The organism is Bradyrhizobium sp. dw_411, from assembly GCF_018449695.1.
Lineage (GTDB): Bacteria > Pseudomonadota > Alphaproteobacteria > Rhizobiales > Xanthobacteraceae > Bradyrhizobium.
The window spans coordinates 227,975-335,659 of sequence record NZ_JAAVUY010000009.1 but is presented as its reverse complement, the minus strand read 5'-3'; the positions used below and the strand labels follow the sequence as shown (position 1 = coordinate 335,659).

Sequence of the window (107,685 nt, the reverse complement as noted above, 5' to 3'; positions counted from 1 at the left end):
CAGGAGCGGCGTCTTCGCCGCGTCTCGAAGGATGGAGCCAGTGAGAAGCGCCCTAAGCGAGGGCCGCGTCGGTCAGCGGCGACAGTGCCGTGGTGCTTGCGACCGTGCGCACGATCATCGGTACGGTGCGGCCGCGGATTTCGACTTCCTGCTGCGGCAGGTCTTCGGCCGAAACGCCGGCCGTCTTGTACACTTCTTCCGACACCACGGCTTCACAGCCGAGCGCCTTGGTCATGTCTTGCAGCCGTGCGGCGACATTGACGGCGTCGCCGAGGGCGGTGAACACCATGTGATCGCGGTAGCCGATGTCGCCGACGATCACTTCGCCGCCGTGAATGCCGACGCCGAAGCGGATCGGCTCGCGCAAATCATGTTTGAGAAACCGATTGAGCTCCGCGACATTGGCGCCGATCATGGCGGCGGCCTTGATGGCCTGGCGGCAGGCGGTTTGCTTTGACGTCCGAAGCCCGAACAGGGCCAATTGCCCGTCGCCGAGAAACTGATTGGGCTGGCCGCCGCATTCGATCACGGCCTGCGATACCGCGCCGAGGAAGCGGTTGACGATGAAGACGGTATCGAACGGCAGGCGGTTTTCCGCGAGCTTGGTGGAACTGCGCATGTCGACGAACATGCTGACGAGATAACGCTCCTCGCCGATCCGCGAGGGCGATGAATGGCTGCCGTCCGCGGCGGTATGCGGCAGGAAGATCTGGAAGAACGATAGATCGTTCTCCGGCCGCAACTGGCAGGCGAGGCGGATCGCCGGATCGGCGTTGCTGCCGACGCGGTCGAGGATGAAGGCCTCCCGCTGCGACGGCTCCGGCAGCGCGGTGCAGTCTCCGATCACGCGAATGCGGCAGGTCGAGCAGCGGGCGCGCCCGCCGCAGACGCTGGCATGCGGAACTCTGTGCCGCAGGCTCGCCTCCAGGATGCTGAGCCCCTTAGGCACCCGAATTGTCCGGCCGTTACCATAGGACAGTGTGATGGTGCCGCCGCGTCGCTCGTGCAGCGCGCGCACCCCTCTGGCTGCCAGGGCCAATCCGATCAGGCCGAAATAGCCGGCCAGGAAACGTGCCATGATGCTGTCGAGGGTGTTCGCTTCAACTGGGGTAGGGACGTTGCGCTGCGAAAGATTTTGCGCCCGCCAGTCGGCGCTGGCGCTGTCCCGGATCACGGTCCGGCCGCCCTGATAGAGACCGAGCATCGCCAGCGTCGGCAACAACACCGCCGCGGCCAGTAAAAATGGTGCAGTGCGTTGGAAGAACGCTTTCATCCGCAGCCAGAAATAAAGCCCGATGCAGCCGTGAATCCAGGCCACGACAAAGAGCGCCAACAGCAGCCACATTTTGGGCTGCGCGACCACCCAGTCCGCGTAAAACACCTGCGGATACAGCCTCTCCGTCCCGAACAGCATATGGGCCAGCCGAACCCCGACCACATGGGCAGCCGCCAGTACCGGGATGCTCAATCCGAGCAGCAGCTGCAGCGGCTCCATGGCCTTCCAGCTGAATTGCCGGCGCTGGTAGAGCGCCCAGATCCCCAGACCGCCGTGAACCAGTATGGCGCCGTAAAATACGATCGCGACCGGCGGAAACTGCCAGAACAGGATGTGGTAATGAACACCAACGGCAAGCGCATCCAGCGAAACATTGCCGAGCGCATGGTTGAGGAAATGACTGATCAGATAGGCAAACAACACCAGCCCGCATACCAGGCGAATCTGCCGGGCGCTGACGCCGCGCAAGAACTTTTCTAATTGGGCCCAGGTTAACGTCATGCCGGTTCGGTGATGCGATTCCATCGGATAATACAATAGACCACGAGTGTAGGGTTTAATTCCGTGAACGACCACCTTTCCTCGCCAGATCTTTCTTCGTCGTGTATTTCCTCGCTCTATCCGGGGCGATTGAATTTTGCCTCAAGTTGACACCACCGGACGAGTCGAGGACAAAGCCGCGTGACGATTGCTTCGCCCGATTGCAGCCTCCCCAAGCCGGATCGTTCTGAGCCGGACAGTTCGGCGCTTCGGCCATTGCTTGCCGTGGCCGCGCTGATCGTGGCGCTGACGGCGCTGCGGCTGACCTATGCCAGCCTGATCGATCTGCGCACCGACGAGGCCTATTACTGGACCTGGTCGAAGGAGAATGTGCTCTCCTTCCTCGATCACCCGCCGATGATCGCCTGGTTCATCCGGTTCGGCACCGCGATCTTCGGCGATACCAATCTCGGGGTCCGCTTTGCCGGCATCCTGGCGATGCTGGTCATGCAATTGCTGCTCGCCGACATCGTGCGCCGCGTCACGCATGATTGGCGCGCGGTGATCGTCGTCGTGCTGTTGCCGGAAGCCGCACTCTATTACGGCCTGCTGATGGCCAAGGTGTCGCCCGACGTCGCGATGATCCCGTTCGCCACCGCGATGGTGTGGGCCCTGATCCGGCTTTGGGAAAGCCAGGATGCACGCTGGTGGCTGGCCGCGGGCGCATTCGGTGGGCTGGCGCTGTTGTCGAAATTCACCGCCGTGATGTTGATCCCGGCCGTACTGGCATTTGCGCTGGTGCCGGACTGGCGGGAGCGCTGGCTGCGCAGCCCCTATCCCTGGGCAGCGGCGCTGATCGCGGCCGCGCTGTTCTCGCCGGTGCTGATCTGGAATGCCGGGCACGATTGGGCGTCGTTCCGATTCCAGTTCGTGCGCGCGACCGCGACCCATGGATGGTCGCTGCGCACCGTCGGCGATTTCATCGGCTTGCAATTTGGGCTGGTCGGATTCATCTCGTTTCCGGTGGTGCTGTCGGCGCTCGTCATCACCGCATCGCGGGGCTATCGTCGGCGCGATGCGGTGGCCATTCTGTTGTCGACCTGCGTGCTCTTGCCGTTTTGCTATTTCTTCTGGCGATCGCTGACGCTGCGGGTCGGCGATACCTGGCCGATGTTCATGTGGCCGATCGGATTTGCCGCAGCCGCGATCAACATCGTCATGCTGCGGCGCGAGGGCCGGACGGGCATGGTCAAATCGGCGGTGTGGTGGTCGGCCGCGGCGATCGTGACCGGCATCGCTTTCGTCGTCGGGGTCTTTGTTTATTATGTCGCGACCCCCTTCAATTTCATCGGCAAGAACGATCCGATCGGCGGCGAAGCGGGTTTCGAGCAGGTCGTGAGCCGGGCCGAGGCCGAACTGCAAAAGACCGGCGCGACCTGGATCGCGACCACGGACTACCGGACCTACGCGATGCTGCGGTGGTTTTTCGCAGGCCGTGTGCCGGTGATCCAGATCAACGAGCGCGGACGTTATATCGGGTTTCATGATCCCGGCATGAATCTGATCAAAGGTCATCCCGGGCTTTATGTCGGCCGCGAGCCCGATAATTTCAGCACCAATCCACTCTGGGCTTTCACCACGGCGACCCGGGAGCCGCTCGAACGGGTCGAGCGCAGTTGGCGCGGGATCGTCGCCGATACCTACGCGTTGGAAAAACTGACCGGCTGGACGCCTGAATTGTCACCGCCGCCGGATTCGCCGCTGTATGGCTGGCGCATGCTGGCGGGGGATGTGCAAATGCCGCAGTACGTAGCGGCGTTGTCGTTGCATTGTATATTCGATCTATCCCCGACAACGGTGTGCCCCCTCTCCCCTTGTGGGAGAGGGTTGGGGTGAGGGGTTACGGTCTATCGATAGAGCGTAACCCCTCACCCGAAATTCCCGCTGCGCGCGAATTTCGACCTCTCCCACAAGGGGAGAGGTGAAGAAATTACGCCTGATCCACATCGCGCTTCGTCAACAGATCCTTGGCGAGATCGCCCAGCGCCGGCCGCGGCAGCGCCGTAAAGGGCAGCGGTCGGGTGACGTCGACCGCGGCGAGGCCGAGCCGCGCGGTAAGAAGCCCGTTGAGCACGCCTTCACCGAGCCGCTGCGACAGTTTCGCAGCCAGACCATGGCCGAGCACCTGCTGGATCAGGCTGTCGCTCGCCGCCATGCCGCCGGTGATCGCGACATGCGCGATGACGTGGCGCATCAGCCTGATCATGCCGAGCGCGCCCGGCCGTCCGCCATAGAGCCGCGCCAGTTGCCGGATCAGTCGCAACGACGCCGCGAACACGAACAGCACGTCGATCGCCGCGCGCGGACTGACTGCGGTCACGATCGAGACCCGCTGCGCCGCCGAGGAGATCAGCCGCCGCGCTTCCTGATCGAGCGGCGTCATTAGTTCGCGCTCCGACAGTTTTATCAAATCGGCGCCGTCGATGATGTCGTCGGCGTGACCGAGCAGCGTGGCGCGGGCGCGCGCCAGTTGCGGGTTCTGGTGCGCGATCTTCAGCAGATCTTGCATGATCGCGCGGCTTTCGGGGCGATCATCGCTCAACAGAACCGCTGCGGCGCGCTGATGCAGCTTCTCGATCGCCGCCAGCCGCATCAGTCCGAGCGTTTCGCGCGCAATCACGACAAGCAGCGCCAGCGCGGCGATAAAGGCAAAGCCCAGTCCGAGAATGCCAAGGCTTTCGCTGCGCGCGAACAGATCCTCGATCAGATGCGTGACGCTCAATCCGGTCCCGAGCAGCACGAGACCGGCAGTCGCGCTCCAGAACAGCGTGCCCCAGCGGAATCCCCGCCGCGCCGGCAATAGCGGCGCCTCGATCGGGACCGGCAATAGCGCGGGATCGGCTTCCGGTGTGACGTGAATTGTGCCGCGCGACGGGCGGCTAGTGTCGTCGGGATCCATCACGACCACCCCGGGATCGTCGAGCTTGAAGGTCGCCGGCCGCCGGTGTTGGGGGCGCTCGCTCATTGCAGTTTGTCTCCGATCAGAAATTGGAGGGCGCGGTCAAGGCGGATGTGAGGCAGCGCGGGGCTGTCCGGTCCCTCATGCTCAAGTAGCGGCGGCCGAAACCGCAGGAAGCGAAAATCAGCCTTTTCGGCGCTGGCGCTGGTGAGGCCGCGGAACGCAGCTTCGCTGTTGAATAACAACTCGGGATCGGCAGGGAGATCGCCCGGAAAGGTCGCGACTTCGGTGTTGCCGTCAAAGGTCTCGCCATTGGCCGTTTCACCGGCGGCCGGCGTGCCGAGGATCGACGGCAGTTTGTCGCGTCCGCGCGCGACCATCGCTTCGCGGGTGGCGCGGATCGCGGCCAGCGCGACGACGTCGATCTCGGCGCCGCCGTCCTCGGCGCGCGCGACGGCCTTGGCGACCGCGCGGCGTAATATCGCCTCGAGCCGATCATGGCTCTGGTGATGCAGATGGTCGGCCTTGGTCGCGGCAAACAAGATGCGGTCGATCTTTGGCCGGAACAGCGCGCTGAGCAGCGTGCCGCGGCCGATCCGGAAGCAATCCAGAATCCCCGCCAGCGCCGCTTCGAGATCGGCCAGCGCTTCCGGCCCGGCATTGAACGCCGAGAGCGCATCGACCAGCACGATCTGGCGATCGAGCCGCGCGAAATGGTCCCGGAAAAAGGGTCGCACCACGACATCCTTGTAGGCCTCGTAACGCCGGACCATCATCGCCCACAGCGACCCCTCCGGTGCCTCGCGCTGATCGGGCAGATCGAGCGGCGCAAAGGTCAGCGCGGGTGAGCCTGCGAGATTGCCCGGCATCAGGAAACGGCCCGGCGGCAACAGGCTCATCGCAAAACGCTCATCGCGGCAGGCGCGCAAATAATCCGTGAACAGCCGCGCCGATGAGAGTGCGGCCTGTTCGTCAGCGGATCCTTCGGCATTAAGCGTCGCCAGATACGCGTGCCACGGGGCCGCGAGCCGGTCGCGTGGCACTTCGCGCGACAATGCCAAAGCTTCCTTGGACCATTGCTCGTAGGTCTTGTTGAGCAGCGGCAGATCGAGCAGCCATTCGCCGGGATAGTCGACGATGTCGAGCGTCAATGTGCGGTCTGCGCCGTTGTGGCGCTGATAGTCGATCACCAGCCGCAATTCGCTGATATCGACCGTCGAGTTTGGCCAGCGGCGCTCGTCGATCAAGGTGCGGACATGGCTCTCATAATTGAAGCGTGGCACGGCATCATCGGGCTGCGGCGCAAGCCGGGCGCGGGCGATTCGCCCCGAAGCGAAGGCTTCGAACACCGGAAAGCGGCCGCCGCGGGTGAGGCCATGAATGAGGGCCGTGATGAAGACGGTCTTGCCGGCGCGTGACAATCCGGTGACGCCAAGCCGCACCGTCGGATTGAAAAGACTGTCGCCATAATCCCGCAACGCCTGCGCCGACAGGCGCGCTTCCTCGACAATATCGGAAAAACTAAAGGCCATGCGGCGTGAAAAGCCCGGGTTGCGGAGGCAATCGGCGAAAGAACAGCTTGAAAATGGCTATTTCCTAAGCAAAATCAAGTTTCACACTTAGGACGCTATTGAGGTTTTATGGTTCATTGACGCTCTGGCGTTACGCTTTCCGCCGTTTTAATGCTTATTCGAGCCGCCATGACCGTCTTCCGATTGAAACAACTTGCCTCGACATCGGCCCACGCGGCGGCTGGCGCGATCCGCTGGAATTACGACCGCGCTGAGTTGATCGCCGATGGCATCGTGCACGGGATCGGCGTGCTGAGCGGCCTGATCGCCGCGACCGTGCTGATCGTGCTGGCGGCCGTGTTCGCCTCCACCTATGAAGTGGTCTCGGTGTCGGTCTATGCATTTGGCCTGCTGGCGATGCTCGGATTTTCAGCGGCCTATAATCTGTGGCCGGTGTCGCGCCGCAAATGGCTGCTGCGGCGTTTCGATCATTCCGCGATCTACATCCTGATCGCCGCGACCTATACGCCGGTGTTCGCCCAGTTGCAGGACCGCGTGTTCGCGATGTCGCTGCTGGCCGGAGTCTGGAGCGTGGCCGCGGTCGGGATCGTGCTGAAGCTGTTTTTCCCCGGCCGCTTCGACCGGATTTCCGTCGGGCTTTATCTCGCGATGGGCTGGAGCGGATTGATCGCCTATGATGCGGGCCTGTCGTCGCTGCCGCAGCTCGCGATCTGGTTCATCGTTGCAGGCGGCCTGTTCTATAGTTTCGGCGTTTTCTTCCATGCCTGGCAGCGGCTTCGGTTTCAGAACGTGATCTGGCACAGCTTTGTGCTGCTCGGCGCCGCCTGTCATTATACCGCGGTGCTGGACCTGATTCTGGTCTGAGATTGATTTCTTAAAAACGGGTTTGCGATGCAGGTCAGTGACAAAATCGTGGTTGTCACCGGCGGCGCCAACGGCATCGGCCGCGCGCTGTGCGAGGCCTTTCACCGTGCCGGCGCTGCCAAGGTCGTGGTCGCCGATCTCGATCTCGCCGGCGCGCAAGCGGTCGCTGCTTCGGTCGATGGCGCCGCCTTCAGATGCGATGTCGGGCGTGAAGAAGACATCCGCCATGTCATCGAGCAAACCGAAGCGCAATTCGGTCCCATCGCGTTGTTTTGCTCCAATGCCGGGATCGGCGGTGGGTTCGATCCGATGTCGGTGAATGCCGGCGGCGTCAACGACGAGCCCTGGGCGAAGAGCTGGGCGATCCACGTCATGGCGCATGTCTACGCCGCGCGGCATCTGATCCCGCGCATGAAGGCGCGCGGCGGCGGCTATTTTCTCAATACGATTTCGGCAGCGGGATTGCTGTCGCAGGTCGGAAGCCCGGCCTATTCGACCACCAAACATGCAGCGGTTGGATTTGCCGAGAGTCTGGCGATCTCGCACAAGGCTGACGGCATCAAGGTGTCGATCCTGTGTCCGCAGGGCGTCGACACCGACATGCTGCGGTCGATTCCCAAGGGTCCGCAATCCGGCGACGGCGACCTTTCGCCCGAACAAGTCGCACAGGATGCGCTGGCCGGACTGGAACAGGAAACGTTTGTGATTTTGCCGCATCCCCAGGTCGCGGGTTACATGCGCAAGAAAACCGAGAATTACGACCGCTGGATCGCAGGCATGGCGAAGATCCAGGCGAAGATGCGCGAAGGGTATGGGAAGTAGTCTTTCGTCATTCCGGGGCGTGTCGAAGACACGAACCCGGAATCTCGAGATTCTATGATGTGCAATTGCACATCATAGTTCGATGCTTCGCATCGCCCCGGAATGACGGTGTAAATCGGAAAGCGTAGCCCGGATGAGCGCAGCGACATCCGGGAAAAAACGCGATCAAGCCCCGGATGTCGCTTCGCTCATCCGGGCTACATATGCCTACTTCTTCTGCGCATAAAGCAGCGGCACCGACGAGTCCACGATCACCTCGATCAAACTCACGCCGTCATGCGCCAGCCCGCGCTTCAGCGTATCCGCCAGCTCCGACGCCTTGGTGACGCGCACCGCGTCGCAGCCGAGGCCTTTCGCGATCTGCACGAAATCGATACCGGGCAGTTCGAGGCCGGGGACATTGCGCACCTGCATCACCTGGCTGAACGAGCGCATCGCGCCGTAGCCGGCGTTGTTGATCACCACGATGGTCAGCGGCAGCTTGCGTTGCGCGGCGGTCCATAGCGCCTGGATCGAATACATCGCAGAGCCGTCGCCGATCAGGCAGACGGTGCGCACGCCGGGGCGTCCCAGCGCGATGCCGACAGCGGCCGGCAGGCTGAAACCGAGGCCGCCGCTCGCCATGGTGTAAAAACTGTCCTGCCCGCGCATCGGCATGAATTTCTGCATCGCGGGACGATGCGAGGGCGCTTCCTCTACCACCACGGCGCCGTCAGGCATCGCGGCTGCGAGCGTGTGCAACAGAAACTCAACCGGGATCGGATCGCCCGCGACCGGCGCGGGCGGCAGGATGCGGGCTTTGGGCGGCGTGCGTTTTGTCTGTGGCAACAAATCCAGCAACATCGTCAGCGCCGGCTTCATGGTCGCGATGATACTGGCGCCGACGGGCGTCGCCGCGGCCGCGGTCGGGTCATCAGTGATCTGGAAGATCGTGGTTGAGCCATCGAAGATCGAGGCGTGGCCCTCGACGTGGAAGGTAAACACCGGCGCGCCGATCACGACGACCAGATCGTAGTCGCGCAGCGCATCTGAAAGCTGCGCTGGTGAAGCGTGCAGGAACCCTGAGAATTGCGGATGCCGTTCGGGAAAACTGCAGCGTGACGAAAACGGACTGACCCACACCGCAGCCTTGGTCTTTTCGGCGACGCGCGCCATCAACTCGACCGCGCCGGCGCGATCGACGCCGGGGCCGATCACAAGGGCCGGGCGCTCGCTTGTTGCGAGCGCCGCGGCCAGCGCCTTCATCGCATCGGGATCGGGACTGGTTTCCCGGCTGACGTGCCGTGCTTCGAGTGGCTGGGTCTGATGTGTCCAGTCGTCGATCGGCACCGACACGAAGGTCGGCCCGCACGGGGGCTGCATTGCGACGTAATAAGCCCGCGCGATCGCGGCCGGAACATCTTCGGCGCGCGCCGGCTCGACCGAGAATTTGACGTAAGGCCGCGGAAATTCGGAAGCGCGCTCGGCATAGAGAAACGCCTGCAACGGCAGGATGCTGCGCGCCTGCTGGCCCGCCGTGATCACCAGCGGGGTCTGGTTGCGGTGCGCGGTGTAGACATTACCCAGCGCGTTGCCGACGCCGGCGGCGGAATGCAAATTGACGAAGCCGGCATTGCGGGTGGCCTGGGCATAGCCATCGGCCATTCCGATCACGGAGGCTTCCTGCAGGCCCAGTACGTAATCGATATCGTCGGGCCAGTCGCTCAGGAACGGCAATTCGGTCGAGCCTGGATTGCCGAATACTTTCTTGATGCCGAACGCGCGGAGCAGATTGAGCGTGGCGTCTTTGACGGTGATGGGAGTGGTGGGTTTGCGGGACAATGCCGTGACCTCAAATGGTTCCCGTCGTTGCGAGCCAACGGGTCGCGCGAATGCGCGCCCGATGATAAACTCCACGAAGCAATCCATACTTCCTGCGCGGATAGGTGGATTGCTTCGTCGCTACGCTCCTCGCAATGACGCCAAATAACTCGTAATAACGTCAGATAAAGCTCACCAAACGGCGTTGGCCTTCATCGTCGGCTGCCCCGCCGAATTCGCTGTCCATAGATCCATGCCGGCATCGGTCTTGTTGGCGTTGATGCTGAACTCGCTACCTTCGAACAACGGCTGCACGCCGCGATAGCCGAATTTCTTCGGCGGTTTTCCGCCGTTCAGCTTGGCGCCGAATTCCACCATGAAGGCGGCCTGCATCGGGCCGTGGAAGATCAGGCCGGGATAGCCTTCGACCTTGGTGACGTATTCGCGGTCGTAATGGATGCGATGGCCGTTAAACGTGAGCGCCGAATAGCGAAACAGCAAAACAGAGTCGGCCATGTGGGTTTCGCGATGCTGCGCGACCGGCGGCGGCGCAGGTGCTTTGGCGGGTGCCGCAGGCGCGGGCGATACGTCGCGATAGACGATGTCCTGCCGCTCGCGGATCGCAATGCCGCGCGGGGTCGTGATGGTGTGATCGACCGAGACAAAACATAACACGCCGGTGCTGCCGGTCTTCATCGTGACGTCCGAAATGCGCGAGACGCGTGTCACCTCGTCGCCGACGCGCAGGGCTTCCAGGATTTCCAGCTCGCCGCCGGCCCACATCCGGCGCGGCAGCGGCACCGGCGGCAGGAAACCGCCGCGCGCGGGATGGCCGTCGGGGCCGAGCTCCGCCATCGGAAACACCGGCTGTCCGAGGCACCAATGCGTCGTGAATGGCGAGGCGTCGCCCGCTTTGGGATCGCCGATGTCCATGAACAAAGTCGCACGCAAGCCGCGCACCAATTGCGCGGTGACGACGTCAGAGGCTTCGCTGGTGCGGCCGATCCATTGGCGCAGATGGTCGAGATCGGGTTTGTCGATCATGAGGATTTCGCCTTCGCAGAGGAAGCTTTGGCAGGAGCTTTGGCAATGCTCGGCTGCTCGCCGATTTTAGGCACGGCGCCGTAATGACGCGGCTGGTCGAAGACAATGGCGGCGGGCGCGGGATAGCTCACCGGACCGTTCGGCGTATGCACCTCGATTCGGCGCAGATGTGGATGGACGGCGAGATCGGCCATGCTGTTGACCTCGGCGAACGCAATGTCGGCCTCCGCCAGTCGCTTCAGCAGGTCGACGCGCATCATCGATGCAAAGCTTTTGCCGACCGTGCTGTCGGTCAGCTCGCGGTTACGGACGCGCTCGACCATGTTGGCAAACCTGGGATCGTTCGGCAGATCGGGTTGGCCCAGCACGTCGGCGCATAATTTCTTCCATTCGCGTTCGCTCTGGATCGAAATCAGGATGTCCTTGCCGTCCTTCGATCGAAACACGCCATACGGCGCGATCGAGGGATGGGCGAGGCCCATCCGCTTCGGCGGGTTGCCGGCTTCGGCATTGAGCAGCGGCACGGTGAGCCAATCTGCCATCACGTCGAACATCGAAATCCGGATATCCGCGCCCTTGCCGTTGCGCGAACGCGCTATCAACGCCTCGAGGATGGCGGCGTGTGCAGTGGCGCCGGTGGCGACATCGACGATCGACACGCCGACGCGCGAGGGACCTTCCGGGCCGCCGGTGATCGAGGCGAGGCCGCTTTCGGCCTGGATCAGGAGATCATAGGCCTTGCGGTCGGCGTAGGGGCCGTCATCGCCATAGCCCGAAATGGTGCAGGTGATCAGCGCCGGATAATCCTGTTTCAGGCGCTCCAGCGGAAAGCCCAATTTGTCCATCGAGCCGGGCTTGAGATTCTGCAGCAGCACGTCGGCGCCGGCGATCAGCTTCTCAAGACCGGCGCGGCCTTCTTTGGTGGCGAGGTCGATCACCACGGAATCCTTGCCGCGGTTGAGCCAGACGAAATAGCTGCTCTGGCCCTTGGCGGCAGCGTCATAGCCGCGCGCGAAATCGCCCTCGGGTCGCTCCACCTTGATGACATGGGCGCCGGCATCGGCCAGCCGCGAGCTGCAGAAGGGTGCGGCGACCGCCTGTTCGACGGCTATGACGGTCAGTCCCTCAAGTGGCAGCATGTTCGATTCTCAGTAGGAGCGGGGCATGCCCAGCACATGCTCGGCGAGATATGACAGGATGAGATTGGTCGAGATCGGCGCGACCTGATAGAGCCGGGTTTCGCGGAACTTGCGCTCGACATCATATTCTTCCGCAAAACCAAATCCGCCATGGGTCTGCACGCAGGCATTGGCGGCTTCCCAAGAGGCATCGGCGGCCAGCATCTTGGCCATGTTGGCCTCTGCGCCGCAATCGATTCCAGCCTCATATTTGCGGGTGGCTTCCTTCACCATCAATTCGGCAGCGCGCATCGACGCATAGGCCTTGGCGATCGGAAACTGGATGCCTTGGTTCTGGCCGATCGGCCGGCCGAACACTGAGCGTTCCTTGGCGTAGTTCGAAGCCTTGGCGATGAACCATTTGGCATCGCCGACGCATTCCGCCGCGATCAAAATCCGCTCGGCATTCATGCCGGAGAGGATGTAGCGGAAGCCCTTGCCTTCCTCGCCGATCAGGTTTTCGGCGGGCACCCGCAGATCCGTGAAGAACACTTCTGTGGTGGCGTGGTTCATCATGGTGCGGATCGGGCTGATCGACAGGCCCTTGCCCTTCGCTTCTTTCATGTCGACGATGAACACCGATAGGCCCTCGGTGCGCTTCTTGATCTGCTCCTTCGGCGTGGTGCGCGCCAAGAGGATCATCAGGTCGGAATGTTCGGCGCGGCTGGTCCAGATTTTCTGGCCGTTGACGATATAGCTGTCATTGCCTTCGCGCTTGGCAAAGGTCTTCAGCGACGTCGTATCGGTGCCGCTGGTCGGCTCGGTGACGCCAAAGGCCTGCAGCCGCAATTCGCCGCTGGCGACTTTCGGCAGCCATTGCGCTTTTTGCGCCTCGCTGCCGTGCCGCAGCAGCGTGCCCATGGTGTACATCTGGGCGTGGCAGCCGCCGCCATTGCAGCCGGCGCGCTGGATCTCTTCGAGGATCGCGGCCGCGGCCGACAGTTTCAGCCCTGCGCCGCCATATTCCTCGGGGATCAGAACCGAGAGGTAACCGGCTTCCGTCAGCGCATCGACAAAGGCCTTGGGGTAGGCCATCTCGCGATCGAGTTTGCGCCAGTATTCACCGGGAAACTGCGCGCAGAGCTTGGCCACCGCGTCGCGGATCTCGGCATGTTCGTCTTGTTGGTCTTGAACTGTTTCGGTCATCGGTACTCGGCTGGCAGATCGAGGGCGCGCATGGTGGCGCTACAGAAGGCGCAGGCACGGCCCAAAAAGCGGCCTTGCCCGCCCGCGATATCTGCACGGCGGGCAGGCAAAGCGCAAGCGCGCGTGGCGTCACGCTGGAATGCGAACCGGCAGGGACTCGATGCCCCGTACGAAGCTGGAATAGACCCGCTTCGGCTCGCCCACCACCTCGATCCGGTCAAAGCGCTTGAGCATCTCCTGCCAGACGATCTTGAGCTGCAATTCGGCGAGCCGCATGCCGACGCAGCGGTGGATGCCGAAGCCGAACGACAGATGGATGCGGGGCCGGGCGCGATCGATGATGAACTCATCGGGATTCTCGATCACCTCGTCGTCGCGGTTGCCCGAGACGTACCACATCACGACGCGGTCGCCCTTCCTGATCTGCTTGCCGCCCAATTCAGTATCGACCAGCGCGGTGCGCCGCATGTGCGCCAGCGGCGTCTGCCAGCGGATGACTTCCGGCACCATGGTGTCGATCAGATCAGGATTGTCGCGCAGCTTCTGGTACTGGTCGGGGTTCTCGTTCAACGCCAGTACCGAACCGCTCATGGTGTTGCGGGTGGTGTCATTGCCGCCGACAATCAACAGGATGATGTTGCCCATCAGATTATCCGGGTCCATGTGCCTTGTGGCGTCGTTGTGCGCCATCATCGAAATCAGGTCGTTGCGCGGCTCGGCATTGACGCGTTCGTTCCAGAGTTTGGAAAAATAAGCTGCGCATTCGTCCATTTCGGCACGGCGCTGCTCTTCGGATTCGACGATCATGCTTTTCGGCAGCGCGGTCGATACATCGGACCAGCGCGTCAGCTTGCGGCGCTCTTCCCAGGGGAAGTCAAACAGCGTCGCCAGCATCTGCGTGGTGAGCTCGATCGATACCCGGTCGACGAAATCGAAGGTCTCGTTGCGCGGCAGCGTGTCGAGCACCTTGCCGGCGCGCTCGCGGATCAGGACGGCCAACTCATCGAGATGCGCCGGCGTGAACATCGGCGAGACGGTCTTGCGCTGCGAAGAATGCCGCGGCTGATCCATCGCGATGAAGCTCGGCCAGTCGTAACCCGGCGGCACGTCACGGATCGAGATGCCGCCGAGGCTGACGTCGGAGGAGAAGATGCCGTGATTGGTGTCGACATGCATGATATCGTTGTATTTGGTCACAGACCAATAGGGTTCGATCGGCGCGCTGGTGCAGTAATGCACCGGTTCTTCCTTGCGCAGCCGCTCGAAATACGGCCACAGCGTATCGCTGCGAAACAGTTGCGGCGCGCCGGGATGGAAATCCTTCAGCGGCATTGCATAGGCCGCTTCACGCGCGGCGCGTTGCAGTTCGCGCTTGTCCGATAGAACCGATGCCTGAATGTTCATGATGGACCAATCCCGTCTCAGCCGGCGATGCGAACCGGCAGCGTCTCATAGCCTTTGACGAAACTCGAATATACCCGCCGGGGTTCACCGACCACTTCAATATTGTCGAAACGTTTTAAGATTTCTTCCCAGATGATCTTCAATTGCAGTTCCGCCAGCCGGATGCCGACACAGCGGTGAATGCCGAAGCCGAACGACAAATGCGTGCGAGGCCGCGCCCGGTCGATGATGAATTCATAGGGGCGATCGATGATTTCCTCGTCGCGGTTGCCCGAAACGTACCACATCACGATCTTGTCGCCCTTCTTGAATTCCTTGCCGCGGAATTTGATGTCTTCAAGCGCGGTGCGTCTCATATGCGCCAGCGGCGTCTGCCAGCGAATCACTTCGGGCACGAAGCTGTCAATCAGAGCGGGATTATCGCGCAGCCTTTGGTACTGGCCGGGATTTTTGCTGAGCGCATAGAGACTGCCCGACAGGGTATTGCGCGTGGTGTCGTTGCCGCCGACGATCAACAGAACAAGATTGCCGAGGAAATTTCTCGGGTCCATATCGCGCGTGGCGTCGCTGTGCGCCATCATCGACAGCAGATCGCTCTTCGGCGGCTGCTTGATGCGCTCGTTCCAGAGCCGGGTGAAATAGATCGCGCATTCCATCAACTCGGCCTGCCGCGCTTCTTCGGTCGGGACCAGGCCGTCGGGGCCGGGAAGCGTGGTGGCGATGTCGGACCAGCGCGTCAGCTTGCGGCGGTCTTCCCAGGGAAAATCGAACAGCACCGCGAGCATCTGCGTGGTCAGTTCGATCGAGACCTGATCGACCCAGTCGAATATTTCGTTCTTGGGCAGATTGTCGAGGCATTCGGCCGAGCGCTGGCGGATATTGATTGCGAGCTGATCCAGATGCGTCGGCGTGAACATCGGCGCCACGGTCTTGCGCTGCGCGCTGTGGCGCGGCTGATCCATCGCAATGAAACTTTCGCGGCGCAGATCGGAGGGGATATCGCGGATCGTGATGCCGCCGAGCGTCGCGGCCGACGAGAACACCGCGTGATTGGTCTCGATCTCCATGATGTCGTTGTATTTGGTAACAGACCAATACGGCCCGAACATGCTGTCCCTGCAGTAATGCACCGGATCTTCGCGGCGCAGCCGGTCGAAATACGGCCAGAACGTATCGGAACGAAACAGCTCGGGATTGCCGGGATCGAATTGATCGAGCGGAAGCGCATACGCGCGCTCGCGCGCATCCTGTTGCTCTCGATCTCCGGCGTGATCGACAGTCCCGTGCATCGGCGGCCTCCCTGGTGGCGCTGTCCACGGTTGGTTCCGCAGGTCGTATTGTCTTAATTACATCCCGTTGCGTGCGTCGGGGCAAGGGAGAGTTTTCCCATAGGCTGGCATGCCAGACCCGGCTACAGCCACCCGGCGGATGGCCCTTCTCAGCCGTTCCGGCCCGTGACAAGCTTGGTTTCAACGAATAAGCCTATAAGCGCGACGAGCGCGCACTATTACGGAGGCCGCCAGACCATGATTCCCAACGCGCATCGGATGTTCAATTTCGATCTCGGCGAGACCGCGGATGCGATCCGCGAGACCGTGCATGATTTCTCGAGCCACGAGATCGCGCCGCGCGCCGCAGAAATCGACAAGAGCAACCAGTTTCCGCGCGATCTGTGGCCGAAAATCGGCGCGCTTGGTCTCCATGGGATTACGGTCGAGGAAGAATATGGCGGCTCGGGGCTCGGCTATCTCGAGCATTGCATCGCGATGGAGGAAATCTCGCGTGCGTCGGCCGCGGTCGGTCTGTCCTACGGCGCGCACTCGAATCTTTGCATCAATCAGCTCCGACGTAACGGCAACGATGCACAGAAGCGCAAATACCTGCCCAAGCTGATTTCCGGCGAGCATGTCGGCGCGCTGGCGATGTCCGAGCCCGGCTCCGGTTCCGACGTGGTGTCGATGTCGACCCGCGCCGAGAAAAAGGGCGATCGTTACATCCTTAACGGCAACAAGATGTGGATCACCAATGGTCCGATCGCGGAAACATTGGTTGTCTATGCCAAGACCGATCCCGCCGCGGGGCCGCGCGGCATCACGGCCTTCATCATCGAAAAGGGCATGAAGGGATTTTCCACCGCGCAGAAGCTCGACAAGATGGGCATGCGCGGCTCCGACACGGCCGAACTGGTGTTCGAGGATTGCGAAGTGCCGGCGGAAAACGTGCTCGGCGAAGTTGGCCGCGGCGTCAACGTGCTGATGTCCGGTCTCGACTATGAGCGTTCGGTGCTCGCCGCAGGCCCGCTCGGGATCATGCAGGCCTGTCTCGATGTGGTGCTGCCCTATGTGCATGAGCGCAAGCAGTTCGGCCAGCCGATCGGGACTTTCCAACTGGTGCAGGGCAAGATCGCCGACATGTACACCACGATGAACGCGTCACGGGCCTATGTGTATGCGGTGGCGAAAGCCTGCGACCGCGGCGAGACCACGCGCGAGGATGCGGCCGGTGCCATTTTGTACGCGTCCGAAAAAGCGACCCAATGCGCGCTGGATGCAATCCAGTTGCTCGGCGGCAACGGCTACATCAACGACTATCCGACCGCGCGCCTGTTGCGCGACGCCAAGCTCTACGAGATCGGCGCCGGCACTAGCGAAATCCGCCGCATGCTGATCGGGCGCGAGCTGTTCGAGAAGTCGGCGTAGGAGCGGGCTCCTTGGTCGTCATGGCCGGGACAAGCCCGGCCATGACGATTTGAGCTAATGTAGCCCGGATGAGCGAAGCGATATCCGGGGCCGGCGTTGAAATCTGTTCCCGGATGTCGCTTCGCTCATCCGGGCTACGAAATCACTCCGCCAATCCATTCACCTTGCGCACAAACGCGCGGACATCGGGGAGCACTTCGGGCAATACTGCCTTTACTTCCTCGACATTCATGCCGGCTTTGACACGCGGGTCGTAGAGGATGTTGAGCAGATACTGATCGTAGATATCGAAAAATCCCATCGAGACCTGGTCGTTGAACATGGTCCAGGGCACCGAATTGGTATCGTTGATCGGCCCCAGCGACTGCAGCAGTTCCTCATAGGTGCAGTCGAGGAACGTAAAGTCACCCTTGTCGACAGTGAGGATCACGTCGGAGTGCTCGATCTCGGAGCGCTCGTTCTTGCGGAATCCAGAGAGGCATTGCGGGTCGAGTGAGTTTTTGATCTCGCGGGCGCGCGCTTCGCCGTAGAAGCGCCGGACGGTCGGAATGAGATCGCGGTCGCGCACCAGCGTGACGACGATGCTGGCGTCGTCGATGGTCGGGGCCATCGCGATGTCGAGATGCTGGATTCGCCGGCCGATATCGGCAACGACTTTTGCCAGTTGCGCCTTGCGATCCGGACGGTTGGCGCCGGCTGCGAACACCCGCACCGGCCCATCATATCTCCGGATGCGGTCGACCCGGCCTGCGAGATGGAATTCCGCGCCGAACGCGGTCTTGAAAAATCCGTCGATGATTTCGCTGTCGGTGAAGGTTTTTTGCTCTGCGCGCTGGCGGGCGGCGATGGCGGGGTTTTCGGCGGAGAATGCTGGTGGACCTGCGCTGGCGAAGATGATCACGGCGAGGGCGAGAGTCATTATGCGCAAATGTAACAACATCGTCGTCCCTGCGCACGCAGGGACCCATACGCCGCGGCGGTTGTTTTGAAGGACGCTGTTTGACGGCTTTCGCGCGATAACTAAAGCCTGTGGTTATGGGTCCCTGCGTTCGCAGGGACGACGGCCGTGTGTTGTTGGCTCTGCCGGGTCACAATTCCCGAAACCGCGCGCCTAATTCTTCACAATCACCGTCGTGCCGACCGAGACGCGGTTATAGAGATCCTGCACGTCTTCATTGGTCATGCGGAAGCAGCCCGAGGATACCGCCTGGCCGATCGTCTCCGGCTCGTTGGAGCCGTGGATACGATAGAGCGTCGAGCCCAGATACATCGCGCGGGCGCCGAGCGGGTTGTTGATGCCGCCTTCCATGTAGCGCGGCAGATCGGGCCGCCGCGCCCGCATCTGCGAGGGCGGGGTCCAGCTCGGCCATTCTCTTTTGGCGGTGATGCGATGGACGCCGGACCAGCGGAAGCCGTCGCGGCCGACGCCGATGCCATAGCGCAGCGCCGCGCCATTGCCCTGCACCAGATAAAGCCGCCGCTCGGCGGTGTTGATCACGATGGTGCCGGGGGCGTAGCGGCCGTCGAAACTGACCATGGTGCGCTGGATCGGCCCCGAGCCGCTATAGCCGAAATTGGAACCGCCGCCGAAGAAGAAGTCGTTGTTCTGGGCGCTGGAGGGGCCAATACCGGCCAGCCATGTCGCCGCTACCAGGAGGAAAGCCAAAATCCGGATCATTTTCGCGCCCCGCAAAAAATTGTCGCGCCTAAAAGGGCCATAACCGGCCCGGTTTCGCAAGCAACGAGCGTGTGAATGGTTATTTTTGGATGCGGCGGTTGGCGAAGTTATATTGTCATCAAAAATTGAAATTCGTCATTCCGGGGCGATGCGGAGCATCGAGCCCGGAATCTCGAGATTCCCCGGTGTGCAATTGCACACCTGAGGTCTGGTCCTTCGGACCATCCCGGAATGACGGTACAGGTTGCATCGCCCCGGAATGACGGAGCCTTAGCCCACACCGCCAATTAAGCCAAATACCAGCAATGCCGGCGCGCCCTTTGACGAAATGCGCTAGGAATGATTGATCTGCGCGGAGTTCTGTTAAAACGCGCGAACGGGAGTGGAATAATGAACGGTGCGGAAAGTCTGGTGCGGACCCTGGTTGCGGGCGGGGTTGACGTCTGCTTCGCCAATCCCGGCACTTCCGAGATGCATTTCGTCGCCGCGCTGGACCGGGTCGAGGGTATGCGCTGCGTGCTCGGCCTGTTCGAGGGCGTGGTGACGGGGGCGGCGGACGGCTATTTCCGCATGAAGGGAACCCCGGCCTCGACGCTGCTGCATCTGGGGCCCGGTCTTGCCAATGGCCTTGCCAATCTGCACAACGCCAAGAAGGCCAATTCCGGCATCGTCAACATCGTCGGCCAGCATGCCGTCTACCACATCGGATTCAATGCGCCGCTGACCTCCGACATCGAAGGCCTGGCGCGGCCGATGTCGGCCTGGGTGCGGACCTCGCCGGATTCCAAATCCGTCGCCAGGGACGGCGCCGCCGCGATCGCCGCGGCCAAAAGCGCCCCGCCGCAGATCGCGACCTTGATCCTGCCGGCCGATACCGCCTGGAACGAGGCCGACGGCATCGCCCAGGTCCCGGTGGAGCAGCAGCGTGCGAGCTATTCGTCGCAGGCCGTCGATAACGCGGCCAAGGTGCTCAAGGGCGGCGCGCAGACATTATTGCTGATGACCGGTAACGCGCTGACCGAGCAGGGGCTGGCGCTGGCCGCGCAAATCGCGGGCAAGACCGGCTGCAAGGTGATGGGCCAGACCTATAATCCGAAGATGGCGCGTGGGCGCGGGCGGTTTTCGATCGACCGGATTCCCTATGTGATCGAACTGGCGCTGCCGATCCTGAAGGATTTCAAGCATATCGTTCTGGTCGAGGCCAACGATCCCGTGGCGTTCTTTGCCTATCCGAACAAGCCGAGCATGCTCAAGCCTGAAGGCTGCGAAGTGCATCGCATGACCGCCGGCGGCGAGAACTCGGTCGCGGCGCTGGAAGCATTGGCTTCCGCACTCGGCGCCAAGCCTTCGGATGCGAAGCCGCAGGCGTTGGTCGAACTGGCAAAACCGACCGGCGCCCTGACCCACGCCTCGATCGCGCAGGCGATCGCGATGGCGATCCCGGAAAACGCCATCATGGTCGATGAATCCATCACGACAGGGCGCGGCTTCTTTCCGCCGACCGCCGCCGCCAATCCGCATGACTGGCTGCAGAACATGGGCGGCTCGATCGGCTTTTCGCCGCCGGTTTCGACCGGCGCCGCGGTGGCCTGTCCCGATCGTAAAGTGATCTGCATGGTCGGCGACGGCAGCGCGATGTACACGCTGCAATCGCTGTGGACCCAGGCCCGCGAAGGCCTCAACGTGCTGACCATCGTGTTCGCCAACCGGATCTATCAGATCCTGCGCGGCGAATTCGACGGCGTCGGCGCCGGCGAACCGGGCCAGCGCGCGATGGACATGCTCAAGATCGACAACCCGACGCTCGACTGGGTCGCGCTCGCCAAGGGCATGGGCGTTTCCGGCCGCTCGGTCACGTCAGCCGACGAATTCAACACGGCGCTGGCCGAAGCGGTGGCGGAGCAGGGGCCGAGGTTGATTGAAGTGCGGATGTGAGGATGGGCGGCGAGTAGGCGTGTAATGTGAGCCGTCATTCCGGGGCGATGCGAAGCATCGAACCCGGAATCTCGAGATTCCGGGTTCATCGCTGCGCGATGCCCCGGAATGACAGAGGAGACAGCATGCAAATCGAGATGCAGGCCGAACTGGACAGACTCGTCAGCGCGTTGCGGGAGTTCTACGCACATGAATCCTTTTTGTTCGAGAAGGATCTCGGCGAGCGCGCGCTGACGCACCGGCTGGCGGTGTATGTCGAGCGGCATTTCCCGGGCTGGGAGGTCGATTGCGATTACGACCGCCTCGGCGAACGCACGCTGCGGATGCCGAAAGCCTCGATCGTCTCGACCGACGATCATCTCGGTAAGTCGATCTACCCTGATATCGTCGTGCATCGCCGCGCGGTTCCCGACAATCTGCTCGCGGTCGAAGTACGCAAGGCCAGCAATCATCAGCCGCCCGAGCACGACCAGCACAAGTTGTGCGCATTGACGGATCCATATCTTTGGTTTGCCTACCGGATCGGGGTCGGTCTGACGCTCGCGAAAAACACTGTCACATCGGACGTGTATGTAGGCGGCATGCGCGACGACACGCTGTCCGGCTGGTTGTTCCAGCGGCTCAAGGATGCCGATTTGGACGGGGTAAGAAGCGCGTAGGCGGTACTGGATTAAAGTTAGCTTAATTGTCGTGACGTAAGTGTGAGCCCACACCTGCGGCAATACTGGAATCAGAACGATGTCCGGCGATCTCTTCGGCGACATGGATGTGGAGTATGCAACGTCCATTGCCGACAGGGCGATCCGGTCGATGTCGCAGCAATTCGTGCCGGTCACGCCGGGGAATTTCTCGGTCTGGTTCGACTATGCGATGGGCACCTCGCCGGCGCTGCGCAAGACCATCGATATCCTGATCGGCAACAAGCGCACCTTCGATGCCTCGGTCAATCGCGAACTCTATGCGACCTTTGTCAAACCGCATGCCGGCTCGGACACGACGGGTGATTTTCCGGACCAACTGCAAGGCGTGATCTCCAGCGCGAAAGAATTTCTGGCGACCGCGATCTCCGATAATCGCACCCAGATCGAGGCGCTCGACGCGGTCACGTCGCAGGTTCACGCCAACGACGATCCGCGCCCGATTATCGAGCGATTGGTGGCGGAACTCGCGCGCGTCAATGAGCGGGCCACGGCGCTGGAGACCAATTTTATCGAGACCACCCAGGAACTCGACAGGATTCGCGACTCGCTGAGAGCCGCCGAAGAACGCTCGAACACCGATGCGCTGACAGGGCTCGCCAACCGGCGTTCGATGGACGAGTTCTTCCGTTCGGCCCAGATTGCCGCGATGGAAAAGGACGCGTCGCTCAGTATTTTGATGATCGATATCGATCACTTCAAGAAATTCAACGACACCTGGGGTCATCAGGTCGGCGACCAGGTGCTCCGGCTGGTCGCAAAAGTGTTGCAGGATATCGTCGGCGAAGTCGGGCTTGCGGCGCGCTATGGCGGCGAAGAACTGATCGGTGTGCTCCCGGGTTTCGATCTCGCGGCCTGCACCGAACTTGCCGAACACATTCGCCTGCGCATTTCCGAAGCGCGCCTGACGAGGCGCACCACCGGGCAGGCGATCTCCAGCGTCACGGTTTCCATCGGCGTCGCGCAATTCCGGCTCGCCGAATCCGCCGAGGCGATGATCGAGCGCTGCGACCGCGGCCTCTATGAAGCCAAGCGCCTCGGGCGCAACCGCACCATCACGGAAGCCGACATCGAAGGCGAGACCGTAAAGAACGATACCGCCGCCGCGTGATCCGCAAATCCGTAAGGTGGGTTAGGCGAAGCCGTAACCCACCGCGACGCGTCGTCGCTGAGGCAGATGGTGGGCACGCTGACGCTTTGCCCACCCTACGCTGGTGAACCCTGCGCCTGCTATTTGGGCACCGTGAATTGTCGTCGCTGCAATCGTTTGTCGCAAACGTCCGACGTGCGCCATCGCACGCACACATCGCCGAAAAACCCGTTAACAACATTCACGCCGGCTTCAATTGAACGTGTACTGAGCGTTATAACCAATGACATTCAATTCAACTGAATGAATTTCAATTTAATGGCTTTGCTGCGTTGCGAAGTCTATTTCAATGCTCAAGAACAGCGGCTGAAAACGCCGACACGAGCCCCCCGAGCTGAACAAAACATGCGGACATATCCAAAAGATATGCCCGTGTGCTCAGCGAGGACGATCCCGGGACATTGCCAGATGTCCCGGGATCATTTCGTTTTAGAACGGTTCTTTTTAGAGCGGCTCTTCTTGGAACGGTTCTCTGCTCGATGGCGAAAGACGCCGTCAGGTGCTCGTGCGATTTCCACACAACGACTGCATCATCGAGTGAGTGGCTATCGCGCGGAGCTCAGCTTGAGCAATGCGTGTCGCACGAGATCGAGGACTTCGCCGTAGTCGCGGGCTTCGGTCTGCCGAAACAGGCGGGTTGTCGGATACCAGGGGGAATCCTCGCGATCGAGCAGCCAGCGCCAATCCGGCACATAGGGCAGCAGAATCCAGGTCGGACAGCCCATCGCGCCGGCAAGATGGGCGACGCTGGTGTCGACCGTGATGACGAGATCGAGGCAAGCGACCAACGCCGCGGTCTCCACGAAATCGGTGAGATGAGCCGTCAGGTCGATGATGTCAGTGCGTTGAAGCACGGCCCTGTCGTCGGGCCTCGGGTCTTTTTGCAGGCTCACAAAGGTCGCATCGATGTCGAGAAGGCACGACAACATTTGCAGCGGCAGCGACCGGTTTTGATCGTCTGCGTGCTTGGGGTTGCCGGACCAGACGAAGCCGACGCGCAATTTGTCGTGGGGACCAAGGCGTTCCTGCCAGATTTGGACGCGCTTGTCGTCTGGCAGCGGCAGGTAGCGCGCGGCGGATGGAATCGTATCGAGCTGCGTTTCGAACGCGGCCGGCAGACTGCAGATCGGGCAATACATGTCGAATGCCGGCAGTTGGCTTGCCGATTTCGGAAGGCATTCCGAAACGCCTGAAAGCCCGGACAGCAGAGGATGCAGCGCGTCCTGAACCACAAGAATGACGCGCGCGCCACGTTCTGCGAGCAACGGAACGTAGCGCACGAATTGAATTGTATCGCCCAACCCTTCGTCCGCATAGATCAGGACGGTTTTCCCCTCGACGGCTTGTTTGCCGAGCCAGATCGGCTTCGAGAATTTCAGGTAGGCGATCGGAAGGCCGGGAACATTCCAGCGCGCCTCACGCCCGATCCAGCCGTCCTGAAAATTGCCGATCATCAACTGGAGCTGGGCAATAAAATAGGGCGTCAGTGCATCATCCGGCTTGATCTCACATAGGCGCCGGTTGACCGCTATGGCTTCTTCGAAACGGTGCAGTTGAATAAGCAACGCAGCCTTGCTTTGCAGGACAGGAACAGAGTCCGGCCGGATTTCGAGCGCCCGGTCGTACCATTGCAGGGCTTCTTCCTGCCGGTTGGGCAACCCCCGCAAGATCTCGCCCATATTGCCGCGCGTCTCGGCATTATCAGGATCGAGCGCGTGCGCTCGCCGGTTGATCACCAGCGCTTCCTCCAGCCGCTTCAGACCGAGCAGCGATAATGCACGCATCTGCAGCGTCAGCGCGTGGTCGGGCTGCAATTCGTCGCACAGGTCGAAGTACTTCAACGCCTCCTCGAACCGTTTCCGGTTGTAGAGAAGATGCCCGATTTTGAAGGCTGCACCGCGGTGCTGCGGATTGAGCTTGATGACATGCTCGAACGTCAGCAGCGCGTCATCCGGGCGATCTAGCCTCAGCAGCGTACTGCCGAGATTGCTCCACAACTCGGCATCGTCTGGCTTGAGCTGTATGGCTTTGTCGAAGGCCTTGAGGGCCTCTTCGTGGCGCTCCTGGCGCAGCAGCATGGTCCCCAAATTGCCGAGATATTGCGGTTTGGGATCGCTCCTGATAGCGCGGGTCATCCATTCCACGGCCAGATCATGTTGCCCGGCCCGATGGGAAAGAAGCCCCATCAAACCCAGGGTATCCGCATGTGAACTGTTGATGGCGAGGACCCGTTCGCAGCAGATCTGCGCGTCGAGATACCGTCCCGCCTGCATGTGGCCAAGGGCTGTCTCATAGAACCCGAAAAGCGCGTCGGGGTTTTCGGCGCCCATGTCGACGGGGCTTGTCGTTGGCTTTCCGGGGGCTGCCCGATGGTCGTGGGGGGTCATCGGTGCTTTCAACGCTCGAAGCTGTCGTCAACCTATAGGCGATTCTCCAGGGAAAAAGGAACCGGGGCGTTGCCGGCGCTGTCAGCCGTGCCGGTCATGCCAGAGGTGAGCGACCGGCCGGAAACAAAAATCCCGGCTCAGTCCTGCCGGGGACTGAACAGGGATTTCAGTTGCAGCTTACTCAGGGTGAGGCACTGCACGGTTTGAGTTAACTCGCCACTGCGGCGCGGCAAAGCCCATATGCCAAGCATTGTGCGCTTCGGGGTGAGGCATTTGCCGAATGAACATGCAACCGCAATCCGGATATGCGGGGTAGCGGCAAAACCAAGAGCGTGGCGGCAATACGGCCGCGTCGGATGCGATCACGGCCAGGACACGGCCAGCACACGGCCGATTGAATTTTCTGAACCGCAATTTAGTGGTGATGGCGGCTCGCCATCCGTACTTCAGGCATTGGGAAACGTCGAAGCGTGGGTTTCACCAAACGGAGAAAACCCAAATGACCACAGCCACAATCAAGACTCGCACAATCAGCGCACTCGGTGTCGCGCTGCTGCTTTCCACCGCCATCGCCGCGCCGGTGTTCGCGGAAAGCGCAACCGTACGGCCGCATCATGCCCGAACCTATGATCAAGCGAACTTTGGCGGTGCGTATAATCAGCAGCTTAACGGCGATTACGCTCCGCGAACGCCGGAAGAGATGAGAAACCTCGAGAACTTCGGCTTCAGCGGACGGGATCCGTCCAGAGTCGGGGGCGAAAACCCGAACCTCAACCCGGCGAGCTAAGACTTCCGCAGACCGCGGACAACGGGCCGGACAGGCGCTGCAAACAGCTGTCCGGTCCGTTCAGCGATGAAGTTGTTCAGCGCTGACAAGCGACGCATGAGGCGAACGGGATTCTTAACGACTTCCATCGCATGGTGCGCCGCATGGACGATTCAGTTTCAATCCACTGCAAGCGCTGCCGCGGTAGTTTCCGCGACAGGGCGCGGCGCGTTCAACCCGGCTACTCCCGGCAATGTCCGAGCTGCGAAGTCGTCATCTTCTTTGAAGATCACGTCAACGATCCGAACGTCCGGTCAGCCTTGCGGACCGCGCGGAATCTGCGCCGCAAGTTGAAAGAGGACGAAGGCGTGAAGCCCGCCGCGAGGTCTCGCCGGACGTATGACCGGACTTCGATGTGAGTTGTGCTGCAGAGCGCAACCGATACGCCGGTCACGGACGTCGTGTTGTGGTATCGTCCTCAGACGCCAACCGAGACTTGAGCATGGCTGAAGATAAGTGAAGCCAGAACAGCCCAAAGCGGCGCGCGGTTATTTTGGTAGTTTCTGCGCGCGTCAAATGGCCCGCCGTGAGTGGGCGGGTTGAGGTGGAACATAAGAGCCGGTTCAGCTATTTTCTGGCGGGGCCTGCTTACGAGGAAATGACCATGAAACTCAGAACGATTGCGCTGGCTACAGCGTTTGCCCTGACAGGCTCGCTCGCATTCGCGCAGCCGGCCCCGATTGGCAGCGACGCGACTTTTGGAAACCGTGGAATGATCAATCGCGGACCGGTCAGAACGACCGGTGAAGATATGGATTTTCAAACCCACCGATCATGGGCTCCGCGACATCATCACTACACGAAGCATCGGCGCCCCCGGCATTACTGAATACCGTCAGGGTGCACCCCGGGCGAGGCGAACAGGCCGCCAACCGGGGCGGCATCGCCGTTGCTCCGTGCTGTTTCGTTTGGGCTTTCCGAAACTTCCTGCGGAAATATTCGGTCGCTACCGCGTTTTTAGCGACCGGGGGCCTGCAGCTTTGCGGGGAATTGGACGGGGACGTGGGGCGACTTGCTTACGACCCTTGGGGCGCCGTCAATATAGGTTTCGCCCGGTTCGGGCAGATGTTTTCGGAGTGTTTCCAATAGCAAAATAAACTTTTCGGCGAGCATTGGCGTATCCTCGCAGTCATCGCTTCTCCTGGATACGTCGATGACCGCAGTCGCCAATTCAATCACATTACCGAGAGCCCGGTGCGACGAAGCCGGCCGGAAACAATCCGGGCGCACGGTCGCCACACTGGTCAACACAACGGAGTGTGGTCATGTGGGCAATCATCAGTTCGATTTACCGGGCATATTGCAGGGCGCGGCTGCTTGAGATGCGGAAATACCATCGTGTAAGCCATGCCTGAGATCAGGCGCCTGTTGCCACCAAAACGCTGGAGCGATCATCCCAGCGCCCGCTGCAGCGCCACGAGAGAGACGAAGACAATCGCGACAACCCCGATGAAGGCAATGGCAACGTAAGCGTGGCGCATGGCGTCCTGTCTCTCGATATGTCCTGTCTCTCGATCACAGTGCCGGCCCAGACTTGCCGCGCATCACAAACGCGGGGGCATCGCAAACCTATCATAAATAAACAGGGCTTTGGGACTGCGGGTCTCGCCTGGGCATGAGTGAAGGTCAGCAATTTGGCGTGGATATGGCTACGAATTTTGTACTGATGACGATGGTTTCGGGCCGACAAACCGTTCGTCCAAAGCGGCTGCCGGTCATCAGGCCTCGTCCTTCATTTTGTTAACGGTCAGGCGAGTGCCGAGGTTGGTTAGGTTGCGCCATCTTTCGGCAGCAGGATGTTCAGCATTGTGCAGAACGCCTTTGCCCTTTCCTCCGGAAGAGATTGAAGATGCCTCGTTCCAACTTCTGCGAAATATTGCTCTTGATGATCCCAAACCACCCAGTTGTTCATCGGGTCAAGAAAAGCTTCAAACCGCAGAGGTGAGGGCACTTGTCGTTACTTCTTGTCGTTAACGTTGGGGGCAACGTAGCGTTCAAGAAGGCGATATTTTGACGGGCTGCTTCTGGCTCGCTATCGATCCCGCTTCAGCTTCCGCCTGCCCCGGATGCGTCTCTTTGCGATCGAAGTCGAACTTACATCGATTGGCGCGTTTTCTGCCACGAAGTTCACATAGATTCGATTCGGCCGTGCCGAAAGCATGCAGCTTGCGGTTTGGTTGGGGAGCCCGGCGTGTGTCGTCCGGCAGTCGTCGCGCGTCGGGCCGCTTCCATCGCACACTTCGTCGCATGGACGATTCAGTCATAATCCGCTGCAGGCGATGCAGGGGTAATTTCCGGGACCGGGCAAGGCGTGTGTAGGCCGGTTACTCCCGGCAATGCTGCGAGGAATTTGCGTCGCACGTTGAAAAAGGCCGGGGGCGTGAGGCCGGCCACGCGGTTCCGTCAGAGGTATCACCGGACGTCGACGTGAGTCGGTACCGCTAAAGATCCGGTCCGATCATTTTCGCGATTTCCGCCATCCGATGGGATGCCCTATCGCCTGGCCGTAATGAACTGACTTACGACCGGCCCGAGTCATGCCAGCGGATCAGACACTTCGTGACGTGCCGATCGCAAGACGACATGCATTTGCTGTTATTCGTCCCGGAACCGGGGTTCGCGCATCTGCCTATGCAGTTCGCGGCCCTGTCCTCACAACGCGCTCCGTCCGTCACCGCTTTTGCCGGTGAGTTGGAGAGCGCTCCGATTGCTATGAGCGTGATCGCGAAGAAAAGGTGCCGTGCCATGTCGAACCTCCTGAAAAAGGTGAACGGGCCACGCTGCATCCTAGCCGCTCGGCGAGGCTAAACCTAGTTGTTTCCGATTGATGGGAGACCCAAACCTTGCCCAATCCGTGCCGCTCACGCAAAGTATTTGGCGCCGGGGTCTTCAGGCACTCTTCAGCGGGTGCCGCAACGTTCGAAGTTGGCGTTGCACCCATGTAGTCCAGGCACTGCCACAACAGCTTCACCTTGCGTACGTCTAACTCGTCGCCGGAAACGGCACGCTTCCAAAGGACCGTATCTGATTTCCCAGTTCTGCATGCACTCTGTCAATTACGATTGAGTAGTCACGGGTTTCATCCTGCCTGAAGAGACGCACCGTCGGATACCAAGGACTATCGTTTCGATCGAGCAGCCATCTGTAGTCCGGCGTGTACGGCAAGAGCACCCACGTTGGCCGACCAAAGGCCGCAGCCAGGTGAGCTACACTGGTATCAACGGTGATGACTAAATCCAGGCAGGATACCAACGCGGCGGTAGCGCTGAAATCTGTCATGTGACTGGTGTAATCTGCGATGTCCGGCCTCTTTCCAAGGACAGCCATGTCGCCTGGCCTCGGATCCTTCTGAAGGCTTACGAATTGGGCGCCGCCAGTGACCAGTCGAGCCATCACGTCCAGCGGAATTGAACGGTTGTGATCATTCACGTGGCGTGGATTGCCGGACCAGACCAGTCCGATTCTCATCCCCTTGCGTTCGCCAATCCCCTCGCGCGCGCCAAGTCGAGCCTCCCAGGATCGCAGCTCTTCTGCAGGGACGGGAGGGAAATAAGCTGTTGCCGATGGGATAGAATCGAGACGGGTGCCGAATGCCAGAGGCAGGCTCGATATGCCGCAATGAAGATCGAAACGCGGGACGGTAGTTCCCTCGGACTTTGGCACGCAAAGAGCAACGCCAGGCACGCGGGACACGAGAGAGTGGAGCTCCTCATTAGCGGCGAGAACAACGCGTGCTCCGAGCGCTGCAAGCAACGGTAGATATCTGACGAACTGGATTGTGTCCCCCAATCCCTCCTCGGCGTAGACCAGGATCGTCTTGCCCGCCACCGATCCCTGACCCAGCCACATCGGGGTTGGGAATTTTGGATAGCGAACGCGATCTGTTTTTTTGGTCCAGCGACTTTCGCGCCCGGCCCAGCCCGCGGCGAAATCACCCGTCAGCATCTGGAGATTGGCTATGTTCCAGTCGATCGTGGTGTCGTCCGGCTGCAAGGACTTCGCCGCGGCATAGCATGAAAGAGCTTCGGTAAATCTTCGCAACTGGACGAGCGAATTCGCCTTGTTGACAATCCCGTCAACAAAATCTGGCTTCAGGCGTATTGCCCGATCGAACCGGTCTACGGCGTCTGCGTCGCGGCAGAGGCCATGGAGGATGATTCCGGAATTATTGAACACGTCCGGGTCATCTGGCGCGAGCACTTCAGCTTGCTCGCTCAGCTCGATCGCCTCTTCGAATCTGCGCAGGAATCGCAAGGTTCGGGCGCGCCAGTAGATTGTCATGGCGTGACCCGGCTGCAGTTTTTGGCAACGATCAAGGAACGACAGCGCTTCTTCATGGCGCGCAAGCTCGAACAGAAGTAAACCGCACCTGAACGCGACGTCCCACGAATTTGGGGTGATCTTCGCAAGCTCGAGATAACACCTGAGAGCTTCAAGGTGCTGCCCGGCGTCGAGGTGAGCTTGCCCCCGTCTGTGGAGATCGGTCGACTTTGAAACCGGGCCGCTCGCGTTCCGGAGAACTTTATCGTTCATTGCGAAGCAGTTCCTCGAAAGATTGATTTCTCGGTTTACAGCAAAGATCATCGTCGGGTTAAAGTTTACGCACGTAAAAGTTGGCGAATGCAAACCGTCGCCGGGCCCGTCAAAGCGCCCAGCCTCGCCCACACAATAAAGCGCAACAGGTAGCCGTTAATCCAACAAGTCCAGCCGTGGCTACCAAACCCACACCACATCTGCTCATGGGTGTACGGCGAGGCAAAGAATCAGGGTTTGGATGGTGGGCGCACAAGGGATCGAACCTTGGACCTCTCCCGTGTGAAGGGAACGCTCTCCCGCTGAGCTATGCGCCCGGGATCTGGTGCGCGATCGGAAGCCGGAAAACAGGCGTCGGATCGGGCCATGGACAAGTACCAGAGGGCGCGATTTACGAAGTGCGGGCCATCGGTGTCAAGCTGTCAGGGCGCGAAAACAGGCGCAGATGGCGCTCTCAGACCGTTAATTCGTCAGGATTCGCGATTTTCGCCAAAAACTAATTTGTCGAGGCGGCTCAACGTGATTTGGGGTGTCCAGATAGACGCGCGAAAATATTTCCTTTCGGGCTCACCCCAAATCAAAGCGATAATCGCGCCGTCCCGCCTCATAGAGGGGCGTTTCGCGATCGTCACGGACGTGAGGCGGGATGCGGTGGACGCGGATGGCGCTCCTGACGAGGGCGCCGGATCGCGGACGGCGAAGTCGTGTGGTCCTGACGCCTCGACGCTGGCGTCAAGTTGGTGGCGAAGACGCCACTGATGACGGTGGCAAAAGAGCCCGATCACCGGGGAGAGCGCGAAGTAAGCTGTAAACCATTGCGCGGGGAATGCCGGGTGTTTCCGGTGTGACCTGACTAACGCGTGTGCTTTCTGCCCTCTACCCTCGCACATGCGGCGGTGGGCGCACCAGGCGCCCGGCATTCCCTGCGCCCTCTGATCTCAGAGGCAAAGGATGCAAGCAAAACTCGGGCGCTTTGCGTCGCGATCGCTCACTCGTCATGCCCGGACTTGATCCGGGCATCCATCCATCTTCGCAAAGAAGATGGATCACCGGGTCAAGCCCGGTGATGACGACCTAAAAACGTTTCATCTGCATCGTCGTCCCGGCGAACGCCGGGACCCATAACCACGGGACTTTGTGTTGAGCGAAAGTCTTTCAACAGCGGCCTTCAACGATGGGCCGCGGCGTATAGGTCCCGGCGTTCGCCAGGACGACGCCGAGAGAGATCACGCGCCTTGCTGCCTCGCGCGCGAGGCGTGGGACTGCAGCGCGCGGATGCGTTCGGCGAGCGTGCCGCCGCCTTCGGGCATACCGCCATTCGCCACGCCATTGGCGGCGCGCGCGGTTTTGGCCGGGATCATCGGTTCGGCCGCCAGCATCGCCTCGATCGGCGAATTCGGGCCTTCGAGCTGCATCGCCAGCTTGGCGACTTCGGCGGCGATGTCGTTGATGCGTTCGCGCAGCAGCGCGTTTTCCATGCGCTCGGTGGCCCAGGAGCTTTCGGCCTGCTGCTGGATCGCATTGAGGTCGCGTTGCGCCTTGCTGCGTTCGTCGCGCGCGATACGAAGCTGTTCTTCCATCGCGGCCTTTTCGGTGCGCAGCTTTTCCAGCGCCGGCGATTTGCCGCCGTTCATCGCCGCGATCTCGTCGCGCAATTCCCGGGCGGCGCGCTCGGCGGTTTCGTTGGACTGGCGCAGTTGATTGTTTTCATAGTCGCGCTCGGCGAGCAGCTTGCCCTGCGTCGCAAGCCGCGATTCCAGATCGTTGACGCGGTTGCCGAGCATCTCGGCTTCCTTGACCTGGATGATCAGTTGGCGATCGAGATCCGTGACGCGCTGGCTCAGATTCTCGACCTGGCTGCGTGCCTCGGCCAGATTGCGTGTCGCGATATCGGATTCGCTACGCTGCGCTTCAAGCCGCGCCTGCGTTGCGGTGTATTCCTTTTCCGCATCGTCGACACGGCCCTTCAGCGCATCGATCTGGGCATGCACCGCGACCAGCTCGACCTGTCGGGTGTCCGCGATCATCGAACGGTTGGACAGTTCGGCGTTGATTTTCGCAAGTTCACTTCGCTTGTCGGTCAGCGCCTGCTCGGCCAGGCGCAGTCCTTCGGTCTTGGCGGAAAATTCCTCTTCGGTGGCGCGGAGCTGTTCCTTGACCGCCTTCTCACGCGCTTCCAGCGAAAAGATCGTCGCGTTCTTTTCGCCGAGCTCGAGTTTCATGCGATTGATCGCGTCGGATTTCTTGCCGAGTTCAGCGAGCTGGCTGGTGGTCTTGTTCTTGAGCTGGTCGACGCTCATCTCAAGCCGCCGCGCCGACATCGCGAATTCCGCGCGCAACTGGTCTTTATCGGCCTGGATTTCGGCCATCGACAGCGGGGTCGCGGCTTCGAGGCGCCGGGTGGTCAGCCGCACCGCGCGGTTATGCACCAGCGGCACGATCATCAGCCCGAACAACATCGAGACCAGAAAACCGATCGCCAGATACATGATCGGCTCAACCATGAAACGCTACTCCCCACCGGAAAAACTCTTAATTACAATGCCATGGGGATAGGGTAAACGCCAGCTTAATGCCGCGTTAACGTGAATCCGTAACCACGCGTACTCCCAGTTGGGAAGTTCCAACGGGACAGCGTCAGAACGGGTTCCAGGTCGCGCGCGGGGTATATTTGAGATAGCCGATATTGGCGCCGAGGCGCAGGCCCAAACCGGATCGGATCGGCACCAGCACGATGTTGTTGGCGGTTAGCGCCGTCATCCCGAAGCCGCCGATGATATAGGCCGAGCCATCGATGCCGCCGAAGCGCTGGTAGATCGCGCCGGTCGCCGGCAGGTTGTAGACCAGCGTCATGGTGCGGGCGCCGTCGCCGCCCCAGTCGAAGCCGACCGAGGGTCCCTGCCAGTAGACCCTGAGGTCGCCGGCATTCTTGGTGTAGAGCGTGCCTTCGCCGTAGCGAAGCCCCGCGACGAAGGCGCCGGAGCCTTCCTCGCCGAGGATGTAACCGTTCGGCAGGCCCCATTGGCTGACCGCGCGCTCGATGACAGAGGCGAGGCCGCGCGAGACGTTGCCGAAAAACCGGTGCCCGGCATTGGTCAGTTCGTCCGGCCCGTAGGTATTGGGGTTGGGCTGGCGCACCGGCGGCGGCAATTGCTGCTGTTGCTCCGGCGGCAGTTGCTGCATCGGTTGTTGCTGCATCGGCGGCTGCTGCATCGGTTGCTGCGGCGGCGGTAGCTGCTGCACCGGCTGCTGCGCGAAAGCGGGCACGGCCAAGCACATCATCGCGGCGAGCGTTACCGCTGCAAGGCGAGAGGCGAAAATCATGAAAAAACCCCTGGGTATTGAAATCCCGGCCGCGGCCTTAACCTGACGCTGAGAAGCATCGATTTAGGCTGCGACCAAGTGTCCCCCGACTCGAATGTTATCGGCACCAACTATGACGGCACAACGGCAGGAAAGAAACGGCAGTCGGCTCGAAATTCGCTTTCGCCCCGGAATAGCCTTGATCATCCCGCTGGCGGCGGTGCTCTGGATCGGGCTTGGCCTTGGTGTGCCGGGCGGCAGTCCGCAGTTTGCGGCGCAGGCCGCGACCACCGAGCGCGTCGTGGTCAACCGTTTTAGCGGCGTGGCCATCGAGGGCTATGACCCCGTCGCCTATTTCGTCGATGGGCGTCCCATGATGGGCCTGCCGGATTTCGAGGCGACCCAGGCCGGGGCGGTCTGGCGCTTCCGCAACGAGGGCAACCGCGCGTCGTTTGTCGCCCATCCCGATATCTACGGCCCCCAATATGGCGGCTATGACCCGGTCGATCTGGCGCGCGGCGTCACCTATGCGGGCAATCCCCGATTCTGGCTGGTCTCGGGCGAGCGGCTTTATCTGTTCGGGCGCGAGCAGAACCGCGATGCGTTCGCGGCCGATCCCGCGCGCGTATTGCGGGAGGCCAATACGCGCTGGCCGAAGCTGGAGCAGGATCTGGCTCAGTAGGGCAGGCAATAGGGCACGTGACCGTCAGCGCGCGGCGGAGGGATCGCCCCAGGCGATGAACTCCGGCACGATGAAGTCCGGCCGGCCCTGGCCGAATTGCAAATCGGCGCCGTGCGCATCCGTGACCCGGCCGCCGGCCGCCGTGACAATGGCGTGGCCCGCCGCGATATCCCATTCGCAGGTCGGCGCGAAGCGCGGATAGATGTCGGCAGTGCCTTCCGCGATCCGGCCGAACTTGACCGCCGATCCCAGCTTCTGCCTGACCGCGCCGGGTCTGGCGTCGATAAAGGCTTCGGTCCTGGCATCGCCATGCGAGCGGCTGACCGCGACCAGCCAGGGCGCGCCGGGTGGAGGGATCGGGCGGGTGCGGATCGGCTCGGCTCTCATGGAGGCGCCATCGCCAACTGCCAGCCGTTCCGCGCCGTAGCCGACCAGGCCTCGCCATACCAATCCCAGCGCGGGGGCGCCGATGATGCCCAACAGGGGGGTGCCGTTGCTCACCAGAGCGATGTTGACCGTGAACTCGCTGCGGCCGGCGACGAACTCCTTGGTGCCGTCGAGCGGGTCGATCAGAAAGAAACTGCCGTCGTATGGCGGCTTCGCCAGATCGACGCGTTCCTCGGAAATGGCCGGAATCTGCGGAACAAGTGCCGCGAGACCCTCGCCGATGATGCGGTCGGCGGCGAGATCGGCTTCCGTCACCGGCGATCCGTCGGCCTTGCCGTCGACCTGCATGGCGCCGCGATTGATGGCCAGAATGGCCGCGCCGGCCCGGACCGCGAGTTCGGTCAGGGGCTCGATGAGGGCGGCGGCGGCATCGAGGCTGATCGATTGAGCTGGTGAACGTGCCTCATTCATTGGCGAATCTCATCTGCGACCTGTCCATGCCTCTATGTTGTGCGTGCGGGCCGGAAACCCGGCCACGCGGCCTTGTGTTGGCAGCACGCGCGTCCGCAGTGTATCAAGCCTCTCAAGCATGCGTGATTCGCCTCGTCCGCGCTTCGGCGGAATTCCAGGAACACCTTATGTCTGGCACTTCGTCTCCCGATTCCGTCCCAGCGTCTCCCGCGCCCGCCCCCGATGCCCTCGAATTGGCGGCGCTGCTGTGTTCGCGGGTTTGCCACGATCTCATCAGTCCGGTGGGCGCGATCGTCAATGGGCTTGAGGTCCTCGACGACAATCCCAAGCCGGAGGATCGCGAATTTGCCCTCGATCTGATCCGCAAGAGTGCCAAGACCGCCTCGGCCCGGCTGCAGTTTTGTCGGTTGGCATTCGGCGCGGCCGGCTCCGCCGGTGCGCAAATCGATCTCGGCGATGCGCAGGCCATGGCGCGGGGTCATCTTGAGGACGCCAAGACCACGATCGCCTGGAACCTGCCGCGCGTGCTGATGCCGAAGAACCGGGTCAAGCTGCTCTTGAACATGATGGTGATCGCGCAGCAGACGATTCCGCGCGGCGGCGTGCTCACGGTCGATGCGGTCGGCGAAGGCGAGGGCGCCGGTTTTCGCGTCGCCGCCAGCGGACTGAACGCACGCATGCCGCAGAACATCGCCGATCTCCTGAGCTCGGGCCATGTCTCCGTCGATGCGCATGCGGTGCAGCCTTATTATACGCGGCTCCTGGCGCAGTCCTGCGGACTGAACGTGGTGCTGGCACCCGAAGGCGATGCGATCGTGGTGACCGCTTCCTGAGTTGAGCCTTCGTGGCCGGAAAACCCGTCGCCGCGCAACACATGGTTAACCAAAGGTTTATCGGACGCTGCCGTCTGCGCGGCGTCATCTTATCTTTTTGATAAGCTCGTTCTTTTCCAACTGCTCAACCAATATTAAACGCTTTGCATAGAAACTGGCCAAACTCCGAATGGCGTGTCGATACCGCGCGCCCATGGGTTGAAGGCCTTTTTCATGGATGACCTGTTACGCGAGTTTTTGACTGAGACCAGCGAAAGCCTGGATACCGTAGACAATCAATTGGTGCGGTTTGAACAGGATCCGAACAACGCCAAGATTCTAGATAACATTTTCCGCCTGGTTCACACCATCAAGGGCACCTGCGGCTTCCTGGGTTTGCCGCGGCTTGAAGCGCTCGCCCATGCCGGCGAGACCCTGATGGGCAAATTCCGCGACGGCATGCCGGTGACCGCCGAAGCGGTGACGCTGATTCTGGGCAGCATCGACCGCATCAAGGAAATTCTCGGCGGGCTTGAGGCCACCGAGGCCGAGCCGCAGGGCAACGATCAGGACCTGATCGTGCAACTTCATCAAATGGTCGAGCGCGGCACGGCGGCGATGGCTGCGCCGGTTGCGTCCGCGTCAGTTATGCCGGCTGCGCCGGTTGTGGAAGCGCCCGTCGTATCGGCGCCTCCCGTTCAACCCGCGAGTGTGGAGGGTACGTTGACGGTTCAAGTGTTGGAGCGTGAGTTGCGTCCTGGCGAAGTGTCACTGGATGAGTTGGAGCGTGCCTTCCGCGAGACCGAGGCGGAGGTTGTGACCCCGCCACCCGTCGCCAAGGTCGCCGCGGCGCCGGCGCCAGAGCCGGAGCCCGAACCGCGTGTCGTCGCGGCACCCAAGGGACCCAAGGCCGTGGCGAAGAAAACAGTTGTCGAAGTCGAAGCCACCACCGACGCCGATCGCGTCGCCAACCAGTCGATCCGCGTCAATGTGGATACGCTGGAACACCTGATGACGATGGTGTCGGAACTGGTTCTGACCCGCAACCAGTTGCTGGAAATCTCCCGTCGCAACGAGGATACTGAATTCAAGGTGCCGCTGCAGCGGCTGTCCAACGTTACGGCCGAACTGCAGGAAGGCGTCATGAAGACGCGGATGCAGCCGATCGGCAATGCCTGGCAGAAGCTGCCGCGAATCGTGCGCGATCTCTCCAGCGAACTGCACAAGCAGATCGAACTGGAAATGCACGGCGCCGACACCGAACTCGATCGGCAGGTGCTCGACCTGATCAAGGATCCGCTGACCCACATGGTGCGCAACTCGGCCGACCACGGGCTGGAGACGCCGGCCGAGCGGGCCGCCGCGGGCAAGCCCGAGCAGGGCACCATTCGTCTGTCCGCCTATCATGAAGGCGGCCACATCATCATCTGCATCGCCGACAACGGCCGCGGCCTCAACACCGAGCGGATCAAGGCCAAGGCAGTCTCCAACGGTCTCGTCAGCGAGGCCGAACTGGAGAAGATGACCGAAGCGCAGATCCACAAATTCATCTTCGCGCCGGGCTTCTCGACCGCCGCCGCCGTGACCAGCGTCTCCGGCCGTGGTGTCGGCATGGACGTGGTGCGCACCAACATCGACCAGATCGGCGGCACCATCGACATCAAGTCGGTCGCCGGCGAAGGCTCCAGCGTCACCATCAAGATCCCGCTGACTTTGGCGATCGTCTCCGCCCTGATCGTCGAAGCCGGTGGCGACCGGTTTGCGATCCCGCAATTGTCGGTGGTCGAACTGGTGCGCGCGCGCGCCAATTCCGAACATCGTATCGAGCGGATCAAGGACACCGCGGTATTGCGTCTGCGCAACAAGCTGTTGCCGCTGATGCATCTGAAGAAGCTGCTCAAGATCGACGACGGTTCTTCTTCCGATCCGGAAAACGGCTTCATCGTCGTGACGCAGGTCGGCAGCCAGACCTTCGGCATCGTGGTCGACGGCGTGTTCCACACCGAGGAAATCGTGGTCAAGCCGATGTCGACCAAGTTGCGTCACATCGACATGTTCTCCGGCAACACCATCCTGGGTGACGGCGCGGTGATCATGATCATCGATCCCAACGGCATTGCCAAGGCGCTCGGCGCCGCCGGCGGAGCCTCTCACGAGATTGCCGACGAGAACGCAGCGTCGCGCGCCAGCGCGGCCGAACAAATGACGTCGCTATTGGTGTTCCGTGCCGGCTCGACCCAGCCGAAGGCGGTGCCGCTCGGCCTCGTGACCCGGCTGGAAGAACTCCCTGTCGACAAGATCGAACTCTCCAACGGCCGCTACATGGTGCAATACCGCGATCAACTGATGCCGCTGGTGCAGATGAAAGACGTCAACGTCCAGACCTCGGGCTCGCAGCCGATCCTGGTGTTCGCCGACGACGGCCGCTCGATGGGTCTGGTGGTCGACGAGATCATCGACATCGTGGAGGAACGACTCCACATCGAAGTGGCCGGTCAGGTCGACGGCATTCTCGGCTCCGCGGTGATCAAGGGACAGGCCACCGAAGTGATCGACGTCGGTCACTTCCTCCCGATGGCGTTCGCCGACTGGTTCAGCCGCAAGGAAATGCGACCCTCGATCTCGGCGCAATCGGTGCTGTTGGTCGACGACAGCGCATTCTTCCGCAACATGCTGGCGCCGGTGCTCAAGGCGGCGGGATATCGGGTGCGTGTTGCGCCCAACGCGCAGGAAGGTCTTGTCGCGCTGCGTTCGGGTCAGGCGTTCGATGTGGTGCTGACCGATATCGAAATGCCCGACATGAACGGCTACGAATTTGCCGAGACGATCCGGGCCGACGCGCATCTGAACGCGATGCCGATCATCGCTCTGTCCTCGCTGACATCGCCGGCGGCGATCGAGCGCGGGCGGCAGGCCGGCTTCTACGACTACGTCGCCAAATTCGATCGCCCCGGCCTGATCGCCGCGCTCAAGGAGCAGACCGCCGAACTCAACCGGGCGGCATGAGGAAGCCAACATGACCACCAAAACTGAAACCATCGAAGGCGCCGTTGCCGAATATGTCACCGCCCTGATCGGCGGCCAATTGTTCGGTCTGCCGATCTCACGCGTGCAGGACGTGTTCATGCCTGAGCGGCTGACCCGGGTGCCGCTGTCATCGGCCGAGATCGCGGGCGTGCTCAATCTGCGCGGCCGCATTGTCACGGTCGTCGACATGCGAGCGCGTCTTGGCCTGCCGAAGAACGACGACGGCAAGCCGCCGATGGCGGTGGGTGTCGACCTGCGCGGTGAATCCTATGGCCTCCTGATCGATCAGATAGGCGAAGTGCTCAAGCTTCCCGACGAGGGCCGTGAGGAAAATCCCGTCAACCTCGATCCGCGCATGGCCAAGCTGGCCGGCGGCGTGCATCGCCTCGACGGTCAGTTGATGGTCGTCCTCGACGTCGATCGCGTTCTCGAAATCGTGCCGGACATGCTGGCGGCATAAGACCGGCAGTCGACATGCGTAAGCAAGTGCACTGGAAACGTCCCTTCGGGATGAGAAGCAGAGGCTGAAATGAAAACATGTCTGGTCGTTGATGACTCAAGCGTCATTCGCAAGGTCGCAAGGCGTATTCTGGAAGGGCTGGATTTCCAGATCGTGGAAGCCGAAGACGGTGAGAAAGCGCTGGAAGTCTGCAAGCGCGGATTGCCCGAGGCTATCCTGCTCGATTGGAACATGCCGGTCATGGACGGCTACGAATTCCTCGGCAATCTCCGCCGCATGCCCGGCGGCGACCAGCCCAAGGTGGTGTTCTGCACCACTGAAAACGACGTCGCGCACATCGCCCGCGCGCTGCATGCCGGCGCCAACGAATACATCATGAAGCCGTTCGACAAGGATATTGTTACCGCAAAATTCCAGGAAGTCGGTCTTATCTGATTTAATTATTTGATCCGACGGCGGGCGGGCCTTCGGCGTTATCGTTTTTAGTATCGCTTGAGCCGTTGGTGAGTAATGAGTGTTGCGTTGACCAGTTCCACGATTCCGAATGCAACGCAGCAGGAACTGCGGGTGATGGTGGTCGACGATTCCGTCGTCATCAGGGGGATGATCTCCCGCTGGGTCGCGTCCGAACCCGATATGGTTGTCGCGGCATCGCTGCGTACCGGTCTTGATGCCGTCAACCAGATCGAGCGCATCGATCCCGATGTTGCCGTGCTCGATATCGAAATGCCGGAGCTTGACGGCATTTCCGCGCTGCCGTTGCTTCTCGCCAAGAAGCGTAACCTCATCATCATCATGGCGTCGACGCTGACCCGCCGCAATGCGGAGATCAGCTTCAAGGCGCTCTCGCTTGGCGCTTCGGACTATATCCCGAAGCCGGAAAGCACCCGCGAACCCGCGGCCGCCGAAACATTCCGGCACGATCTGATTCAGAAAATCCGTCATCTCGGCGCCAAGGTGCGCCGTGCGGCACCGGCTGTATCGGCCCCGTCGCTAGCGCCGGCGCTCGATCGTGCCCGCGAACCATTGTCCCGGGCGGCAACGGCGGCGGTTGCCAGTCCGCAACTGCTGCGCCGCGCGTTCAGCACGCAGGCGCCGCGCGCGCTTCTTGTCGGCTCATCGACCGGCGGCCCGCAGGCGCTGATGTCGCTGGTCGCCGAGATCGGTGCCGTGATCGACCGCTTTCCGGTGCTGATCACCCAGCACATGCCGCCTACCTTCACGACGATTCTGGCCGAGCATCTGGCGCGCTCCAGCCATCGGCCGGCGCGCGAAGCCGTCGACGGCGAGATCGTCAAAGCCGGAAATATCTATCTCGCGCCGGGCGGCCGCCATATGCGCGTGGTGCGCCATGGCGTGGATGCCGTCATCGCGCTCGACGACGGGCCGCCGGTGAATTTCTGCAAGCCGGCTGTCGATCCCTTGTTCTCTTCGGCGGTCGATGTCTGGCAGGGCGCCATTCTTGCCGTCGTGCTGACGGGCATGGGTTCGGACGGCATGCGCGGCGGCAAGGATATCGTTGCGGCCGGCGGCAGCGTGATCGCCCAGGACGAAGCTACGAGCGTGGTTTGGGGAATGCCGGGCGCGGCTGCGAATGCCGGTATTTGCGCGGCCGTTCTGCCGCTTAACCAGATTGCCCCAAAGTTGGTTCGATTGTTTTCAGGAGATCGCTCGTGACACCGGTTGATTATGAATTCCTGCGCAAACTCCTGAAAGAGCGCTCTGGTCTCGATCTGTCGCCCGACAAGCAATATCTGGTCGAGAGCCGATTGATTCCCCTGGCCCGCAAGATCGGCCTGCCCGGAATTACCGAACTGGTCCAGAAAATGAAATCCGGGGCCGATGCGCTGACCGCGGAAGTGGTCGAGGCGATGACCACCAATGAAACCTTTTTCTTCCGCGACAAAGTCCCGTTCGATCATCTGCGCGACACCATGCTGCCAGCGCTGCTGCAGGCGCGTGCGAGTCGCCGTGCGCTGCGCGTCTGGTGCGCAGCGTCATCGACCGGGCAGGAGCCCTATTCGATTGCGATGTGCCTGAAGGAACTTGGTTCGGCGCTGGCCGGGTGGCGGGTTGAAATCATCGGTACCGATTTGTCGCAAGCGGTGCTGGAAAAATCCAGGGCAGGCATCTTCAGCCAGTTCGAAGTGCAGCGCGGCCTTCCCATTCAAATGCTCGTCAAGCATTTCACCCAGATCGGCGAGTTGTGGCAGCTCAATCCCGATGTCCGTTCCATGGTGCAGTATCGCCAGCTGAACCTGCTGCACGACTTCTCGCAGCTTGGGAAGTTCGACGTGATCTTCTGCCGTAACGTCCTGATCTATTTCGATCAGGAAACCAAGACCCGCATCTTCGAACGTCTTTCCAGGGTGATCGAACCCGACGGCTTCATGGTGCTGGGTGCGGCCGAATCCGTGGTCGGGATTTCCGACGCGTTCAAACCGTATCCGGATCGGCGCGGGCTATACAGCCCGAATGCCAACCGGGCCGGTGCCGCGACGCCACTGCCCTTGAGAGCGGTTGCAGCTCCGCGCTGAACGCGCACGCCACCGAAAGCTCTTGGCCGGTCGGCATGATCGCATGCGGCAGGAATCGCGACGTATTTCCGGTGATCGGATTCTCGCTGCCGAGCACCGGGTATTGACCGGAAAATTTCGGCAGCAGCGCCAGTTGCGATGCCGTGCTGGCCGCTAAGCAGGCGTTCTTCGCCCATCAATAACCCCGCCGAACTGCCTCCTTCCCCGCTGTCTGCCATCGCAGGTAAAGCGGTTCTGCTGCGTGTCGCAGCCGGCTTTTGGGCGCGATGACGAAACATTGTGCTTGCAAGATTATTAAGAATTAATAATCTGCGGATGACAGAGCATATTCCCAGCGAAAAAGGGCCATGCCGAATTCCGCCGCCGCGACCGAAACCATCGAACCGAGGCTTTTCTCGCGGCCGGACTGGCTTGCGAACGTGCTGCGAGAACGCATCCTGAAGGGCATCTACAAGCCAGGCGACCGCCTGCGCGAAGTCGAGTTGCAGCGGGAGTTCAAGCTGTCGAACGGGCCCGTGCGGGAAGCCCTCCAGAAACTTGTCGCGGACGGCATATTGACCCGTTGGCCCGGTCGCGGCGTGAGCGTCGTCGAACTGGGTATGAAGGAGATCGTGGATCTCTTTCAACTCCGGCTGGCGATCCTGGAGCTCGCGGCTGAACTTGCGGCTAAACGCGCGGATCCCGCGGTCCTCGTGGAGGCGGCGCTCGTGCGCAAGAACCTCCGCGCGGCGTTGTCAAAAGTGAAATCGGGGGACCTGGCGCTGATAAGCGCGGAGCTCATCGACTGGATATTGCGCGGCGCCGGCAACAACCAGATGACGCAGATATGGGAGAAGACGCTGCTTCAAACGCGCATCTATGCCTACGAGTCGATGCGGCGCACAGCGGCGCGCACAGAACCAATCCAGTACCGGATCATAGACGCGATTGTCGAAGGCGACGTCGTGGCGGCACGCGCTGCTGTCCGGGATCTGACCAGGCAGACGCTCAGGGATTTGAATATCGAAGCCGACATCTAGCCGCCGGCAACGGGCGGCAAACAGCAGGAGTGCAAGCTATGGAAAAGATAATCATACAGCCCAAGGGAATGGCAGAAGCGGTCGGTCCCTTCTCCCGCGCCGTCCTCATCGGAGACTATCTTCACATCGCCGGGACCACCGCGCTCAGCCATGTCTCGGGCGACTACTATGATCGCAAGGTCCCGGACACGATCGAGGAGCAGACGCGCCTGACGCTCGACAACATCCGCAAGTGCGTGGAGGCGGCCGGCGGAACGATGGACGACATCTTCAAGGTCGTGATCATGCTCAAGGAACCCAGCGAATATAAGCGCATGAACGCGACGCGCGCGGAGTACTTCCGGAAGGATCCGCCGATCAGCACCTGCTTCCGTGCCGAGCTGATGCGCAGCGACATCCTCGTGGAGATCGAGGCGGTAGCGTTCATTCCGAATGCCTCGCCAGCAGTTCGGTCATGAACTCCTACCAGGCCGGTCGCGCGCTGAAGGTCGTAGCGTCGTTGCTGGTGATTGCGTTGATCTGGGAAATGTCGTGCCGGTTTTTCAGCATTCCCGCATATCTGATCCCCGCGCCAAGCTCGATTGTCGCCAAGCTGATCGAGAAACGTGATCTCTATGTCTATCATGGCTGGATCACATTGTACGAGACCTTCGCGGGCTTTGCGGTGGCCGTGATCTTCGGTATTGCCGCGGCCATGCTGATCGTGCTGGTTCCCTCGATCCGCGACGTGCTGATGCCGCTTCTTTTGATCGCGCAACTCGTGCCGAAGGTCGCGATCGCTCCGATTCTGCTGGTCTGGTTCGGATACGGCGTCCTTCCCAAGGTCATCATCGCGTTCCTCGTCGCGTTCTTCCCGATTGTCGTGAACGTGGGATTGGGACTGGCCGCGGTCGAGAAGGAACTGCTGGATCTCGGCAAGTCCCTGGAGGCCAGCCGCTGGCAGATATTCTGGAAGTTCAGAATACCTAGCGCGCTTCCGGAACTGTTCGGCGGCATGAAGATCGCGGTCACACTGGCGATCATAGGCGCGATCATAGGCGAGTTCGTTGGGGGTGACAAAGGATTGGGGTATCTGGTCATCATCGCCAACCAGGAACTCGACACGCCCCTGGCCTTTGCAGCGCTCTTCGTCATCTCGGCTATCGGCATCGCTCTATATGCGCTGGTCGAGTTCGCGGAAAGAATGCTCATTCCATGGAATCGTTCGCAGGAATCCGATGAGACGGAGCGCTATGCATGAACGCGCCCGTTAATGCGATCGAACTCGACGGCATCCGGAAGACCTACACGTCCCGGAACGGTACGGTCGTCTCGCTTGACGGCGTATCGTTTGAAGTCGCGTCCCACGAGTTCGTGTCGGTGCTCGGCCCCAGCGGCTGCGGAAAGACGACGATCCTGAGGATGATCGCCGGACTCTCATCGCCGACGAGCGGCACACTGAAAGTCGATGGAAGGAAGACTACCGGCCCGCAGCAGAAGATCGGCATCGTGTTCCAGGTGCCGGCCCTGATGCGCTGGCGCAAGGTGCTGGAAAATCTCCTTCTCCCGATCGAGATTCTCGGCCGGGACCGGAAGGTGGCCACTTCTCACGCCCTCGAGCTGCTGAAGCTGGTCGGCCTGTCGGAGTTCGCGGACAAGTATCCGCACGAGCTTTCAGGTGGAATGCAGCAGCGGGTGGCGATTGCCCGGGCCCTCGTTCATGATCCGGAGATTCTTCTGCTCGACGAGCCGTTCAGCGCGCTCGACAGCATGACGCGCAATCAGCTCAATCTCGATCTGCTGCGTATCTGGAGCCAGAAGAAAAAGACAAGCCTGCTGATCACCCACAGTATTCCGGAAGCGGTGTTTCTTTCGGACCGCGTCGTCGTGCTCGGTCCCCGGCCAGCGAAGGTTTTGGACATCGTCGCGATCAAGCTTCCGCGCCCGAGGACACCGGAAATGCGCGTGTCCGCACCCTTCATCGAGATCGTCGATCGCATCGGCCGGCTCATCGGACTGGAATACGCCTGATCCCGGCGTCCGGTAATCTCTCAACAGGAAAGGTCAGACAATGAAGTTCTTGATCTCGGCAGCCGCAGCCCTTGCCATGATGTGCTCCCCGGTTGGGGCGCAGACCAGGGACAAGATCATCTTCTCGCTCAACTGGGTACCATACGGATTGCATTACGGCGTCTTCGCCGCGGAGGCGCAGGGGTTCTACCGGGATGCCAACCTCGATGTGGACATACAGCGCGGCTACGGCTCCGGCGATACGGTCAAGCGGGTTGCGACGGGTGCCGCGGACTTCGGCATGGCCGACACGGCGTCGCTCATCATCGGGCGAGGCAAGGGCCTGGAAGTAAAGCAGGTCGCCGTAATCCTGGACCGGGCTGCCGACGTTATCTTCTACGTCAAAGGTGTCGGCATCGAAAAGCCGTCTGATCTCGAAGGTCATTCGTTAGGGGCGGCGACAGGCGAGACCCCGCTGAACCTCTTGCCTGTTTTTGCCGCGGGCGCGAAGTTCGATCCCAAGAAGATTCGTATCGTCAATCTTACGCCGCCGGCGAAATTCCCGACATTGGTCTCGAAAGGCGTCGATTCGATCGTCGCCCTCGCGACCGAGGCCCCGGCTGTGCAGAGCGCGGCTGACAAGGCGGGCGTCAAGCTCGGGCGTTTCGACTACAGCGACTTCGGCGTCGACTACTATTCGATCGGCCTGATCGCGAGCGACGAGACGCTCGCCAAGCGGGGTGACCTTGCCAAACGTTTTATCGACGCGACCATGAAGGGACATGCCTGGGCGATCAGGAATCCCGATGCTGCGGCAGACGCATTTGTGAAGCGTTTTCCGGAGAGCAGCCGCGACCTTACGCTGGCGCAATGGAAGGTGGCCATCGGGCACATCGTGACCGAGCGCACGCGAAAGAACGGCCTGGGTTACATGGATCCGGAGAAGATGGCGGCGACGCTCGAACTGATCAAGAAATATCAGGATGCGAAGGCGGAACTGTCGCCGGACGAGATATTTTCAGCGAAATACCTGAGCAGGATTGAGGTGACGGAATGATCGGACAGCAAGAATCCACCGCAGCGTCACTTCGCGACGACTGGGGCCTCCTGGTCGGCGCGATCGATATCCATATTCATCACGGTCCGGACCTGTATCCGCGGATCCAGGACCCCATCGAGCTTGCGACCGAAGCGAAAGCCGCGGGCATGCGGGCCATTTGTATCAAGACGCACAACTTCCCGACGGTGCAGCTTGCGATCATGACGCGCAAGATCGTGCCGGGCATCGACATCTTCGGAAGCCTAGCGTGCAATTTACAGGTGGGCGGCGTCAATCCGATGGCGGTTGAAGCGGCCATCAAGTACGGCGCAAAGCAGATATGGCTTCCGACGATCGACTCCCGCAATCACGCGGTCGTCACCGGCTCCGTGGGCCAGCATGGACGCGGCCTGACAGTGAAGGGCGGAAATTCACAATACGCCCTCAACGTCCCCCGTCTCGATCTGCTGGACGGCGAAGGGGTACGGTCCGCGGAGATGCGGGAAGTCTTCCAACAGGTGGCCGATGCGGGCATCATCCTCAACCTCGGCCATACCTCCTACAGGGAGATGGTCGCCGTCGTCGGCCAGGCGAAGAGCCAGGGAGTGAAGAAGATCGTCTGCGACCATCCTTTCTTTTTGCGGCTTACGCTTGAGCAGCAGGTAGCCCTCGCGGACGAGGGCGTGGTCATCAACTTCACGGTTGGAGAGATTTTGCCGCGCTGGTGGCGGGCCTCCATGTCGGACTTCTCGAACGCGATCCGATCGGTCGGAGTCGCCAGGTCGGTGATATCGAGCGACTGCGGCCAGCTTCACAATCCGCCCATGGTCGAGGCCATGCGCATGTGCTGCCAGCTTTTGATCGAGGACGAATTCACGCACGATGAGATACGGACGCTGATCCAGCACAACCCGGGCGAATTGATCTACTCCTAGCAGGGGCCATGTCGTTCGGACGTCGATCGGGGCGGCGGCGCGTCGCCGCAGGCCCTGAGGGCGGTCGCGATCGCGCGCCGATTGCGCGTCCAGCTTCACCGGCAGCCCCGTCGATGATCTACATGATCGCGTGCGGCAGGAATCGCGACGTATTTCCGGTGATTGGATTCTCGTCCTCGCGGATCGACAGCCCGCACGGCACGTGATCGATCAGCCAGCTCCCGAGCACCGGATATTGACCGGAAAATTTCGGCAGCGGCGCCAGCGCCTGGCGGATGAAGCCTTCGGCGCCATATGGTCCCTCTTGCTCGACCACCGTCTCGCCTTCCCGGATCAGCGTGATGTTGGCGCCCTCGCGGGAATATATCGGCTTGCGCACGAACGAGGCCCCGAGCGTGGCGGCGTTCGGATCGTCCTCGAAAAAAGCCGGCAATAGATTGGGGTGCCCAGGAAACATGTCCCACAACAACGCAAGCATGCCCTTGTTGGAGAGGATGGCCTTCCATGGCGGTTCAATCCAGCGCGTTGAGGCTTTCGCGAGTTTTGCGCCAAATGCGTCGCGGAACATCCATTCCCAGGGATAGAGCTTGAATGCGAGTTCAATCGGGCGGTTGTCGAGATCGACGAAGTTGCCATCATCACGCCATCCGACCGCTTCGATATCGAGCAAAGTGGTCGACAGGCCAGCCTGTCGCGCGGTGTCTTCGAGATAGGCCAGCGTGCAGGCATCCTCGGCGTTTTCACTTGTCCCCGTGAGATGGAGATGCTTGCCGTTGCCGACCTTCTTCCAGGCCTCGATCAGGCGCTCATGAAGCGAATTGAACTGGTCGGCATGGGCCGGAAGGATGTGCCGCGCGATGCCCTGTTCGAGCCAGGTCCATTGAAACACCGCCGCCTCGAAGATCGAGGTCGGTGTGTCCGCGTTATATTCAAGCAATTTCGCCGGGCCTTGCCCATCGAAGGAGAGATCGAGCCGGCCGTAAAGGCTGCGCTCGTGGCGACGCCAGCTATCGCGGATCAACGGCCAGAATGCTCGCGGTATCTGCAGGCGCTGCAGCGCGAATTCGTTGTCGACCGCGCGGGCGACGACTTCAAGGCACATCGCATCGATTTCGCCGGTCGGAGTCTCGATCTGATTTTCGATTTCCTCGAGCGTGAAAGCATAGCAGGCGCGTTCGTCCCAGTAGCGCTCGCCGCCGATGGTGTGGAAATCGAATCCGGCCGCTTCGGCGGTAGCGCGCCAGTCGTCACGCTCTCGGCAGGTGAGGCGGCGCATAAAATACTAGCCTCCGAAATGCCCGGCGAACCCGTGCGCAAACGAACCGAAGCCGCCGCGCGTCACACTGCTCGACCCGGAAGCTGTGCCGGATGAAGAAGAGCTCGAACCGGAAGCCATACCCGATGAAGAATTCGACCCAAAATCGCCAAAGAAACTGCTGCGGCGCGACCAGCCACTGGATCCGCCGCCGGATGAATATCCCCGCGTCGTGCAATTGACAGCGGTTTGCGGCGAAGGGGAGGTGGCCATCCCCGGCGATGCCGGTGCGGCCATTCCCGGTGATGCCGGTTGGCAATTGTTGCGCGGCATCACCGCATAGGCGCCGCCGCCGATCGCGACCGTGCCCATCAGCAGCAGCGCGACATGGCCGGAGCGTTTCACCGGCGGAGCGGCGGCCGGGGCGACCGCCGGCTTGCGCTTGCCGAACTCGCTGGTAGGCGGCTTGGCCATGTTCAGTAGATCATGGAAGCGGCGTTGAGGGCGCCCGCGGCGAGCGAGGCAAGTCCGAGCCAGATCGCGGCGCCGAGTTCGCCGGCCGCGATCTTCGCCGACAGGTTCGGCACCGGAATCTTGACGATAAAGAACACCGCGATCTGGACCACCAGCGCGATCGCGCTCCAGATCAGGCAATCCACGATATTGGCGGAATGGGCGATGGCGCTGACCACCGGCAGCACGAAGCCGACAAGGCTGAGGCCGAGCGCAATGGCGGCCGCCGGATCATTGTCGCGGATCAGCTGGAATTCGTCGTGCGGTGTGATGCGGGTATAGACGAACAGGTAGGCGACCACGACCACGATGGCCGTGCAAAAATAGAGCAGGAACGCCGGCAGTCCGGCCAGGGATTGAAGGATCATGAGGGGTCCCCTGAGTCGCGAGACGGCAACGGTCGCATAACCCTTGTGTCGTCGCACGCGGATCGCCCGTTCAATCCCCAAAAACAAAAACCCCGCCATTTGCGGCGGGGTCCAGGTTCGGGAGGCGGAGCCTTACGGGCTCGGGGGTAATGCGCGATCAGGCGGGGATGCGCTCTTCGACCTCGTGCGGCTCGCGCAGCACATAGCCGCGGCCCCACACGGTTTCGATGAAGTTGCGGCCTTCGGAGGCGTTGGCGAGCTTCTTGCGCAGCTTGCAGATGAAGACGTCGATGATCTTCAGTTCCGGCTCGTCCATGCCGCCATAGAGATGATTGAGGAACATCTCCTTGGTGAGGGTGGTGCCCTTGCGGAGCGAAAGCAGCTCCAGCATCTGGTATTCCTTGCCCGTCAGATGCACGCGCTGGCCGCCGACCTCGACCGTCTTGGTGTCGAGATTGACCACGAGATCGCCGGTCTGGATCACCGACTGGGCGTGGCCCTTGGAGCGGCGCACGATCGCGTGGATGCGTGCAACCAGTTCGTCCTTGTGGAAGGGCTTGGTCATGTAGTCGTCGGCGCCGACGCCGAGACCCTTGACCTTGTCCTCGATGCCGGCGAGGCCGGAGAGGATCAGAATGGGTGTTTTGATCTTCGATACCCGCAACTGCTTGAGCACGTCGTAACCGGACATGTCGGGCAGATTGAGATCGAGCAGGATAATGTCGTAATCGTAAAGCTTACCGAGGTCGACGCCTTCTTCCCCGAGATCCGTCGTATAGACGTTGAAACTCTCGGATTTAAGCATCAACTCGATCGACTGCGCGACGGCGCTGTCATCTTCTATCAGCAGAACGCGCATGCCAGTCCCCTATAGTCGCCGCTCCGGGCGTCAGGTCGGCCGCACTTGCGGCACTCAAAACGCCTTTGAACAACTGATTCGGATCCTGACGGGATATGGTTAACAAAATCTGATTCGTGTGCGCAAGCTCTAACAGTGCAATTTTTGTCGAATCGCCCTAAGATATTGCTTCGAAGCAGCTTTTAGTATCCGTTCCCGTTCGAGTCCTACTTTAAGAGACGGGCCTAACCGACTCTCACGACTCGACCTTCTTTCTGACGGTCGAGCGTTCTCAGTCACCAAAGACAGTGACGTAATGATTAACGATGCGGGTAAACACGGAGTTAAGGGAGCGCCTAGAAAGCGTGAAAACTTAAGGTTTTCGCAATGAAGGCGCTCGCCGAACAGATTAGCGACATCGACGGCGTCAATATTTATGGCCGTGTGGTGGGTGTTCGCGGCCTGATGGTCGAGATCGCTGGCCCTATCCACGCGATGTCGGTCGGTGCCCGCATTGTCATCGAGACCGGCGGCAACCGTTTCATCCCCTCCGAAGTCATCGGCTTCTCCGGCAGCAACGCCGTGGTGATGCCGTTCGCCGGGCTTGACGGGGTCAGGCGCGGCTGCCGCGCCGTGATCGCCAATGCCGCGAGCCAGGTGCGGCCGTCCGCGGCATGGCTCGGCCGCGTGATCAACGCGATGGGCGAACCGATCGACGGCAAGGGCCCATTGCCCAACGGGCCGTCGCCGATGCCCTATCGCAATTCGCCGCCGCCGGCGCATTCGCGCAAGCGTGTCGGTGCGCCGCTCGATTTCGGCGTGCGCGCGCTCAATACGTTCCTGACCTGTTGCCGCGGCCAGCGGCTCGGCATCTTCGCCGGCTCCGGCGTCGGCAAGTCGGTGCTGCTGTCGATGCTGGCGCGCAATGTCGATGCCGATATCACGGTGATCGGCCTGGTCGGCGAACGAGGCCGCGAAGTGCAGGAGTTTCTGCAGGACGACCTTGGCGACGAGGGTTTGGCGCGATCGGTGGTGGTGGTTGCGACCTCGGATGAACCCGCTTTGATGCGGCGGCAGGCGGCTTATTTGACGCTGGCGATCTGCGAATATTTTCGCGATGAAGACAAAGACGTGCTGTGCCTGATGGATTCGGTGACGCGCTTTGCGATGGCGCAGCGCGAGATTGGCCTCTCAGCGGGCGAGCCGCCGACCGCCAAGGGCTACACGCCGACGGTGTTCACCGAATTGCCGAAGCTGTTGGAGCGCGCCGGACCCGGCACCGGCATCGGCTCGATCACCGGCATCTTCACGGTGCTGGTCGACGGCGACGACCACAACGAGCCGATTGCCGACGCGGTCCGCGGCATCCTGGACGGTCATATCGTGATGCAGCGCTCGATCGCCGAGCGCGGGCGCTTCCCGGCGATCAACATTCTCAAATCCGTCTCGCGCACCATGCCGAAATCGGCCGATCCGGCCTTCCTGCCGGTGATCACGCGGGCGCGGCAGATCATGGCGACCTATGCCGATATGGAGGAGTTGATCCGGCTCGGGGCCTACCGCGCCGGCTCCAGCCCGGAGGTCGACGAGGCGATCCGGCTGCATGACTCGCTCGAGGGCTTTCTGCGCCAGGGCAAGGACGAGGTAGCCGGTCTTAATGAGGGTTACCAAAAGCTTGCTCAAATCCTTACGTAATTTGGAAACGGAACGCTAACTTTGTCAGGCCATCATCCTCACCATACGAGTTGGTGTGCCGGTGGGACCCAGGGGGGATGCCGGCTTTGTCCCACGTTGAAATTGGGACTTCTGGGAGTATGAGTCGATGAAGTCACGTGAAACGCTGATCCGCCTGAAGAAATTTCAGGTCGACGAAAAGCGCCGAAGGGTCGCCCAGATCGAGGGCATGATTGCCGACTTCCAGCGCATGTCGGTCGACCTCGAGCGCGAAATCCACAGCGAACAGGAGCGCGCCGGGATCAACGATCCCTCGCATTTCGCCTATCCGACCTACGCCAAGGCGGCGATCCAGCGGCGGGAGAATCTCACCCGTTCGGCCGACGAACTGCGTATTCAGCTGGAAGACGCCAAAAGCCTGCTGGGCGAAGCCTTCGACGAACTCAAGAAGGTGGAACTGCTGGATGAGCGCGATCAGGCGCGCGAGCGGGCCGAAGAAAACGCCCGGGAACAGGCCGACCTCGACAGTATCGGCCTGATGCGCGCCCGGATCGGGGCCGTCGCCTGACGCTTGTTCCGCCGTATCTGCACCATCTGCCAAAACCCGGACCGTGAGGCCCGGGTTTTTTGTGATCATATTTCCACAGGGGCCCAGTTTCCACAGGGGGCTTGGCATCGCCGACTTGGTGGACGGATTTGGCCCAAGGTATGGTACGAGTTATTTGACCACCGCTTCGGTGATCAAAAGCGATTTTTGGGGACGCTGAATGCTGACGCCAGCTGAGCTGGTCTGGCTGATTGCCGCTGTAGCGAAGGGGGACGAGGCTGCTTTTGAGCGCCTCTATGCCGCTACGCGCGCGAAACTCTTTGGCGTGGTGCTGCGTATCTTGCGGCGACAGGATCTCGCAGAGGAAGTCGTTCAGGAAGCTTACGTCAAGATCTGGAGCAGTGCCGGGCACTTCAATCCCGGCCTGTCCTCGCCGATCACGTGGATGGCATCGATCGCCAGAAACCGCGCCATCGACGTGGTGCGCAAGCGCGGTGAATCGTCGATCGAAGAAGAACCTGCGGCGATGGAAGTCGCTGCCGATACGCCGGATCCGCTGGCGCGCCGGGAAATGACGGAAGAGTTGAAGCGGATGCTGGAGTGCGTCGGCCGCCTTGAGCCGGATCGGCAAAAGCTGGTGCTGCTCGCCTATTACAACGGCTGGAGCCGCGAGCAATTGGCGGCGAAGTTCGAGACGCCGGTGAATACGGTGAAGACGTGGCTGCGTCGCAGCATGATGGATATCAGGGAGTGCCTGGGACTCTAATGGCCTACAGCGAAGACCATATCGCGCTCGCCGCGGAATACGCGCTCGGCACTCTCGATGTCGATGAGCGGGCGCAGGTTGAGACCATGATGTCCGTCGACAAGGACTTCACGGCGATGGTCGAGGCGTGGGAGCACAAGCTCGGCGTCCTCAACCAGATGGTCGGATCGGTCGAGCCTCGGCCGGAAGTCTGGGAAAAAATCCGGGCCGCGATCGGGCATGCCGAACCGCAAGCGCCGCTGGTGATTCCGCAGGAAGCGCCGTCGATTTTCGCAGAGGCGGTCGAACCCGCAGCCGAGGTGGCGCCCTCCAACGTCATCGAGATGTCGGATAGCGCAAAACGCTGGCGCAGCGTGGCGTCGTTTACGTCGGCGCTCGCCGCTGCATTGGTCGCGTTGCTCGGCGTTCAGCTCGCTGCGCCGGATTGGCTGCCCGAAGGCCTTCGTCCGAAAGCGCGGATTCAAATTGTCGAGGCTAAAGCCCCGGCGGCATCAGCGGCATCGGCGCAATATGTTGCTGTGCTGCAGAATGGCGGCTCGCCCGCCTTCATCCTCACGGTTGACGGAGCGACCAAGAACTTCACCGTGCGCAAGGTCGGCGCGGCGGCCGAGGCAGGCAAGAGCTTTGAGCTGTGGCTGATCTCGGACAAGCTGCCAAAACCGCGTTCGCTCGGCGTGATCGGCGGCAGCGACTTCACCGCGCGGCCGGTGCTGTCATCCTATGACGCCGACACCGTCAACGCGGCTACCTACGCGGTGACGGTCGAGCAGGCGGGCGGCTCGCCCGACGGCAACCCGCACTCGACGCCGATCTTCACCGGCAAACTGATCGAGGCCGTTCCGGCCCCCGCACCTGCGCGCTGAAGCTTCACCGCCGGATTTTTTAAGTCCCCAAAAAGAGAAAACGCCCGTGGGGAGCGGGCGTTTTCAACTTGGGGTCTTATCGGGGTAGTTGGGGTCTTCTAATACTCACGAGGCGACTTTGGGGGGCTGGTAAAGCACCGCGTGAATTCACAAAATCATTAGCGCACCACCGAAGCCCCTGAACTTGTGATCGCCACCGGCTTGCCGGCTTTGATCACGCGTGCGGTCTGCGTATAGCTGTCGTCCGAGGTGCGAGCCGAGATTCCGAAACCTGCCACCGCGATACCTGCCACGAGCGCCACCACCACGATCTTGAGGTGGGTCGAACGATCCGCGCTGTAAATCGAATGGTTCATCGGAGCCTCCTGCCCACCGGCCACTTACGGATTTGTGTCGTCGGTCCGCGCGCCGGTTCAACATCTCTTGGCAGGAAACGTGGGGATTCGCCTTTCGGTTCCGAAGAGGCGATCACAAAGCGGTGAACAGACGTGATTGTTCGCGATCAGAATTCTTGGCGAAGTAGTCATAATTTGTAATTATTAAATGATTACAATGCCTTATATGGATGATTGCTGCTGTGAGCCGAAATGGCCGTTGATGTGCTCGATTGGATAAATCATTTGCCTGTGGCGAAAAAGCATCGCAGTCGCTGCTTCGTTTTTCCGTTTTGACGCGTTTTCTTTGCGCGAAGCGCAGCCTTCGCGGGAAAATGCCCTAGACGCTTCCGACCGTTTTCAGCCGGGCGCGGGGGTGGATTTCGGCCTGCGAGAGCACCGTTGTTTGCGACCTGAAGCGCTCCACCAATGAGCGCACGAACGGACGGATCGAGGCCGAGGTCACCAGCACCGGCGCCTCGCCTTCGCGGGCGGCCTGTTCGAACCGCTCGCGCACCACGGTCATGAACTCCGACAGTTTTGAGGGCTGCATCGCGAGGCTGCGCTCGTCGCCCTGGCCGATCAGCGACTCGGCGAAGGCCTGTTCCCATTTCGCTGATAGTGCGATCAGCGGCAGATAGCCGTTGTGGGAAGTGTTCTGCGCGCAGATCTGCCGGGCCAGCCGGGCGCGCACATGTTCGACCATGGTCGCGGGGTTGCGCGAGAACGCCAGCGCGTCGGCGATGCCCTCCAGAATGGTCGAGAGGTCGCGGATCGAGATGCGCTCGGCTAGCAACAATTGCAGCACGCGCTGGATGCCCGATATCGTGACCTGGGACGGCACGATGTCCTTGACCAATTCGCCCTGTTCCTTCGGCAGGTCCTTGAGAAGCTTCTGCACCTCGCCATAGGACAACAGGTCCGACATGTTGTTCTTGAGCAGCTCAGTGAGATGCGTCGACAGCACCGTCGCGGCATCGACCACGGTGTAGCCCTTGAGCGAGGCTTCTTCTTTCAGGCTGGCATCGACCCAGGTCGCGGGCAGTCCGAAGGTCGGCTCGATGGTGTGAATGCCGGGTACGGCGACCTGGCTGCCGCCGGGATCCATGACCATGAACTGGCTGGGCCAGATCCGGCCGGTGCCCGCATCCACTTCCTTGATCTTGATGATGTAGGTGTTGGCCTCGAGCTGCACATTGTCGAGAATGCGCACCGCCGGCATCACGAAACCCATTTCGATCGCAAGCGAGCGGCGCAGCGCCTTGATCTGTTCGGTCAGGCGGTCGGTGCCGTCGGGGCCGTTGACCAGCGGCAGCAGCGCGTAACCGAGCTCGATCTTGAGGTCGTCGATCTTCAATGCCGTCGAGATCGGCTCTTCGGCGGCGGCCGCGGCCGCCGCGGCATTGGCGGGAGCTGCGGCTGCGCTCGCTGCCGCCGCGGTCGCGGCGCGCTTGTTCTTGCGGGCCGAAATCGCGGCCGCGGCGGCACCGCCGCCCAATATCAGGAAGGGCAACATCGGAATGCCCGGCAGGGTCGCCAGCAGCAGCATTACGCCGGCCGACATGCCCAGCGCCTGCGGATAGCCGGAAAGCTGCTTCATCAGCGCCTTGTCGGCGGCGCCGCTGACGCCGGCCTTCGAGACCAGCAGACCTGCCGCGGTCGAGACGATCAGCGCCGGAATTTGCGTGACCAGGCCGTCGCCGACGGTGAGTAGCGTGTAGGTGCGCGCCGCTTCGCTGAAAGCCAGGCCCTGCTGGGCCACGCCGATGATGATGCCGCCGATGATGTTGATGAACACCACCAGAAGCCCCGCAATCGCATCGCCGCGCACGAACTTCGAGGCACCGTCCATCGCGCCGAAGAAGCCGCTTTCGTCTTCCAGCGCCTTGCGCCGTTCCTTGGCGACCTTTTCGTCGATCAGGCCGGCCGACAGATCGGCGTCGATCGCCATCTGCTTGCCGGGCATGGAGTCCAAGTGGAAGCGGGCCGCGACTTCCGCGATACGTCCCGAACCCTTGGTGATGACGACGAAGTTCACGATCACCAGGATCGCGAACACGATAATCCCGATCACGAAATTACCGCCCATCACGAAATTGCCGAAGGCTTCGATGACGTGGCCGGCGGCGTCCGTGCCCTCATGGCCGCGCGACAGGATCAGCCGCGTCGAGGCGAGGTTGAGCGACAGCCGCAGCATGGTCGAGATCAAAAGGATGGTCGGGAACGAGGAGAATTCCAGCGGCGCCTGGATGAACAGCGACGTCATCAGGATCAGGATCGACAGCGTGATCGAGATCGCGAGAAACAGATCGAGCACGATCGAGGGCAGCGGCAGGATCAGCACCACCAGGATGGTGAGAATGCCGAACGCCAGCCCGAGATCGCCTCGCAACAGGATATTGCGGATTTCACTGAAACTCGGGAACCCGCCTGAGGGGGCCCCTGCGCCCTGACCTGCCGTGACGTCGACCATTACTGCTGCTTCCCCCCGCGAATGCCGATCACGGGCGCCAAACGACTGCGCGGCGGCCGATGGGCCACCGTTTCGAAAGTGAGGCACCGCACTGGCGTCCACGGGTACTCCCCCGTTCTACGCGGCTGACGACACTCAACTTCTTCCACTCGGCAATTTTTGCCCAGTTTATGGTTAGGAAAGGGTTAACGGGGAGATTAACCCGTCATTTCCGGGCGAGCGCCAGCGTGTAGGATGGGTGGAGCGAAGCGATACCCATCAGACCATGAACCGGAATCGCTGAGCCCCAATCGGCTGTATACGGGAATGGGGCCGGCGATGGGTTTCGCAATGGCTCAACCCATCCTACAGAGCGGTGGGGGTTGTAGGATGGGTGGAGCGAAGCGATACCCATCACCTAGTCTATCGCATCATCGGAGCCTGCTGGCATGACCGGCTATCGTCGCAACTTCGTGGCCGGGGGCAGCTTTTTCTTCACCGTCAATCTGGCGGAGCGCCGGCTGAACGTACTGACGCAACATATCGATGAACTGCGCATCGCCTTTCGCGAGACGCGCCGGCGTCATCCGTTCACAATCGATGCGGTAGTTGTACTGCCTGATCATCTCCACACGGTCTGGACACTCCCCGAGGCCGACGCGGATTTTTCCACGCGCTGGCGGCTGATCAAATCGGCATTCTCACGCCGCCTCGCAACCGGCGAAAGGATTTCAGACAGCCGCGCCGCCAAGGGTGAACGCGGTATCTGGCAGCGGCGTTACTGGGAGCATACCATTCGCGACGAGAACGATTTCGCGCGTCATATCGATTACGTCCATATCAACCCGGTCAAGCATGGGCTCGTGTCGCGGGTGCGGGATTGGCCGTATTCGTCGTTCCATCGTATGGTGAAACTCGGAATCTATCCCGAGGATTGGGCTGGCGATATCACCGATTATGCCGGGGATTTTGGCGAGCGATCATAGCGCGTGTGGCGTGGTGGCGTAGGATGGGTGGAGCGCAACGATACCCATCACCATGATACGTGCAGCAGATGATGGGTTTCGCAAGAGCTCAACCCATCCTACGGGCTACCACCCACACCGACCCCGAGTCCGTGATAAGAGGTACGCCATGACATCTCTCTCGCAATCCGACTTGGAAAATTTGCGGACTGACGCAAGCAGCTTGGCGACCTCGGCATTTGTCGGAGTTCTGGTAGGCTTTGGGTCGATGATATTGCACTTCTCTAATGGATCATCGGTACTCTTGCAGTGTGTATTTGAGGTGTTTGACGGTAGGCTCTTGCAGTCCGGCCATGGCGCGTCTCCAGGAACTTCAGCAATTCTTTTTGAGTTTTTCAACGAGCAGGTCGCTAGTGTTAACGTTGATACGGTCGGCCAGTTGACGTTCAACTTTGGCGTAGAGAGAGGGTTTCGAATAATTCCAGATGGTTCAGGATTTGAATCCTACGTGTTACGAACTTCGAAAGGTGTTTTTCCAGTTTATTGAGCCGGCCGACATTTTGTGAAGGAGTGAAGCTCGTAGGATTGATTGGGGTGCATGCGATGCCAAATCGCGTCGTGGTTTCACGATTAGGAATTACGGTGCCTAGGGCGGTTTAGCCGAAGGCGTAACCCGCCGCGGTGAAGAAGAAAGAAGATGGCGGATTACGCCTTCGGCTAATCCGCCCTACGGGCTGCAGAACCCAATGTATGACGCGTTCGGCAATTTCGAATACGGCGCCACAGGCGCGGCGGCAGGCTACTCCAATAGGACGTTGACGGGCATGGGTGACCTACTGCACGGAGGCACGAACAACCCGATCAATACGCAAGATATCACAAGCGGAGCGAACGCGATCAACAACGGGGGCACGCTGTCGACGATCGATTCCAGCCAGATCGGCAATGTCGCTGCGAACGCGAATAGCAACGGCGGCAACACTGGCCAAGTCGGTAGTGGAGGCGGCGGCAAATAATGGTGAACCGGCGGTGGATTATGATTGGTGTTGCTGGGTTTCTGGCCTTGGTGTTGGTTTTAATCACATGGCGTTGGCTGTTTCCGCCGTTCCCTGATGAACAGCACGTAGTCACGCTCTATGCCGCACACGAGGAAGAATTCGCCGCGCTCACCAAGATGATTCAGAATCATTGTGCTGGGCAGTTGACACCGGAGGCGGCAGCGGCCGCCAGCCGTATCGACCGGCGAATGCGCATAGCTTGTGATTACGATGGCACCGTGCGTTTCATCTTGGGTGTGCGCGGACTTATGACAATCGGTCCCGAGCAGATCATAGGCCTCACTTACGTCCCGGGTGATCCCGAGCGAAAGGGAAGCGTCGTGACCGCGTTAGGGCCGCACATGCAGGACGTCGGCAACGTCTACCTACGCCAGGTCGACAACCATTGGTACGTGTTCACACAGAATACGGACTGACACAAACAATATGCCTATGTCTATAAATATCGCTGAACGAATTACGGTGACAGAGTTACAGAATTTCGGTGACGAATTACGGCGAATTACGGAATTACGGTGACAGTGCACTAATTGCGGTGCTGCAGATTAATTAAGTGCACTGTCACAGTAATTCCCACCAACAGCCGACATCCACGAAGTCTACGAAATGCTTGAGAGAGGCAAAGATCAGGGCGTGTGGTTGTTTCAAGAGGGCTATGCTGATGTTCCGGAAGTCTCCCGGCCGACGCCAATCTGAAATCCCTAGATTTCCTAACCTCCAATTGCACATCTGAACCCGCTGCTGGGCACGTCGTCCACTAACCATGCCGCGCCGCACCACATCCTGTTGCGCTGCATCTGCATGCCCAATATCGCGCCATGGCGCTTGACCTGATGGCAGCGGCCGACGAAGTTGCGGCCGCCGTGGAAATTGCTTCTCCTTCCAGCCGAAATTCGACGCTGTTCGTCCCCGATTCGCGCCGGGCATGGACGCGTTTGGCCGTGGCCGTGCTGATCGGCTCGCTCGGTAGCGTCGGGATGTGGTCGGTCGTGGTGGCGCTGCCGGTGGTGCAGACCGAATTCGCGGCCTCGCGCGGCACCGCGTCACTCGCCTTTACGATGGTGATGCTCGGCTTCGGCGCCGGCGGCGTGCTGACCGGGAAAATCACCGACCGTTACGGCATCGTCACGGCCATTGGGCTCGGCGTCGGTCTGCTCGGCCTTGGCTATATCGGGGCGGGCATGTCGCCGTCGATCTGGCAATTCATTATCACGCATCTTGTCATCGGGCTCAGCGCATCGGCGACGTTCGGCCCGCTGATGGCGGAAGCCTCGCACTGGTTCAGCCGCTACCGCGGGCTTGCGGTCACCATCGCCGCCAGCGGCAATTATATAGGCGGCACGATCTGGCCGCCGCTGGTGAATTTCGGCATGGAGACGATCGGCTGGCGCACCACCCATATCGCGATCGGCATCTTCACTGTGATTGCGATGGCGCTCGCGCTGGTCTGGCTGCGCGTGCTGATGGGGGCGGGAACGCAGCGCAGCCACGTCGATGCGGCGCCGCCGCGGGTCGATCTGCGGCTTTCGACCAACGCCCTGACCGTGATCCTGTCGATTGCCAGCATCGCCTGCTGCGTCGCGATGGCGATGCCGCAGGTCCATATCGTCGCCTATTGCGGCGATCTCGGCTATGGCGCGGCGCGCGGCGCCGAGATGTTGTCGCTGATGCTCGGCTTTGGAATCATCAGCCGGATCGGTTCGGGGTTCCTGGCCGACAAGATCGGCGGCATCCGCACGCTCCTGATCGGCTCGGTCGCGCAGGGCGCGGCGCTGTTGTTCTATCTGTTCTTCGACGGTCTGACCTCGCTCTACATCATCTCGGCGATGTTCGGCCTGTTCCAGGGCGGCATCGTGCCGAGCTACGCCATCATCGTGCGCGAGGCGATGCCGGCGTCGCAGGCCGCCACCCGCGTCGGCATCGTGATCTTTGCTTCGGTGTTCGGGATGTCGCTCGGCGGCTGGGTGTCCGGTGTGATCTTCGACTCCACGGGCTCCTACGCGGCGGCGTTCCTCAACGGGCTCGGATGGAATTTGGTCAACGTCACGATCATGGTCACGCTGTTGATCCGCTCGCGGCAGCGGCTGGCATTAGCGTAAAGACTTCGCTCGAAAACGCTTCATGCCGGTTCGCCGGTCTTGCGCAGGACGCAGCCGCTGATCTTGATGCTGCCGTCGGGCTGCTGCTCCAGCGTATACAGCGCCTGCCACGGCACGCCCTCGGCATCGACGATGTGGACAGCTTGCGCGATCTTGCCGTCCGCGGCGCGTCCCTCGCCGAACTCGAAACTCTTGTGGCGATAGATCGGCGTGTAGGTGCGCTGGACCATGCCGAGAAAAATATCGGCCTGCGGGAACATGTTTTGAATCGCGGGGGAGGCATAGGAATAGGCCGTCGCGGCATCGTCGCGGCCGAGCGCCTCGGCCTGGGAGCGGATGATGCCTTGCGCGGCGGCGACGTCGTCTCCCGCGTGGACGGGAGCCGCGAGACCGAGCAGCAGGGCGGTCAGCAAAATCAGGGCGCGCATGCGGGGAACCCTCCATTGAGCTGTTACGCTTGGCGGGCTGAATAGTTTCAGCGCCGAGCGGTCAGGTTATCCCAGCAAGTATCGCGCCATCATTTCAGATTTTGCCTGGCCTCCGGATTGCCCAGCGCGGCGGCTTTCTCGAACCATTGCCGCGCGATCCTGGCGTCGCGGGGAACGCCGCGGCCGGCGCTGTAGAGCACGCCGAGATCGTTCATGTTGGAAGCATCGCCAAGTGCGATGCCCTGCTCGAACAATTGGCGCGCCCGTGCATAGTCGCGCGCAACGCCGCTCCCATACATATACATCAGGCCGAGATTGTTCATGCCCGCCGGCACGCCGGCATCGACGGCGGCCTGATACAGCCGGCGCGCTTCCTCCAGATCTTTCCTGACGCCGTGGCCGTGCTCATATTGCCAGCCGAGATCGACCATTGCGATCGGCTCGCCCGCCGCTGCGCCCTTGGCGTACCAGCGTGCCGACTCGTCGTAGTTGCGAGGCACGCCAGAACCGGCCTCGTAGAGCGCGCCAATGTTATTCATCGCCATGCCATAGCCGGCGTCGGCGGCTTGCTGGTAGAGCCGCCGCGCTTCGGCAAAATCTTTCCGCGCGGTCGCGATGCGTCCCGCCTCGAAGGTAAATCGGATCACATCGGGATATTGCGCGATCGCGTCGTTGCAGGCCTTGGTCGCGGCCGGGATGTCGATCTTGTCAACTTCGAGGCCTGCGATACTGGGCGCGTGCCCGGTATCGTAAGGCATTCCCGCCAGCCGGTCGCAATCGGTGATGAGATCGCGGCGCAGGCTCGGATTGTCGTCCGGCGGCGACAGCCGCGCCTCCACGATCGGCGGCGACGTGCCAGCGGGACCCACCGGCTGGCTGTTGGCAATCGGGGCGGGCTTGCCGGCGAAATAGAAACTGCCGGAAATTGGCGAAGACGACACCCAGGGCAATTGCGAGCCGCCGGTGGACTTCTGCACCGCGAGGCCGACCTCGTTGAAGGTCCTGAACAGGCCGTAACCGGGCTGCTGCATCGTAGCCGCCAGCGCCCTGGTATAGGGACTGTGGCCGTCGACGCCGTCGAGCGAGACGCTGCGCGGCTGGGTCGCGAACGAAATCAACGTTCCCGGCGGGGCCTGCATTTGCGCCAGACCGCCGGTCTTCGAGCGCACCCCGATGCCCCTGAACGGGTTGTCGCGGCAGGCATCGAGCAGCACAAGATTGATCCGGGCGCCGGACTTTTCCATCTGGTCGAGGATCCCCGATGTGCCGACCGCCTGTGCAAACACATCGCCTTCGTCGAGCGGATGGGCATCGACCGGGACCAGATAATTGAGGCCATGGGTCTCGACGCCGTGGCCGGCATAATAAAACAGCGCGACATCGGCGCCGGCCAGTTCATGGCCGAAATCCTGAAGGGCCTTGTCGAAGCCGGCTTTGTCGAGGTCCAGTTCGGCGCCGCCGCCGACCACGAAAAAACCCAGGGACAGCAGGGTGTCCGACATCAGTTTGGCGTCGGCGGTGGGGTTGGGCAGTACAGGCACGGCCTTGTAGGCCGAATTGCCGATCACCAGCGCGACGCGTTTTTCGGCGTGCGCCGCCGAGCCCATGGCGGTGCACATCAGAAATGCCGCGAACAACAATCGCGACATGATGCCGATCCGACCCGCCCCAGCCATGACACCGCCTCCGCCGGCAGGGCTCTTTCCTGCCGCCTGTTGGTCTTGCCAGCGCTCGATTTGGTTCGATAGGCCCTGCGCCCGGTTGACAGCCTCGTAGTTTCGGTAGGCGAAAGCAACGAATCAGCTAGAATCGCGCAGTTCACCCGTGCTTCGGTTATCGAGGGACGTCTTGACAGAGACCTCTGATCTAGAAGTCATCCTGCGGTTTCTGCATCGATTTGCGGACCTGATGTCGAACGGCTCCAACTCGGAAAACCTGCTCCGCGCCGCGGCACTCCTCGAAGCCAATGTGCGGCGGGCCAACGAAGCCGAAGAACTGCTTCGGCAGGCGCGCTCCAGCAACGCCAGCATCGAGCAGCAACTGGCTGCGTTTTCCCGCGACGGCCACGTCCACGTTCCGGTTTCCATCCTCAAGCTCGCCGCATCGCAATTCCAGGCGCTCTCCCGGGCCTTCGAGAATTCCGGCAACGTCGTCTCGCAGGCGATGTGCGCCGCCAGCGCATCGACGCTGGACCGGATTCTCGAGACGAGTGCGCCGCAGTTGTCGCTGTCAAGAAGCGAGCAAACAAGTCACTAGTTCGATCGGAACGAAGTCCGGACGACCCGGACTAAAATCTCTCGATTGGGGCTTCCATTGAGCGCAGGCTATAGCCGCATGCGGTTGGCGCAGATGGGCGCTGATCGCTTTAATGCCGTTGGGGCTGACGCCTACCGTGGCGGTGAATTGAATACCGCGCAGGACCGCCATCGCGCGGTTGCAGCGCAAGATTGCCATTTGGTCCTCACGGGAGGATGCTCTCTGACTGTATGGTGATTTGAATTAAAGCGACCTTTAGAAATTGCTTCTCGGCTTCGTCGCGTTTTTTATCGATGGTGTCAGCAAACGCCTGATCGAACAGCTGGGAATTGCTTTCGAATTGGTCCGTAAAATATTGTTGGCGAATGCGTCGGCTAGAAAGCCATTTTACAGATGTGAAAGACGGCGGGCTTGGTTGCCTTCTGTACTGCTGCAGTTTTCTGAACAATTGACCCATGCGATCTCCAATCGACCGAACGAGTTTCTTTGAGGAGATGTTTGCGGGCCGGAATTTTGCCATAGCGAGTTACTGATCACATTCTGCCTTTAGTTGTCTATCCAAAAGCCGTGTCGTGGGAGTGGAACAGCTAACCCCTGGTTCGTGGGTCCAATAGTCTTTTGGCGCGAAAGTGGGAATTTCGACCGAGAAAAAGACGGCGAAGCGAATCCGACTGACAGCTCGGTTAGCTACAGTTGTCCTTGCGGAACACACGATCGGTACGCGATTGCACGATCAGCCAGCGCTCGCCTTCGGCCGCTTCAAGTTAAGCCGCGAAATCAGATTGAGACGCGACGCCTGGATGTGATGACGCATCGCCCGCTCCGCTCCGTCAGCATCTCGCGCGAGCAGGGCCGCGGCAACCTTGCGGTGTTCTGCCATGGCGGCTTTGGCTCTGTTGATGTCGATGCGGGCCCGGGCGCGATAAATCCGCAATCGGTAATAGACCGTCTCCAGCAGAAGCTTCTCCAACTGCTCGCAGCGCGACGCCTTGATGATCCTAAAGTGGAAATCCTCGTCGTCTGACGCAAGGTACGTCTCTGCGTTCGGGCCACAGCGCGTCTGTTCGAGCGCGAGGAGCTCGGAAAGTGCGGCGATTTCCGCCGTGGTTGCGTTCTCGGCCGCGAGGCGCGCAGCCATCCCTTCGAGCGCTTCCCGGACGTAGAAAAGCTGCTCCAGAGTCGAGCTGCTTAATTCGATCACGCGCGTGCCCAATCGCGGGGTTCGCGTGACCAGTTTGCCCTCGAGACGGCCCAGAGCCTCCCGCAAGGGGATCCGGCTGATGCCGAGTTTTGACGCCAATTCCGTCTCGGACAATTTCTGGCCCGGCGCGTACTCGCCCGATGTGATCGCCTCGACGAGCCGATCGAAAGCCGTGTCGGAAACCGAATTACTTTCGATCGGACGGAGCGCGCTCATGATAGGTCTGCCGGGCCGGAATGCAGCGGCCGCGCTTTCGAAGTTGTTCCCGATTTCATCTGCCAACCTGTTCTATCCATTTGCAACGCGCCGGGCGATTGCCGGGTCGGGCTTTTCAACTGGCGCGGCCAGGCAGTCGCAATCGATCTCTTTGACCGTACAGTATCCGAGATGGGCCATGGTGCGATCGATCTCGTCACGGAAGATGCCGATGGCGCGGGCGGCGCCTGCCTCGCCACCGACGGCCGTGCCATAAAGCATGGGCCGGCCGATCAGCACCGCCCGCGCGCCCAGCGCCAGCGCCTTGACGACGTCGCTGCCGCGTCGCACGCCGCTGTCCATCAGCACCGTCAGCCGATGGCCAACCGCTTCGGCGACCTGCGGCAGCACATCGATCGGCGCCGTCGTGCTGTCCAGATTACGCCCGCCATGGTTGGACACGACCACCGCATCGGCGCCGCAATCGGCGGCCTTGACGGCGGCGGCCGCGTTCATGATGCCTTTGACGATCAGCGTCTTCGGCCAAATCCTGCGCAGGACCTTCAGATCGTCCCAGGTCAGCGAGTCGTTTCGCATCATTCCCTTACCCATCGGGGCTGCGGTGATCCGGTTTTTGAGCTCCGCGGGATAATTCTCGTAGCGCGGCAAGCCGCCGCCGAGCGTGTAGCGGCCGAGCACGCCGACCATCCAGCGCGGATGCCGCATGACATCGACGATGTTACGGCGGGAATAGGTGAACGGCACGGTGAAGCCGTTACGCAGATTATATTCGCGATTGCCCGACACCACGCCGTCTACGGTGACGACGAGCGCTTCGAAGCCGGCGTCGCGTGCCCGCGCCACGAGCTTGTGCGACATGGCGCGATCGGGCCACATATAGAGCTGAAACCACAATTGCCCGGGAGCTTCTTCGGCGATCCGCTCCATCGCGGTCATCGATCCCGTTGCAAGCGTGAACGGGATTTTGGCGGCGGCTGCCGCCCGCGCCAGTTCAAGTTCGCCCTGATACCACATCAGGCCCGCGGTGCCGCACGGCGCGATCGCGATCGGCATGGCCTGACGCTGGCCGAACAGATCGATGGCCTGGTTGCGTTTGGACACGTCGACCAGCGGGCGTGGGTTAAGCTTGATGCGTTCGAACGCCGCCCGGTTGTTGCGAAGCGCGATTTCATCCTCGCTGCCGCGGTCGACGAATTCGAAGATGCCTTTGGGAACGCGCCGCTGCGCGATAATGCGCAGGTCCTCGATGTTGTAGGCGCCCAGCGTTTGATCGGTCATCATTGTTCTCCCGTGACCGAGATCAGCCTTCGAACTGCAGGATGTTCAATCCGCCGTTCTGGTCGGTCAGGAACATCAGCCCGTTCGGATCGACGAAACAATCGTTCGACTGGGTCACCAATGCGCGATTGGGGCGCGGATCGATCAGGCTCGTTGGGTTAGGCGGCACGTAATAGGCGATTTCCTTTGGCCGGAATTGATCCTTGATGTCATAGACCCTGACGCCGGCGTTGTAGTAGGTCGCGAAGATGAAGTTCGAGTCCTGAAACGAGCCCGGCCGCATTTCATGCAGATTGTGCGGACCGAAACTGCCGCCCTTCGCACAATAATCGGCTTCTTCCGGCAACGGGAAAGTCGCGATGCTGATCGGATTCGACGGGACGCGGATGTCGTACATCCACATGTAGCGGAACCCGTCCTTGCAGTGATCGGATGTCGGCTCGTCCGCAAGCACGAGCAAGTTGCGATCCGGCAGCGGCAGCGGAGAATGCGTACCGCCCCCGAACGGCGGGTCGGTGTTGCGATGAACCAGGAGTTTGGGCCGCGTGGGGTCTGATACGTCCATGACCGTCAGACCACCGTCACGCCACGCGCCGTAGGCCAGGCCGTTGGCAACGACGACGTGATGCAGCGCATAGCGGCGTCCGGTCCGCCAGGTGGGAGTTTCGCCCCCGCCGGTCCACATGCCCGGAATCCAGCAACGGCCCACGACTTTCGGCTTGGTCGGATCGATCAGATCGACGATCGCCAGGATATGATCGGTGAAATCCGAGAAGTGGATCGAGACATAGGCGTAGCGTCCGCCGGTGTACCAGATGCGTTGCGGTCCAAGGCCGTCGATGGGCATGAAGCCGATTTCAACGGGCTTCTCCGGCTTGGAGATATCGTAGACGCGAATGCCGGACGTGAAACGGTCCAGCTTGCCTCTGAGCGCTTCGGCCGGTGATCCGTTGAAGTAGACGGTGCCGTCCTCGGCAAACTCCTTCATCCCCCACACGCTCGGCGCATTCACCGCCAGCAGCAGATCGCCGTGGGCATTGAGGTGAAACGCGCGCGTATTCGGCGGGCAGGCGATGAAGTCGACCACTTTCGGGTTCTTCGGGTCACGGACATCCAGCGTGGTGATGCCGTTGGCGAAGCCGTGACCGATATAGGCGTAGCCCCGCTGCACCATGACTTGCACGCCGTCGGGCTTGCCACCGAGGTCGGAGTGCGCGACGAATTTTATGTTTTTCGATGCAGCGGGCTTCATTCTTTATCCTTCGATTTTCTTCTGGCCGGTAATTTCTTGGATTTGCCCGGCTTCATGATTTGGCTGACGCTATTTGGCTGGTGCTGGCGTCAGCATGGCATTGGCGCGTACCTCGCGATATTGCTCCTCGGAAACCGGTACGGCGTCACGCTTGCCGAGGTCTTCAATCCGCAAGCGATAGGTTTCGCGCGCGGTCAGGGCCGCGATGGCCGCCACGACCGTGACGGCGAACGCGACGCAACCCACCGTAACTGGAATATAGGCCGAACCCGGCGGCGCGACCGACACGAAGATCGCCGGCAGCAGTGCGGTGGCGGCGGTTCCGACATTCTGTCCAATCGCCATCGCCGTCACACGAACGCGCGTCGTGAACAACTCGGGGAAGAAGGCCGGGAACACGCCGTTGTGTCCCTGATAGCAGACGCCCCACATCAGCATCGAGAAGAACAGCATCATCGGAACGTTCTTGATGCTGATCGAATAGAGATAGGCAAACGACAACAGGCCGCAGCAAAGGCACGCCGCGACCACCAGCGGCTTTCTTCCGATCTTGTCGGAGAGATTGCCGGCGAACGGAATCACCAGCACGGCGACAGCATTGCCCAGCAGCGGTATCCAGAGGAAAAGCTCCTTCGGCAAGCCGATCCCGTAGGCGGGCTGAACGGCATAGGCTGCGCCGAAGATCGTCGTCACCGACGGAATGACATTCATGGCGGCGATGCAGGTCACGCGCAGTATGTCATCCCAGCTTGTCGTGACCGCTTCGATGAACGGCACTTTGGGGACCTCGCCACGCTGGCGCTGGGCGTCGAAAGCGGGTCCTTCGTTGACCGACTTGCGGATGATCCAGGCGGCGAGCAGAACGAAGCCGCTGAGGAAGAAGGGGATGCGCCAGCCCCAGGCGTTGAAGTCAGCCGAGGGCATATAGGCGGCGATCGGCAGGAAGATCGCAGCCGCCAGGATCTGGCCGGACTGCACACCTTGCGTGGTGAAGCTCGCGAAATATCCCCGCCTTCCGAAGGGCGCATGCTCAAGAGACAGCGAACTGGACCCCGAAATCTCGCCGGCGACCGCAAATCCCTGGATCAATCGCAGAATGATCAGCAGGAGAGGAGCCAGCAGTCCGACCTGGCTATACGTCGGCAGAAAGCCGACGGCAACGGTCGAAAGCCCCATCATGAACATGCAAAGCACCAGCACGCTCTTGCGGCCATGCGTATCACCCCAATGGCCCAGGAAAATGGCCCCGAGCGGGCGCGCGACATAGCCGACGCCGTAGGTTGCCAATGAGGCGAAGATTCCGGCCGTCGGATTGTCCGACGGGAAGAAGATCTGCGGAAAGACGAGGGCCGAAGCCGTCGCGAAAATGAAGAAGTCATAGAATTCAAGCGTCGAACCGATCCAGCCGCTGATGGCGGCCTTCCTGGGTTGGTGTCCAGATCCCGCATCTGCCTGCAAAACAGCCATTTTGTTTCCCCCGTCGTTTTGATTTTCGTATAGTGTATACAGTAAACAACGTAAGACAAGCGCTTCTTGGCCCTTATTCATCTTGCCCAAGCTCTTCTAGGCCAACGATGGACGCCTGCATCTATCGTATCGGGCTTAGCGCGAGATCATCGCCTAAGACGATGTCGATAAACCGTGTCCATGCTCAACGAATGAACGAAAAGCGCGTCAGAGCCTGTGAGAGCCGTGGCTATCTGATCTGGCGGTGGAGACGGCCCCAAAGACCCGCGGGTGTCGCGCGCGAAACTGGTGCGGGAACGCCGCTGGGGCCCCGTTGAACACCTCAGCGGTCCCTGTATCGCCGACGCGCGGTATTCAATTCTAAGCACACCCTGCTGCGGCTCGCAGAGTCCAGGGGGCGCAAGAAGGCGGATGCTGTTGACGAGCACTTCGCTCGGTACAACACGGCCTCCCAGCGTATTCCATCTCAATCGAGGGGCGGTTCGATGCAGTCAAATCGATTGCGCTTCGAACGAGACGGATGGACGCGCGATAGATCAGTGAGGGGACGCTCCCGATTCCGACGTGACGTACACAAGCGACGGCAGTCGTTCGGTTCACTCCGAGGCGTTGCGCTTTCGGTTAGCGCCGTTTGCTGGCCATGCTCGATCCAGCTTGCACCATCGATTGAGTGGTCGGTCGGCACGGCGAGATCGCCCACCACACCACGGGATGCGAGCTTTGCAGCTTGGACGATCTCCTTTGAGGGAGCGAGACTTTAGGAGTAGACGCGCGCCCTGCGGGCGGCCGGTTAGGGTTAAACTTGTTATTAAATTGACGCGATAAAATCGTTTAATAAAATAAAATCCATAGTCGAAAAACATAATAAACGCGCTTTGCAGATTGCCGAAGAGAGAGATTGATTAATATGAGTTCTCGGGGCCAAATAAAAACCAGGCGCCGTTTTAAGGGGCTATCTTTTCAGGAAGGCATTCGGGACCTTGCTCAGCAGTTTGCTGAACTCAAACGTCTCCGTGCCGAAGTTCGAGAAGCAGAACAGCGTCTTGAAATCGCAGAACGTCAGCGTTCGGATCTGACGAGCAAGAATGAATAAGGTAACATAGAGCGTGCCCGAGTAAATTTTGTCTGTCAGTGCAATCCCGGACGCGTGCGATCTGTGCCGATCAATGGGACCGAACGTCGCGGTTGCTGCCGGCCGAACGCTCGGCCTGCATCGCCGGCAGTAGCGGCCCCGTTCGGTTGCTCAGGCTGATTGGCAATGGCAATACGGTTCATCTCCGTGTTTCTCCGGTATGGCCTGAAATTGGGTACTCTGGTAGGTTGCGAATGAACTCGGATATTCGGAAATTTCTTCGGTCGATCGTCGTGCGCGCCCTAAAAAGATCGCTCTTGCTATGTCGGGGATCGGACAATCCGCGACGTAATGCGCAGTTGAAAGGGAAGCGGGATTGGCGAAGATGGTTTGAACCTAATTTAATCCGGGTTGTCTAAAAGGTACGAGATTTGCTTAACCTCCAAAGAGTCATATTTAAAGTAAGGGGGTAATTATGAAGCTGGTTCAGATTAATAAATTAAATAATCATTCGGTCTCGCACTCTTTGAGGACGCTGAAGGCGGCAAAAAGCCAGCTCTCTTTGCCGGTGGACGAGGATTCAACGCCTTCGGCGTTAATGGCGCAGATCAGACTATGTGACGTGTTGCTGGGTGAAATTCGAACGATCGGCGCTTGTTTGGCGAACGGCTTGTATCGCCAGGACATGATCAGGCGGCGCCTTATTGTCACGAGCCGTCCGCGCGCCGTTCAGCATTCAAAATTGTCGCCCCACAACGAGCGGCGGAATCGACTGCGAGCCCGCGTCTAGGAACAGGTCGGTTCCCGGCGATGATGCGTGACATTTAACATCGGCCTCGCTTGCGCGAGTAGCCGGCAGAAAACTTCTGGCGTCTAATTGCGCGCAATGCCTGTTTTTACCGTGGTTTTGTCCAGATTGCTGATCTTGAATTCGTCCAACTGGTGCCCGGCTTCAAGCGCGGCGACCAGCCACCTGGGCTGTTTTCCCCTGCCGGACCATGTTTCCAAAGGGGACTGAGGATTGAAGTATTTAGCCAGGACTTTTGGATATTTGCGGCGTGGCGCGCGATTTAATCTGGCTGATTGCGGAGAACTTCTTTCGTCCCGGATTTTTTCCGCTCGATTCAGTTTCGCGAGGCGTGTCTCCAGCTCGCGTTTTTCCACGACCATTTTTTCGGCCAATATTCTGGTAATTTCTTCATGAATGAGCCAGAGCTCATCAAATTCCATCGCATGAAGTTCCGGTTTGCGCATCGCGCTCTCTCGCAACTGTTTTAGTGCGGCCGAAATGGCGGTATTCGGATCATCTGCAGAATCGCAACCGCCGGGTGATTGAATTCAGCGAATCATCTTAAATCGGGATTATATGTAACACTTAATTGAATGTTTTGCGAATCATCTTAACTGGATTATTTGGATTATATGTGTTTTATCCCCAGACGGTAGTTTTTGCGCCCCGAGGGGTATTAGCAAATAACTGCGGCATAAATGCAAAAAATAGTTGCATTATTGAGTGTCCCGCCATCACGGGGTTGCTCTCGGGACGGTTGCGTCGCAACACGCGTAAGTTGTCCGAGGTGTTGGTATTGTCGGCCCGCGATTGCGGAGTGAGGATGGAGGCGTCAGTCATTCGTCCGATGGCCGCGCTGATCGCGTCGGATTCGGGTACCTGCGCGGTCAGCGGGAACGACTCGCTTGCATCGAGAGTCTTCTGGTAATAGGTTCGCGAAACTTTCAGCAGGTCGGTATTCGGTATGGCAATGAAGAAGGTCGATCTCGAAATTATGTCGGTTGACGATCTCTGGTCGCTCCATGAGACTGTCAGCAAAATTTTGTCAACGCGAATAACGACAGAAAAGCATGAGCTTGAGCGGCGTTTAGCCGTTCTCAATCGCGGTCGTCTGGCAATCGAAGGCGCGACAGATTTCAACGTGCAGGGCGCCAATGGTAAGATTCGGCGTAAGTACCCGCGCGTATTTCCAAAGTATCGTAATCCACAAACCCCGTCTGAGACCTGGTCAGGCCGCGGCAAGCGACCGCGCTGGTTGGTCGCTGCACTGAAGAACGGTCGCAAGATTGAGGATTTTCAAATCAGCGACGCTGCGGGGTTGAAAAGCCGGCGGCAACGAGCCTAGCTTCGGGAAGCCTTTACGTTCCGTGGACCGCGGCGACAAGGGCGCTTTCCAGCCTACGAAAATACCACATTGTTTCAGTCACATTGGTTCAATTCGTGTCTGGTGCTTAGCGCATCGGGGGCGTTCATTTCGACGAATAAATGAACCATAAAGAATGCGCTCTTAACCAAGAGCGCGGTTTCCTTTAGTTAAAGCGCTGAGGCGACTGTACTCTGAGGCTTGGTTGCAACCTTGCGCAGAGGCAGTCGTGGGTAATACGGATTGGAAACGCGTTGAGGCGGAGTTGGGTATGACGGGGCCTGATATGGCGCGGCGCAGGCGGCCGCCGGACAGGTCGGGCGGCGAGATCTCCGGAATATCAAAGGATGATTCCGAGGCTATTCTAAAGCATATTGCGGATGCGCTTTATCCTAAAAGCGACCGGAACTGATCACGTCCTGCCGGTGTTTTCTGCCGCGCTAGTAGGCATTGCGTGCGCGCAATACCTCGATCGGTGTCTGCAGCAGGATTAAAAAATCGAGTTTGAAACTCCAGTTGTCGATATACCAGAGATCGAGGTTCACGCGCTGCGCGATCGATGCCGCGGTGGGCGTGGCGCCCCGACAGCCGTGCACTTGCGCCCAGCCCGTAAGTCCGGGCCTTACGCGGCTACGAAACGCATAATTCTGAACAATCTTGTTGAACTGATTATCGTGGGCTACGGCGTGCGGCCGGGGCCCCACCAGGGACATGCTGCCATCCAGTACGTTAAGCAGTTGGGGTAACTCGTCAACGCTTGTCCTGCGCAGCCACCAGCCAATACGTGTTACCCTTTTGTCAGCAAGCTGAGCCTGCACGATCGAGGGGCCATCCTCCAGTACCGACATCGTACGAAATTTGAGAATCTGGAAACGTCTGCCGTTGAAGCCGCAGCGCTGTTGTTTGAACAGGATGGGCCCTGGCGAGTCGAGCCTGATGGCAATTGCCACGATCGCAAGGATCGGGAGCAGTGCTGTCAGAGCGATGCCGGCGACCAGCACGTCGATACCTCGCTTCGCTGCGTGCTCGACGCTGCTCAGCGGGCCGCGCTGAAGCTCCACGCAAACCGTGTTGCCAAGCTCGCGAGAAGGCCGCCGGAATATTTCCGAGCCCGTGCCGACCGGTATGAAGCTGACTGGAAATGGAACGACTCTAAGTTCTGCTACAAGAGCGCGGAGATCGGACCAGCGATTTGGATCTGCTCCGACGACGATTTCTTCGACGTCTGCGTCACGAATATGCTCGATAACCTTCGCGGCGAATCTGGCCCTGTAAGCCAGGGTTGCGCCCGGCGGCGGCAATGTGAAGGACCCCTCTATGCGGAAACCCAGGCCCGTCAGGGTTTGGGCAAGATCGGCACTATCCGCCGATGATTGATCGGCGATCAGAACGATGTTGCGGCCGGAGAATCGTCTGCCAGCAAGCCCCCGCTTGAGAAGGCTTTTCAAAACGCTGCGATGCACGATGACCGTGGCGAGACCGAAAAAAGCAAAGAGAAGGCTGGTGACCCGGGAAATCTCGCTCCCGATTTTCAACGCGAACACGGTGCCCGCGAGCAGCAGAAACACGCTTGACCAGGCCAGGCACGCCTCACGAACCTGGCTGCGCAGAAGCAGTAACGCGGCGGGCTTGTACATCCCGCGATGCTTCATCACCGAGACGAACAGGGCCGACACCAGGATCGCCGAGCCGAGGGACTTTCCGATGTCACCGGGAGCCCCCTGAGTGTAAAGATGATACAAAAGACCGGAAGCCACGCTCGCAAGAGCAATCACGAGCAGATCGGTCGCGATCGCCAATGGCTCGATGGTGTCGTAGTGGATCGGCCATTTGCCGAGTTCGTTCGACGAAAACTCGCTCGGGCTCCGGGCGGAAATGCCGTCCGATACGTCCGCGCTGATATTGTGTCTTGCGTAATTCATCTGCAGCGCTTCAAATAATCGGGTGGATTAATATGCATTTAATTATCGCGCCTCCCATTTAAAATGCAAGCTTTTTAAATATTAATTATCCAAAAAATTAAATAATAATGTCATTCACGGGCCATTAACCGCTCTCTTTTAGCCTGCCCGGCGGCGCTTCGGTCGGGGGGGTGGGTTGATATCCGCAATCGCAATTCACTTTCTTGTCGGCATCGGGGTAGGGACCGGCTTTACGGTCAGGACCTTGCTGACCCTGGTGGCTTTCATCTTGATTGAAAGCGTCGTCGTGACGGTTGCGTTCGGATTTTCCGAAGCTGTCTTTTGGGCGATTGGAAGTCTGATTGCGATACAGTTTGGCTATCTCGGAGGCATCTATCTTCGAAGTGTGCTCGAACACGCAGGTCTCGCCGGCCGCACGCGCAGCCACGTGGATGTCCCCAAATAAATAATCAGAGCACCTGGCGGCGCCCCGGAAGAAAATAGATCGGCCGCTACGGAAATCGTGCGCGCACAACACCGAGATAGCCCGGTTCGATTTCGGCAATGACGCGTTCCGCGAACGCCCTGCCTGCGGGGGATGCCGACCTGTATGCGGCCACCAGCGCGGGCCTCAGGACTGGCGCGCGGGTCAGGACGACCCCGATGTCGCGCCGCACCAGATCCTGAAGTTCGATGTCGGCTATTGCGTCCTGATTGTGAAGCGAAACATTCAGGCGTAGCGGAAGCAGCGATGCTTCATTCGGAGCGGTGTAATAGGACATCTTGAGCAGCAATCCCGGATGATACCTCGCCCATTTGCAGCGATCCGCCATGGCCGCAAACAGCAGCCATGCGTCGCCGCGATGCGGAGAAAACCTGAGCGCCCGAACGAGAGTTTTCATCGCATCTCCGTTCGAGCGGCTGTCGGCATCCAGCCCCAGGGCTGGATCGACCCAGAGTTGTCCCGCGTAGGTGAATGCGCTTTCCGCCCATAAGTCACCTCGTACGGCTGCAATGGCCGCGGCCTGCCTGATCTTGTCCTGTTCGATGCGCACGACAGTAGCCGCCTGCTGGTTCAGAGGCAGCCGCATGTGATTTTGCGAATACCTTTCGGCAAGCAGTATCCAGGCGGCCTGAGTGATCAGCACCAGACCGAGGAGAGCAAGTACTACTCGCATCCACGACTTCGCCGATACGTCAGGGCGGAGCGAAAGGCCGGTGCCGGGATCCTCACTTTTTGCATCGAGGGCCGCATAGAGCTCCGAGAGGCGATGGTCCCTGTTGCTTCCGCTTTGCGCAAAGGCCCAGCCACACACCACGCTCATCGCAAGCGACGTCGTCAGGCCAAGGACTCCCTCATTCGCGAACAGCAAAATGCACACCGCGACGATGCAGCCGGCACCGGCGCCCGGATAAACATAATCCCGGCCGCGCAACAGGGCGCGTTTGGAGAGGATGAAGGCGCCAATCAGAGCCAAACCGATGCCGACCCAGAAGAATGACCGTCCCATCTCTATTGATACGATCGCTGCCGCGGTGGGGTTGTTGCCCGAAACCTCCTCGTCGATGCCTTGATAGATCGGCAAGAGAGCATCGAACGATCCCGCACCCGATCCGGCCCATTTTCCGTCGGATAACATCCGCTCGATTGATGCGGCTTGGACCTGTGTCGACAGCGCCAGTGTGGGATCCATGTCTTTTTGGACCGGCGCGATCGAAAAAAATCCGACGACTCCGACCACGGCCAGCGCTGCCATGCCCGTCCGGCCCCATGGACCCAATTGCCATCTCCGAATGGCCAGTAATCCCAGGAGAATGGCGCAGCCGACCAGCGCAGAAAGAAATGTAACAGTGTCGGCGCTGATGATGATCGCAGCCAGGCAGATTGTGAAGGACGCGCCGATCGCCAACACAGCGATAATCGCACCGATCCGGGAATTTCGCTGTTTCGTGTTCTTGGAGCCAAAGAAATCCCGAACATGAATTGCGGTAGCGCAGGCAAGGATAAATCCAATCACGGCCGTGTCCATCGCATCTGCTCGCTCGGCGACGTGTTCGAAACCGGCGAAGCCGGCATATCCCAGGTCAAACGCGATCAATTGCGCGGAGGTTAACGCGGTGATGGCCGTGAGCACGAATAGAATGCTTTCCGCGCGCTGCCTGTCGAGCGCAATGGTTGCGGTAACCAGGGCGGTTGCCAGCGCGACACAATAATGAGCAAGAGAAAGCAGCGTAGCTCCGATATCCAGGCTTACCGCACCGAGAAAAGGCATATCCAGAGCCGTTGCCGCACTCGCCCACACCGGATTGGCCAAGCGGCCTGGAGCGGGAAGGACCTGTATCAGCATCCAGAAACACGGAATCAGAACGATGACCGTTGCCGTTTTCAGCAATCTGGAAAGACGATTGAGGGCGGTTGAAGGCAGCGTCAGCGCGACCGATACGATCGCAACGGCAACTATGACCGAGACCATGCCTGTGGCGAGGACGTTGTCGAGCGCCCTGAATGCCGGCATCGCGGCAATCAAGAAGATCAATAACACGAAGGCAACGATCATTGGTGCACCGGTCCCGGCGAGTGGTGGCGCGCAGCCAATTCCGAAGGCTGTCCAGGATATGGATCGGCGCCGCCAGCCCGTCCGACTATTTAATAATTAAATACCGGAGTGAGGTTATATAATTAAATAAATTAAAACAATGACATTTTGCGCGGAATAATGTGCTCCAATGAAGGGGTGACTTAAGAGATCCCGGGACCCTCACGAGCCAGCTATGCGCACCGACATTGTCGCTGACTGCGGCTCGCGTAACCCGTCACGCCGTTCGCCTTAAGAGCCGTCTTCGGGCCGGAGGTCAATGGCCGGTAGTGATGGGAGTTGGCGTCGTAAGGATGGTTGTTGTCTGCGCGCCCTGAGTCGCCGCCTTCAGTGCGTAGCCGTTGGTTGCATAAATGATCGGATCGTTCGCTGTCGCCATGATCGTTCTCAGGAAATTCAAGAACTTCGTGGTCTCCACGGAGGCGGCATTGGACGTGAAGATAACGTCCTTGTTTCGCATCTCGAAGGATTGCGCGAGGAAATATCCCGAGGGGTCTCTAAAATTCACAATGTAGATGACGGGAATGATCGGGCCCTCGAACCGCCTGCAGTCGACCCCAAGCCGCTCGGCGACCTCCCGTGTTTCGCCACGATAAAGGAACACGGAGCCAGGATCGGCCTGCGCATCGTTCAAGCCACCCTGTTTCCCGACAGCTTCCGCAAGCGACAGGCGCCAGGCCTCAAACCGGAATTGCCCTTGAGTCCCCGAGGCGCCGAAAGCAACGAAAGTCTGAGGCTGACTGAAAAGGTAGATCACGTCGTTTGGAAGTACGTAGATATTGTTGGTGGGCTGGTAAAGCAGTGCTCCGAACGGGACACTTGCCCGATGTCCCTGCCGTTCAAGCGAGACCCACATGTCATAGCCCTGATTGCCAGGGCCCCCGGCTCGCGCGACGGCATCGAGAATACGCTCTCCGGACGGGCTCGCCGGAAAACGCCCGGCGGCACGGACATCGCCAAGAACGCTAACGAGTGACGTGTGCTGGTCGGCCAACGCCACGACCACCTGCGGTTCAAGCGCACGCGCCTTCAGCCCGTCCAGAATCGAGTTCTGTATTTCGGTGGGGGTCCGGCCTTTCGCCTGGATGATACCGGCATAGGGAACGGTGATGTGGCCGTTCTCGTCGACGGCTTGATTGGGAATTGTCACGAAATTACCGGCACGAACGCCGGAATCGGAAGTGAACAGACCGCCCGGTGCAGCCTCAAATATCGTGACACTGACGATATCGCCGATTCCGAAACGAAATGCTTTCGGAGGGGTCTTGTCCGCAAAGGCGGACGACAGAGTTGGAGTATAATGACCGAGAATGCCAACGACTTCGGGCGCCAGCTTCACCAGTGCGTAGGGGAGGCTCGCGGGATCGGAGGTTTCCGACGAGGCGCGAACGTCAAAGGACTGCGGGCCGGTGGCAGGCATGATCGAGCAACCCGCTCCGGACAATGCCAGGAGCGCGATTGAAATATGCACACAATTCCGATTTAGCCCCAACAGCACGGCCCCTCCGACAATCGGAACATTGACACTCTCGCCCGATTCAAACCAGAGAATCCTGCCTGGCATTCAAATAGAAGATATGAATGTTGCTTGGCGGCAACACTTTTATAGGGAGATCCAGCTTCCACGGAAAACGCCATGCCGATTTAAATAGCAAAAACACCTTACTAAACTGCCTTATGCTTGGTCGGCAAAGCCATAGCGAATATAATGCTCGTTATTATAATAGTCGCTGCGATAATTGTCGTACCGCTTCATCGCCTTGATATCCGTCTTGTTCAGGACCGTGCCGATCAGGGTTTCGTATACGTTCGGTGCGGTATGAAGGGCGTGCTGGACCACCTCGATTTTCGTCCGTCCCCATTCGACCACCAGAATGAAGCAGTCGATCAGAGGCGTCGTCGCGCGGACGTCCACGACGGGAGTCAGGGGCGGCAGATCGACGATGATGTAGTCGAACGTCGCCCGCAATTTATCGAACAGCTCTTTGGTCAGATCTGCCGAAAGGATCTCGCTGGTATGGAGCAGCGGACCTTTCTTTACGGCGGGCAGGAAGACCAAATTGCTTCTCGGGTCCTTCCAGACCGTCTCCTCCAGCGTTCGTGCACCGGATATGACTTCGACGATGCCTGCGGTGGCATTGGGCGTGAGATTGGCCGAGAGCGATGGGTTTCTCAGATCGCAGTCGACAACAATCACTTTCTTCCCGGTGTGGCCGATGAGCTGTGCGAGGGAAGCCGCCAGGGTGGATTTACCTTCATTCGGCAGAGAGGAAGTAATGCCCACGACTTTGTTTGAGGTCTTGGTGGGATTGAGGTCGATCGCAAGCTTGATCGAACGGATGGACTCGGCAAATCGGGACAATGGCATGCCCAGGACCGCCCAGTATATTCCCGACCGGATCGAGAGCATTCTTTGTCGAGGGTCCTGGTCGGGTTCGCGAGAATTATCAGCGGTCGATTTTTTTCGTTTCGGGGTCTGCAGCAGCGGCACCAGGGACAGGCAAGGCAGTCGCAGCGCCGTTTCGATCTGGGCGGAGGTACGGAAAACCCGATCCATGCTGTCTCGCAACAGGCCAAGGGCAATTCCGAGCCCGAGACCTCCGAAAATACCAAGCGCCAGGACCAGCACGGATTTGGGCTTGCTCTTGCTTTGCGGTGGCGCCGCGGGATAGATCAGGCGGGCTTCGGAGATCGGGAAAGACTCCTGTTGAACCGACCCCATGTAGCGCTGGAGAAAGGTTTCGTAGAGGCTCCGGTAGCCTTTCGCATTGCCTTCCAGTTCGCGCATGGTCACTTCGGCCGAATTTGTCGTGCGCGAAAGTGATACCGCCTCCGCCAACTGCTTCTCGATCTCTTGCTGTCGCTGCTTGTTGACTTCGAAGTCGCTTCTGGTGGTTTCCACGAGCCGGTGTACTTCATCCAGTATCGATGTCCTGATATCCCGCATGCGGGTGCGGATATTGACAACAGCCAGATGATCCTTGCCGAACCGCCCGGACCATTCGCTTTCGCGTCTTGCGAGTTCCAGATATTGTTGACGAAGGCCGTTGATGATCGGGTTGCTCAGTGCTTCCGACCCGGATGAATCAAGCGTGCCTATCGACGGAGAATCGACCGAGTTTGATCGGAGGATCGCCTCGAACCGGTTTAGGCGGGCGGCCGCATCAGATGTCTGGGCACGGACCGCGACCAGCCGGCTGTTCAGATCGCTCACCTGCTGTTCGTCTATTGGCTTTCCGCCTGCCGAGACCATGTTGTTCTGGGACTTGAAGGCGCCGACCGCACGCTCCGCCGTCAAAGCCTGTTGACCCAAATCTCGCAGGCGGTCCTGAAGCCAGGCTGTTGCCCGCCGATTGGCCTCGAATTTGGCATTCAATTGATCGGTGATGTAGGCATTTGCGACGGCGTTAACGATCTCCGCTGCGCGTGCTGCTTTGCTCGAATTGAAACTGATCTCTATCACATTGCTGTAGCCCACCCTTATGGCGGACAGCCGGTCCTGGAATGCTGCAACGACCCCATCCGATAGCTGATCCCCGGGCTCTGCTGGCGGAGCGGCCGGCTTCGTGCCCCGAATCCAGCGCACCAGAGAATTCAGCGGCTGCGACGATCCGTTCAAATCTTCATCGCCGGCCAGTTTGAGCTGATTGATCACCGAAATCGCTATCGCTTTCGACTTTAGTATCTGCAGCTGGGTTTCGATCTGGGTGGGATCAACCACTGACTCAGGGAGCAGCGACTGTTGCTGAATGAATTGAGGTTTCGGATTGGCGAACAGTACCTGCACCTGGGCGGTATAGGTCGGCGGTGTGATCCGTAAATAAATCGCGCTGATCGCGACGGCGAGCACGAGAGTGAAGACAATGACCGCAAACTGACGGCGCAGGAATCCAATACCGAAATTAACGAGTGCGCCAATGCCGCCCGTCTCGCCCCCGTCTCCCGGCACAGCGGCGTCGAGGGCCGGACGCAGCCTGTCGTTCTGTAGCATATTGCTCTGAAGCATTGAGACGGCTTTCGGTCGACGCAGCGATACGCCATTCAATTTGGCGACAGTCGAGGATCAGTTACCTTGTTTTACGTAATGGTGTTGCATTTAATATGAATGTGTCGGATAAATAAAGATGCCGTTCAAATTAAATACCATAGAATTTAAAATTATTATGAATTGTGATCGTGACCGGCGCCGCCACCGCGGCAGGGAACTGGCTTGAGAGCGCAATATCAGCCGCGGGCAGGCATCGGTCCGACAATATCGATGCCGGTATCCAGAGATGGCTTATCGGGAGATCATTGCCGATGGGCGCTCAACCCGGGATTTCGTGATGAGGCAAAGAGCGTTCGATGCAAAGCAGAGGGGGGAATGAATGCCGGTCCAGATATCTTCTCTGGCGATCCCGGATGTTAAATTGATTACCACGACCCGGCACTCCGATGCGCGCGGATATTTCCGCGAGACTTTCCAGCGGGATGCTTTTGCCCAGCAGGGGATCGATAGGGATTTTATCCAGGACAACGAGTCAGGTTCGGATCGGCCCGGCACCATTCGCGGCCTTCATTTCCAGCGGCCTCCTTTCGCGCAGACGAAACTGGTGCGCGTGCTGCTTGGACGCATTCTGGACGTTGCCGTCGATCTGCGTCCTTCATCGCCAACTTATGGACTGCATGTGACCGCCGAGCTTTGCGCTGGCACTGACGAGCAGCTCCTGGTTCCGATTGGCTTTGCCCACGGTTTTTGCACGCTCGAGCCCGATACGATCGTCTCTTACAAGGTTGATCAGGTCTATTCGCCAAGTCACGACGGCGGGGTGAACTGGGCCGATCGCAGATTAGCAATTGATTGGCCGGTCGCTGCGGCAGACGCAATTTTGTCCGAGAAGGACCGCGTTCTCCCGATGCTGGATCAGCTTGCCCCGATTTTCGAATAGAAGCGGAGAGTAGCCCGATGCGCGTATTGGTCACAGGAGGGGCAGGTTTTATCGGGTCAGCCGTGTGCCGCCGGCTCGTTCTCGAGCATGGCGCAACGGTCATCAATGTCGATAAACTGACCTATGCCGCCAACCTTAACTCTCTGGCGCCGATTGCAGGCGAGCGAACCTACGTATTCGAGCAGATAGACATCTGCCAGCGTGAGGCGCTGAACGCGATTTTAGCGAAGTACCGGCCCGATGGAATCATTCATCTCGCCGCAGAAAGCCACGTCGATCGTTCGATAACCGGCTCGGCTGCATTCGTCGAGACAAACATCGTCGGAACCTACAACCTGCTTGAGGCGGGCCGCGAATATTTCGATCGCCTGACGGCTCAGCAACGTGACCATTTCCGGTTTGTCCACGTCTCGACCGATGAAGTTTACGGCTCGCTTGGTTCAGAAGGTCTTTTTTGCGAGGAAACGCCCTATCGACCAAGCTCGCCTTATTCAGCGAGCAAAGCGGCGTCGGACCACCTGGCTCATGCCTGGTTCAAGACTTACGGTTTCCCGGTCATCGTTTCGAACTGCTCCAACAATTACGGGCCGTATCAATTCCCGGAAAAGCTCATTCCGTTGACAATTCTGAATGCGATGGAAGGCGTGCCGCTCCCGGTTTACGGCCGCGGCTCGAACGTGCGGGATTGGCTGTATGTGGACGATCATGCCGAGGGCCTTATCCGCCTGATTTCGCACGGGCGCCCGGGAGAAAAATATAATTTCGGCGGTGATAGTGAGCGCACAAACCTCGAAGTCGTTGAGCAGATTTGCGATGTCCTCGACGAAATCGTTCCAGGGATGACATCAAGGCGATCACTTATCAGGTTCGTGCAGGATCGGCCCGGGCATGATTTTCGCTATGCGGTCGATGCGTCAAAGGCCCGTCGCGAACTTGGATGGCGGCCTGGCAAGTCTTTCGAGGACGGCATTGCGCAAACGGTGCGGTGGTATCTTGAAAGCCGTGCGTGGTGGGAAGCGCCGCGCGCCAAGGTTTACGGGGGGGCACGCCTCGGACTTCCAGCATTGCAGCACTGAGGCCGCAAATGACACAAAGGCCGCTTCTCATTGCAGGCAAGAATGGTCAAGTGGCGCGATGCCTGCGCGACCTGGCTTTCCAGCAGAATATTCCGATCGTGGCTGTCGGCCGACCCGAATTGGACCTGGAGGATAAAGCCAGCATCGATCGTGTATTGGACGCGGTCGAGCCATCGGCCGTGATCAATGCTGCGGCTTATACGGCGGTAGATCGAGCGGAAACGGAGCCTGCAGCAGCTTTTGCGATCAATTGCAATGGCGCAGCGGAGATCGCCGACGCCGCGAGGCGACGGCGCATTCCGTTCCTGCATCTTTCAACCGACTACGTTTTCGATGGTGAAAAGAAATCACCATATGTTGAAAATGACATTACGGCGCCGCTGAATATCTACGGCGCATCCAAGCTTGCGGGTGAAGTGGCGGTCCTGAAGGCCCATCCCGGTGCAGTGATACTGCGCACATCCTGGATTTACAGTCCGTACGGCAACAACTTCGTGAAAACGATGCTGCGGTTGTCCGAAACCCAGCCGATCGTAAAGGTCGTCGACGATCAGAGAGGTGCGCCAACATCTGCCGCCGAACTGGCGAGCGCCGTGCTGAAGATCGTTGCGCGGCTTCAATCGGCCGGCGATCGCGATGACGATGCGGGAATTTACCATCTTGCCGGTGAGGGAGAAGCCAGTTGGCATGAGTTCGCCTCAGCCATCTTCGCGAGCCTTGTCCGACGCCGGCGACCCGTGGCTTTGCTGCGGCCAATCGGGACAGACGAGTATCCAACGCCGGCGCGCAGGCCACGAAACTCCTGCCTGGATTGTTCCAGAGCCGAACGCGTCTTTGGTGTCCGGCTCGCCTCCTGGCGCTCGTCGCTTGAGGTGTGCCTCGATCAATTGGTAATGGACGGGGCGCGGGCATGTTGAAGGGTATTGTTCTTGCTGGCGGCAGTGGAACGCGGCTGTATCCGATCACGCGTGGCGTGAGCAAGCAATTGCTCCCCATCTACGACAAGCCGATGATCTACTATCCGCTGTCGACCTTGATGCTCGCGGGCATTCGCGAGATTCTCATCATCACCACGCCGACGGATCGATGTCAGTTCGAACGGTTGCTGGGCGACGGCAGCCAGTGGGGAATCAGTCTGCATTATGCCGAGCAGCAGAAGCCTGCGGGGCTTGCCGAGGCATTTATCATTGGAGCGGATTTCATCGGGCGCGATCGCGTGGCCATGGTGCTCGGCGACAACATCTTCTTTGGTCACGGATTACCCGAATTGCTCGCGAAAGCAGCCGATCGGCAGCATGGTGCAACTGTCTTTGCATATCACGTGCGAGATCCGGAGCGGTACGGTGTCGTCACTTTCGACAAAAATGATCGGCCGATCCGGATCGAGGAGAAGCCAACGAATCCGACTTCGAACTGGGCGATCACGGGTTTGTATTTTTTTGACAACGACGTCGTGCGTCACGCGTCTCTGGTCAAGCCGTCAGCGCGGGGGGAACTGGAGATCACCGAGTTGCAGACGCGCTATCTGTCTGCGGGCGCCCTCCATATCGAGAGAATGGGCCGGGGGTTTGCCTGGCTCGACACTGGAACTTTCGAATCGTTGATCGATGCCGCGAGCTTTGTGCAGACGCTCGAGACGCGACAGGGAATGAAGGTTGCGTGCCTGGAGGAAATCGCTTTCAGGCGCGGATTCATCGATCGGGACCAGGTACTTATCCTCGCCAAATCGTTGGAAAAAAGCGGCTACGGCAAGTACCTGATCGACCTGATCTCGCCCGTTTGAAATCGGGCGTGTGCGCCCGTTAAATTTGCGATTGAAATTTTTAGAAACAATTAAATTTTTGCTATTTAATTTTAAATTGTTTATTTTGACGCATAATTAATGATTAATGCGAGTTTAAATACTTAGTTTTCGGTTAATTGCATTGCGGGAGCCCGTCATGTTGAGCGAAGGTTCAGCCACCCTAACTGTTTCCGAAAATAGCATTGCGACGGCGGTTGGAATTGCAGCGCCGATTGACAGCAGTTATGCCCCTTCGGCTTTGACCGTGACGGTGACAGCCCTGCCATCCGATGGCACGATATTGCTGGCCGACGACATCACGCCGATAACTCTGGGACAGAGCCTGACGGTCGATCAGCTCACGCATTTGACTTTCAGGCCGGCGCCCAACAGTTTCGGGGTTAGCTCAAGCTTGGGATTTACCGTATTCGACCCCGCTGGCGCCTCGACCAATGCCACAGCAACTCTGACAATCGGCCCGGCCACCGTGCCGCTGGTAACAAGTTGGGCGGGACTAAGCGTTCCTCCGAACAATCCGGCGACGCCAATCGCTATCAAGGCGCCAACCGATTCCAGTTATGCCGCCACCTCTCTCAGCGTGCGCATTACGACACTGCCAACCAACGGGACCGTATTGCTGTCCGACGGCACCACGGTCGTCACACAGGGGCAGACGTTGAGTGTGGCGCAGCTGACCGGACTGCTTTTCAGGTCTGCAGCCAATGGATCCGGGGAGATTTCGAACCTTAACTACAGCGTGTCCGATCCCGCGGGAAAAACAGCGACCGGCACCGCCATGCTGGTTGTCGGCAGCGCCACGCCTCCGGTGATTGCGCCGGCGCAGCTGACCGTCGCAACAAACAGCGGATTGACGCCGATCGGCATCTCGGCGCCGGTGGACGCGAGTTTTTCCTCCGCCGCCCTGACTGTGAGCGTGACGGGATTGCCGACGGACGGGAAGGTTTTTTTGTCGGATGGCACCACGCAGGTGAGTGCGGGGCAGGGCCTGACGGTTGCTCAATTGACCGGCCTCACATTCGCGCCGACAGCGGGCGCTTCGGCGCAAACGTCAACTTTCAAATATAGCGTCACGGATCCTTCAGGAGCGAGTGCCGCCGGCACAGCGACGCTCAACATCGGTCCGAGCAACACACCGCTGGTCACGACGCCGGCATCGTTGACTGTTGCGGAGAATGGCGGGACGGCGAAGATCGGCATCGTAGCACCAAGCGATGCCAGTTTTGCCGCATCGGCGCTGAGTGTGTCGGTCACCGGTTTGCCGACGGACGGGACGGTGCTGCTTGCCAACGGGACCACAGCCGTAACCATGGGCGAGAGTCTGACGGTCGCACAGCTGACCGGACTCATGTTCCAACCGACGCAGGATAACACCGGCCAGACGTCGACCTTTACCTACACTGTGTCCGACCCGGCTGCGCATAGCGCCAACGGAAGCGTCACGCTGGCGACCGGTCCCAACGCCATTGTGCTGGAAAACGAGAAGACAGGTACGCCCGAGAGCGTCTGGCAGATCGCTCCAGGACAGGATTCTTCGGTGCTCCAGGGCTACGTCACCAGCATCAGCACCAATGTTGGCGGAACGGTCGATTTCAAGGTCAACAACCAGACGAGCAGCGGCAATTACGAGATCGACATCTACCGCTTGGGTTATTACGGCGGAGACGGCGCACGCCTTGTTGATACGATCCAGCATCAGTCAACATCAGCCGTCGTGCAGCCGAATGCCATTGTCGACCCCACAACGGGGCTGGTGGATGCGGGCAACTGGTCGGTTACCGATGCGTGGGACGTGCCGTCAGACGCAGTATCCGGCGTGTACATCGCCAATATCGTCCAGGGAAACCCCTCCGATCCGACCCAGATTTTTCAGATCCCCTTCGATATCAAGGATACCAGCTCGACCAGCGATATCGTTTTTCAGACCAGTGACGAAACCTGGGAGGCCTACAACGGGTGGGGCGGGGCCAACGTCTATGGTGGTGACGGACCCGCGCCGAGCTCTGTAGGAGGAACGGGACTGGGTGCCGCTTATGCGGTCAGTTACAATCGCCCCCTTACGACCTTCGATTCTTCCGGAGCCGAGAGCGGTGCGCAGGACTCCGTGTTTGGTGCAGAATATTCGGCGATCTACTGGCTGGAAGAGAATGGTTATGATGTTTCGTATATCTCCGGCATGGATACTGCCACTGACGGTTCGTTGCTTCTTAACCACAAGATATTCATGGACGCCGGCCATGACGAGTACTGGACCGACAGCCAGGTAGCGAATGTCCAGGCGGCGGCTAATGCGGGCGTCAACCTCGCCTTCATGAGCGGCAACGAGATGTTCTGGCAAACGGAGCTCCTGAACAGCATCGACGGCAGCAATACGCCCGATCGCACGATGGAAACTTACAAGGACAGTCATTTCGAATCGATCGTCAATCCGAGTGGGGTTGGGACGGGTTCATTCGAGGCTCCAACTAATCTTGGCGGCGCCGGGCTTCCATCAAATGCGGTGACCGGCACCGTGTTCCAGGTCGACGAAAGCGCTCTCGGGATTGGGCCCATCACGATCCCCTACGGCGAGAGCCTTCTTCGCATTTGGCGAAATACCAGCGTCGCCAATACGGCGCCGGGCGGCACCGCAACGCTGGCCGCGGACCTGCTCGGGTATGAATGGGATTCCTCTCCAGACAACGGCTTTGAGCCGGTTGGTCTCGTAGACCTTTCAACGACAACAATAGTGAATGATCCAGGCTTCAATACCGAATTTGGCAATGTCGACACGTCCGGCACCGCCACGCATAACCTGGTTGAATATCGTGACCCGACCAGCGGGGCCCTCGTTTTCGGAGCAGGGACGGTATTTTGGTCATGGGGTCTCTCCGATCAAAGCTATGGAACGCAATGGGGGACGCTGCCGGCGGACCCGAGCGTCGAACAAGCGACGGTGAACCTGTTCGCGGATATGGGTGTTCAGCCGTCAACGCTGCAGTCGACCCTTAAGATCGCGACCGCGTCGACTGATCACACGCCTCCGACGTCCACGATTACGAGCGTCTCGAGCACCAGCCCTGTCGAGGGCCAGTCGGTGACAGTTACGGGGACTGCTACGGACTCAGGTGGCGGTGTAATAGCGACCGTCGATGTCTCGACCGATGGAGGAAAGAGCTGGCACCCGGCAACTACTGCCGTCGGCGCGGTCACCGAAAATTGGAGCTATACTTTCAACGCTCCAGCTCCCGGTACGTATGCGATTCAGACCCGCGCTGTCGACGACAGCCTCAACATCGAAGTACCTGGACCTGGTGTTTCTTATACGGCAGCACCGTCCACGGCCCTCAGCCTGTTCAGCCCAAGCGATACGCCCGCAACGGCCGACGCGGCTGATAACACTGCAGGAGAGTTCGGTCTCAGATTCACATCGAGTACAAACGGTTACATTACAGGAATTCGTTTCTACAAGGGACCCCTCAACACCGGGACCCACATCGTAGACTTGTGGAGTTCGACAGGCGCACTTCTGGGGACCGCTCCATCCACCGACGAGACGGCGAGCGGTTGGCAGCAAGTCAACTTTTCTACCCCTGTGAAGATCAGCGCAGGCCAAACCTATATCGCCTCGTACCACTCGAGCGGTGGGGAATACTCGGACACTCCGTATTATTTCGATACGCTGCAAGATCCGACAAATGGTTCTCTTTCGGCGATAGCCGATGGCATGAACGGTGTCTTTAGCTATTCCTCCAACAGCATCTTCCCAGCCAACGTCACGGTCTCCGGCGACAATTATTGGGTCGATGTCGTATTCAACGATCAAAGCGTTGGGCCGCAGGCCAACAACGTTAGCGGATTGGTGACGACCGAAAATACCACGCTGCCGATCTCGGTCTCGACCTTGCTGGCCGGTGATACGGATAGCAACGGTCTATCCTTGTCGCTTTCGGGTGTCAGCGATCCGGTCAACGGGACGGTTAGCTATAACGCGGCCACCCAGACGGTCAGTTTCGTGCCGGTCGGCAACTTCGTTGGTGATGCCGGCTTCACCTATACGATCACGGATGGTCAGAACTCCGCCTCGGGCAACGTTTCAGTCACCATCAACAACCCGCCGACGGCGCAAACATTATTCTCGCCCGGTGCAACGCCGGGTACAATTACCGTCAACGACCCCAATGCGGTTAATCTCGGCGTCGAGTTCCAGGCCTCTACAAACGGCACGATCTCCGGGATCCGCTTCTACAAGGGGCCGGACAACACGGGCACGCACGTAGCAGATTTGTGGACGTCTACGGGGACGCTGCTGGCCAGTGCCGTTTTCGTCGATGAAAGCGCGAGTGGTTGGCAACAGGTCAACTTCTCAAACCCAGTGTCCATCACTGCCGGGACGACATACATCGCGTCCTATTACACCAGCAGTGGGGATTATTCGATTGACACCAATTACTTCAACACTGCTGTGACGAGCGGATCGCTAACTGCGCTGGCCAGCGGTACGAGTGGTGGCGACGGTCTCTTTGCCTACGGCGGCAGCCCTGCTTTCCCCGCCAATGGTTCCAGCGGTAGCAACTACTGGGTTGACGTTGTCTTCAATACCACCACCGGGCCTGCGGCCAACAACGTCAGCGGCCTGGTCGCGTTCGAAAATACCGCGCTGTCGATTTCGTCTTCGACTTTGCTGGCCAACGACACGGATCCAAACGGTCTGCCCTTGTCCATTTCGGGTGTCAGCAACCCGAGCAACGGCACGGTCAGCTATAACGCGAGCACCCAAACCGTCAGCTTCGTACCTAACGCCAACTACGTTGGGCCTGCCAATTTCACTTACACGATTACGGACGGACAGTCTTCTGCATCGGGCAACGTCTCTATCAACGTCAACAATCCGTTGTCCGCGCAAACATTGTTTTCCGCGAGCGCTACGCCGAGCACGATCACCGTTAATGATGCCCAAGCAGTGACCCTCGGCGTCAAATTCGAGGCTTCTGCATCTGGCACAATCTCGGGGATCCGCTTCTACAAGGGGCCCGAGAATACCGGTACGCATATCGGGAACCTGTGGAGTTCCACGGGAGTTTTGCTCGCAAGCGCGACCTTCACCAATGAAAGCGCGAGTGGCTGGCAGCAGGTCAGCTTCTCGACGCCCGTGTCCATTACCGCGGGAACGACCTATATCGCGTCGTACTATACGAGCAGCGGCGACTATTCGTCTGACGCCAATTACTTCACCAACGCCGTCACCACCGGATCGCTCACGGCGCTGGCCAGCGGAACGAGCGGGGGCGATGGCGTCTACGCATACGGCGCGGTATTTCCCACCAATAGCTTCAATGCCACCAACTATTGGGTTGACGTCGTTTACAACCAATCCGCAGTGCAGCCGCCGGTGGCGGGCACTGTTAGCGTCGTCGCGACCGAGAATACCACGCTGCCAATTCTCGCTTCGACATTGCTCGCCAACGACACCGATCCCAACGGCCTGCCGCTGTCGATTTCGGGCGTCAGCAGCCCGGTCAACGGTACGGTGAGCTACAATGCGGCCACGCAGACAGTCAGCTTCGCGCCGGCCAGTAACTACGTCGGGCCGGCCAGCTTCACTTACACGATCACGGACGGGCAAGCCTCCGCCTCGGGCCAGGTTTCGGTCAACGTCAGCAATCCGACGACGTCGCAAACATTATTCTCTGCCGGCGCGACGCCAGGCACGATCACCGCTGACGATTCCAGTCCGGTGACTCTCGGCGTCAAATTCCAGGCATCTGCAAATGGCACAATTTTAGGGATCCGTTTCTATAAGGGCCCTGAGAACACGGGCACGCATGTGGGGGATCTTTGGAGCTCCACGGGAGTTTTGCTCGCAAGCGCGACCTTCACCGATGAAAGCGCGAGCGGCTGGCAACAGGTCAACTTCTCGACACCGGTATCCATCACCGCGGGAGCGACCTACACCGCCTCCTACTTTACGAGCAGCGGCGAGTATTCGGCCGACGCCAATTATTTTAATACGGCACTCACCAATGGTTCGCTGACAGCGCTTGCCAGCGGGACGAGCGGTGGCGATGGTGTCTTCGCATATGGCAGCAGCGCCGTGTTCCCCACCAACAGCTACCAGGCCACCAACTATTGGGTTGATGTGGTCTTCAATCAATCGGTCATCCAGCCGCCAGTAGCCAACAATGACAGCGGCTTGGTTGCTACCGAAAACACCGCGCTTTCGATCCCGGCTTCGGAATTGCTGACCAACGACACAGATCCCAACGGTCTGGCCTTGTCGATCTCGGGTGTCAGCAATCCGAGCAACGGCACGGTTAGCTATAACGCAAGCACCCAATCCATCAGCTTCGTCCCAGCCAGGAATTACGTTGGGCCGGCCAGTTTCACTTACACGATTACGGACGGGGAGGCGTCTGCCTCGGGCAACGTCTCGCTCACCGTAAACAATCCGACAATGGTTCAGACCCTATTCGCTGCGAATGCGACGCCAGGCACGATCACCGCTGACGATCCCGAGGCGGTAACTCTCGGCGTTAAGTTCCAGGCCTCCGCGGACGGCGTAATCTCGGGAATTCGCTTCTTCAAGGGGCCGGAAAACACAGGCACGCATGTGGCGGATCTGTGGAGCTCTAGCGGAACGTTGCTCGCCAGCGCCACCTTTACTAACGAAAGCGCGAGCGGTTGGCAGCAGGTCAATTTCTCGACGCCGGTGGCCATTACCGCAGGGACGACGTATATCGCTTCCTACTATACGAGCAGTGGCGAGTATTCCGTTGACGCCAATTATTTCACGAATGCGGTCACCAGCGGACCGCTCACGGCTCTGGCCAGCGGAACCGGCGGAGGAGATGGCGTCTTCGCCTACGGTAGCAGCCCGAGCTTCCCCACCAATAGTTTCAACGCCAGCAACTACTGGGTTGATGTCGACTTTACCCAACCATCCAACGAGCCGCCGATTGCCCAAGACCTCAACGGACTGGCTGATACCACGAATACTACGCTGACAATTCCTGTCTCGACCTTGCTTGCCAATGATTCAGATCCCAGCGGCCTGCCATTGTCGATCTCGGGTGTCAGCAATTCGAGCAACGGCACGGTCAGTTATAATGCGGCCGCGCAGACCGTCAGCTTTGTGCCGAACGCTAACTACACCGGGTCGGCAGGCTTTACCTATTCAATAACTGATGGAGTCAATTCTGCTTCGGCTAATGTCGGGCTGACAGTCGGCGACGCGAGCCTCTTTAACCAGGCCTACACGCCGAGCACTGTCACCGCTAACGATCCAAATGCAGCACTTGGCGTGGAACTTGGTGTCAAGTTCCAGTCGTCCGAAAATGGTACCATCACTGGAGTCGAGTTCTACAAGGGGCCGCAGAACACTGGTACCCATGTCGCCGATCTGTGGACCGCGAACGGTACTTTGTTGGCCACCGCTACTTTCACCAACGAGACGGCTAGCGGCTGGCAGGCGGTTAACTTCGCAACCCCGGTGGCCGTCACTGCGGGAACGACCTATATCGCGTCCTATCATACGTTTAGCGAGTATTCGGCTACTCCAAACTTCTTTGCGACAGCACTGACAAATGGTCCGCTTACAGCGCCTTCAAGCTCCACAAGCGGTGGCAACGGCGTTTACACGTATTATGAAGACCCCATCTTTCCTACCAACACTTTCAATGCCACGAACTACGGGGTCGATGCTCTCTTCAGACCTCAACTGGTTTCGTAAGGACGCGCAAACTACTGAAGAACGCCGTTCAGACGGCATCGGCGAAATCACGGTGAGCGGCGGAAAGATTGTGCGTGTGGACCTGTCGGTCCCTTGCCGATTGCGCGTGACGCAACCAGGAGCCCCGATCAGGTGATGCTCCTGGTCAATCTCTAAAAAGAGCGGTTACGGCAGTTATCGGGCCGATATGACCCGGTTGGCATGAAGCTCCGTGGGCCACTCGCGGTCGGCGCGAGTTGTCCCGAGGGCTTGTTTATTCGTTTATCCAGCGGCTTCGCCGAAAACGCCGAGAATCCTGGTGGACCGCAGAAGTGACGCGGCGGCGATGGAACCTCGGATCTGGCGTTCACCATGCCCATTTAATTTTAAATGCGGATAATTGACGCGTGAGTTAATAGAGAGTTAAATTAAATAACGGTCATTTTTTCCAGATTATCTCGCCGGGAGGCGTCAGCGATGTTGAATTTAAATCCGGCATCCCTGACTTCGGGCGAAAGCAGTCGCATGGCGCCATTCCGGGTCGCAACCATTGCCGACGCCGACTATACCCCGCACGATTTGACCGTGAAGGTAACCGCATTGCCGTCACAGGGCATGGTCCTGAAGGAAGACGGCATCACGCAAGTAGCGCTGGGACAATTGGTTACCGCCTACGAGCTTGCGGCGCTAAAGTACAGGCCCGCTGCCGCCCCGACCGAATCCGCAACCGCATCGACGATCAAGCCGAAGCCTGAGATCTGGTTTGTGTTGAGCGTGCCGCAAAACGGTGGGCCACGGCCGATCGACATTCCGGCGCCCAGACTGCCCGTTGCAGCGTATATTGAGATTACCGAACTGCCCGCGAACGGGACCGTGCGGCTCGCCGATGGCATCACCGCGGTCGCACCAGGACAAACTCTCAGCTGTGTGCAGTTGAACGAATTGACGTTCACGCCCGCCGCCGATGCCTGTGGAAAGATTTCAATTCTGCAATACCGCACGGGCGGTCCCGCTGAGACCGCCGTCACCGGCGGCGTTCTGCTTGTGGTGGGGCCGGATGCCCCGCCAATCGATATGCCGACCGATGCTCCTTCCACGGAGACGAACATCGTTGCGCCGCTCGCCGTTGCGCTCCTGTTGGACGCCGCCCTTTCCTCTTTGAATTCCGCGGCCGCGGCGTCGCCGGTCAGTCCGAACGACGCAACGCAACTCGACGCCACGGTACCTAACGGCGCGTACGCGAATTTGACTGACGTTCCCGCCTCGGATCGCGCATCGGCAGTGCCGCCGTCTAACTCGACGAAGGCACGGGCACTCAATGCGGGCAATAGAGACTCCACGATTCCGGATGCCAACGGCCATGCGAATGACGACCCGCCGCGTCATCGCATTGGTTCAAGCACCCCGCCACTTGCCTACACGCCTTCGTCGACGACGGTGTTTCGGGGTGGAACGGACCCGGCCGGTCAAGGCGCCCTCGGGATTGTCCCGATCTCTCCACCGGCGGTGAAGCCAGACGCGCTGCTTGCAGGCGGTACAGGCTTTTTCTTCGCTGCGACGGCTTTTGCTGCGACGGCACAGCTGGGCATAGGCGGCACCTTGGCTATGCCGCAAGTTGCTGGCCAGCGGAGTGGTCCGGCTTCCGGCACCATAACCACCGAGAGCGACGTAACCTTGGTCTTCGGCAATCCCGGGGGCAGTCCCATGATTACATTTACCGAGAGTTTGTTCAGCCCCAATTCAGTGCCGAGCAACGTGACGGTGGATGATCCCAATGCGGTCGAACTGGGCGTCAGGTTTATTGCTTCCGTCGATGGCATGATCACGGGCTTGCGTTTTTACAAGGGGCCGGAAAACAGCGGCCCGCATGTCGCCGATCTCTGGAGCTCGAACGGAACGCTGCTTGCCACCGCAACTTTCAGCAATGAAACCGCCAGCGGCTGGCAACAGGTCAATTTCTCCAGTCCGGTGTCGATTACTGCCGGAACGACCTACATCGCATCTTACCATACCGACGGCGATTACTCGGCCGATGGCGGCTATTTCACCAATCCCATCACAAGCGGCGATCTGACCGCGCCCGGCAGCGGCAACGGCGTCTATGCCTACGGATCAACCAGCAGCTTTCCAACCAATACGTTCAACGCCACCAATTACTGGGTGGATGTCGTCTATACCAAATCGAACCAGCAACTGGTTGCCAATAATGATAGTGGCTTCGCGGTCAATGAAAATGGCTCGACCACGATTTCCGCGTCGGCGTTGCTCGCCAACGATACCGATTCCAATGGTTTGTCGCTATCGGTGACCGGAGTAAGCAACCCGACCAATGGCACAGTTTCATATAATTCGGCGACTCAATCCGTGACGTTCACGCCGACGGCGGGATATGCAGGGCCGGCAACCTTTACTTATTCCGCCGCCGACAGTAGTGGCGCCCACGCCTCGGCGACCGTATCGCTGACGGTCAACGATCCGAACCCGGTGAGCCTGTTCAGTCCAACTTCGACGCCCGCGATCGTCACCGTCAATGATCCCAATTCGGTTGAGCTTGGATTCAAGTTCCAGGCCAGTACCGACGGAGAAATCATCGGGCTGCGATTTTACAAGGGACCGGACAATACGGGGCCGCATGTCGCGGACCTCTGGAGTTCGAGCGGCACGTTACTGGCAACCGCGACCTTCACCAATGAGACGGCGAGTGGCTGGCAGCAGGTGAGCTTTTCCAATCCGGTCGCGATCACTGCCGGTACGGCCTATGTCGCATCCTACCATACCGGGGGCGATTATTCGGCGGATCCCGGCCTGTTCGCCACGGCGCAATCCAACGGCCCGCTGACCGCTCCGGCGAGTTCAAACAGCGGTGGCAACGGAGTCTACGCGTACGGTAGCTCCAGTCTTTTCCCGACCAGCAGCTTCAATTCAACGAGCTACGGCGTTGACGTGGTCTTTAAAGCGCAATTGGCAGCATAGGAGCGAGATAATGCACGCTGAAATTTACACCGATGGAATCGACGAGATCACCGTCGGCGGCGCCATCGTGCGCGTCGATCTGGTCAGTCTTTCGCCGACCGAGCGGGACGCCAACAACGCACCGAAAAAGGTGTTTCGCCAAAGGCTGATCTTTTCGGTCGAGGCATTCGCTAACTCGGTTGAAGTTATGCAAAACGCGCTGCAGGGCCTGGTCGATGCCGGCGTCATCAAGCGTAACCAGCCGAGAGCATCAGGCGATCCTCCCGCGATGAGCTCCATCGGCGAACGCACCACCACAACAAGCTCGAACATGCCAAGGTCACCGAATGTCTCAACAAACTTCCGATGAAGTAGAGCGGGATTGCGATACGGCGGCCGCGCCGGTCGTGGAGGTACCGGAGTCCCACACGGAGTCGCGGACCGCACTCGAGTGTCTAGCTCGGGTCGCGACCCATCATGGCGTTGACTTGCCGGCAGAACGGTTACGGCATTCCTATGCGGTCGATGGCACTCCGATCTCGCAGACATTGCTGCTTCGGATGGCGAAGGAAGCCGGGTTGCGCGCGCGGAGCAGCCAGCTCGACTGGGACACCCTGTTTCGGCTGGGGGAGGCCTACCCCGTCATCTTGCGGTTGGCCAACGGCAATTGGATTATCGTCTCGGGCGCTGGCGAGGGACCCGATGGCGAGCAGATGGTCAGCGTCATCGATCCGTTAGCCGAACGACGTAACGAGCCTCTGGTTATTGGCAAGGAGCGGTTCTGTGCTAACTGGCTTGGAGAAGCCATCCTGATCAAGCGCGATGCGAACTTCTCGAACTCGCAGCCAGCATTCGGTTTCCGCTGGTTCATTCCCGAACTGCGGCGCGAATGGCGGTTGTTCATCGATGTCGCCGTCGCCGCCATTTTGCTCTATGGCCTCGGCCTCGCGCTCCCGATCTTCTTCCAACTCGTGATCGACAAGGTGCTGGTTCACGAGAGCTTCACCACGCTCTACGTGCTGGTCGCGGGCGCCGCGGCCGCCCTGACGTTCGACGCCCTGTTCAATTTCCTGCGCCGGTATCTTCTCCTCTACGCCACCAACAAGGTCGATATTCGTGTCGCGACCAAGACATTCGGCCACCTCCTGGGCTTGCCCATCACCTTCTTCGAGAAGATGTCGGCGGGTATCCTCGTCAAGCACATGCAGCAGGCGGCCCGTATCCGCGAATTCCTGACCGGCAGGTTGTTTCTGACGATGCTGGATGCGCTGTCGCTTTTCGTCTTTCTTCCCGTGCTCGCGCTCTACAGCGTCAAGCTCACCGCGCTGGTGCTGGCATTTACCGCACTGAGCGGTGCTGTGGTGGTCAGTCTCATGGGGCCCTTCAGACGCCGCCTCTATGAGCTTTACCAAGCCGAAGGCGCGCGGCAGGCGCTGCTGGTCGAGACCGTTCACGGCATGCGGACCGTCAAGTCGCTGGCGATGGAGCCGTTACAGGGCAGGGTCTGGGATGACCGCTGTGCGCAATCGGTTTCGATGCGCTTCGGCGTCGAAAAGATCTCGGCTGGTGCTCAGTCCGTGACCGGGTTTCTCGAAAAGATGATGACGCTTGGCATCATCGCGCTCGGCGCGCTCGATGTGTTCAATGGCGAGATGACAATCGGTGCGCTGGTCGCCTTCAACATGCTCGCCGGGCGGGTCTCGGGGCCATTGGTGCAGATGGTCACCATGGTTCATGAATACCAGGAAGTCGCGCTCGCCGTGAAAATGCTCGGCGAGGTGATGAATCAGGAGCAGGAGCGCAAGGGTAATCGAGAAGGATTGCGGCCGGAGCTCTCAGGAAAAATCGAATTCGAGAACGTGTCGTTCCGGTACGGCCCGGATGGCGCGCCGGCCCTCGACGACGTTTCGTTCACGATCGAACCCGGCAAGGTGTTTGGCATCGTCGGCCGGAGCGGATCGGGCAAGACTACCCTGACGCGTCTCATCGCCGGACTCTATCCGGTCCAGCAGGGTCTGCTGCGGGTCGACGGATATGACTCCCGCGAACTCGATCTCGTCCATCTGCGCAAGAATCTCGGCCTCGTGCTGCAGGATAATTTCCTGTTTCGCGGAACCGTTCGCGATAACATCGCCTGCGTCAAGCGCGATGCGACCTTCGCCGAGGTGATGCAGGCGGCGCAACTCGCCGGTGCCGACGAGTTCATCGAACGCCTGCCGCGCGGCTTCGACACCATGCTCGAGGAAGACGCTTCGAACTTATCGGGCGGTCAGAAGCAGCGGCTTGCGATTGCCCGGGCATTGATTGTCAACCCGCGGGTCCTGATCTTCGACGAGGCTACCAGCGCGCTGGACTCCGAAAGCGAGATGATCATTCGCCGCAATCTACGCCGACTCGCGGAAGGTCGTACGGTCATCATCGTCTCGCACCGGCTGTCGATGCTCGCGGAGGCCAACGCGATCCTGGTGATCGACCGCGGACGAATTGTCGATGTTGACCGCCACGACAAGCTTCTTTCGAAGTGCACCATCTACCGGCATCTCTGGAACCAACAAACAAAGCAGATCGCATGACCCCCGCTAACAACCAGCCGGATAACCTCAAAGTTGCGAAGGTGCCGGCACCCAAAAGTGTCGAACGGCGCCGGCGATTGTTGTTCCGGTCGTCCCCGCGGCCGAGACCGGCGGTAGTCTCGCAGTTCCAGTCCGACGCGATCGAGGTCGAGGAGCGGACGCCGCCGCGCATCGCGCGCCTGACGCTGTATAGTGTCGTCGGCCTGATCGTGGCTGCTGTGACCTGGGCATCGGTTTCGCAAGTCGACATGATCGTGACGGCGCAAGGGAAACTGACTACGACCCGCCCCAATCTGGTCGTGCAGCCGCTTGAAACTTCGGTCATCAGAGAAATTCACGTCCGGGCCGGTGACGTGGTCAACAAGGGCGATCCACTGGCGACACTCGATCCTACCTTCTCGCAGGCGGATATGGATCAGTTGCGCACGCGTGTTGCAGCATTCGATGCGACCATCAATCGGCTCAAGGCCGAATTGGGCGGCTACGATTATGTCGTGCACGACCCCGCCAATTCCGACGACGTCCTGCAAGGCAAGATGTTTGCCCAGCGCCGGACCTTCTACGACACTCAGTTGCGTAATTTCGATGCCCAGATTGCGAGCGCGCAAGCCAATCTCAAAACCGGCCAGGATGAAGAAGCGGTGCTGGTGCAGCGGCTCGAGACCATGACGTCGATCGAGACCATGCGCGGAACGTTGATGGTGAAGGAGGTCGGTTCGAGGTTGAATCTGCTGCTATCGCGGGATGCCCGCCTTGAGGTCGACAGCAGCCTGTCTCGCGTGCGCGGGAGCCTGGTCGACTACGAGCACAAGGTCGAGAAAGCCCGTGCAGATCAGCAGGTCTTCGTCGAGGAGTTTCGCAAAACCGATTACCAGGATCTCGTGGAAACAATCGGAAAGCGCAATAGCGCAGCAGAGGATCTCAAGAAGGTCGAACTTCGCCGGCAACTGATCATGCTAAGGGCGCCTGCGGACGCCATCGTGCTTGAGGTCGCCAGTCGCACGGTCGGTTCGGTCGTCCGCGAGGCCGAGACGCTGTTCGTCTTGGTTCCCCGCGATGTGCCGTTGCAGGCCGAGGTCAATGTCGAGGGCAAGGATATCGGCCAGGTCGCGGTTGGTCAGCCGGTGCGGATCAAATTCGAGGCCTTCCCGTTCCAGAAATACGGCACCGGGAACGGGACCGTGCGCGTGGTCAGCCAGGATACGTTCACGCCAGATCCCAAGTCGGACGGTGCCCATCGGATGCCGGCGCCCTATTACCGCGTGTTGGTGGACGTCACTGATGCCAAGCTGCGTCTTCAGCCTGAGCGTATTCAGATGATTCCGGGGATGGCCGTGACCGCGGAAATGAAAGTCGGCCGTCGCAGCGTGATCTCCTACTTCCTTTATCCGCTGCTGCGCGGACTGGATGAAAGCATTCGTGAATACTGATCCGAATTCAACAAACACCTGCGAAGGATTCCGGATCGCCGACCAGGTATTTGAGGTCATTATTGGCAGCTTGTGGTCGTCAATCTATGGCGTGCTAATTAAATGGATGCGCGATGCCGGCGTTAAGGAAATCATAGCGCCTTGAATCTCAAGGGAGAATCTGAGTTTTCGGACGTCTGCTTCTCAATTTAAGCAACATCGGAGATAGGCATTTTTAAATCTGTTTTTTATAATTCCTGGTGTATTAAATGTATTATAATTTCTGGCGTATTAAATATATAAGCTGAATTCAGGGTGGATAATTGAATGACATTGTACTCGATCCTTTCGGATCATTTCCGGCGCCGATGGATGACCGAGTTGAGGTCAGCCTCTGCCTGAGAGTTTGCTCATAGTAACGGAGTGGTATTTGAGATGCAGAATAGTTTAGTCGGAATTGGTGTGATCGGATACGGTTACTGGGGCCCGAACCTCGTCCGAAACTTTGCGAACAGCGAGTGTTCGCGCGTCGTCAGCGTCAGCGATCTCAGTCCGGCGAAGCTTGCCACCAGCAAGCGTCTTCATCCGGAGATCGAAACAACGACCGATTTCCGCGACATCCTGCAGGATCACAGGGTCGACGCGGTGGCGATCGCAACGCCGGTGCATACGCATTACGAGTTGGCGCTGGCCGCGTTGCGGGCGGGAAAGCACGTTTTCGTCGAAAAACCGTTGGCGCCCACCTCCGATCAGGTTCGCCGTCTCATCGAGGAGGCGGACAAGCGGAATCTGGTCCTGATGGTCGACCACACCTTCCTGTACACACCGGCCGTCCAGAAAATACGTGAACTGGTGCACGAAGGGGCGATCGGAGAGATCTATTATTACGACAGCATTCGTTCGAGCCTCGGGCTTTTCCAGAGCGACGTGAACGTCATCTGGGATCTCGCGGTTCATGATATGTCGATCATCCAGTACATCCTGAACGAGGAGCCTGTCGCGGTCTCGGCGACGGGGTCGTGCCATGTTTCAGGTGCGCCCGAAAATATGGCCCACATCACGCTGTTCTTCCAAAGCAGTTGCGTGGCCCATGTGAGCGTCAACTGGCTGTCACCGATCAAGGTACGGCAGACGTTTATCGGCGGCAGCCGCAAAATGATCGTCTATGACGACGTTGAACCGACCGAGAAGATCAAGATTTATGATAAAGGGATAACGCTGGACGGTTCACTTGAGAAAGCGCACCAGCTCAGAATCGGATATCGCGCTGGAGATATGTGGGCACCGCATCTGGCGGCGAAGGAGGCCCTTCAAACGGAGGTGAAACATTTCGTCGACTGCCTGCGCACGGGCGAAACGCCAATTTCCAGCGCTCAGTCCGGCCTGAAGGTGGTCGAGATCCTGGAGGCGGCATCGCGTTCGATCAAGGAGCAGGGAAGGCCGGTTCGGTTGGGGCAAAGTCACAAGATCCCAGAGAGGGCGTGATGATTGCGGTGGCGGACGTGGCGACAGTTGCCGGGGTGCCGGCCCGTGTCACTGCCTGGCGGAAATCTTGTGCAGCAGGACTTCTACGCCAGGCTCGTGATACAGTCGGCACCTGTTTGCCGGTCGCTAGCCCCGCCATCGGTTGGTAGCAGACTGACATGACCGCGATTCACCGCTCCATATTCTTCTCTGCGATCGAGCGCTATGGAAGCCTGCTGCTTTTCCTGTTTTCGACTGCGGCGCTGTCTCGGCTGCTGACGCCCGGGGAATTCGGAGTCTACGCGGTGATTAACGCGGTGGTCGCGGTCATCGCAGCTTCATTCCAGGAGTTTGGGGGCGCCAACTACCTTATTCAGAAGAAGGTGCTCTCGGAGCAAAATATCAGGACGGCATTCACGATCACATTTTGCATTTCGACGGTGATCGGGCTTGCGCTTTTCCTTTGCCGTGATGGGCTGGTGTGGTTCTTCAAGCAAGACGATCTGAGGATCGGCATCGCCGTATCCACCCTGAATTTTGCGCTGACGCCGTTTTCGGTAGTCATATCGGCCTTGTTCCGCCGCGACATGGAGTTCGGAAAGCTGGCAATCTGCAGCCTGGCAGCGAATGCGGTTTCGATAGCGATCTCGATCGTGCTGGCCTTGCTGCACTACAGCTACATGGCCCCGATCTGGGGAGCGGTCGCCGGAAACGCCGTTCTCACGGTCGTGCTGATCGGGTTTTACAAGAACAGGCGTGTGTTCCGTCCGTCGCTGTCGGAATATCCTGATGTGATAAGCTTCGGCCTCTACTCGGGCGGCGTCAGCATCATCAACGTATTTTACAATCTGGCGCCACAGATATTCCTTGCGCGAATCCTGGATTTCGCTGCCGTCGGGCTTTATAGCCGCGCCATCGGCATCACGCAGGTGTTCGACAGGCTGGTCGGCCAAGTCTTGAGTCCGGTGATCATGCCGGCGATTTTCGCTCAGACCAAGGCCGGTGGAAATCTGAAGCACATCTATCTGGACGCGGTCGCGCTCCTGACCGCCGTGCATTGGCCGTTCCTGATATTCATGGCGGTCATGGCGCAGCCGATCATCTTGATCTGGCTCGGCCCAACCTGGCTTGAAATCGTTCCGTTGGTGCGCATGATGTGCATCGGATATCTCTCGCTGTTCGTAGCCTGCCTGACTTATCCGGTATTGGTCGCCGTGGGCAGCGTACGGGACGCGCTGGTTTCGTCGCTGATTTCGCTTCCTCCATCGCTGCTCGTTATTTTTATTGCGTCGTTTTTCGGTGTGCAGGCAGTGGCGGCATCCGCGATAGTTACGCTGCCGTTCCAGGCCGCGGTTGCGATCTATTTCGTCAGCCGGCATCTCGACATCGGATGGTCCGATCTGTTCCGGGCTACATTCAAAAGCGCCATCGTGACGCTCATCAGTTCCGTTGGCGTCATCCTCTGCGCCTTCATGGTGGAATATGGTGCGCTGAGCCCGATCATTGGGCTGGGTTTGGCCTGTATTTCCGCGGCGGTCTGCTGGCTTTTGAGCATGATGGTCACGGAGCATCCGCTGTTGCCCCGGCTGCAACAGGCGGCGAGCGGGCTTTTCGCAACGCCGTTTCTCAGGTTCGCCGGTTATGCGAAGCGCAATTCACTCGGATAAGGATGCGCCGGACCTTCGATTAAAAAGCAGACGTAAGGAGTAGTTTAGATGGCTATTGCAAAAGATGTCGAACTTGGACGCGAGGTCAGGATATTCCATCCGGATCTCGTCAATCTCTATGGCTGTGCGGTCGGAGACGAAACGCGGATCGGTACGTTTGTCGAGATTCAGGGCGGCGCCAGAATCGGGGCGCGCTGCAAGATATCGTCGCACACCTTCATTTGCGAAGGGGTGACGATCGAGGATGAAGTCTTCATCGGACACGGTGTCATGTTCACAAATGACAGGTTTCCGCGGGCAACTACGGAGGACGGCCGTCCGCAGGGGCCGGCCGACTGGAAGGTGGAAGCCACGCGGGTCGGCCGTCGCGCGTCGATCGGGTCAAACGCCACCATCCTGTGCGGAATCACCATCGGCGAGGGAGCAACGATCGGGGCTGGTTCGGTCGTCACCCGGGACGTACCCGCGCGGGCGGTCGTGGCTGGCGTTCCGGCCCGTGCGATTGGCTCCCGGGCGGTCACGGCGGCGTTCGAAACCCTTGAGGCGGGACAATAGCAGCCCTGTCAGCCGCGTTAGCTTTAATATAAGGCCAGACATTTAATTCGATTTATTTTATTGTTTATTCCGAATTTCTAATTTAATTTGGCGTCGATTTAAATTGATTAACTGTTCGCGATCTTGCGCGATACTTTACAGGAGTGGTCTTTTGATACCTTTCCTTGATTTAAAGGCTCAGTACAAGCAAATGAAGCCCGAGATCGATGCCGCGGTCATGCGTGTCATCGATGGTGCGCAATTCGTGTTGGGGCCGGAGGTGGCCGCATTCGAGGCGCGTTTTGCCTCCTATTGCGACGTGAACCATTGCATCGCGGTCAATAGCGGAACGTCGGCGCTGCATCTGGCGCTTCTCGCGGCCGATGTTGGACCGGGCGACGAGGTGATTACGGTTTCGATGACCTTCGTTGCGACCACCGCAGCCATCCTCTATAGCGGCGCGAAGCCCGTATATGTAGACGTCGATCCGGTCACATGGACGATGGATCCGGCACTGATCGAGGCGGCGATAACGCCTAAAACCAGAGCGATCCTGCCGGTCCATCTGCATGGCCTGATGGCCGACATGGACCCGATCATGGAGATCGCCCGCCGTCACAACCTCGTCGTTATCGAGGATGCGGCGCAGGCGCACGGGGCCGAATACAAGGGTCGTCGTGCCGGATCGATCGGCGATCTCGGCTGTTTCAGTTTCTATCCCGGCAAGAACCTTGGTGCCTACGGCGAGGGTGGGGCAGTTGTTAGCAACAACTCCGAATTAGCCAAACGCGTCTCCCTGCTGCGGGACTGGGGACAGGAGTCCAAATACAATCACGTCATGCACGGCTACAATTATCGGATGGATGGAATTCAAGGTGCCGTGCTGAACGTGAAGATGAACTACATCGAGCCGTGGACCGAGGCTCGCAGGTCGGTTGCCGCACATTACGATCGTTTGCTGGAGAAGCAGCGATGCGTTCGGCCAATGCCGCCGGCGCACAGCCGTCACGTTTATCACGTCTATGCCGTCAGGCTGGAGCGCCGCGATGAAGCTCAGAAAGTCCTCCAGGCTGCCGGTGTCGGCACCGGCATTCATTATCCCGTGCCGGTTCATCTTCAAAAAGCTTATGCGGATCTCGGATACGGCGTCGGGGACTTCCCCGTCACCGAGTTGCTGGCCAATCAATTCCTTTCGCTTCCGATCTATGCCGAGCTTACGCCCCAACAGGTTTCCGAAGTGGTCGCCGAGCTGGAAAAAACTTTTCTCGTGGAGGTCGCATAGCGCGACAGCGGATTTCGGCTTCGACAACGTATTGCCGATGAAACAGGCGAATAGGAGAGCATTTTGGCTCTATTAAAAGGAAAGCGCGTTCTGGTGACGGGCGGGGCCGGATTTATCGGCTCCCACATCGTTGATCTGCTGTGCGACGAGGGCTGTGTCGAAATCGTCGCTCTCGACAACATGGTCCGCGGCCGGCCCGAAAACCTCAAGCACGCATCAACGCGTGGCCCGGTGCGATTGGTGCACGGCGATATCCGTGACGCCAAGTTGATGGTGCCGCTCGTGAAGTCGGCCGACATCGTCTTTCACCAGGCCGCGTTGCGTATCACCCATTGTGCGGCCGAGCCGCGCCTGGCGATGGAAGTCATGGTGCAAGCGACGTTCGATTTGCTGGAGCTCTGCGTCCAGCACGATGTCGAGAAGGTCATCGCGGCATCGTCGGCATCGGTCTATGGGATGGCTGAGGAGTTTCCGACCACGGAGCGGCAGAACCCCTACGACAATCGGACCATTTATGGTGCAGCAAAGGCCTTCAACGAAGGCCTGCTTCGGACCTTCAACGAAATGTACGGGCTCGATTACGTGGCCTTCCGATATTTCAATGTCTACGGCGACCGCATGGATATCCATGGCCGCTACACCGAGGTGCTGATCCGCTGGATGGAGCGGCTGGATGCCGGGCTGCCGCCGATCATCTTTGGCGACGGCCAGCAGACCATGGATTTCGTCCATGTTCGGGATATCGCCCGCGCCAATATCCTGGGAGCCAAGGCAAAAGCTACCGATCACGTATTTAACGTCGCAAGCGGCACGGAAACGAGCCTTGCCCAGCTCGCGGCGGCGCTGGCTCAGGTGATGGGCCGAGGAAATCTGACACCCGAGTTTGCACCGGAGCGTTCCGTCAACCCTGTGCCCCGCCGCCTGGCGTCAACGACGAAGGCCGAGCGATTGCTTGATTTCCGTGCCACCGTTCCGCTGGAACAGGGATTGGGTGAACTCGTGGAATGGTGGCGGGGCGAACGCCGCGCGTCCGCGGCCGAACAAGAGGCCGTCGCCTCGTGATCCCGATTGCGCTGCCGCTTCTTGATGAGGACGAGGCCAACGCCGCCCGCGAGGCGGTGCTGTCCGGGTGGGTTTCGCAGGGGCCGCAGGTAGCCGCCTTCGAGCGTGAATTCGCAGCGCTGGTCGATGCGCCCTTTGCTTGTGCAGTATCCAACTGCACGACCGCCCTGCATCTGGCTTTGACGGCGATCAATATCGCTCCCGGCGACGAGGTTATCACCGCCAGCCATTCGTTCATCGCAACGGCGAACTGCATCAGATATTGCGGCGCGACGCCGGTTTTCGTCGATATCGATCCGGAAACCTACAATATCGATCCGGCTCGGGTAGCCGAAGCCATTACGCCGCGCACGCGGGCCATCCTTGCCATTCACCAAATGGGCATGCCGTGCGACCTGAGCGCATTGGTCGCCCTGGCGAAGCGCCACGACTTGGTTCTGATCGAGGACGCCGCCTGCGCCGCCGGCAGCGAGATTCGCATCGATGAACAATGGGACCGGATCGGAAAGCCTCACGGCGACGTTGCCTGCTTCTCATTCCATCCTCGCAAGGTAATCACCACCGGCGAGGGCGGCATGCTGACGACATCTCATGCAGCTCTCGAGGGCAAGTTCAAGCTGTTGCGCCAACACGGAATGAGCGTGCCGGATACCGTCCGGCACGGCTCTGCACAGGTGATCTTCGAGAATTATGTTTTGGTCGGCTACAATTATCGGATGACCGACATGCAGGCTGCGGTCGGGCGCAAGCAGCTCCTGAAGTTGCCCGATATCGTCGCGCGCCGGCGCGCAGTCGCCTCCCATTACGCCGAGCTCCTCGGGAATATCGAGGGACTTCGGTTGCCGTTCGAACCCGACTGGGCGCGGTCAAACTGGCAGAGCTACTGCGTACGCTTGCCTGACCGCGTCGATCAGCGGGATGTCATGCAGAAGCTTCTCGACCAGGGGATCGCGACGCGCCGCGGCATCATGTGCTCTCACCGCGAGAAGCCCTATGCGGACGAGAAGCGGCTTCATGATCTCAGGCAATCGGAACTGGCACAGGACCACGCGATCTTGCTTCCCATTTACGCGCAGATGACGGAGGAGAGCGTTGTCCGTGTTGCCGACAGTCTTCGCGCGATAGTCCAATAGTGACGCCGCCGAACTAGCAGCCGGCAGATTGAATATCGCGGAAGCCTGAGAACGCATAGTCGCTTCACTCCCGCGGTGTAATTTGAATAGATCCATTGTAGATCGTGACGCAGATTAAATGTCTTGACTTTAAATTATTTAATGTGAATAATATATTAAATAAGGCAAGTTAAATTTTAAATACAGAAAATTAAATAAAGGCGAGCGTCTTCGAGGGGCCCAATCCTTTCCAACGTGGGTGCTTGGAGTCCTGGCGCCGTTTTAGAGAGGTCAGTCAATGCTTGGGAGTCCGGTCTTTCGCGGCAAAGCGTTGCTGAATAACGGTACGCCGCAGTCGCACGGCGTCCGCCCGAAATTGCTGGCGGTCTCTTCGGGCGGAGGTCACTGGGTGCAACTGTTGCGTATCAGGCACGCTTTCGAGGACTGCGAAGTCACGTTCGTTACCGTTCACGAGTCGTATCGCGCGCAGGTCCCTGACCATAAATTCTACCTCGTCAATGATGCTAACCGCTGGACCAAGATCGGGCTGTTGAAAGCGGCGCGCAGAATCGCATGGATCCTTTGGAACGAGAAGCCGGATATCGTGGTTTCGACGGGGGCCGCTCCGGGATATTTGGCGGTGCGGTTCGGGCGAATGATGGGCGCGCGCACCATCTGGCTGGACAGCATAGCCAACGTCGAACAGCTCTCGATGTCCGGAAACCAAATTGGTCGTTGCGCCGACCTGTGGTTGACGCAGTGGCCTCACCTGGCGCGGCCGGATGGACCCCATTACACAGGTTCGGTGCTATGATTTTCGCGACAGTCGGAACACAGGGACAGTTTGACCGCTTGATCCGCACAGTGGACGAGTGGGCCGGCGCCCAGGGAAGAACGGATGTCTTCGCGCAGACGGGTCCATCAGACTACCACTCAGAACATATCCGCACTCAGCGGTTTATCGACCCGACTGAGTTCCGGAAGCGCGTCGAAGCGGCAAGCGTTGTGATTTCGCATGCTGGCATGGGCTCCATTATTACTGCTCTCGAGCTTGGAAAGAAGATTATCGTGATGCCTCGCCGGGCTAGTCTGGGTGAGCATCGCAACGACCATCAGCTCGCAACCGCAAAGCGGTTCGCCGAGCAAGGCCGCATTATGGTTGCTTTCACCGAGCAGGAACTGCTCGGTAAGCTGGATCAGGTCCAGGCTGTCGCTGAGACCGAGCGTCTGAGCGCACAGGCGTCACCAAGCCTTATCTCCACCATCCGGACATTTATCGGGACCGGACGCATTCGTTTCGAGAATAGAGACGTTTCGCCGTAGGAGGAAATCGGCAATGTGGAGCGGCAAAACTGTCGGCGCGCAGAGCGCCCCGATTCTCGCCAAGGGAAATGGAAAATGAAAGAAGCGCTGCAGTTGTTAGACGCGGAGAATGACGAGCGTATCAATATCAAGTCTCTTCTTCCGCTGGAG

General features: G+C 59.8%; 86 protein-coding genes and 1 tRNA gene (1 of these 87 running past the window's edge). 51 read left to right on the top strand and 36 right to left on the bottom strand.

The annotated features are described in order from the left end of the window. Positions 1-52: 52 nt before the first annotated feature. Positions 53-1,777 (bottom strand): adenylate/guanylate cyclase domain-containing protein, encoded by a 1,725-nt coding sequence (locus HB676_RS18070; protein ID WP_213739185.1) that lies wholly within the window; start codon positions 1,775-1,777, stop codon positions 53-55. 255 nt (positions 1,778-2,032) lie between these two features. Between HB676_RS18070 and HB676_RS18065 the strand changes: the two genes are divergently transcribed. Further along, positions 2,033-3,652 carry a glycosyltransferase family 39 protein gene (locus tag HB676_RS18065; protein ID WP_213739211.1) on the top strand — a complete coding sequence of 540 codons (1,620 nt, stop codon included), beginning with the start codon at positions 2,033-2,035 and terminating at the stop codon, positions 3,650-3,652. A gap of 94 nt (positions 3,653-3,746) precedes the next feature. Here HB676_RS18065 and HB676_RS18060 read toward each other — a convergent pair whose 3' ends face one another. After that, positions 3,747-4,781, bottom strand: a complete 1,035-nt coding sequence (locus HB676_RS18060; protein ID WP_213739184.1) for a TIGR01620 family protein — start codon at positions 4,779-4,781, stop codon at positions 3,747-3,749. Next, complete coding sequence (locus HB676_RS18055; protein ID WP_213739183.1) at positions 4,778-6,247, bottom strand: YcjX family protein; 1,470 nt, start codon at positions 6,245-6,247, stop codon at positions 4,778-4,780. The genes HB676_RS18060 and HB676_RS18055 overlap by 4 nt, the downstream gene beginning before the upstream one ends. Before the next feature lie 168 nt (positions 6,248-6,415). On the opposite strand from HB676_RS18055, the gene HB676_RS18050 reads away from it, so the two are divergent. Next, positions 6,416-7,111, top strand: coding sequence for a hemolysin III family protein (locus HB676_RS18050; protein ID WP_213739182.1), 696 nt, complete (start codon positions 6,416-6,418; stop codon positions 7,109-7,111). A gap of 27 nt (positions 7,112-7,138) precedes the next feature. Further along, on the top strand, positions 7,139-7,933 hold the full coding sequence (locus HB676_RS18045; protein WP_213739181.1) for an SDR family oxidoreductase: 795 nt from the start codon (positions 7,139-7,141) through the stop codon (positions 7,931-7,933). Between the two features lie 207 nt (positions 7,934-8,140). Here HB676_RS18045 and mdlC read toward each other — a convergent pair whose 3' ends face one another. From mdlC to HB676_RS18015, 6 genes are all read right to left on the bottom strand, one after another. Beyond that, the gene (mdlC, locus tag HB676_RS18040) at positions 8,141-9,754 is read right to left on the bottom strand and encodes a benzoylformate decarboxylase (RefSeq protein ID WP_249780308.1); all 1,614 of its coding nucleotides are present in this window, start codon (positions 9,752-9,754) and stop codon (positions 8,141-8,143) included. 171 nt (positions 9,755-9,925) lie between these two features. Next, complete coding sequence (locus HB676_RS18035) at positions 9,926-10,777, bottom strand: MaoC family dehydratase N-terminal domain-containing protein (protein WP_213739179.1); 852 nt, start codon at positions 10,775-10,777, stop codon at positions 9,926-9,928. After that, entirely contained in the window at positions 10,774-11,916 is a 1,143-nt protein-coding gene (locus HB676_RS18030; RefSeq protein WP_213739178.1) for a CaiB/BaiF CoA-transferase family protein, read from the bottom strand. Before HB676_RS18030 ends, HB676_RS18035 begins: the two co-directional genes overlap by 4 nt. A 9-nt stretch (positions 11,917-11,925) precedes the next feature. Further along, entirely contained in the window at positions 11,926-13,101 is a 1,176-nt protein-coding gene (locus tag HB676_RS18025) for an acyl-CoA dehydrogenase family protein (RefSeq protein ID WP_213739177.1), read from the bottom strand. A gap of 129 nt (positions 13,102-13,230) precedes the next feature. After that, positions 13,231-14,505 carry a cytochrome P450 gene (locus tag HB676_RS18020; RefSeq protein ID WP_213739176.1) on the bottom strand — a complete coding sequence of 425 codons (1,275 nt, stop codon included), beginning with the start codon at positions 14,503-14,505 and terminating at the stop codon, positions 13,231-13,233. A 17-nt stretch (positions 14,506-14,522) separates the two neighbouring features. Beyond that, on the bottom strand, positions 14,523-15,794 hold the full coding sequence (locus HB676_RS18015; protein ID WP_213739175.1) for a cytochrome P450: 1,272 nt from the start codon (positions 15,792-15,794) through the stop codon (positions 14,523-14,525). Positions 15,795-16,031: 237 nt separating this feature from the next. Here HB676_RS18015 and HB676_RS18010 point away from each other — a divergent pair, with 237 nt between their 5' ends. After that, positions 16,032-17,204, top strand: a complete 1,173-nt coding sequence (locus HB676_RS18010) for an isovaleryl-CoA dehydrogenase (protein WP_213739174.1) — start codon at positions 16,032-16,034, stop codon at positions 17,202-17,204. 142 nt (positions 17,205-17,346) lie between these two features. On the opposite strand, the gene HB676_RS18005 is transcribed toward HB676_RS18010, so the two are convergent. Both HB676_RS18005 and HB676_RS18000 read right to left on the bottom strand, forming a co-directional pair. After that, positions 17,347-18,123, bottom strand: coding sequence for a DUF2927 domain-containing protein (locus HB676_RS18005; RefSeq protein WP_249780307.1), 777 nt, complete (start codon positions 18,121-18,123; stop codon positions 17,347-17,349). A 192-nt stretch (positions 18,124-18,315) separates the two neighbouring features. Beyond that, positions 18,316-18,882, bottom strand: coding sequence for a L,D-transpeptidase (locus tag HB676_RS18000; protein ID WP_213739172.1), 567 nt, complete (start codon positions 18,880-18,882; stop codon positions 18,316-18,318). A 390-nt stretch (positions 18,883-19,272) separates the two neighbouring features. Between HB676_RS18000 and HB676_RS17995 the strand changes: the two genes are divergently transcribed. The 3 genes from HB676_RS17995 (at position 19,273) to HB676_RS17985 (ending at position 22,626) form a co-directional block, all read left to right on the top strand. Continuing rightward, positions 19,273-20,817 (top strand): acetolactate synthase large subunit, encoded by a 1,545-nt coding sequence (locus HB676_RS17995; protein ID WP_213739171.1) that lies wholly within the window; start codon positions 19,273-19,275, stop codon positions 20,815-20,817. A gap of 137 nt (positions 20,818-20,954) precedes the next feature. Beyond that, positions 20,955-21,476 (top strand): hypothetical protein, encoded by a 522-nt coding sequence (locus tag HB676_RS17990; RefSeq protein WP_213739210.1) that lies wholly within the window; start codon positions 20,955-20,957, stop codon positions 21,474-21,476. A 151-nt stretch (positions 21,477-21,627) separates the two neighbouring features. Next, the gene (locus HB676_RS17985; protein ID WP_213739209.1) at positions 21,628-22,626 is read left to right on the top strand and encodes a GGDEF domain-containing protein; all 999 of its coding nucleotides are present in this window, start codon (positions 21,628-21,630) and stop codon (positions 22,624-22,626) included. A 584-nt stretch (positions 22,627-23,210) separates the two neighbouring features. Here HB676_RS17985 and HB676_RS17980 read toward each other — a convergent pair. Then, a complete protein-coding gene (locus tag HB676_RS17980; RefSeq protein ID WP_249780306.1) occupies positions 23,211-25,052 on the bottom strand; it encodes a tetratricopeptide repeat protein in 1,842 nt (613 codons plus the stop codon). Between the two features lie 394 nt (positions 25,053-25,446). On the opposite strand from HB676_RS17980, the gene HB676_RS17975 reads away from it, so the two are divergent. Continuing rightward, positions 25,447-25,839 (top strand): hypothetical protein, encoded by a 393-nt coding sequence (locus tag HB676_RS17975; protein WP_213739170.1) that lies wholly within the window; start codon positions 25,447-25,449, stop codon positions 25,837-25,839. 3,021 nt (positions 25,840-28,860) lie between these two features. Here HB676_RS17975 and HB676_RS17970 read toward each other — a convergent pair. From HB676_RS17970 to HB676_RS17955, 4 genes are all read right to left on the bottom strand, one after another. Beyond that, positions 28,861-30,411 (bottom strand): tetratricopeptide repeat protein, encoded by a 1,551-nt coding sequence (locus tag HB676_RS17970; RefSeq protein WP_213739169.1) that lies wholly within the window; start codon positions 30,409-30,411, stop codon positions 28,861-28,863. 242 nt (positions 30,412-30,653) lie between these two features. After that, positions 30,654-30,728, bottom strand: a tRNA-Val gene (locus HB676_RS17965). A gap of 909 nt (positions 30,729-31,637) precedes the next feature. After that, positions 31,638-32,915, bottom strand: coding sequence for a hypothetical protein (locus HB676_RS17960; protein WP_213739168.1), 1,278 nt, complete (start codon positions 32,913-32,915; stop codon positions 31,638-31,640). 133 nt (positions 32,916-33,048) lie between these two features. Next, complete coding sequence (locus tag HB676_RS17955; RefSeq protein ID WP_213739167.1) at positions 33,049-33,735, bottom strand: DUF1134 domain-containing protein; 687 nt, start codon at positions 33,733-33,735, stop codon at positions 33,049-33,051. Positions 33,736-33,847: 112 nt separating this feature from the next. On the opposite strand from HB676_RS17955, the gene HB676_RS17950 reads away from it, so the two are divergent. Then, entirely contained in the window at positions 33,848-34,396 is a 549-nt protein-coding gene (locus tag HB676_RS17950) for a YHS domain-containing (seleno)protein (RefSeq protein WP_213739166.1), read from the top strand. Positions 34,397-34,420: 24 nt separating this feature from the next. Here HB676_RS17950 and cysQ read toward each other — a convergent pair whose 3' ends face one another. After that, complete coding sequence (gene cysQ, locus HB676_RS17945; protein WP_213739165.1) at positions 34,421-35,254, bottom strand: 3'(2'),5'-bisphosphate nucleotidase CysQ; 834 nt, start codon at positions 35,252-35,254, stop codon at positions 34,421-34,423. 167 nt (positions 35,255-35,421) lie between these two features. Here cysQ and HB676_RS17940 point away from each other — a divergent pair, with 167 nt between their 5' ends. The 12 genes from HB676_RS17940 (at position 35,422) to HB676_RS17885 (ending at position 47,072) form a co-directional block, all read left to right on the top strand. After that, positions 35,422-36,087 carry a histidine phosphotransferase family protein gene (locus HB676_RS17940; RefSeq protein ID WP_213739164.1) on the top strand — a complete coding sequence of 222 codons (666 nt, stop codon included), beginning with the start codon at positions 35,422-35,424 and terminating at the stop codon, positions 36,085-36,087. Between the two features lie 213 nt (positions 36,088-36,300). Then, entirely contained in the window at positions 36,301-39,072 is a 2,772-nt protein-coding gene (locus tag HB676_RS17935) for a hybrid sensor histidine kinase/response regulator (RefSeq protein ID WP_213739163.1), read from the top strand. Between the two features lie 10 nt (positions 39,073-39,082). After that, a complete protein-coding gene (locus HB676_RS17930; protein WP_213739162.1) occupies positions 39,083-39,553 on the top strand; it encodes a chemotaxis protein CheW in 471 nt (156 codons plus the stop codon). Positions 39,554-39,622: 69 nt separating this feature from the next. Then, the gene (locus tag HB676_RS17925; RefSeq protein ID WP_072820222.1) at positions 39,623-39,988 is read left to right on the top strand and encodes a response regulator; all 366 of its coding nucleotides are present in this window, start codon (positions 39,623-39,625) and stop codon (positions 39,986-39,988) included. Positions 39,989-40,063: 75 nt separating this feature from the next. After that, positions 40,064-41,230: a chemotaxis response regulator protein-glutamate methylesterase gene (locus HB676_RS17920; RefSeq protein ID WP_213739161.1), complete on the top strand. Its 1,167-nt coding sequence runs from the start codon at positions 40,064-40,066 to the stop codon at positions 41,228-41,230. Continuing rightward, positions 41,227-42,090, top strand: a complete 864-nt coding sequence (locus HB676_RS17915) for a CheR family methyltransferase (protein ID WP_213739160.1) — start codon at positions 41,227-41,229, stop codon at positions 42,088-42,090. Before HB676_RS17920 ends, HB676_RS17915 begins: the two co-directional genes overlap by 4 nt. Before the next feature lie 347 nt (positions 42,091-42,437). After that, complete coding sequence (locus HB676_RS17910) at positions 42,438-43,109, top strand: GntR family transcriptional regulator (protein WP_213739159.1); 672 nt, start codon at positions 42,438-42,440, stop codon at positions 43,107-43,109. A gap of 38 nt (positions 43,110-43,147) precedes the next feature. Beyond that, complete coding sequence (locus tag HB676_RS17905) at positions 43,148-43,567, top strand: RidA family protein (protein ID WP_213739158.1); 420 nt, start codon at positions 43,148-43,150, stop codon at positions 43,565-43,567. Further along, the gene (locus HB676_RS17900; protein WP_213739157.1) at positions 43,564-44,349 is read left to right on the top strand and encodes an ABC transporter permease; all 786 of its coding nucleotides are present in this window, start codon (positions 43,564-43,566) and stop codon (positions 44,347-44,349) included. Before HB676_RS17905 ends, HB676_RS17900 begins: the two co-directional genes overlap by 4 nt. Next, positions 44,346-45,119, top strand: coding sequence for an ABC transporter ATP-binding protein (locus HB676_RS17895; protein ID WP_213739156.1), 774 nt, complete (start codon positions 44,346-44,348; stop codon positions 45,117-45,119). Before HB676_RS17900 ends, HB676_RS17895 begins: the two co-directional genes overlap by 4 nt. Before the next feature lie 40 nt (positions 45,120-45,159). After that, positions 45,160-46,155 carry an ABC transporter substrate-binding protein gene (locus HB676_RS17890; protein WP_213739155.1) on the top strand — a complete coding sequence of 332 codons (996 nt, stop codon included), beginning with the start codon at positions 45,160-45,162 and terminating at the stop codon, positions 46,153-46,155. Beyond that, on the top strand, positions 46,152-47,072 hold the full coding sequence (locus HB676_RS17885; RefSeq protein ID WP_213739154.1) for a DUF6282 family protein: 921 nt from the start codon (positions 46,152-46,154) through the stop codon (positions 47,070-47,072). Before HB676_RS17890 ends, HB676_RS17885 begins: the two co-directional genes overlap by 4 nt. Before the next feature lie 118 nt (positions 47,073-47,190). Here HB676_RS17885 and HB676_RS17880 read toward each other — a convergent pair whose 3' ends face one another. The 4 genes from HB676_RS17880 to HB676_RS17865 all read right to left on the bottom strand — a co-directional run bounded on the left by HB676_RS17880 (position 47,191) and on the right by HB676_RS17865 (position 50,067). Further along, positions 47,191-48,348 (bottom strand): glutathionylspermidine synthase family protein, encoded by a 1,158-nt coding sequence (locus HB676_RS17880; RefSeq protein ID WP_213739153.1) that lies wholly within the window; start codon positions 48,346-48,348, stop codon positions 47,191-47,193. Positions 48,349-48,354: 6 nt separating this feature from the next. Further along, a complete protein-coding gene (locus HB676_RS17875) occupies positions 48,355-48,801 on the bottom strand; it encodes a hypothetical protein (protein ID WP_213739152.1) in 447 nt (148 codons plus the stop codon). 2 nt (positions 48,802-48,803) lie between these two features. Further along, the gene (locus HB676_RS17870; RefSeq protein WP_213739151.1) at positions 48,804-49,208 is read right to left on the bottom strand and encodes a DUF350 domain-containing protein; all 405 of its coding nucleotides are present in this window, start codon (positions 49,206-49,208) and stop codon (positions 48,804-48,806) included. 157 nt (positions 49,209-49,365) lie between these two features. Beyond that, on the bottom strand, positions 49,366-50,067 hold the full coding sequence (locus HB676_RS17865) for a response regulator transcription factor (RefSeq protein ID WP_007600544.1): 702 nt from the start codon (positions 50,065-50,067) through the stop codon (positions 49,366-49,368). 366 nt (positions 50,068-50,433) lie between these two features. Between HB676_RS17865 and fliI the strand changes: the two genes are divergently transcribed. The 4 genes from fliI to HB676_RS17845 all read left to right on the top strand — a co-directional run bounded on the left by fliI (position 50,434) and on the right by HB676_RS17845 (position 53,896). Next, entirely contained in the window at positions 50,434-51,741 is a 1,308-nt protein-coding gene (fliI, locus tag HB676_RS17860; RefSeq protein WP_213739150.1) for a flagellar protein export ATPase FliI, read from the top strand. A 127-nt stretch (positions 51,742-51,868) separates the two neighbouring features. Further along, a complete protein-coding gene (gene fliJ / locus HB676_RS17855) occupies positions 51,869-52,288 on the top strand; it encodes a flagellar export protein FliJ (RefSeq protein WP_213739149.1) in 420 nt (139 codons plus the stop codon). A 199-nt stretch (positions 52,289-52,487) separates the two neighbouring features. Continuing rightward, positions 52,488-53,033 carry a sigma-70 family RNA polymerase sigma factor gene (locus HB676_RS17850; protein WP_213739148.1) on the top strand — a complete coding sequence of 182 codons (546 nt, stop codon included), beginning with the start codon at positions 52,488-52,490 and terminating at the stop codon, positions 53,031-53,033. Then, positions 53,033-53,896, top strand: coding sequence for an anti-sigma factor (locus HB676_RS17845; RefSeq protein ID WP_213739207.1), 864 nt, complete (start codon positions 53,033-53,035; stop codon positions 53,894-53,896). The genes HB676_RS17850 and HB676_RS17845 overlap by 1 nt, the downstream gene beginning before the upstream one ends. A gap of 158 nt (positions 53,897-54,054) precedes the next feature. Here HB676_RS17845 and HB676_RS17840 read toward each other — a convergent pair whose 3' ends face one another. Both HB676_RS17840 and flhA read right to left on the bottom strand, forming a co-directional pair. Beyond that, the gene (locus HB676_RS17840) at positions 54,055-54,252 is read right to left on the bottom strand and encodes a hypothetical protein (protein WP_213739147.1); all 198 of its coding nucleotides are present in this window, start codon (positions 54,250-54,252) and stop codon (positions 54,055-54,057) included. A gap of 358 nt (positions 54,253-54,610) precedes the next feature. Beyond that, positions 54,611-56,845, bottom strand: a complete 2,235-nt coding sequence (flhA, locus tag HB676_RS17835; protein ID WP_213739146.1) for a flagellar biosynthesis protein FlhA — start codon at positions 56,843-56,845, stop codon at positions 54,611-54,613. Positions 56,846-57,171: 326 nt separating this feature from the next. Between flhA and HB676_RS17830 the strand changes: the two genes are divergently transcribed. The 5 genes from HB676_RS17830 to HB676_RS17810 all read left to right on the top strand — a co-directional run bounded on the left by HB676_RS17830 (position 57,172) and on the right by HB676_RS17810 (position 60,844). After that, the gene (locus HB676_RS17830) at positions 57,172-57,708 is read left to right on the top strand and encodes a transposase (protein ID WP_213739145.1); all 537 of its coding nucleotides are present in this window, start codon (positions 57,172-57,174) and stop codon (positions 57,706-57,708) included. Positions 57,709-57,856: 148 nt separating this feature from the next. After that, complete coding sequence (locus HB676_RS17825; RefSeq protein WP_213739144.1) at positions 57,857-58,234, top strand: hypothetical protein; 378 nt, start codon at positions 57,857-57,859, stop codon at positions 58,232-58,234. A gap of 199 nt (positions 58,235-58,433) precedes the next feature. Next, entirely contained in the window at positions 58,434-58,703 is a 270-nt protein-coding gene (locus HB676_RS17820; RefSeq protein ID WP_213739143.1) for a polymorphic toxin type 44 domain-containing protein, read from the top strand. 20 nt (positions 58,704-58,723) lie between these two features. Next, positions 58,724-59,161, top strand: coding sequence for a hypothetical protein (locus HB676_RS17815; protein ID WP_213739142.1), 438 nt, complete (start codon positions 58,724-58,726; stop codon positions 59,159-59,161). Positions 59,162-59,563: 402 nt separating this feature from the next. Beyond that, positions 59,564-60,844, top strand: a complete 1,281-nt coding sequence (locus tag HB676_RS17810; protein ID WP_249780305.1) for an MFS transporter — start codon at positions 59,564-59,566, stop codon at positions 60,842-60,844. Between the two features lie 20 nt (positions 60,845-60,864). Here HB676_RS17810 and HB676_RS17805 read toward each other — a convergent pair whose 3' ends face one another. Both HB676_RS17805 and HB676_RS17800 read right to left on the bottom strand, forming a co-directional pair. Continuing rightward, complete coding sequence (locus HB676_RS17805) at positions 60,865-61,272, bottom strand: DUF4864 domain-containing protein (protein ID WP_213739141.1); 408 nt, start codon at positions 61,270-61,272, stop codon at positions 60,865-60,867. Positions 61,273-61,361: 89 nt separating this feature from the next. Then, positions 61,362-62,921: a caspase family protein gene (locus HB676_RS17800; RefSeq protein ID WP_249780319.1), complete on the bottom strand. Its 1,560-nt coding sequence runs from the start codon at positions 62,919-62,921 to the stop codon at positions 61,362-61,364. A gap of 199 nt (positions 62,922-63,120) precedes the next feature. On the opposite strand from HB676_RS17800, the gene HB676_RS17795 reads away from it, so the two are divergent. Further along, a complete protein-coding gene (locus HB676_RS17795; protein WP_213739139.1) occupies positions 63,121-63,528 on the top strand; it encodes a hypothetical protein in 408 nt (135 codons plus the stop codon). A gap of 205 nt (positions 63,529-63,733) precedes the next feature. Here HB676_RS17795 and HB676_RS17790 read toward each other — a convergent pair whose 3' ends face one another. The 5 genes from HB676_RS17790 to HB676_RS17770 all read right to left on the bottom strand — a co-directional run bounded on the left by HB676_RS17790 (position 63,734) and on the right by HB676_RS17770 (position 68,942). Next, positions 63,734-63,985, bottom strand: coding sequence for a hypothetical protein (locus tag HB676_RS17790; RefSeq protein ID WP_213739138.1), 252 nt, complete (start codon positions 63,983-63,985; stop codon positions 63,734-63,736). Positions 63,986-64,261: 276 nt separating this feature from the next. After that, positions 64,262-64,945, bottom strand: a complete 684-nt coding sequence (locus tag HB676_RS17785; RefSeq protein ID WP_213739137.1) for a GntR family transcriptional regulator — start codon at positions 64,943-64,945, stop codon at positions 64,262-64,264. Between the two features lie 72 nt (positions 64,946-65,017). Beyond that, a complete protein-coding gene (locus tag HB676_RS17780; RefSeq protein ID WP_213739136.1) occupies positions 65,018-66,223 on the bottom strand; it encodes an alpha-hydroxy acid oxidase in 1,206 nt (401 codons plus the stop codon). 22 nt (positions 66,224-66,245) lie between these two features. Next, on the bottom strand, positions 66,246-67,475 hold the full coding sequence (locus tag HB676_RS17775) for a hypothetical protein (protein ID WP_213739135.1): 1,230 nt from the start codon (positions 67,473-67,475) through the stop codon (positions 66,246-66,248). 69 nt (positions 67,476-67,544) lie between these two features. Beyond that, positions 67,545-68,942, bottom strand: coding sequence for an MFS transporter (locus tag HB676_RS17770; RefSeq protein WP_213739134.1), 1,398 nt, complete (start codon positions 68,940-68,942; stop codon positions 67,545-67,547). A 1,547-nt stretch (positions 68,943-70,489) separates the two neighbouring features. Here HB676_RS17770 and HB676_RS17765 point away from each other — a divergent pair. Further along, positions 70,490-70,804, top strand: coding sequence for a hypothetical protein (locus HB676_RS17765; RefSeq protein WP_213739133.1), 315 nt, complete (start codon positions 70,490-70,492; stop codon positions 70,802-70,804). An 83-nt stretch (positions 70,805-70,887) separates the two neighbouring features. Here the strand turns inward: HB676_RS17765 and HB676_RS17760 are convergent, their stop codons facing one another. Then, positions 70,888-71,268 carry an H-NS histone family protein gene (locus HB676_RS17760; protein ID WP_213739132.1) on the bottom strand — a complete coding sequence of 127 codons (381 nt, stop codon included), beginning with the start codon at positions 71,266-71,268 and terminating at the stop codon, positions 70,888-70,890. A 500-nt stretch (positions 71,269-71,768) separates the two neighbouring features. Between HB676_RS17760 and HB676_RS17755 the strand changes: the two genes are divergently transcribed. Next, positions 71,769-72,149 (top strand): H-NS histone family protein, encoded by a 381-nt coding sequence (locus HB676_RS17755; protein ID WP_213739131.1) that lies wholly within the window; start codon positions 71,769-71,771, stop codon positions 72,147-72,149. A 458-nt stretch (positions 72,150-72,607) separates the two neighbouring features. Here HB676_RS17755 and HB676_RS17750 read toward each other — a convergent pair whose 3' ends face one another. The 5 genes from HB676_RS17750 to HB676_RS17730 all read right to left on the bottom strand — a co-directional run bounded on the left by HB676_RS17750 (position 72,608) and on the right by HB676_RS17730 (position 80,671). Beyond that, positions 72,608-74,089, bottom strand: a complete 1,482-nt coding sequence (locus HB676_RS17750) for an undecaprenyl-phosphate glucose phosphotransferase (RefSeq protein WP_213739130.1) — start codon at positions 74,087-74,089, stop codon at positions 72,608-72,610. A 124-nt stretch (positions 74,090-74,213) separates the two neighbouring features. After that, positions 74,214-74,516, bottom strand: a complete 303-nt coding sequence (locus HB676_RS17745; protein ID WP_213739129.1) for a hypothetical protein — start codon at positions 74,514-74,516, stop codon at positions 74,214-74,216. A 64-nt stretch (positions 74,517-74,580) separates the two neighbouring features. Then, positions 74,581-76,626: a hypothetical protein gene (locus HB676_RS17740; RefSeq protein WP_213739128.1), complete on the bottom strand. Its 2,046-nt coding sequence runs from the start codon at positions 76,624-76,626 to the stop codon at positions 74,581-74,583. A 295-nt stretch (positions 76,627-76,921) separates the two neighbouring features. After that, on the bottom strand, positions 76,922-78,085 hold the full coding sequence (locus tag HB676_RS17735; protein ID WP_249780304.1) for a polysaccharide biosynthesis/export family protein: 1,164 nt from the start codon (positions 78,083-78,085) through the stop codon (positions 76,922-76,924). A gap of 255 nt (positions 78,086-78,340) precedes the next feature. After that, complete coding sequence (locus tag HB676_RS17730; RefSeq protein ID WP_213739126.1) at positions 78,341-80,671, bottom strand: polysaccharide biosynthesis tyrosine autokinase; 2,331 nt, start codon at positions 80,669-80,671, stop codon at positions 78,341-78,343. Positions 80,672-81,032: 361 nt separating this feature from the next. On the opposite strand from HB676_RS17730, the gene rfbC reads away from it, so the two are divergent. The 18 genes from rfbC to HB676_RS17640 form a co-directional block, all read left to right on the top strand. Further along, positions 81,033-81,593, top strand: coding sequence for a dTDP-4-dehydrorhamnose 3,5-epimerase (gene rfbC / locus HB676_RS17725; RefSeq protein ID WP_213739125.1), 561 nt, complete (start codon positions 81,033-81,035; stop codon positions 81,591-81,593). Between the two features lie 17 nt (positions 81,594-81,610). Next, positions 81,611-82,669: a dTDP-glucose 4,6-dehydratase gene (rfbB, locus tag HB676_RS17720; RefSeq protein WP_213739205.1), complete on the top strand. Its 1,059-nt coding sequence runs from the start codon at positions 81,611-81,613 to the stop codon at positions 82,667-82,669. 8 nt (positions 82,670-82,677) lie between these two features. Then, a complete protein-coding gene (gene rfbD, locus HB676_RS17715; protein ID WP_213739124.1) occupies positions 82,678-83,586 on the top strand; it encodes a dTDP-4-dehydrorhamnose reductase in 909 nt (302 codons plus the stop codon). Continuing rightward, on the top strand, positions 83,580-84,452 hold the full coding sequence (gene rfbA / locus HB676_RS17710) for a glucose-1-phosphate thymidylyltransferase RfbA (protein WP_213739123.1): 873 nt from the start codon (positions 83,580-83,582) through the stop codon (positions 84,450-84,452). Before rfbD ends, rfbA begins: the two co-directional genes overlap by 7 nt. Positions 84,453-84,609: 157 nt before the next feature. Then, the gene (locus tag HB676_RS17705) at positions 84,610-92,178 is read left to right on the top strand and encodes a DUF4082 domain-containing protein (RefSeq protein WP_213739122.1); all 7,569 of its coding nucleotides are present in this window, start codon (positions 84,610-84,612) and stop codon (positions 92,176-92,178) included. A gap of 744 nt (positions 92,179-92,922) precedes the next feature. Next, positions 92,923-95,130, top strand: a complete 2,208-nt coding sequence (locus HB676_RS17700) for a DUF4082 domain-containing protein (RefSeq protein ID WP_346347371.1) — start codon at positions 92,923-92,925, stop codon at positions 95,128-95,130. A gap of 10 nt (positions 95,131-95,140) precedes the next feature. Further along, positions 95,141-95,479, top strand: a complete 339-nt coding sequence (locus HB676_RS17695) for a hypothetical protein (RefSeq protein ID WP_213739120.1) — start codon at positions 95,141-95,143, stop codon at positions 95,477-95,479. Next, complete coding sequence (locus HB676_RS17690; RefSeq protein ID WP_213739119.1) at positions 95,457-97,682, top strand: peptidase domain-containing ABC transporter; 2,226 nt, start codon at positions 95,457-95,459, stop codon at positions 97,680-97,682. The genes HB676_RS17695 and HB676_RS17690 overlap by 23 nt, the downstream gene beginning before the upstream one ends. Next, positions 97,679-99,112, top strand: coding sequence for an HlyD family type I secretion periplasmic adaptor subunit (locus HB676_RS17685; protein ID WP_213739118.1), 1,434 nt, complete (start codon positions 97,679-97,681; stop codon positions 99,110-99,112). The genes HB676_RS17690 and HB676_RS17685 overlap by 4 nt, the downstream gene beginning before the upstream one ends. A 414-nt stretch (positions 99,113-99,526) precedes the next feature. After that, a complete protein-coding gene (locus HB676_RS17680; RefSeq protein ID WP_213739204.1) occupies positions 99,527-100,576 on the top strand; it encodes a Gfo/Idh/MocA family oxidoreductase in 1,050 nt (349 codons plus the stop codon). Between the two features lie 158 nt (positions 100,577-100,734). Further along, a complete protein-coding gene (locus HB676_RS17675; protein WP_213739117.1) occupies positions 100,735-102,222 on the top strand; it encodes an oligosaccharide flippase family protein in 1,488 nt (495 codons plus the stop codon). A gap of 48 nt (positions 102,223-102,270) precedes the next feature. Continuing rightward, positions 102,271-102,777, top strand: coding sequence for an acyltransferase (locus HB676_RS17670; protein ID WP_213739116.1), 507 nt, complete (start codon positions 102,271-102,273; stop codon positions 102,775-102,777). 151 nt (positions 102,778-102,928) lie between these two features. Further along, on the top strand, positions 102,929-104,038 hold the full coding sequence (locus HB676_RS17665) for a DegT/DnrJ/EryC1/StrS family aminotransferase (RefSeq protein ID WP_213739115.1): 1,110 nt from the start codon (positions 102,929-102,931) through the stop codon (positions 104,036-104,038). Positions 104,039-104,101: 63 nt separating this feature from the next. Next, positions 104,102-105,100 (top strand): NAD-dependent epimerase/dehydratase family protein, encoded by a 999-nt coding sequence (locus HB676_RS17660; protein ID WP_213739114.1) that lies wholly within the window; start codon positions 104,102-104,104, stop codon positions 105,098-105,100. Next, positions 105,043-106,233 (top strand): DegT/DnrJ/EryC1/StrS family aminotransferase, encoded by a 1,191-nt coding sequence (locus HB676_RS17655; protein WP_213739113.1) that lies wholly within the window; start codon positions 105,043-105,045, stop codon positions 106,231-106,233. Before HB676_RS17660 ends, HB676_RS17655 begins: the two co-directional genes overlap by 58 nt. A 310-nt stretch (positions 106,234-106,543) precedes the next feature. Next, the gene (locus tag HB676_RS17650; protein ID WP_249780303.1) at positions 106,544-107,026 is read left to right on the top strand and encodes a UDP-N-acetylglucosamine--LPS N-acetylglucosamine transferase; all 483 of its coding nucleotides are present in this window, start codon (positions 106,544-106,546) and stop codon (positions 107,024-107,026) included. Further along, entirely contained in the window at positions 107,023-107,535 is a 513-nt protein-coding gene (locus tag HB676_RS17645; protein ID WP_213739112.1) for a glycosyltransferase, read from the top strand. Before HB676_RS17650 ends, HB676_RS17645 begins: the two co-directional genes overlap by 4 nt. A 75-nt stretch (positions 107,536-107,610) precedes the next feature. Further along, positions 107,611-107,685, top strand: partial view of a 2OG-Fe(II) oxygenase gene (locus tag HB676_RS17640; protein ID WP_213739111.1) — the beginning only. 786 nt of this gene lie beyond the right edge of the window; only the first 75 of its 861 coding nucleotides appear in the window; it begins with the start codon at positions 107,611-107,613; its stop codon lies beyond the right edge, outside the window.

Bases quoted from the DNA above. Each gene is read 5' to 3' on its own strand.
- HB676_RS18010 (WP_213739174.1), top strand. From the start codon at position 16,032: ATGATTCCCAACGCGCATCGGATGTTCAATTTCGATCTCGGCGAGACC.
- HB676_RS17875 (WP_213739152.1), bottom strand. From the start codon at position 48,801: ATGGCCAAGCCGCCTACCAGCGAGTTCGGCAAGCGCAAGCCGGCGGTC.
- HB676_RS17805 (WP_213739141.1), bottom strand. From the start codon at position 61,272: ATGCGCGCCCTGATTTTGCTGACCGCCCTGCTGCTCGGTCTCGCGGCT.
- HB676_RS17895 (WP_213739156.1), top strand. From the start codon at position 44,346: ATGAACGCGCCCGTTAATGCGATCGAACTCGACGGCATCCGGAAGACC.
- HB676_RS17755 (WP_213739131.1), top strand. From the start codon at position 71,769: ATGGCAATGAAGAAGGTCGATCTCGAAATTATGTCGGTTGACGATCTC.
- HB676_RS18000 (WP_213739172.1), bottom strand. From the start codon at position 18,882: ATGATCCGGATTTTGGCTTTCCTCCTGGTAGCGGCGACATGGCTGGCC.
- HB676_RS18045 (WP_213739181.1), top strand. From the start codon at position 7,139: ATGCAGGTCAGTGACAAAATCGTGGTTGTCACCGGCGGCGCCAACGGC.
- HB676_RS17885 (WP_213739154.1), top strand. From the start codon at position 46,152: ATGATCGGACAGCAAGAATCCACCGCAGCGTCACTTCGCGACGACTGG.
- HB676_RS17740 (WP_213739128.1), bottom strand. From the start codon at position 76,626: ATGATCGTTGCCTTCGTGTTATTGATCTTCTTGATTGCCGCGATGCCG.
- HB676_RS17865 (WP_007600544.1), bottom strand. From the start codon at position 50,067: ATGCGCGTTCTGCTGATAGAAGATGACAGCGCCGTCGCGCAGTCGATC.
- HB676_RS17815 (WP_213739142.1), top strand. From the start codon at position 58,724: ATGATTGGTGTTGCTGGGTTTCTGGCCTTGGTGTTGGTTTTAATCACA.
- HB676_RS17970 (WP_213739169.1), bottom strand. From the start codon at position 30,411: ATGAACGATAAAGTTCTCCGGAACGCGAGCGGCCCGGTTTCAAAGTCG.
- HB676_RS17705 (WP_213739122.1), top strand. From the start codon at position 84,610: ATGTTGAGCGAAGGTTCAGCCACCCTAACTGTTTCCGAAAATAGCATT.
- HB676_RS17850 (WP_213739148.1), top strand. From the start codon at position 52,488: ATGCTGACGCCAGCTGAGCTGGTCTGGCTGATTGCCGCTGTAGCGAAG.
- HB676_RS17800 (WP_249780319.1), bottom strand. From the start codon at position 62,921: ATGTCGCGATTGTTGTTCGCGGCATTTCTGATGTGCACCGCCATGGGC.
- HB676_RS17820 (WP_213739143.1), top strand. From the start codon at position 58,434: ATGTATGACGCGTTCGGCAATTTCGAATACGGCGCCACAGGCGCGGCG.
- HB676_RS17765 (WP_213739133.1), top strand. From the start codon at position 70,490: ATGAAGCTGGTTCAGATTAATAAATTAAATAATCATTCGGTCTCGCAC.
- HB676_RS17830 (WP_213739145.1), top strand. From the start codon at position 57,172: ATGACCGGCTATCGTCGCAACTTCGTGGCCGGGGGCAGCTTTTTCTTC.
- HB676_RS17880 (WP_213739153.1), bottom strand. From the start codon at position 48,348: ATGCGCCGCCTCACCTGCCGAGAGCGTGACGACTGGCGCGCTACCGCC.
- HB676_RS18005 (WP_249780307.1), bottom strand. From the start codon at position 18,123: ATGACTCTCGCCCTCGCCGTGATCATCTTCGCCAGCGCAGGTCCACCA.
- HB676_RS17680 (WP_213739204.1), top strand. From the start codon at position 99,527: ATGCAGAATAGTTTAGTCGGAATTGGTGTGATCGGATACGGTTACTGG.
- HB676_RS17985 (WP_213739209.1), top strand. From the start codon at position 21,628: ATGTCGCAGCAATTCGTGCCGGTCACGCCGGGGAATTTCTCGGTCTGG.
- HB676_RS17775 (WP_213739135.1), bottom strand. From the start codon at position 67,475: ATGAAGCCCGCTGCATCGAAAAACATAAAATTCGTCGCGCACTCCGAC.
- HB676_RS17845 (WP_213739207.1), top strand. From the start codon at position 53,033: ATGGCCTACAGCGAAGACCATATCGCGCTCGCCGCGGAATACGCGCTC.
- HB676_RS17790 (WP_213739138.1), bottom strand. From the start codon at position 63,985: ATGGGTCAATTGTTCAGAAAACTGCAGCAGTACAGAAGGCAACCAAGC.
- HB676_RS17785 (WP_213739137.1), bottom strand. From the start codon at position 64,945: ATGAGCGCGCTCCGTCCGATCGAAAGTAATTCGGTTTCCGACACGGCT.
- HB676_RS17870 (WP_213739151.1), bottom strand. From the start codon at position 49,208: ATGATCCTTCAATCCCTGGCCGGACTGCCGGCGTTCCTGCTCTATTTT.
- HB676_RS18050 (WP_213739182.1), top strand. From the start codon at position 6,416: ATGACCGTCTTCCGATTGAAACAACTTGCCTCGACATCGGCCCACGCG.
- HB676_RS17675 (WP_213739117.1), top strand. From the start codon at position 100,735: ATGACCGCGATTCACCGCTCCATATTCTTCTCTGCGATCGAGCGCTAT.
- HB676_RS18025 (WP_213739177.1), bottom strand. From the start codon at position 13,101: ATGACCGAAACAGTTCAAGACCAACAAGACGAACATGCCGAGATCCGC.
- rfbC (WP_213739125.1), top strand. From the start codon at position 81,033: ATGCCGGTCCAGATATCTTCTCTGGCGATCCCGGATGTTAAATTGATT.
- HB676_RS17685 (WP_213739118.1), top strand. From the start codon at position 97,679: ATGACCCCCGCTAACAACCAGCCGGATAACCTCAAAGTTGCGAAGGTG.
- HB676_RS17890 (WP_213739155.1), top strand. From the start codon at position 45,160: ATGAAGTTCTTGATCTCGGCAGCCGCAGCCCTTGCCATGATGTGCTCC.
- HB676_RS18070 (WP_213739185.1), bottom strand. From the start codon at position 1,777: ATGACGTTAACCTGGGCCCAATTAGAAAAGTTCTTGCGCGGCGTCAGC.
- HB676_RS17980 (WP_249780306.1), bottom strand. From the start codon at position 25,052: ATGACCCCCCACGACCATCGGGCAGCCCCCGGAAAGCCAACGACAAGC.
- rfbD (WP_213739124.1), top strand. From the start codon at position 82,678: ATGACACAAAGGCCGCTTCTCATTGCAGGCAAGAATGGTCAAGTGGCG.
- HB676_RS17930 (WP_213739162.1), top strand. From the start codon at position 39,083: ATGACCACCAAAACTGAAACCATCGAAGGCGCCGTTGCCGAATATGTC.
- fliJ (WP_213739149.1), top strand. From the start codon at position 51,869: ATGAAGTCACGTGAAACGCTGATCCGCCTGAAGAAATTTCAGGTCGAC.
- HB676_RS17960 (WP_213739168.1), bottom strand. From the start codon at position 32,915: ATGGTTGAGCCGATCATGTATCTGGCGATCGGTTTTCTGGTCTCGATG.
- HB676_RS17910 (WP_213739159.1), top strand. From the start codon at position 42,438: ATGCCGAATTCCGCCGCCGCGACCGAAACCATCGAACCGAGGCTTTTC.
- HB676_RS18030 (WP_213739178.1), bottom strand. From the start codon at position 11,916: ATGCTGCCACTTGAGGGACTGACCGTCATAGCCGTCGAACAGGCGGTC.
- HB676_RS17925 (WP_072820222.1), top strand. From the start codon at position 39,623: ATGAAAACATGTCTGGTCGTTGATGACTCAAGCGTCATTCGCAAGGTC.
- HB676_RS17950 (WP_213739166.1), top strand. From the start codon at position 33,848: ATGACGGCACAACGGCAGGAAAGAAACGGCAGTCGGCTCGAAATTCGC.
- cysQ (WP_213739165.1), bottom strand. From the start codon at position 35,254: ATGAATGAGGCACGTTCACCAGCTCAATCGATCAGCCTCGATGCCGCC.
- HB676_RS17955 (WP_213739167.1), bottom strand. From the start codon at position 33,735: ATGATTTTCGCCTCTCGCCTTGCAGCGGTAACGCTCGCCGCGATGATG.
- HB676_RS17990 (WP_213739210.1), top strand. From the start codon at position 20,955: ATGCAGGCCGAACTGGACAGACTCGTCAGCGCGTTGCGGGAGTTCTAC.
- HB676_RS17940 (WP_213739164.1), top strand. From the start codon at position 35,422: ATGTCTGGCACTTCGTCTCCCGATTCCGTCCCAGCGTCTCCCGCGCCC.
- HB676_RS17690 (WP_213739119.1), top strand. From the start codon at position 95,457: ATGTCTCAACAAACTTCCGATGAAGTAGAGCGGGATTGCGATACGGCG.
- rfbA (WP_213739123.1), top strand. From the start codon at position 83,580: ATGTTGAAGGGTATTGTTCTTGCTGGCGGCAGTGGAACGCGGCTGTAT.
- HB676_RS17935 (WP_213739163.1), top strand. From the start codon at position 36,301: ATGGATGACCTGTTACGCGAGTTTTTGACTGAGACCAGCGAAAGCCTG.
- HB676_RS17995 (WP_213739171.1), top strand. From the start codon at position 19,273: ATGAACGGTGCGGAAAGTCTGGTGCGGACCCTGGTTGCGGGCGGGGTT.
- fliI (WP_213739150.1), top strand. From the start codon at position 50,434: ATGAAGGCGCTCGCCGAACAGATTAGCGACATCGACGGCGTCAATATT.
- rfbB (WP_213739205.1), top strand. From the start codon at position 81,611: ATGCGCGTATTGGTCACAGGAGGGGCAGGTTTTATCGGGTCAGCCGTG.
- HB676_RS17655 (WP_213739113.1), top strand. From the start codon at position 105,043: ATGGTGGCGGGGCGAACGCCGCGCGTCCGCGGCCGAACAAGAGGCCGT.
- HB676_RS18035 (WP_213739179.1), bottom strand. From the start codon at position 10,777: ATGATCGACAAACCCGATCTCGACCATCTGCGCCAATGGATCGGCCGC.
- HB676_RS18020 (WP_213739176.1), bottom strand. From the start codon at position 14,505: ATGAACATTCAGGCATCGGTTCTATCGGACAAGCGCGAACTGCAACGC.
- HB676_RS18055 (WP_213739183.1), bottom strand. From the start codon at position 6,247: ATGGCCTTTAGTTTTTCCGATATTGTCGAGGAAGCGCGCCTGTCGGCG.
- HB676_RS17735 (WP_249780304.1), bottom strand. From the start codon at position 78,085: ATGCCTGCCACCGGCCCGCAGTCCTTTGACGTTCGCGCCTCGTCGGAA.
- HB676_RS17825 (WP_213739144.1), top strand. From the start codon at position 57,857: ATGACATCTCTCTCGCAATCCGACTTGGAAAATTTGCGGACTGACGCA.
- HB676_RS17730 (WP_213739126.1), bottom strand. From the start codon at position 80,671: ATGCTTCAGAGCAATATGCTACAGAACGACAGGCTGCGTCCGGCCCTC.
- HB676_RS17900 (WP_213739157.1), top strand. From the start codon at position 43,564: ATGAACTCCTACCAGGCCGGTCGCGCGCTGAAGGTCGTAGCGTCGTTG.
- HB676_RS18060 (WP_213739184.1), bottom strand. From the start codon at position 4,781: ATGAGCGAGCGCCCCCAACACCGGCGGCCGGCGACCTTCAAGCTCGAC.
- HB676_RS17780 (WP_213739136.1), bottom strand. From the start codon at position 66,223: ATGACCGATCAAACGCTGGGCGCCTACAACATCGAGGACCTGCGCATT.
- HB676_RS17760 (WP_213739132.1), bottom strand. From the start codon at position 71,268: ATGCGCAAACCGGAACTTCATGCGATGGAATTTGATGAGCTCTGGCTC.
- HB676_RS17810 (WP_249780305.1), top strand. From the start codon at position 59,564: ATGGCGCTTGACCTGATGGCAGCGGCCGACGAAGTTGCGGCCGCCGTG.
- HB676_RS18015 (WP_213739175.1), bottom strand. From the start codon at position 15,794: ATGCACGGGACTGTCGATCACGCCGGAGATCGAGAGCAACAGGATGCG.
- HB676_RS17840 (WP_213739147.1), bottom strand. From the start codon at position 54,252: ATGAACCATTCGATTTACAGCGCGGATCGTTCGACCCACCTCAAGATC.
- HB676_RS17905 (WP_213739158.1), top strand. From the start codon at position 43,148: ATGGAAAAGATAATCATACAGCCCAAGGGAATGGCAGAAGCGGTCGGT.
- HB676_RS17750 (WP_213739130.1), bottom strand. From the start codon at position 74,089: ATGAATTACGCAAGACACAATATCAGCGCGGACGTATCGGACGGCATT.
- HB676_RS17670 (WP_213739116.1), top strand. From the start codon at position 102,271: ATGGCTATTGCAAAAGATGTCGAACTTGGACGCGAGGTCAGGATATTC.
- HB676_RS17645 (WP_213739112.1), top strand. From the start codon at position 107,023: ATGATTTTCGCGACAGTCGGAACACAGGGACAGTTTGACCGCTTGATC.
- HB676_RS17770 (WP_213739134.1), bottom strand. From the start codon at position 68,942: ATGGCTGTTTTGCAGGCAGATGCGGGATCTGGACACCAACCCAGGAAG.
- HB676_RS17695 (WP_213739120.1), top strand. From the start codon at position 95,141: ATGCACGCTGAAATTTACACCGATGGAATCGACGAGATCACCGTCGGC.
- HB676_RS17920 (WP_213739161.1), top strand. From the start codon at position 40,064: ATGAGTGTTGCGTTGACCAGTTCCACGATTCCGAATGCAACGCAGCAG.